Source organism: Streptomyces odontomachi (assembly GCF_024435355.1).
GTDB lineage: Bacteria > Actinomycetota > Actinomycetes > Streptomycetales > Streptomycetaceae > Streptomyces > Streptomyces odontomachi.
In genome coordinates this window covers 1-115,343 of record NZ_JAMJWG010000019.1, presented here as the reverse complement: position 1 = coordinate 115,343, position 115,343 = coordinate 1, and the positions used below count along the sequence as shown (strand labels likewise).

90 protein-coding genes and 3 pseudogenes are annotated in these 115,343 nt (G+C 72.5%); 47 read left to right on the top strand and 46 right to left on the bottom strand.

Annotation, left to right across the window (positions count from 1 at the left end; translation table 11 throughout):
• Positions 1–77: 77 nt before the first annotated feature.
• On the top strand, positions 78–2,423 hold the full coding sequence (locus NQO67_RS32095) for a molybdopterin cofactor-binding domain-containing protein (RefSeq protein ID WP_255953935.1): 2,346 nt from the start codon (positions 78–80) through the stop codon (positions 2,421–2,423).
• A 41-nt stretch (positions 2,424–2,464) separates the two neighbouring features.
• Complete coding sequence (locus tag NQO67_RS32090) at positions 2,465–2,944, top strand: (2Fe-2S)-binding protein (RefSeq protein WP_255953865.1); 480 nt, start codon at positions 2,465–2,467, stop codon at positions 2,942–2,944.
• A 36-nt stretch (positions 2,945–2,980) separates the two neighbouring features.
• On the opposite strand, the gene NQO67_RS32085 is transcribed toward NQO67_RS32090, so the two are convergent.
• Both NQO67_RS32085 and NQO67_RS32080 read right to left on the bottom strand, forming a co-directional pair.
• Positions 2,981–6,385 carry an NACHT domain-containing protein gene (locus tag NQO67_RS32085; RefSeq protein WP_255953864.1) on the bottom strand — a complete coding sequence of 1,135 codons (3,405 nt, stop codon included), beginning with the start codon at positions 6,383–6,385 and terminating at the stop codon, positions 2,981–2,983.
• A gap of 213 nt (positions 6,386–6,598) precedes the next feature.
• Positions 6,599–7,393, bottom strand: coding sequence for an SGNH/GDSL hydrolase family protein (locus NQO67_RS32080; protein ID WP_255953863.1), 795 nt, complete (start codon positions 7,391–7,393; stop codon positions 6,599–6,601).
• A 259-nt stretch (positions 7,394–7,652) separates the two neighbouring features.
• On the opposite strand from NQO67_RS32080, the gene NQO67_RS32075 reads away from it, so the two are divergent.
• Both NQO67_RS32075 and NQO67_RS32070 read left to right on the top strand, forming a co-directional pair.
• On the top strand, positions 7,653–7,832 hold the full coding sequence (locus tag NQO67_RS32075; RefSeq protein WP_255953862.1) for a hypothetical protein: 180 nt from the start codon (positions 7,653–7,655) through the stop codon (positions 7,830–7,832).
• Positions 7,833–7,904: 72 nt separating this feature from the next.
• Positions 7,905–11,102: a type 2 lanthipeptide synthetase LanM family protein gene (locus tag NQO67_RS32070; protein WP_255953861.1), complete on the top strand. Its 3,198-nt coding sequence runs from the start codon at positions 7,905–7,907 to the stop codon at positions 11,100–11,102.
• Positions 11,103–11,151: 49 nt separating this feature from the next.
• Here the strand turns inward: NQO67_RS32070 and NQO67_RS32065 are convergent.
• Both NQO67_RS32065 and NQO67_RS32060 read right to left on the bottom strand, forming a co-directional pair.
• Positions 11,152–13,122 (bottom strand): annotated as a pseudogene (locus NQO67_RS32065) (alpha-amylase family glycosyl hydrolase); the annotation flags it as partial.
• A gap of 390 nt (positions 13,123–13,512) precedes the next feature.
• On the bottom strand, positions 13,513–13,920 hold the full coding sequence (locus NQO67_RS32060; RefSeq protein ID WP_255953860.1) for a CoA-binding protein: 408 nt from the start codon (positions 13,918–13,920) through the stop codon (positions 13,513–13,515).
• 154 nt (positions 13,921–14,074) lie between these two features.
• Between NQO67_RS32060 and NQO67_RS32055 the strand changes: the two genes are divergently transcribed.
• The 6 genes from NQO67_RS32055 to NQO67_RS32030 all read left to right on the top strand — a co-directional run bounded on the left by NQO67_RS32055 (position 14,075) and on the right by NQO67_RS32030 (position 21,066).
• Positions 14,075–14,701, top strand: coding sequence for a YigZ family protein (locus tag NQO67_RS32055; protein WP_255953859.1), 627 nt, complete (start codon positions 14,075–14,077; stop codon positions 14,699–14,701).
• Positions 14,702–14,749: 48 nt separating this feature from the next.
• A complete protein-coding gene (locus tag NQO67_RS32050; protein ID WP_255953858.1) occupies positions 14,750–15,385 on the top strand; it encodes a hypothetical protein in 636 nt (211 codons plus the stop codon).
• A 33-nt stretch (positions 15,386–15,418) separates the two neighbouring features.
• Positions 15,419–15,874 carry a KOW domain-containing RNA-binding protein gene (locus NQO67_RS32045; RefSeq protein ID WP_255953857.1) on the top strand — a complete coding sequence of 152 codons (456 nt, stop codon included), beginning with the start codon at positions 15,419–15,421 and terminating at the stop codon, positions 15,872–15,874.
• A 120-nt stretch (positions 15,875–15,994) separates the two neighbouring features.
• Positions 15,995–17,158: an exonuclease SbcCD subunit D gene (locus NQO67_RS32040; RefSeq protein ID WP_255953856.1), complete on the top strand. Its 1,164-nt coding sequence runs from the start codon at positions 15,995–15,997 to the stop codon at positions 17,156–17,158.
• Positions 17,155–20,151 carry an AAA family ATPase gene (locus tag NQO67_RS32035; RefSeq protein ID WP_255953855.1) on the top strand — a complete coding sequence of 999 codons (2,997 nt, stop codon included), beginning with the start codon at positions 17,155–17,157 and terminating at the stop codon, positions 20,149–20,151. The genes NQO67_RS32040 and NQO67_RS32035 overlap by 4 nt, the downstream gene beginning before the upstream one ends.
• A gap of 69 nt (positions 20,152–20,220) precedes the next feature.
• Positions 20,221–21,066: an SDR family oxidoreductase gene (locus tag NQO67_RS32030; protein WP_255953854.1), complete on the top strand. Its 846-nt coding sequence runs from the start codon at positions 20,221–20,223 to the stop codon at positions 21,064–21,066.
• A 48-nt stretch (positions 21,067–21,114) separates the two neighbouring features.
• On the opposite strand, the gene NQO67_RS32025 is transcribed toward NQO67_RS32030, so the two are convergent.
• A complete protein-coding gene (locus NQO67_RS32025; RefSeq protein ID WP_255953853.1) occupies positions 21,115–22,806 on the bottom strand; it encodes a DUF885 domain-containing protein in 1,692 nt (563 codons plus the stop codon).
• 135 nt (positions 22,807–22,941) lie between these two features.
• On the opposite strand from NQO67_RS32025, the gene NQO67_RS32020 reads away from it, so the two are divergent.
• On the top strand, positions 22,942–23,733 hold the full coding sequence (locus tag NQO67_RS32020; protein ID WP_255953852.1) for a GntR family transcriptional regulator: 792 nt from the start codon (positions 22,942–22,944) through the stop codon (positions 23,731–23,733).
• A 24-nt stretch (positions 23,734–23,757) separates the two neighbouring features.
• Here NQO67_RS32020 and NQO67_RS32015 read toward each other — a convergent pair whose 3' ends face one another.
• The 9 genes from NQO67_RS32015 to NQO67_RS31975 all read right to left on the bottom strand — a co-directional run bounded on the left by NQO67_RS32015 (position 23,758) and on the right by NQO67_RS31975 (position 33,892).
• Complete coding sequence (locus NQO67_RS32015; RefSeq protein ID WP_255953851.1) at positions 23,758–24,828, bottom strand: isocitrate/isopropylmalate dehydrogenase family protein; 1,071 nt, start codon at positions 24,826–24,828, stop codon at positions 23,758–23,760.
• Positions 24,829–24,890: 62 nt separating this feature from the next.
• Positions 24,891–26,312: an MFS transporter gene (locus NQO67_RS32010; protein ID WP_255953850.1), complete on the bottom strand. Its 1,422-nt coding sequence runs from the start codon at positions 26,310–26,312 to the stop codon at positions 24,891–24,893.
• Positions 26,299–27,444, bottom strand: coding sequence for an Ldh family oxidoreductase (locus NQO67_RS32005; protein ID WP_255953849.1), 1,146 nt, complete (start codon positions 27,442–27,444; stop codon positions 26,299–26,301). The genes NQO67_RS32010 and NQO67_RS32005 overlap by 14 nt, the downstream gene beginning before the upstream one ends.
• A complete protein-coding gene (locus tag NQO67_RS32000; protein ID WP_255953848.1) occupies positions 27,441–28,049 on the bottom strand; it encodes an HD domain-containing protein in 609 nt (202 codons plus the stop codon). Before NQO67_RS32000 ends, NQO67_RS32005 begins: the two co-directional genes overlap by 4 nt.
• Positions 28,050–28,191: 142 nt before the next feature.
• On the bottom strand, positions 28,192–29,775 hold the full coding sequence (locus NQO67_RS31995; protein ID WP_255953847.1) for a helix-turn-helix domain-containing protein: 1,584 nt from the start codon (positions 29,773–29,775) through the stop codon (positions 28,192–28,194).
• 43 nt (positions 29,776–29,818) lie between these two features.
• Positions 29,819–30,835 (bottom strand): dipeptidase, encoded by a 1,017-nt coding sequence (locus tag NQO67_RS31990; protein WP_255953846.1) that lies wholly within the window; start codon positions 30,833–30,835, stop codon positions 29,819–29,821.
• Positions 30,832–31,254 carry a nuclear transport factor 2 family protein gene (locus NQO67_RS31985; RefSeq protein ID WP_255953845.1) on the bottom strand — a complete coding sequence of 141 codons (423 nt, stop codon included), beginning with the start codon at positions 31,252–31,254 and terminating at the stop codon, positions 30,832–30,834. The genes NQO67_RS31990 and NQO67_RS31985 overlap by 4 nt, the downstream gene beginning before the upstream one ends.
• 8 nt (positions 31,255–31,262) lie before the next feature.
• Positions 31,263–32,822 carry a hydantoinase/oxoprolinase N-terminal domain-containing protein gene (locus tag NQO67_RS31980; RefSeq protein ID WP_255953844.1) on the bottom strand — a complete coding sequence of 520 codons (1,560 nt, stop codon included), beginning with the start codon at positions 32,820–32,822 and terminating at the stop codon, positions 31,263–31,265.
• Positions 32,819–33,892, bottom strand: a complete 1,074-nt coding sequence (locus NQO67_RS31975; protein ID WP_255953843.1) for an S-methyl thiohydantoin desulfurase family protein — start codon at positions 33,890–33,892, stop codon at positions 32,819–32,821. Before NQO67_RS31975 ends, NQO67_RS31980 begins: the two co-directional genes overlap by 4 nt.
• A gap of 142 nt (positions 33,893–34,034) precedes the next feature.
• Here NQO67_RS31975 and NQO67_RS31970 point away from each other — a divergent pair, with 142 nt between their 5' ends.
• The 5 genes from NQO67_RS31970 to NQO67_RS31950 all read left to right on the top strand — a co-directional run bounded on the left by NQO67_RS31970 (position 34,035) and on the right by NQO67_RS31950 (position 40,627).
• Positions 34,035–35,027, top strand: a complete 993-nt coding sequence (locus tag NQO67_RS31970; RefSeq protein WP_255953842.1) for an ornithine cyclodeaminase family protein — start codon at positions 34,035–34,037, stop codon at positions 35,025–35,027.
• Positions 35,028–35,081: 54 nt separating this feature from the next.
• Positions 35,082–36,425, top strand: a complete 1,344-nt coding sequence (locus tag NQO67_RS31965; protein WP_255953841.1) for an MFS transporter — start codon at positions 35,082–35,084, stop codon at positions 36,423–36,425.
• A 124-nt stretch (positions 36,426–36,549) separates the two neighbouring features.
• The gene (locus tag NQO67_RS31960) at positions 36,550–37,899 is read left to right on the top strand and encodes a hydantoinase/oxoprolinase N-terminal domain-containing protein (protein WP_255953840.1); all 1,350 of its coding nucleotides are present in this window, start codon (positions 36,550–36,552) and stop codon (positions 37,897–37,899) included.
• Positions 37,896–39,011 (top strand): S-methyl thiohydantoin desulfurase family protein, encoded by a 1,116-nt coding sequence (locus NQO67_RS31955; RefSeq protein ID WP_255953839.1) that lies wholly within the window; start codon positions 37,896–37,898, stop codon positions 39,009–39,011. The genes NQO67_RS31960 and NQO67_RS31955 overlap by 4 nt, the downstream gene beginning before the upstream one ends.
• 44 nt (positions 39,012–39,055) lie before the next feature.
• Positions 39,056–40,627, top strand: a complete 1,572-nt coding sequence (locus NQO67_RS31950) for a PucR family transcriptional regulator (RefSeq protein WP_255953838.1) — start codon at positions 39,056–39,058, stop codon at positions 40,625–40,627.
• 83 nt (positions 40,628–40,710) lie between these two features.
• Here NQO67_RS31950 and NQO67_RS31945 read toward each other — a convergent pair whose 3' ends face one another.
• Positions 40,711–42,438 (bottom strand): hydantoinase B/oxoprolinase family protein, encoded by a 1,728-nt coding sequence (locus NQO67_RS31945; protein WP_255953837.1) that lies wholly within the window; start codon positions 42,436–42,438, stop codon positions 40,711–40,713.
• A complete protein-coding gene (locus tag NQO67_RS31940) occupies positions 42,435–44,459 on the bottom strand; it encodes a hydantoinase/oxoprolinase family protein (RefSeq protein WP_255953836.1) in 2,025 nt (674 codons plus the stop codon). Before NQO67_RS31940 ends, NQO67_RS31945 begins: the two co-directional genes overlap by 4 nt.
• Before the next feature lie 429 nt (positions 44,460–44,888).
• On the opposite strand from NQO67_RS31940, the gene NQO67_RS31935 reads away from it, so the two are divergent.
• Positions 44,889–46,202 carry a M17 family metallopeptidase gene (locus NQO67_RS31935; RefSeq protein ID WP_255953835.1) on the top strand — a complete coding sequence of 438 codons (1,314 nt, stop codon included), beginning with the start codon at positions 44,889–44,891 and terminating at the stop codon, positions 46,200–46,202.
• Positions 46,203–46,276: 74 nt separating this feature from the next.
• Here NQO67_RS31935 and NQO67_RS31930 read toward each other — a convergent pair whose 3' ends face one another.
• Positions 46,277–47,866 carry a GNAT family N-acetyltransferase gene (locus NQO67_RS31930; RefSeq protein ID WP_255953834.1) on the bottom strand — a complete coding sequence of 530 codons (1,590 nt, stop codon included), beginning with the start codon at positions 47,864–47,866 and terminating at the stop codon, positions 46,277–46,279.
• Between the two features lie 582 nt (positions 47,867–48,448).
• Entirely contained in the window at positions 48,449–49,414 is a 966-nt protein-coding gene (locus NQO67_RS31925) for an aldo/keto reductase (protein ID WP_255953833.1), read from the bottom strand.
• Between the two features lie 273 nt (positions 49,415–49,687).
• On the opposite strand from NQO67_RS31925, the gene NQO67_RS31920 reads away from it, so the two are divergent.
• The gene (locus NQO67_RS31920; RefSeq protein ID WP_255953832.1) at positions 49,688–50,677 is read left to right on the top strand and encodes a LysR family transcriptional regulator; all 990 of its coding nucleotides are present in this window, start codon (positions 49,688–49,690) and stop codon (positions 50,675–50,677) included.
• Positions 50,678–50,754: 77 nt separating this feature from the next.
• Here the strand turns inward: NQO67_RS31920 and NQO67_RS31915 are convergent, their stop codons facing one another.
• From NQO67_RS31915 to NQO67_RS31905, 3 genes are all read right to left on the bottom strand, one after another.
• Positions 50,755–53,319: a DUF7824 domain-containing protein gene (locus tag NQO67_RS31915; RefSeq protein WP_308295721.1), complete on the bottom strand. Its 2,565-nt coding sequence runs from the start codon at positions 53,317–53,319 to the stop codon at positions 50,755–50,757.
• 47 nt (positions 53,320–53,366) lie between these two features.
• Complete coding sequence (locus NQO67_RS31910) at positions 53,367–54,872, bottom strand: SWIM zinc finger family protein (protein WP_255953831.1); 1,506 nt, start codon at positions 54,870–54,872, stop codon at positions 53,367–53,369.
• Positions 54,873–55,021: 149 nt separating this feature from the next.
• On the bottom strand, positions 55,022–56,710 hold the full coding sequence (locus tag NQO67_RS31905; RefSeq protein WP_255953830.1) for an alkaline phosphatase D family protein: 1,689 nt from the start codon (positions 56,708–56,710) through the stop codon (positions 55,022–55,024).
• A 330-nt stretch (positions 56,711–57,040) separates the two neighbouring features.
• On the opposite strand from NQO67_RS31905, the gene NQO67_RS31900 reads away from it, so the two are divergent.
• Positions 57,041–57,802, top strand: coding sequence for a GntR family transcriptional regulator (locus NQO67_RS31900; RefSeq protein ID WP_255953829.1), 762 nt, complete (start codon positions 57,041–57,043; stop codon positions 57,800–57,802).
• A 129-nt stretch (positions 57,803–57,931) separates the two neighbouring features.
• Here the strand turns inward: NQO67_RS31900 and NQO67_RS31895 are convergent, their stop codons facing one another.
• Positions 57,932–59,089 (bottom strand): ROK family transcriptional regulator, encoded by a 1,158-nt coding sequence (locus tag NQO67_RS31895; RefSeq protein ID WP_255953933.1) that lies wholly within the window; start codon positions 59,087–59,089, stop codon positions 57,932–57,934.
• A 306-nt stretch (positions 59,090–59,395) separates the two neighbouring features.
• On the opposite strand from NQO67_RS31895, the gene NQO67_RS31890 reads away from it, so the two are divergent.
• Positions 59,396–59,848 (top strand): hypothetical protein, encoded by a 453-nt coding sequence (locus NQO67_RS31890; RefSeq protein ID WP_255953828.1) that lies wholly within the window; start codon positions 59,396–59,398, stop codon positions 59,846–59,848.
• 327 nt (positions 59,849–60,175) lie between these two features.
• Here the strand turns inward: NQO67_RS31890 and NQO67_RS31885 are convergent, their stop codons facing one another.
• The 3 genes and pseudogenes from NQO67_RS31885 to purB form a co-directional block, all read right to left on the bottom strand.
• A complete protein-coding gene (locus NQO67_RS31885) occupies positions 60,176–60,949 on the bottom strand; it encodes an alpha/beta fold hydrolase (RefSeq protein ID WP_255953827.1) in 774 nt (257 codons plus the stop codon).
• A 365-nt stretch (positions 60,950–61,314) separates the two neighbouring features.
• Positions 61,315–61,845 (bottom strand): annotated as a pseudogene (gene mug / locus NQO67_RS31880) (G/U mismatch-specific DNA glycosylase); the annotation flags it as partial.
• Positions 61,846–61,865: 20 nt separating this feature from the next.
• Positions 61,866–63,308 carry an adenylosuccinate lyase gene (gene purB, locus NQO67_RS31875; protein ID WP_255953932.1) on the bottom strand — a complete coding sequence of 481 codons (1,443 nt, stop codon included), beginning with the start codon at positions 63,306–63,308 and terminating at the stop codon, positions 61,866–61,868.
• Between the two features lie 185 nt (positions 63,309–63,493).
• Here purB and NQO67_RS31870 point away from each other — a divergent pair, with 185 nt between their 5' ends.
• Positions 63,494–64,288 (top strand): SGNH/GDSL hydrolase family protein, encoded by a 795-nt coding sequence (locus tag NQO67_RS31870; RefSeq protein WP_255953826.1) that lies wholly within the window; start codon positions 63,494–63,496, stop codon positions 64,286–64,288.
• 221 nt (positions 64,289–64,509) lie between these two features.
• Here the strand turns inward: NQO67_RS31870 and NQO67_RS31865 are convergent, their stop codons facing one another.
• The 3 genes from NQO67_RS31865 to NQO67_RS31855 all read right to left on the bottom strand — a co-directional run bounded on the left by NQO67_RS31865 (position 64,510) and on the right by NQO67_RS31855 (position 67,588).
• Positions 64,510–65,523, bottom strand: coding sequence for a hemolysin family protein (locus tag NQO67_RS31865; protein WP_255953825.1), 1,014 nt, complete (start codon positions 65,521–65,523; stop codon positions 64,510–64,512).
• Positions 65,520–66,986, bottom strand: a complete 1,467-nt coding sequence (locus tag NQO67_RS31860; RefSeq protein ID WP_255953824.1) for a hemolysin family protein — start codon at positions 66,984–66,986, stop codon at positions 65,520–65,522. The genes NQO67_RS31865 and NQO67_RS31860 overlap by 4 nt, the downstream gene beginning before the upstream one ends.
• 176 nt (positions 66,987–67,162) lie before the next feature.
• Positions 67,163–67,588 (bottom strand): GNAT family N-acetyltransferase, encoded by a 426-nt coding sequence (locus NQO67_RS31855; RefSeq protein ID WP_255953823.1) that lies wholly within the window; start codon positions 67,586–67,588, stop codon positions 67,163–67,165.
• Positions 67,589–67,741: 153 nt separating this feature from the next.
• Between NQO67_RS31855 and NQO67_RS31850 the strand changes: the two genes are divergently transcribed.
• Complete coding sequence (locus NQO67_RS31850) at positions 67,742–68,320, top strand: M23 family metallopeptidase (RefSeq protein ID WP_255953822.1); 579 nt, start codon at positions 67,742–67,744, stop codon at positions 68,318–68,320.
• A gap of 67 nt (positions 68,321–68,387) precedes the next feature.
• On the opposite strand, the gene NQO67_RS31845 is transcribed toward NQO67_RS31850, so the two are convergent.
• On the bottom strand, positions 68,388–71,279 hold the full coding sequence (locus NQO67_RS31845) for an AfsR/SARP family transcriptional regulator (RefSeq protein WP_255953821.1): 2,892 nt from the start codon (positions 71,277–71,279) through the stop codon (positions 68,388–68,390).
• 451 nt (positions 71,280–71,730) lie between these two features.
• Between NQO67_RS31845 and NQO67_RS31840 the strand changes: the two genes are divergently transcribed.
• A complete protein-coding gene (locus NQO67_RS31840; RefSeq protein WP_255953820.1) occupies positions 71,731–72,912 on the top strand; it encodes a pectate lyase family protein in 1,182 nt (393 codons plus the stop codon).
• 166 nt (positions 72,913–73,078) lie between these two features.
• Here NQO67_RS31840 and NQO67_RS31835 read toward each other — a convergent pair whose 3' ends face one another.
• Positions 73,079–73,972 (bottom strand): TIGR03621 family F420-dependent LLM class oxidoreductase, encoded by an 894-nt coding sequence (locus tag NQO67_RS31835; RefSeq protein WP_255953819.1) that lies wholly within the window; start codon positions 73,970–73,972, stop codon positions 73,079–73,081.
• A gap of 256 nt (positions 73,973–74,228) precedes the next feature.
• Here NQO67_RS31835 and NQO67_RS31830 point away from each other — a divergent pair, with 256 nt between their 5' ends.
• Positions 74,229–74,456, top strand: a complete 228-nt coding sequence (locus NQO67_RS31830; RefSeq protein WP_255953818.1) for an antitoxin — start codon at positions 74,229–74,231, stop codon at positions 74,454–74,456.
• 29 nt (positions 74,457–74,485) lie between these two features.
• Positions 74,486–74,824, top strand: a complete 339-nt coding sequence (locus NQO67_RS31825; RefSeq protein WP_255953931.1) for a fic family toxin-antitoxin system, toxin component — start codon at positions 74,486–74,488, stop codon at positions 74,822–74,824.
• A gap of 13 nt (positions 74,825–74,837) precedes the next feature.
• Here the strand turns inward: NQO67_RS31825 and NQO67_RS31820 are convergent, their stop codons facing one another.
• Genes NQO67_RS31820 through bioB form a run of 4 tightly spaced genes read right to left on the bottom strand, consistent with a single transcriptional unit; the run spans position 74,838 to position 78,921 of the window.
• Positions 74,838–75,509 carry a class I SAM-dependent methyltransferase gene (locus NQO67_RS31820; protein ID WP_255953817.1) on the bottom strand — a complete coding sequence of 224 codons (672 nt, stop codon included), beginning with the start codon at positions 75,507–75,509 and terminating at the stop codon, positions 74,838–74,840.
• Between the two features lie 55 nt (positions 75,510–75,564).
• On the bottom strand, positions 75,565–76,377 hold the full coding sequence (bioD, locus tag NQO67_RS31815) for a dethiobiotin synthase (RefSeq protein WP_255953816.1): 813 nt from the start codon (positions 76,375–76,377) through the stop codon (positions 75,565–75,567).
• Positions 76,374–77,714, bottom strand: a complete 1,341-nt coding sequence (locus tag NQO67_RS31810) for an adenosylmethionine--8-amino-7-oxononanoate transaminase (protein ID WP_255953815.1) — start codon at positions 77,712–77,714, stop codon at positions 76,374–76,376. Before NQO67_RS31810 ends, bioD begins: the two co-directional genes overlap by 4 nt.
• A complete protein-coding gene (bioB, locus tag NQO67_RS31805; protein ID WP_255953814.1) occupies positions 77,707–78,921 on the bottom strand; it encodes a biotin synthase BioB in 1,215 nt (404 codons plus the stop codon). Before bioB ends, NQO67_RS31810 begins: the two co-directional genes overlap by 8 nt.
• Positions 78,922–79,081: 160 nt before the next feature.
• Here bioB and NQO67_RS31800 point away from each other — a divergent pair, with 160 nt between their 5' ends.
• From NQO67_RS31800 to NQO67_RS31775, 6 genes are all read left to right on the top strand, one after another.
• Positions 79,082–80,248 (top strand): 8-amino-7-oxononanoate synthase, encoded by a 1,167-nt coding sequence (locus NQO67_RS31800; protein ID WP_255953813.1) that lies wholly within the window; start codon positions 79,082–79,084, stop codon positions 80,246–80,248.
• Positions 80,249–80,733: 485 nt separating this feature from the next.
• The gene (locus NQO67_RS31795; RefSeq protein WP_255953812.1) at positions 80,734–81,771 is read left to right on the top strand and encodes an ABC transporter ATP-binding protein; all 1,038 of its coding nucleotides are present in this window, start codon (positions 80,734–80,736) and stop codon (positions 81,769–81,771) included.
• A gap of 153 nt (positions 81,772–81,924) precedes the next feature.
• Positions 81,925–83,130 (top strand): ABC transporter substrate-binding protein, encoded by a 1,206-nt coding sequence (locus NQO67_RS31790; RefSeq protein ID WP_255953811.1) that lies wholly within the window; start codon positions 81,925–81,927, stop codon positions 83,128–83,130.
• Between the two features lie 7 nt (positions 83,131–83,137).
• A complete protein-coding gene (locus tag NQO67_RS31785; RefSeq protein WP_255953810.1) occupies positions 83,138–84,028 on the top strand; it encodes an ABC transporter permease in 891 nt (296 codons plus the stop codon).
• 14 nt (positions 84,029–84,042) lie between these two features.
• Positions 84,043–84,858, top strand: a complete 816-nt coding sequence (locus NQO67_RS31780) for an ABC transporter permease (protein ID WP_255953809.1) — start codon at positions 84,043–84,045, stop codon at positions 84,856–84,858.
• 275 nt (positions 84,859–85,133) lie between these two features.
• Positions 85,134–85,565, top strand: a complete 432-nt coding sequence (locus tag NQO67_RS31775; RefSeq protein ID WP_255953808.1) for an ATP-binding protein — start codon at positions 85,134–85,136, stop codon at positions 85,563–85,565.
• 31 nt (positions 85,566–85,596) lie between these two features.
• Here the strand turns inward: NQO67_RS31775 and NQO67_RS31770 are convergent, their stop codons facing one another.
• Both NQO67_RS31770 and NQO67_RS31765 read right to left on the bottom strand, forming a co-directional pair.
• A complete protein-coding gene (locus tag NQO67_RS31770; RefSeq protein WP_255953807.1) occupies positions 85,597–86,136 on the bottom strand; it encodes a DUF6328 family protein in 540 nt (179 codons plus the stop codon).
• Positions 86,137–86,218: 82 nt separating this feature from the next.
• Positions 86,219–86,890: a TetR/AcrR family transcriptional regulator gene (locus tag NQO67_RS31765; protein WP_255953806.1), complete on the bottom strand. Its 672-nt coding sequence runs from the start codon at positions 86,888–86,890 to the stop codon at positions 86,219–86,221.
• A gap of 85 nt (positions 86,891–86,975) precedes the next feature.
• Here NQO67_RS31765 and NQO67_RS31760 point away from each other — a divergent pair, with 85 nt between their 5' ends.
• The 7 genes from NQO67_RS31760 to NQO67_RS31730 all read left to right on the top strand — a co-directional run bounded on the left by NQO67_RS31760 (position 86,976) and on the right by NQO67_RS31730 (position 93,901).
• The gene (locus NQO67_RS31760; RefSeq protein ID WP_255953805.1) at positions 86,976–87,896 is read left to right on the top strand and encodes an alpha/beta fold hydrolase; all 921 of its coding nucleotides are present in this window, start codon (positions 86,976–86,978) and stop codon (positions 87,894–87,896) included.
• Between the two features lie 801 nt (positions 87,897–88,697).
• The gene (locus NQO67_RS31755) at positions 88,698–90,047 is read left to right on the top strand and encodes an ATP-binding protein (RefSeq protein WP_255953804.1); all 1,350 of its coding nucleotides are present in this window, start codon (positions 88,698–88,700) and stop codon (positions 90,045–90,047) included.
• A complete protein-coding gene (locus tag NQO67_RS31750; protein WP_255953803.1) occupies positions 90,044–90,451 on the top strand; it encodes a roadblock/LC7 domain-containing protein in 408 nt (135 codons plus the stop codon). The genes NQO67_RS31755 and NQO67_RS31750 overlap by 4 nt, the downstream gene beginning before the upstream one ends.
• Positions 90,448–90,816, top strand: a complete 369-nt coding sequence (locus tag NQO67_RS31745; protein ID WP_255953802.1) for a DUF742 domain-containing protein — start codon at positions 90,448–90,450, stop codon at positions 90,814–90,816. Before NQO67_RS31750 ends, NQO67_RS31745 begins: the two co-directional genes overlap by 4 nt.
• Complete coding sequence (locus NQO67_RS31740; protein ID WP_255953801.1) at positions 90,788–91,390, top strand: GTP-binding protein; 603 nt, start codon at positions 90,788–90,790, stop codon at positions 91,388–91,390. The genes NQO67_RS31745 and NQO67_RS31740 overlap by 29 nt, the downstream gene beginning before the upstream one ends.
• Positions 91,387–92,580, top strand: a complete 1,194-nt coding sequence (locus NQO67_RS31735) for a cytochrome P450 family protein (protein ID WP_255953800.1) — start codon at positions 91,387–91,389, stop codon at positions 92,578–92,580. The genes NQO67_RS31740 and NQO67_RS31735 overlap by 4 nt, the downstream gene beginning before the upstream one ends.
• Before the next feature lie 70 nt (positions 92,581–92,650).
• On the top strand, positions 92,651–93,901 hold the full coding sequence (locus NQO67_RS31730) for a cytochrome P450 family protein (RefSeq protein WP_255953799.1): 1,251 nt from the start codon (positions 92,651–92,653) through the stop codon (positions 93,899–93,901).
• A 37-nt stretch (positions 93,902–93,938) separates the two neighbouring features.
• Here NQO67_RS31730 and NQO67_RS31725 read toward each other — a convergent pair.
• Together NQO67_RS31725 and NQO67_RS31720 are read right to left on the bottom strand one after the other, a co-directional pair.
• A pseudogene (locus tag NQO67_RS31725) lies at positions 93,939–95,155 on the bottom strand (cytochrome P450 family protein).
• Between the two features lie 339 nt (positions 95,156–95,494).
• The gene (locus tag NQO67_RS31720) at positions 95,495–95,968 is read right to left on the bottom strand and encodes a carboxymuconolactone decarboxylase family protein (protein ID WP_255953798.1); all 474 of its coding nucleotides are present in this window, start codon (positions 95,966–95,968) and stop codon (positions 95,495–95,497) included.
• 202 nt (positions 95,969–96,170) lie between these two features.
• On the opposite strand from NQO67_RS31720, the gene NQO67_RS31715 reads away from it, so the two are divergent.
• Entirely contained in the window at positions 96,171–96,458 is a 288-nt protein-coding gene (locus NQO67_RS31715) for a hypothetical protein (RefSeq protein ID WP_255953797.1), read from the top strand.
• Positions 96,459–96,547: 89 nt separating this feature from the next.
• Here the strand turns inward: NQO67_RS31715 and NQO67_RS31710 are convergent, their stop codons facing one another.
• Positions 96,548–97,195 carry an HhH-GDP family DNA glycosylase gene (locus NQO67_RS31710; protein ID WP_255953796.1) on the bottom strand — a complete coding sequence of 216 codons (648 nt, stop codon included), beginning with the start codon at positions 97,193–97,195 and terminating at the stop codon, positions 96,548–96,550.
• Between the two features lie 468 nt (positions 97,196–97,663).
• On the opposite strand from NQO67_RS31710, the gene NQO67_RS31705 reads away from it, so the two are divergent.
• Both NQO67_RS31705 and NQO67_RS31700 read left to right on the top strand, forming a co-directional pair.
• Positions 97,664–98,854 (top strand): thiolase family protein, encoded by a 1,191-nt coding sequence (locus tag NQO67_RS31705; protein ID WP_255953795.1) that lies wholly within the window; start codon positions 97,664–97,666, stop codon positions 98,852–98,854.
• A gap of 111 nt (positions 98,855–98,965) precedes the next feature.
• Positions 98,966–99,718 (top strand): sulfite exporter TauE/SafE family protein, encoded by a 753-nt coding sequence (locus NQO67_RS31700; RefSeq protein WP_255953794.1) that lies wholly within the window; start codon positions 98,966–98,968, stop codon positions 99,716–99,718.
• 25 nt (positions 99,719–99,743) lie between these two features.
• Here the strand turns inward: NQO67_RS31700 and NQO67_RS31695 are convergent, their stop codons facing one another.
• The 3 genes from NQO67_RS31695 to NQO67_RS31685 form a co-directional block, all read right to left on the bottom strand.
• Positions 99,744–100,316: a DUF309 domain-containing protein gene (locus NQO67_RS31695; protein WP_374119211.1), complete on the bottom strand. Its 573-nt coding sequence runs from the start codon at positions 100,314–100,316 to the stop codon at positions 99,744–99,746.
• A 273-nt stretch (positions 100,317–100,589) separates the two neighbouring features.
• Positions 100,590–101,084, bottom strand: a complete 495-nt coding sequence (locus NQO67_RS31690; RefSeq protein ID WP_255953793.1) for a hypothetical protein — start codon at positions 101,082–101,084, stop codon at positions 100,590–100,592.
• A 159-nt stretch (positions 101,085–101,243) separates the two neighbouring features.
• Entirely contained in the window at positions 101,244–101,777 is a 534-nt protein-coding gene (locus NQO67_RS31685) for a GNAT family N-acetyltransferase (protein WP_255953792.1), read from the bottom strand.
• A 187-nt stretch (positions 101,778–101,964) separates the two neighbouring features.
• Here NQO67_RS31685 and NQO67_RS31680 point away from each other — a divergent pair, with 187 nt between their 5' ends.
• Positions 101,965–102,687 (top strand): CDP-alcohol phosphatidyltransferase family protein, encoded by a 723-nt coding sequence (locus NQO67_RS31680; protein WP_255953791.1) that lies wholly within the window; start codon positions 101,965–101,967, stop codon positions 102,685–102,687.
• Here NQO67_RS31680 and NQO67_RS31675 read toward each other — a convergent pair.
• The gene (locus tag NQO67_RS31675) at positions 102,647–103,192 is read right to left on the bottom strand and encodes an FAD synthase family protein (protein WP_255953790.1); all 546 of its coding nucleotides are present in this window, start codon (positions 103,190–103,192) and stop codon (positions 102,647–102,649) included. The genes NQO67_RS31680 and NQO67_RS31675 overlap by 41 nt on opposite strands.
• Positions 103,193–103,413: 221 nt before the next feature.
• On the opposite strand from NQO67_RS31675, the gene NQO67_RS31670 reads away from it, so the two are divergent.
• Genes NQO67_RS31670 through NQO67_RS31660 form a run of 3 tightly spaced genes read left to right on the top strand, consistent with a single transcriptional unit; the run spans position 103,414 to position 107,699 of the window.
• Positions 103,414–104,610, top strand: coding sequence for a glycosyltransferase (locus NQO67_RS31670; RefSeq protein ID WP_255953929.1), 1,197 nt, complete (start codon positions 103,414–103,416; stop codon positions 104,608–104,610).
• Positions 104,611–104,616: 6 nt separating this feature from the next.
• On the top strand, positions 104,617–106,395 hold the full coding sequence (locus NQO67_RS31665) for a tyrosine-protein kinase domain-containing protein (protein WP_255953789.1): 1,779 nt from the start codon (positions 104,617–104,619) through the stop codon (positions 106,393–106,395).
• Positions 106,396–106,454: 59 nt separating this feature from the next.
• A complete protein-coding gene (locus tag NQO67_RS31660) occupies positions 106,455–107,699 on the top strand; it encodes an MATE family efflux transporter (RefSeq protein ID WP_255953788.1) in 1,245 nt (414 codons plus the stop codon).
• Here the strand turns inward: NQO67_RS31660 and NQO67_RS31655 are convergent.
• Positions 107,659–109,251, bottom strand: coding sequence for a hypothetical protein (locus tag NQO67_RS31655; protein ID WP_255953787.1), 1,593 nt, complete (start codon positions 109,249–109,251; stop codon positions 107,659–107,661). The genes NQO67_RS31660 and NQO67_RS31655 overlap by 41 nt on opposite strands.
• Positions 109,252–109,482: 231 nt before the next feature.
• Here NQO67_RS31655 and NQO67_RS31650 point away from each other — a divergent pair, with 231 nt between their 5' ends.
• Positions 109,483–110,019, top strand: coding sequence for a WcaF family extracellular polysaccharide biosynthesis acetyltransferase (locus NQO67_RS31650; RefSeq protein ID WP_255953786.1), 537 nt, complete (start codon positions 109,483–109,485; stop codon positions 110,017–110,019).
• Positions 110,016–111,221, top strand: a complete 1,206-nt coding sequence (locus NQO67_RS31645; RefSeq protein WP_255953785.1) for a glycosyltransferase — start codon at positions 110,016–110,018, stop codon at positions 111,219–111,221. The genes NQO67_RS31650 and NQO67_RS31645 overlap by 4 nt, the downstream gene beginning before the upstream one ends.
• Positions 111,222–111,317: 96 nt before the next feature.
• On the opposite strand, the gene NQO67_RS43975 is transcribed toward NQO67_RS31645, so the two are convergent.
• Both NQO67_RS43975 and NQO67_RS31635 read right to left on the bottom strand, forming a co-directional pair.
• Positions 111,318–114,854, bottom strand: a complete 3,537-nt coding sequence (locus tag NQO67_RS43975; RefSeq protein WP_305126529.1) for a S1 family peptidase — start codon at positions 114,852–114,854, stop codon at positions 111,318–111,320.
• A 34-nt stretch (positions 114,855–114,888) separates the two neighbouring features.
• Complete coding sequence (locus NQO67_RS31635; RefSeq protein WP_255953784.1) at positions 114,889–115,239, bottom strand: trypco2 family protein; 351 nt, start codon at positions 115,237–115,239, stop codon at positions 114,889–114,891.
• Positions 115,240–115,343 lie beyond the last annotated feature (104 nt).

Genomic DNA, 115,343 nt, shown 5'->3' with positions numbered 1-115,343 from the left:
CTTCGCCCCTGGTCCGTCCGCGGCGGGCCACCGCGAAGGCGGACGAGGGGCGTTCCGGACGAGGCGAGGGCAGCGGAATGAAAGACGAGCAGCGGGCGGGCGAGCCCGGTATCGACGGCGGCGCCGGCGGGCTGGAACGCAGGAGCTTCCTAGGGTTCCTCCTCGCGGCGCCCACCCTGGTGGCCGCAGCGGAGATCGGTGCGACGGCGGCGGCACCGCCCGCCGAGGCGCTGCCCTCCCCGCCCGGCGTCACCGACATCGCCGACCTGAACGACCTGCTCACCGACGCGGCCCTGCCGACCTCCGCCCTGATCACCGTCACCGTCCACGAGGACGGCACCGCCTCCTTCGCGCTGCCGCGCGCCGAGGTCGGGCAGGGCATCACCACCTCCACGGCCATGCTCATCGCCGAGGAACTCGACCTGCCCCTGGAGAAGGTGCGGGTGTCCCTCGCGAACGCCCGCCCCGAGCTGCTGTTCAACCAGCTCACCGGCGGCTCCAACACCACCATCTCGACCTACACCCCGATCCGGGTGGCGGCCGCCACCGCCCGCGGGCAACTGCTGCGCGCCGCCGCGATCGAGCTCGGCGACGAGGTCGCGAACCTGACCACCCACCTGGGCGTGATCACCAGCGCGGCCGGCCGCACGATCGACTACGGGGCCCTCGCAGCCAAGGCCGCCCAGGACACCACGAAGAAGGTCGCGGTCACGCTCAAGGCGCGTGCCGACTTCACCGTGATCGGCACCCCGCGCTCCCGCGTCGACGCCCTGGACGCCGTCACCGGACGCAAGAAGTACGCCATGGACCTCGACGTCCCCGGCGCGCTGCCGACCATGATCTGCCGCCCGCCCACCATCAACGGCAGGGTGCGCTCGGTGCGCAACGCCTCCGAGGTCGCGGCGCTGCCCGGCATCACCGATGTCGCCACCGTCGCCACCGGCGTGGCGGTGCGTGGTGAGACCTTCGGCCAGTGCATCGACGCGGTGCGGGCGCTCGACGTCGACTGGGGCCCGGGCACCGCCGAAGGGGCCTCGGACGCCAGCGTGCTACGGGAACTGAAGGCGGCCGAGATCCCGCTGGTCGTGCCGAAGGTGCCGATCCTCACGAAGACCGTCGACGCGTCCTTCACCTTCAGGTTCCGCAGCAACAGCGCCCTGGAGCCCAACTGCGCCGTCGCGGACGTCCGCGACGGCTCCGCCGAGATCTGGAGCCCGCTGAAGTCGCCCATCGAGGCCCAGCAGGAGATCGCCACCCGGCTCGGCCTGCCGCAACACGCCGTCACCGTGCATGTCACCGAGGGCGGCGGCTCCTTCGGCCGCCGGCTGTTCTCCGACGCGGCGCTGGAGGCCGCTCAGGTGTCGAAGGCGATGGGCAAGCCCGTCAAGCTGATGTGGCACCGCACGGACGACTTCCGGCAGGGCCGCACCCACCCCATGTGCACCTCGCGGATCCGCGCCACCCTGCTGGCGGGCGAGATCCTCACCTACGAACAGCGACAGACGAGCGTCGTCACCGAGTTCGGCCATGGCCTCGGCGAGATGATCACCGCAGCGGCGGCCCGGCTGCCGGTCGGCGACGCGACCTTCTCGCAGACGATCTTCCTGCTGACCCAGGAGATACCGTACGACCTCGGCGTCACCACCCTGCTGCTGAACGAGGCCGACCACGGCTTCAACACCGGCAGCATGCGCAACATCTACTCGCCCGACGTGCGGTGCGCCCAGGAACTGGTCATGGACCGGCTCGCCCACGAGACCCGGCAGGACCCGCTGGCCTTCCGCCGCCGGCTGCTGAAGAAGGACCGGCACCGCGCCGTCCTCGACAAGGTCGCCGAGGTCGGCCAGTGGGGCCGTGCGATGCCGGCCGGCACCGCCCAGGGCATCGCCCTCCACCCCGAGTACAAGGGCGCGGTCGCGGCGCTGGTGGAGATCGACTGCCGGCCCGAGACGGTGAACCGCCCGGTGGAGGGCGAGGCCTACGCCGGACCGCGGGTGACGAAGGTCGTGGTCGCCGTCGACGTCGGCCTGCCCGTCAACCCGCGCGGCCTGGAAGCCCAGATGATGGGCGGCGCCATGGACGGCATCGCCCTGGCGCTCAGCTCCAGCCTGCACCTGAAGGACGGCCACTTCCTGGAAGGCAGCTGGGACAACTACTTCTACACCCGCCAGTGGAACGCCCCGCCCGAACTCCAGGTGATCGTCATGCCGCCGACGACCGACAGCCCCGGCGGCGCGGGCGAGCTGGGGGTGGCCGCCACCTTCGCCGCTGTGGCGTGCGCCTATGCACGCGCCACCGGCACCAGCCCCACGGACCTCACCGAGTTCCCCCTCAACCACGCGGACGACCTGCACTTCGAGCCGCTGCCCAGCACGCCGCCGATCCCGCCCTCGCCCACCGACGGCCTCGCGCACCGCGCCTGACCTCCACGCCCTGGCCCGAGAACTCAACGGAAGGGGCCGCCGTGCCCGACCAGACCTTCATCCTCAACGGCAAGCGCGTCACCGTCGACGTCGCGGACGACGTACGGCTGCTGTGGGTGCTCCGCGACCGCCTTGGCGTCACCGGCCCCAAGTACGGCTGCGGCCTACGGGTCTGCCGGGCCTGCACCAGCCACCTCAACGGCGAGGCGTTCAACCCGTGCGCCGTGCAGGTGAAGGACATCGGCCCCGACGACGAGGTCACCACGATCGAGGGCCTCGCCGACACCGTCGACACCGCACTCCACCCCATGCAGGAGGCCTGGCTGGAGAACGACGTCGCCCAGTGCGGCTACTGCCAGCCCGGCCAGATCATGGCGGCGGTGGACCTGGTGCGCCGAGCTCGCGCGGAGGGCCGCGACATCACCGAGGCCGACCTGGACGCCATCCGCAACGTGTGCCGGTGCGGGACGTACCACCGGATCCGGGAGGCGATTCAGGAGGGGGCGCGGCGGATGGGGTGAGGCACGGTCCGTGGCCCTGCGTCCGGCGGGCCCCGCTCAGTCGACGGCCAGGACGATGGCCTCGGTCGCCGGCCTGGCGCCGGTGTGGCGGTCTTCCAGCCAGGTGAGGGCGGCGGCGGTGCGGCGGAGCGGCTCGGTGAGGTCGCGCCGTGCCAGTCCGGTTCCGTCCGTGTTGAGGTCGTCCGTGCCCGGCTGCACCACGCGCAGGTGTTCCTCCGCGGCGAGACAGGCCACCGCCAAGCGGGCCTTTTGCAGGTCGGGACCCTGCGGTGGGCGATCGCGCCGCAGGATGGGGAGGACGTGGGCCCACACCGTGCGGAGCAGTTTGTCGAACCACACGGCAGAGGGGTGCTCCGCCGTGGCGTTCGCCAACTCCCTGAGGACCCCGGGGAGAGCGTCCAGGAGTTCGTCCGGGTCGACGACCACCGAACGGGACGACGGGTACTCGGGCAGGTGAAAGCGGGTGAGGGCATCCAGGAAGACTGCCCACGGACTTTGCGTACCGAGTGCCGACTCCGTGTGGATCCGGGCCGAGAACTGCGCTGCGGCCAGCGGCAGCACCCGCCCTGTGGCCAGCCGATAGACGGCAGACCTGGCCACGACGACCGGATCGTTCGAGGCGTGCAGGGCCCCGCCCGTCATGTCGGCTGACGTCACCCGCCTGACCAGAGGTTCCAGGACCGGCGCCCTGCCTTGGGCGAGGCGGTCCCTGAGCTTGACTGCCGCCTGGACGGTGATCCCGAGTTCCGCGACCAGTGGATGGGATGCCAGGGTCTCGGCCAGCGCCGACAGCTCACGTACCACGTCCTCCGCGAGAACCAGGGGGAGATCCCCGTCGGACAACGGGTCTTCCCGCCTGGACAGTTCCGCCGCCACGGCGCGCACGCGTGCGAACTCCACGTCGAGGACTGCTCTGCTCCCGATCTCCAGAAAGGCATCGGCGTACCGCGACTCGTTGACGGCGAGGTCCTCCAAGAGGGCCAAGACGTGGGCGAGGACCGAACCGGCTTCGGCGGAGCCGTCGGCCCCCCGCAGGCACGACGACATGACGGCCAACGCGGCATGGGCGCGCAGCGCGACAAGCGTGGCCAGGACATACCGGAAACCGGCGAAGTCCTCGTGGATCCGGCCCGTGAGCTCCCGCGTCGGCAGGGACCGCGGTTCGTTCACCCCGGGCGGCACCCACAGCTGAGGCCGCTCCGCACCGCCGCTTTCGTCGATACACCAGAAGCTGTAGCCGCCTTGGTCACCGGCATCAGCCCTGCCATGGGCCGCGGCGGGCGCCGGTGGACTGAGGATGCCGCGTACCGCAGGATCCCGGGCCTCCTCGACGGTGGGCAGCCGATAGCGGGACTCGCCCCCGACCAGGTCGTTCAGCCAGCCGACAAACGCGAGCGCGTCCTGGCCGCGGACTCCGGTGACGGGACGTCCGGGCTCGCCCGCCGCGGATGCGGAGTCCGGCCGGCGCGCTCCGTGCTCGGCGCGGTCCAGCAGATAGCGCCCGTACACGTCCGGATCCACCGGCGATGCGCACAACCGGCCGTCGTCAGCCGTCCGCAGCACGTGGCGCAGCCGGCGGGTGACCAGCACGCCGTTCATCAGGCGCCGTTCCTCGGCCGTCATGTCCGCCGAGGAGGAGCGGCGTAGCAGATCGTTCAGCCGGGCACGCAGTTCGGGATCGAGTTCGTTGCCCTCGTCTGCGCAGTCGAAGGCCAGCGCGAGGGCCGTGATGGTGCCCGAGTGCAGGCAGGCGGCCACGATCGGTCCGACGTCGGCGCCGGCCGAGTAGAGCAGGGTGCACTCGCGCCACCAGTCGTCGTCGACCGCTTCGGCCAGCAGCCGGCTGAGTCCCTTGTCGCGGATGTGCTCGGCCGCCAGGTATTCCTGGATCGTGAAGTGGGCGAAGGCGAAGACGCCGTTCTCCCGCTCCAGCAGCAGGCCGCTGGTGCCGACGTCGGTCAGGAACTCCTCGGCGGTGAGCGACTCGGATATCCGCGGCAGTATCCCGCCGAGGATGTCCACGCAGTCGTACCGTGAGACGACGGCGGTCCGGCGTTCCATCATGGCGAAGGCGAGCCCCCGCAGCACGGTCTCCTTCTGCGTGCCGCGCGGCTCCACCACGAGCCGTTTCGACGCCTGCCGTCGCCAGAGCATCGCCTGGCAGATCTCGCGGTACAGGTCGGCGCGGGTGCCGGGGAGCGCACCGCGGTAGCGGTGGACGTTCGCGATCATCGTCAGCAGGAGCGGGTTGACCGTGAGGTCGTAGAGATGGGGAGTGGCCCGTAGCCGGGCCTGGAGGTCTGCGGCGCCCTCCTCGGCGCGGAGCCGGATGGCCGTTGCCGTGGAGTCCGCGTCGTGCCGGGCGTGCTGTTCGACCGCCAGGTACCACTTGCCGATGAAGTCGGACACCTGCTGCTCGGTGAAGTGCCGCGTCTGGAGCACGGTGGCGCCCTCCACCGGCGCGCTGCGGTAGCCGTGTGGCCGGGAGGTGAGGACGTAGTCGTTCTGCGGGTAGCTGCTGATCTGCTGCTCCACCCAGGCGACGAGGGTGTGCCGCATGCTCTCTTCGGCCACCTCGTCGAGTCCGTCCAGCAGCACCACGCAGTCGCCGGTGCTCAGCCGGGCCTCGAACCAGCCGGGGGGTTCGCCGTCGCTGATCCGCTGCCCCAGCCCGGACCTGATCGCCTCGGCCAGGGTGAGCCGGGGGTTCTCGGCCAGCTCGGTGACCAGGCTGCGTAAGTACAGCAGCGCCGGCACGCCACGCTGCCGGTCCGCGGGGGCGGCCAGGCAGGCACGGCGGGCCACATGCCGCAGCAGGGTGGTCTTACCGGTACCGGGTGCCCCGACGATGGCCAGCACCCGGGGCTCCGGCCGGTCCAGGAAGTCACCGATGTACCTGCGCTCGTCCGTTCCGCCCGCCATGGCCACGGGGCCCGCTGCGCCCAGCAGGTCCGCTGCGATCCGTCCGGGGGCCTGGAGCGCCAGGCTCACGTCCACGAAGACCTCGTCGAGTTCCGGGGCGAAGGGCCCGATGACCGACAGCCCCCTCTGGTCCATGAACCGCATGCTCGCGGCGAGGTACTCCTTGTACGTACGGTCGAAGCCGCTGAACAGGCGGGCGAGGTGTTGGTCCGCGCTCTCCAGCCAGCCTGCACGTCTGCGCAGCACGAGATCGCGGACGAAGTCCACGGCGAACTTTCCGGCCGTCAGAATCACCCAGTAGAGCAGGAACCCCCCGCAGGCGAGCACGACATGGTGGCGCACCACGTCCCGCCAGACCCCGGCCACCGCCGAGGGCGGTAGCAGGATGGCCGCCAGCCAGGTGAGCTTCGGCAGCAGGGCGCTCTGGCCCGTCGGGGCGGCGGGCCCGGGGGCGCTGGTGTGCTGGTGGGCGGGGGCCGGGCCTGAGGAGTCCCCCGAGGAGTTCCCCGTCGTGGTCACGTCGTGTCCCCCTCATCACGTCGTCGCCCGGACCGTCGGGCGTGGCCGCATGACCGGGGGCGCCATTGTAGGTACGGCGTGCGGTCGCTCGTTCGTCATCGGTCTGAAGAGCGTCCGTGCTGGGGGATGTTGACGCGGATGAGCCCCTGTCCCTCGCGGGCAGGGGCTCCGAAGTGCGTTCCGGTTCGTGCCGGTGGTTGATCGGCCGGGCGATCAGGCCTTGGAGTTCAGAACCGGGTAGTAGCCGCTGGCGTGGCCGGTGGCGGTGGGGTGGTAGGTCTCCCAGCTGGGCGAGACGACCAGGGCGTGCAGCCAGTCGTCGCCGGAGCACAGCTCGTGGCCGGCGAAGGTGGTGCGGACGTCGCCGAAGACGAAGCCGTGGGCGGCGGCACGCGCGGCGATGACGGTGTCGAGCGCGTCGGCCGCCTCGTCGATCTTCTTGTGCTTGGTGTCCGACAGGCCGATGCAGAAGACGCCGAGCTTGTACATGCGCGGGTAGCCGAGGACGACCACCTTGGCGTTGGGCGCCTTGGAGTGGATGGCGTTGTACACCGTGTCCAGGCGGCCGGGCAGGGTGTTCTGGGCGTAGGCCTCCGCCTGGTTGACGCGGTTGACGCAGTCGCTGTCGCTGCCGGTGACGCAGGTGGTCATGGTGTCGGCGAAGCCGGCGTCGTTGCCGCCGATGGTGATGGACACCAGGGTGGTGGCGGAGCTGAGGTGGCCGAGCTGCTTGCCGGTCACGTCCGTGGTGACCGCGCCGGAGCAGGCGTCGTCGTTGAACGAGGACGGCGAGTGGGCGTTCTTCCACAGGTAGGGGTACGCGCTGAAGCTGCGGTGGCAGTCGCCGCTCGCGCTGTCGTAGTTGCCCGCGCCGTTACCGGACGAGTACGAGTCCCCGAGCGCGACGTACACGGCTCCGGCGGCCTGCGCCGGACCGGTGAGCACCAGGCTGATCACCGTGGCGAAGACCAGCGTGGCAAGCGCTGCCAACGACCGTCTCAGTTTCATGGAATCTCCTTGGTCAGGAAAGATTGCTACCCATTGGTAGCAAGCGATCCTGTCCAATGGAAGTGTTCATGCCAAACTCTTTTCGCAGCTTTGGTGACGGGTGTGAGTCGGCATCAGGAATCCGTTGCCGTAGGCGACTTGACGCGCGTCCACCTGTGGTGTGAGTGCGGCACGCCTACTGGTGCGGGAGCGATCGGCGCTGCGATGATGAGCCGTCCGAACGACAATTCGGGGATACGAACTGAATGTGGGAGGCGCCGTGCTGACGACGGCAGAACAGGTTCGTGCGCTCAAGGATGCGGACTTCCGGCAGGGCCTCGCGGAAGAACACGCATGGCACCCGGCGGGGGACCCGGCCGGCGAGGTCTACGTGTCCGCCGGGCAGGCGGCCAACACCTGCGAGACGTACTCCAGTTGTGCGCGCATGTGTAGTTACTGACCCGCCGACACGCGCCGCACCTCCACCCGGAGGTGCGGCGTCCCGCTTTCTGCCGACGAGGGGGACCGCGCCGTGGTGGACGCATCCCGGCTGCGCAGGGCGGCCGCGCGTGCCGTGCCGCCGGGCCTCAGGGGCCGGGCATCGGCCGTCGACGCGTCACTCGGGCCGCGCGCCGACCGGGCGCTGGCACGCTGGCGGGCCCAGCGGCCGTTCGACGAGGACGGGTGGTTCGAGCGCCGGCTGGCCTGCGACGACCTGGACCCCGAGCTGCTGCACGGGCTGTTGACCGAGCCACCGGACGCGCTGGCCGACCGGCTCGGCGCTCCGGAACCATGGGTGCGGCGGATCGCCCTGGCCTTCGAGGACCCACCGCCGCCAGGCGCGCTGGAGATCCCCGACCGGGATGCGTTCGCCGTGGTGGTCGCCCCACTGCTGGCCACCGCCCGCGATCGGCTGTGCGAAGGCATCGCGGCTCTCGGGCCGACCCCGCTCGGCACCCCGGAGGGGATCACCGCGCAGTTGGTGCCGTCCCTGACCGCCGCCGCGCACGCGATGGCGCTGCGTGCCGTGACCGTGGAGCTGCATGTCGCCCGGCTCACCGGCCGGCTGACCGGCGGCACGCCGCGCGAGCGCTACCTCGACTTCGTCAGCCGGCTCGGCGACCCCGCCGAGGCGGTGCGGCTGCTGGCCGAATACCCGGTGCTGGCCCGCCGGCTGACGGTGGCCGCCGAGCAGTGGACCGGCACCCACCTGACGTTCGTCCGCCGGCTCGCCGCCGACCTGCCCAGGATCTCCGCCGTGTTCGCCGCGGGCGCCCCGCTCGGCCGGGTGACCGAGATACGTACCGGCCTCGGTGACGCCCACCGTGGCGGCGCCAGCGTCACCGGCGTGCGTTTCGCGGACGGCACGCACATCGTCTACAAGCCGCGCCCGATCGACGTCGACGTGCACTTCCAGGACCTGCTGCGATGGCTCAACCCGCAGCTTAAGCTGCCGCTGCTCGAGGTGGACCAGCTGCCCGGTGACGGCTACGGCTGGATGGCTCATGTGACCGCCCGGCACTGCCGCGACCATGCGGAACTCCGGGCCTTCTACCACCGCGCCGGTGTGCTGGCCGCACTGCTGTACGTGCTGGACGCGGTCGACTGCCACGCGCAGAACCTCATCGCCGTCGGCGACCAGCCGGTGCTCGTCGACCTGGAGGCGCTGCTCCACCCCGATCTGCGCGAACCCGCCAAGGACCTGTCCGTCTCCGAGCGCCTGGCGCGCCAGGACGCCGCCCACTCGTTGCTGCGGTCGGGCCTGCTGCCGCAGCGGATGTGGGACGAGAACGGCAACGGCGGCACCGACCTGTCCGCGCTCGGCTGGGACCCCGCCCGGCTGCCCCCGCGGGCCGTCCCGCAGGTCGCCGAGGCCGGCACCGACACGATGCACATCGGCTACGCGCCCGCGGAGGTCCAGGCCGCCGACAGCCGCCCCGTCCCCGCCGACCGGCCACTGAGGTTGGCGGACTTCGTGGACGACCTGGACGCCGGGTTCACCGAGGCGTACACCGCCATGGCCGGCGCCAAACCGGCGGTGCGCGGTCTGCTGCGGGCCTTCGCCGCCGACCAGACGCGGCTGCTGCGCCGTGACACCCTCGAGTACCGCAGCCTGCTGTCCGCCGCCCACCATCCCGACCTGCTGCGCGACGCCCTCGACCAGGAACGGCACCTCGACCGGCTGTGGGCGCTGGCCGCCTGGGAGGACAGCGCCGCCGCCTTCCTGGCCCACGAACGCGCCGACCTGCGGAACAACGACATCCCCCTGTTCACCGTGCGCCCCGACAGCACCGACGCGCGCTCCTCCACCGGCGCCCTGATCCCGGCCGTCATCGACCGCCCCGCACTCGACGCCGCGCTCGACAAGCTGGCCGGCCTCGGCACGCAAGACCTGGCACACCAGCGCCAACTGCTCCGCCTGTCGGTGACCACGGCCGCCGGCGCCGGCGAGCCACGCCCCGCATCCGCCGCCCGCGCACCCCGGCCGCCCGCCGAGGCGCCGGAACCCGACACGATCCGCGCCCGCGCCCTGGCCAAGGCCGTCGAGGCCGCCGACCACCTGCTCGACCGGGCCCACCGCGGACCGGCCGACCTGGCCTGGATCGGCCCCAACTGGGTGCCGCCGGGCCGGTGGGTCCCGGCGGAACTCGGCCCGGACCTCTACAGCGGCACCGCCGGCATCACCCTCTTCCTCCACCACCTGGCCCGCCTCACCGGCGAGCCGGCCCACCGACGGGCGGCGCTGGCCGCCGGTGCCACCCTGCGCCGGCAGATCCGACGCCGCGCCGACCGGCTCACCGGCGGCACCAGCGGCGCCGGAGGCATCCTGTACACCCTGGCCCACCTGACCGCCCACCGGCCCGACGCCGAACTGGACGCGCTCGCCGCCACCGTCGTCGCCCGGGTGGCCGCCACCGCGGGCGGCGACGATTCCTACGACGTCATCGGGGGCTGCGCGGGCACCATCGCAGGGCTGGCCGCCTGGGCGGCCCTGCGCCCCGGCGCGGCGGTGACCGATGCTCTCGCGCGCTGCGCCGACCGGCTGGTGGACAGCGCGGTGCCCCAGCCGGCGGGCGGGGTCGGCTGGGTGCCGCGGGCGCTGGCCGAGACCGTCAAGAGACCGCTCGCGGGATTCGCGCACGGCGCGTCCGGCATCGCCTGGGCGCTCGGCCGGGCGGGGACCGTGCTCGGCGACGAACGGCTGCCCACCCTGGCACGCGCAGCACTCGACTACGAGCACACCCTCTTCGACGCCGACGCCGGAAACTGGCGCGACGTACGCATGGACGGTTCGCCGGACGGGCCGTCCCATCCCGTCTACTGGTGCCACGGGGCCGCGGGCATCGCCCTGGCACGCATCGAACTGTGCGCCCTCCTGGACGACGTCACGCGGCTACCCGAAGAGCGTGCGACGGCCCTGGCCACCGTGGTCCGGGACGGATTCGGAGGCAACTTCTCGCTCTGCCACGGCGACCTGGGCAACGCGGACGTCCTGCTGCTGGCGGGCGAGGCCGCACGGGACGCGGCGCTGCGGCACGCCGCCGTGATCCTGGACGGCCTGGAGGAACGCGGCTGGGTGTGCGGCATGCCGCGCGGCGTGCACAGTCCGTCCCTGATGGTGGGCGTGGCCGGAATCGGCTTCGGCCTGCTGCGCCTGGCCGCCCCTGACCGCGTCCCTTCCGTCCTGGCCCTGCAACCGCCCGACCCCGCCCCGCAGCCTCCGGCGTGACGGCTCCGGGGCAGGGCGGACGGCGCACCAGCGCGTCAGGCGGTGGACGTCACTTGAGGTACGGGCCGGCGGTGCCGACCTTGCCGGGGCCGTTGAGCACGTAGGCGCGGAGGTTGCCCTTGCCGGGCGCGGCGATGGCCAGCGTGCCGTCGGTGACCTCGCGGGTGTCTCCGGTGACCACGTCGGTGTAGGTGCCGTGGGGAAGGCCGGTGAAGGTCGCGTCTCCGGTGACGGTGACGGCCGCGAAGCTGTCGGTGCCCCCCGAGGTGTAACGGCGCTTGAAGGCCATCTCACCGGTGACGCCCTCGGTGGAGTACTGGCCCATCTGGAGGGCGGGCACGGCACGGCGGATCTGGTTGAGGCGCTGGAGGTGCTGGACCAGCGGCTTGCCGAGGGTGGTGGCGACCTCGCCGCTGGCGCTGTCGACGACGCCGAAGTCGGAGGCGGTGACGCCGCCTTCGAGATGGTCCCCGTAGTAGGCGCGGCCGGTGGAGGCGAGCGGGCAGGACGGACCGCAGTCGATCTGCTTGCCGGCCTGGAACTCGATCTCCGAGCCGTAGAGCAGGGTCGGCACGCCCCGGAAGGTCCACATCAGCGCCATGTTCTCGGCCCAGGCGTCGGTGCCGCCGGAGTAGCGGGTGCTGCTCTTGTTCGGCCCGTAGTCGTGGGAGTCGACGTACACCACGTTGTAGGTGGCGTCGTTGGTCGAGTCGTCGGAGTCCTTGCCGTTCCGGAAGGCGTTCGGCGCGTCCGAGAAGTTCATGTGCATGCGCATGTCGATGATGTTCATGCCGGAGAACTTCGTGTGGTCGGGCGCGTGGTAGTCGTTTCCGTCCAGGAACGCGTTGTCGCTGGTGGGCTGCTGTCCGGTGCCGAGCTGTTCCTCGTAGTCGTACTGCTCGATCGCCGCCTGCCCGTCGTCGGCGCTGTACTCCTTGCGTTCCTTCCAGGTGTAGAACTGCGCCGAGTGGTTGACCGAGCCGCGGTTCCACTTGTCGTTGACGAAGGCGCCGACCTCACCGAAGACGTAGAAGTCGTCCGCCTTCTGGGCGCCGTACTTCGCCACCAGGTGGTCGTGCAGGGCCGGCAGGAAACGGCGGTTCCAGGTGACCCGCGGGATGTGCACGGCCGTGTCGATGCGGAATCCGTCGACGCCCATGTCGATGTACTTGTTGTAGGCGTCGATCAGGTACTTCTGCACGGTCGCGTTCTCGGTGTTGAAGTCCGCGAGGTCGTCGGCGAGCCAGCAGCTGCGGGAGTCCTCGCCCTCCCAGTTGCCGATCCAGCACTGGTGGTACAGGTCCGCCGGGAACATCCCTGACGTGGGGCTCGGCCACTGGCAGTTGTAGAGGGTCCAGCCCTCGGGACTCTTCTGGCCGGTGGGCGTGCCCCAGTTGCGGCAGGTGTTGCCGGCGGGTTCCTCGGTCGACCAGCGGTCACCGTTGTACGGGTTGCCGTTCTCGTCCTCCTGAAGGGGGTCGTACTCCTTGCCCGCCGCCTTGTCGTCGTAGTACCAGCCCCACTGGTCGTCCTGGACCCCGTAGGCGACCGGGGTGAACAGGCCCTTGGCGCCCCAGCGCGAGCTGTGGTTGTAGACCACGTCCTGGTAGATCTTGATGCCCTTGGCGTGGGCGCGGTCGATCAGGTCCTGGTAGGAGACCCCGTCCGACTCCAGCCGCGGGTCGACGCGGTAGAAGTCGTAGCCGTGGTACCCGTGGTAGTCGTAGTCCGAGCGGTTGAGCACCACGGGCGTGATCCAGATCGCGGAGAAGCCGAGGCCCTTGATGTAGTCCAGCTTGTCGGCCAGGCCCTTGAAGTCGCCGCGGAACATCGGGTCGTCGTTGGCCGCGTTGCCGGACTTCACGTGCTGGTTCCCACCGCGGTCGTTGCCGGTGTCCCCGTCGTAGAAGCGCGCGGTCAGCACGAAGTAGATCGAGTCCCTGCGCGGATCCCCGCCCAGCATCGTCGCCGGCTCGGCCTGCGCCGCCGCCGGTGCGGTCGCGGGGGCGGTTCGGGGGGACGCCACCGGGGACGCGCCGGGGCCGCCGGCCACCAGCAGCCCGGCGAGCAGCGCGACGACGGCGAGGAGGGACGGCACCGGGACGTGCCACCGGAACGGGCCTGGTGGTCGTCCCTGGCTACGCGGGTGCGGACGGCTCTGCTTGGGCAGCACGGCAACGCTCCTTCTCGTGAGAACGGGAAGGCCGCACGCGCCAGCAGCCTGTACGGGTCTCCGCAGGGATCGCGCAGACCGCGCAGAAGCAGGCCCTTGCAGGAATATGCGGAAACTTTCAGTAAGGTATTGCGAGCATCATGGACATGTAAAGACACCGGACGGCTCTGGCCGGATTGCGGCGTCCGGACACGGCGAGACGGCGGCCGCGGCACGGGCGGCGGGCGGCCGGTCTCGTCAGCCGAGCCGGGGGATCTCGATGGCGGGGCACCGGTCCATGACCATCTCGAGGCCCGCAGCACGGGTGCGTGCGTAGGCGGCCTCGTCGACGACGCCCAGCTGGAACCACACGGCACGCGCCCCCTTGGCCACCGCCTCGTCCGCGACGGCACCGGCAAGGGCGCTGTTCACGAAGACGTCCACCACGTCGACGTCGAAGGGGATGGCATCGAGGGACGGGTAGCCCTGCTCCCCGTGCACCGCTTCGGCCTTCGGATGGACGGGGACGATCCGCTTGCCGAAGCGCTGGAGCACGGCGGCGACACCATAGGCGGCCCGCCGCTCGTTCGAGGAGAGCCCGACGACGGCCCAGGTGTCGCCGAGCTCGGTAAGGATCTTGCGGATCGTGTTCGGATCGCTGTGCACGTCGCGCCTCTCGTGGGTCCGATGTATCCCCTCCAGCACAGGACAACGGATCGGCGGTGGTCTATTCCCGAACGATCGCGGAGTGCGCTGGCTGCACGTCAGCGTCGGCGGCGCCCCGCCACTGTTCCGCCCGCCCACCGCATACCCTGGCCCGATGCCCGACGAGTACCGCACGGTGGCCCGCGAGGGTAGCCATGAGATCGAGATCAACCGCTCGCGTTTCCTGTGCACGCTCGCCCCCGCCGCCACCGAGCAACAGGCCCAGGACGTCATCGCCCGCGTCCGTCGTGCGCACGCGGACGCCAACCACAACTGCTTCGCCTACGTCATCGGGGCCGATGCGGCGGTGCAGAAGGCGAGTGACGACGGTGAACCGGGCGGCACCGCCGGCGTCCCCATGCTCCAGATGCTGCTGCGCCGCGACATGCGCTACGTGGTCACCGTCGTCACCCGTTACTTCGGCGGCGTGAAACTCGGCGCGGGCGGGCTGATCCGGGCCTACGGAGGAGTGGTCGGCGAGGCCCTCGACACGCTCGGCACCCGTACCAGGCGACGCTTCCGGCTCGTCGACATCACCGTCGACCATCAACGCGCCGGCCGGCTGGAGAACGACCTGCGCAGCGCGGGCCGGGAGGTACGCGACGTCCGTTATGCGGAGGCCGTCACGCTCAGCGTGGCGCTTCCGGACGCCGACGTCCCCGCCTTCCGCGCCTGGCTCGCGGACGCCACCGCGGGGGGTGCCCGGTTCGAACCGGGCGGCGAGACGTACGGGGACGCGTGAGCGAGGGCTCGGTGCTCGTTGTCCGTGCCGTCTGCCAGGATGCCGTGCATGACGGACGACGACACCCTGCTTCCGGCTGACGAGGCCGAAGCGGCCGTGAACGCACGACGGAACATGCAGGCGCTGGCCGCCGAGCTCAGGGAACGCGGTTGCGAGACCACGGTCTTCAACGAGGACGGCGAATCGACACGTGGCCTCCCGGGCCATCTGACGTTCGACATCGAGGCTCCCGAGGGCTACCAGGTGCACGTCGTCGTCCCCGGCGTCCCGACGGAGGTCCTCCGGGCCGCCGTCCCGGGGAGCAGATGGATCCTGCGCTGGGGCAACCACCAGACGTTCCACTGGAGCGAGATCGTGGACAAACTGGCCACGCTCGCCCAGGGGCAGCGCACCATCATCGCCAATGTGGAGCTGCTCGTGGCCGAACTGTGCAGCCGGGGTCTGCCGCTGCGCACCGACGAGGTCGGGCCGGACTGGGACGCCGCGGGGGACGAGTGGGTGACGTACGACCTGCCGGTGAACGACGAGGTGGTGTGCGTGTCCATCCCGGACCAGCCCGTGGGGCCGGGCCTCGACCAGGTCATGTACGTGCAGGGTGAGGAGTACGCCTGGGAGGCTGCGGTGGCAGCGGTCTTCGCCGAGGCGGGCGTCCCCATGGCCGAGCAGGGGATCGCGGGGCGCTAGGAGCACGGGACGTCGGGAGTAGGAGCACCAGCCGTGTCGGACGCGCGCATCACCGTCGGAGCCTTCGTCACCGTCACCGACGGCCCGTTCGCGACGCTCCGGACGACGATCACCGAGGTCGACGCCACCCTGTCGAAGGCCAAGGGCGCGATCGAGATGTTCGGCCACCGGATCCCGGTCGACATCTCCTTCGCAGGCCCGCCCGGCGAGCCACGGGTGACGGCGGTGCCCGACCGCTCGGACGTCATCGCAGCGCACGCCGGGGCCATCCGCCGTTACGGGGTGGTGGGACGCGTCGTGTCCGGTGACGGCGCCGGTCGCTGGGTTCGCGTCGACAAGGTGGCCGACACCGGGGGATCCGCCGGAGTCATGATCCGCATCGCCGACGATCCCGGCCTCCGGGTCAACTGCGTCAACGAATGGGTCGAGGACTGGGCGGGCGTGGAGGAGTCCTTCCTGCGCGATGGCCGCCGGGTCGACTGGGGCTGAGGGGACGGGCCGACCGGGGACGGGGAGCCGGTCCGCGAAGCAGCCGGACGGGACGGGTGAGGCTGCCGGGGCCGAGGGGAGGACCGGCGTTGTCAGACCCGGCGGATAGTGTCGGGGATCATGAGGTTGCTGCATACGTCGGACTGGCATCTCGGCCGGGCGTTTCACCGGGTGAGCATGCTCGACGCCCAGGCCGCTTTCGTCGACCATCTCGAAGCCACCGTGCGCGCGCACGCAGTCGACGCGGTGCTGGTGGCCGGCGACGTCTACGACCGGGCAGTGCCGTCGCTCGCCGCCGTCGAGCTGTTCGACGACGCGTTGCACCGCCTTGCCGCACTCGGCGTTCCCACCGTCATGATCTCCGGGAACCACGACTCGGCCCGCCGCCTCGGCGTCGGCGCCGGGCTGCTCGGCCGGGCCGGCATCCACCTGCGTACCTCGCCCGGCGGCTGCGCCACCCCCGTCGTACTGTCCGACGCGCACGGCCGCGTCGCGTTCTACGGCCTGCCGTACCTCGAACCGTCCCTGGTGAAGGACGAGTTCGCCGTCGACAGGCCCAGCCACGAGGCGGTGCTAGGCGCCGCCATGAAGCGGGTACGCGCCGATCTCGCCCAGCGCCCGCCCGGCACCCGGTCCGTGGTCCTCGCCCACGCCTTCGTCACCGGCGGCCAGGCCAGCGACAGCGAGCGCGACATCACGGTGGGCGGCGTCGCCGCGGTGCCCGCCGGGATCTTCGACGGGGTGGACTACGTGGCGCTCGGCCATCTGCACGGCAGCCAGACCCTCAGCGAGCGGGTGCGCTACGCAGGTTCGCCGCTCGCCTACTCCTTCTCCGAGGCGACGCACCGCAAGAGCATGTGGCTGGTGGACCTCGCGGCCGACGGCGCCATCCACGCCGAGCGCATCGAGTCCCCGGTGCCACGCCCGCTCGCCCGCATCAGGGGCCACCTGGACGACCTGCTCGCCGACCCCGCGCTCGCCCGGCACGAGCCGGCCTGGGTGGAAGCCACCCTCACCGACCCGGTGCGCCCCGCGGACCCGATGGCCCGGCTCACCGAGCGCTTCCCCGGCACCCTCAGCCTGCTCTTCGAGCCCGAACGGCCACCCGGCGAGAGGGACGTGTCCTACGCACGGCGCCTCGCCGGCCGCGACGACCAGCAGATCGCCGAGGACTTCGTCGCCCATGTGCGCGGCGTCGGCCCCGACGCGGAGGAACGCATCGTGCTGCGCGACGCGTTCGACTCCGTACGGGCCCACGACGCGGTGCGCGAGGTCGTGCGATGAGGCTGCACCGGCTGCGCATCACCGCCTTCGGACCCTTCGGTGGCCGCCAGGAGGTCGACTTCGACGCACTGACGGTCGCCGGTCTCTTCCTGCTGCACGGTCCCACCGGCGCCGGCAAGACGTCCGTCCTGGACGCGGTCTGCTACGCGCTGTACAACGCGGTGCCCGGCGCCCGGCACACCAGCGGCCAGGGCAGCGCCCTGCGCAGCGACCACGCCGACACCGCCACCCGGACCGAGGTGTGCCTGGAGTTCACCGTCGCCGGCCGCCGTCTCGAGATCACCCGGCAGCCCCCGTGGCAGCGCGCCAAGCGCCGCGGCGCCGGCACCACCACCGACAAGGCCCAGAGCGCCCTGCGCGAGTACGACGCCCAAGAGGGCACATGGCGCGACCTCAGCCGGTCCCACCAGGAGATCGGCGAGGAGATCGGCACTCTGCTCGGCGGCATGAGCAAGGAGCAGTTCTGCCAGGTGGTGCTGCTGCCCCAGGGCGACTTCGCACGCTTCCTGCGCGCCGACGCCGAGGCACGCGGCAAGCTCCTCGGGCAACTCTTCGACACCGGCAGGTTCGCCGCGGTCGAGCAGCACCTCGCCGAACGGCGGCGCACCTCCGAAGCCGCCGTGCGCGACGCCGACGCCCACCTGCTGGCCGACGCCCACCGCATCCAGCAGGCCGCCGGCGACACCCTCGAACTGCCCCTGCCGGAGGCCGCCCCCGGCGACCCCGGCCTCGTCGCAGCCGTCCTCACCTGGGCCGCCGTCGCCCGCAGTGGTGCCCGGGAACGGCTGGCGGCCACCGCAGCCGCCCTGCGCACCGCCGAAGAAGCACACACCACGGCCGAGCGCCGACTGGCCGACGCACGCGAACTCCACCGGTTGCAGCAGCGCGCAGCCGAAGCCCGCGCCCGCGCCGAGCGGCTCGACGCGACGGCGGACGACCACCGGCGCGCCACCGCCCTCATGGAGCGCGCCCGCGCGGCCGAGACCGTCGCCCCCGCCCTGCACCTGCGGGACACCGCACAGACCGAGCACCGCGCCGCGGCCGCGACGGAGGCACGGGCACGCGCCGCGCTGCCCGCCGAGCTGACCGACACCAGCGTCGCGGGCCTGACCGGCGCCCTGCGCAAGGCATCGGAAGAACTGGGCGGCCTGGAGTCCGCCCGCCGCGCCGAACACCGACTGGCCGAGATCGCCGACGAGCGCACCACCCTGGAGCGCCAGGAACGCGCCGACGACGAGCTGCTGCACGAGTCCACCGGCTGGCTCGCCGACTGGGACCCCACCCGCCTCCGGCTCCAGGAGCGCATCGACTCCGCCCAGGAGGCCGCCGCGCGCGCCGAGCAGTTGGCCGCCCGGCTCGAAGGCGCCCAGACCCGGCTGGCCGCGGCCCGCCGCCGTGACCGGCTCGCCGCCGACGCCGCCGCCGCGGAAGAGCAGGCGCGCACCGCACGCGACAGCGCCGCAGCCGCCCACGAACACTGGCTGGAGCTGAAGGAACAGCGGCTGCGCAGCATCGCCGCCGAACTTGCCGCCGGCCTCGTCGCCGGTGAGCCGTGCGACGTGTGCGGCGCCACCGAGCACCCACGGCCCGCCCGCAAGGTGGCCGGCCATGTCGACGGCCGCGCCGAAGACGCCGCCCTCGCCGCCCACCGTCGTGCCGACGAGGCCCGCCGCACCGCCGAGCAGCGGCTGGCCTCGGTACGCGAGGCCCTCGCCGCCGCCACCGCCGAAGCCTCCACCACCGCGACCGCCGAGCTCTGTGCGGAAGCCGACGACCTGCGGGCCCGGCACGCCGACGCCCATGAGACCGCGGCCCGACTGCACGCCGCACGCGAAGCCCTCGCCCACGCCGAGCAGGAACGCGACCGCAGGCTCACCGTCCAGCAGGAGGCCGCCGCCCGCGCCGCCTCCCGTGCCTCCCAACGCGACATGCTGGAGCGTGAGTACGGCACCCTGGAAGCGGAGCTGACCCGGGCGCGCGGCGGCGAGGACAGCGTGGCCGCCCGCGCCCGCCGCCTGGAACACCGCACCGCCCTCCTCGCGGACGCCGCCGAGGCCGCCCGCAGCACCGAGGACACCGCCCAGCGCATGAAGGACGCCGACGCACGCGTCGCGGACGCCGCCTTCCGCGCCGGCTTCGACACCCCCGAGGCGGTCGCGGCCGCCCTGCTGGACCCGGCCCGTCGCCGCGGCCTCCAGCAGCGCCTCGACGCCCGGCTCCAGGAAGAGGCTCAGGTGCGCGCCGTCCTCGCCGAGGCCGAGACCGCCGCGGCCGCGGCCCTCCCACCGGCCGACCCGGAAACCGCCCGCGAGGCCGCTGCCGCCGCCGAGCTACGGCTGCGGCGCGCGGCCTCCGCCCATGACGAGGCCACCCGGCGCCGCAGCGAACTCGACCGCCTCTCCGCACGCGTGCACACCGCCGCCCGGCAACTGGCCCCGCTGCGCACCGGTCACGACCGCATCGCCCGCATGGCCGCCCTGGCCGCCGGCACCTCCGTCGACAACGACCGGCGCATGCGCCTGGAGTCCTACGTGCTGGCCGCCCGTCTCGAACAGGTCGCGGCGGCCGCCACGGCACGGCTGCGGCGCATGTCCCAGGGCCGCTACACCCTGGTCCACTCCGACGGTCGCGCCGGACGCGGCCGATCCGGCCTCGGACTCCACGTCGTCGACGCCTGGACCGGCCGCGAGCGGGACACGGCCACCCTCTCCGGCGGAGAGACCTTCTTCGCCTCGCTCGCCCTCGCGCTCGGCCTCGCCGACGTGGTCACCGACGAGGCGGGCGGCGTGCGGCTCGACACCCTCTTCATCGACGAGGGCTTCGGCAGCCTGGACGACCAGACCCTCGACGAGGTCCTGGACGTCCTGGACGCCCTGCGCGAACGGGACCGCAGCGTCGGCATCGTCAGCCACGTCCCCGACCTGCGCCGCCGCATCCACGCCCAACTGGAGGTGGTCAAGGGGCGGGGCGGATCGTCGGTGCGGCAGCGGTAGGGCGCACCGCTCCCGGTGCCGGCGAAAACGACGTGCACGCATGGGTTCGGCCGCTGATGATGGGGCACCATGCCGCATCTTCCCTCCCCCTCCGCCGCCGAACTCCGCCGTGACCCGCTGCCGCTGCGCGGGCGTACCGCGCTCGTGACCGGCGCCAGCCGCCGTAGCGGCATCGGATACGCCGTCGCACGCCGGCTCGCCGCCTACGGCGCCAGCGTCTACGTCCACCACCACGTGCCGCACGACGTCGCCATGCCCTGGGGCGCCGACCGCCCGGAGGACGTGGTGGCCGGGGTGCGCGAGGCGCTGGCCGACCCGGCGGCCCGCGTCGTCGACGGTCCCGGCGACTTCACCGACCCCGCCGTACCCGCCGAACTGGTCGACCGCGCCGCCGAAGCACTCGGCGGGCGGCTCGACATCCTCGTCGCCAACCACGCCCTCAGCGGTTCGGACGGCACCCTCGACACGATCGACGCCGCGATGCTCGACGCCCACTGGATGATCGACGCCCGCTCGGTGATCCTGCTCGTGCAGGCCTACGCACGGCTGCGGGCCACGCTGCCGCCCCGCACACCGGGCGGCCGGGTGGTCATGATGACCTCCGGTCAGGACCAGGGCGGCGGCATGCCCGACGAGATCGCCTACACCCTGCAGAAGGGCGCCCTGGCCTCGGCGACCCGCGTCCTGGCCACCACGCTCGCCCCGCACGCCGTCACGGTGAACACCGTCAATCCGGGACCCGTCGACACGGACTACGCCTCCGAGGACGACTACCGCGCCGTCGCCGCCATGTTCCCCGCCGGCCGCTGGGGCATGCCCGACGACCCGGCCCGGCTGATCGGCTGGCTCGCCACGGACGAAGCCGAGTGGATCACCGGGCAGGTCATCAACTCCGAGGGAGGCTTCGCCCGCTGACCCGCGGCCCCGCCCTGCGGCGGGGCGACGACGGGAGTCGGACACCCCCTAGAGCTGCGACAGCTCGTCCACCAGGTCGTCGAGGCCCAGGGCACCCTGGGACAGGGCCGCCATGTGCCAGGCCTTCGGGTCGAAGTCGGCGCCGCGCCGCTGCCGGGCGTTCTCCCGGCCCAGCAGCCAGGCCCGCTCGCCCAGCTTGTAGCCGATGGCCTGGCCCGGGACGGACAGGTAGCGGGTCAGCTCGCTCGCCACGAAGCCCGGGGTGCGGCTGCTGTGCGCGCCGAAGAACTCCTGGGCGAGATCCGGCGTCCACCGCTTGCCCGGGTGGAACGGCGAGTCCGCCGGGATCGTCAGTTCCAGGTGCATGCCGATGTCGATGATGACCCGTGCCGCCCGCATCATCTGCGCGTCCAGATAGCCAAGGCGCCGCTCGGGGTCGGTGAGGAAGCCCAGTTCGTCCATGAGCCGCTCGGCGTACAGCGCCCAGCCCTCGCAGTTGGCGCTCACCATGCCCACGGTGGCCTGGTAGCGGGAGAGGTCGCCGGCGACGTGCACCCACTGCGCCAGTTGCAGATGGTGTCCGGGAACGCCCTCGTGGTACCAGGTGGACACCAGGTCGTAGACGGGGAAACGGGTCCGGCCCATGGTGGGCAGCCAGGTGCGGCCGGGGCGCGAGAAGTCCTCGGACGGTGCCGTGTAGTACGGCGCGGCGGCGCTGCCGGGCGGTGCGATGTGCGCCTCCACCCGCCGGACCCGCTCGGCGAGGTCGAAGTGGGTGCCGTCGAGGGTCTCGATGGCCTCGTCCATCAGGCCCTGCAACCAGTCGCGCACCTCGTCGACGCCTTCGATGTGCCGGCCGTGCTCGTCCAGGTACGCCAGCGCCCGCCAGGGCGTGGCCGCGCCGGGCAGGATCTTCTCCGCCTCCGTCGCCATCTCGCCGAGGATGCGGTGGTATTCCGACCAGCCGTACGCGTACGCCTCGTCCAGGTCCAGATCCGTGCCGTTGTAGTAGCGCGACCAGCGGGCGTAGCGCTCACGGCCCACCGTGTTCGGCGCGTCCGCCACCGCCGGCGCGTACACCTCGCGCAGCCAGTCGCGCAGCGCGGCGACGCCTGCCGTGGCCGCGCCGGCGGCGCTGTCCAGCTCGGCGCGGAGCGCCTCCGGGCCGGCGGCCGCGAACTCCTCGAACCAGCCGCGGCCGGCGCCGCCCGGGTCGGTCCACTCGGTCAGCTGCTCGATGAAGGTGCCGGTGGGCCTGGGACCGGCGGGCAGCTTGCGTTCCAGGCCCAGGGCGAGGGAGGCGCGGTAGCCGTCCAGCGCCGCCGGGACCGCACGCAGCCGCTCGGCGATCGCCGCCCAGTCCTCCTCGGTCTCGGTCGGCGTCAGCATGAAGACATCACGGACGGAGTGCGCGGCGGAGCCGATGTTGCTGACGGCGCGCAGCCCCTCGTCGGCCTCGTGCACCGCGAGGGACGCGGTCAGCCGTTCCCGCAGCAGGCGGGCGCAACGACGCTCGACATCCCGCTCGGCGCCCGGCTGCCGCTCCGATTCGGCCAGTCGCGCCAGCGTCCGCCGGGCCAGCTCCGCCTCGGCCTGCTGACCCTCCGGGGAGAGGTCGGGCAGCCGTCCGGCGCTCTCCTTCACTCCGAGGAAGGTGCCGGTGATCGGATCGAGGGCGACAAGCTCGTCGACGTAGGCGTCGGCGACCTCTCGGGGCAGGGGGATCTTCTTCTCTGGCATGGGGACATCCTCATACGGCGAAGGGGACCTCGTCAGCCATTCACGTACCCGTCTTCACGCGGCGCCGAATGCACCGCGCCGTACGCACGTTCAGAGCCGGCCGTGCGCACGCCGCCACGCCGTTAAGCTGGGGCGATGGCACAACGCAGCACGCCGGACGGGGCCGCCGGCACCCCAGCGCCCGCGCAGCACGACATCCCCCTCGTCTCCCGTCTGCTGGGCCGGGCAGGGTCGTTGGCCGGGCAGGGCGAGCTGGTCGGGGAGATCGTGACGCGGGTGGCCGCGGACATCATCGAGGGCCGTCTCGCCGCCGGCGCCGAGCTGAACACGGTCGACCTGGCACGCCGGTTCGGCACCAGCCGCACCCCCGTGCACCAGGCGCTGGCCGTGCTGCAACGCGAGGGCCTGCTGCTCCTCCCGCCGCGCAAGCGTGCCCGGGTCGCCTCGCTGACCCTCGCGGAGATCCGCGACACCTACCAGATCCGTGCCGCCCTCTACTCCCTGATGAGTACCTGCATCGTCGAGGGCAGCAGCGACACGGAGATCGCCCGGTTGGACGAGTCACTGGCCCGCATGCAGGTGGCGGTGGAGCAGGGCAACGTCCTGGAGTACTTCTACGCGACGGTCGACTACCGCCACACAGAGGCCGACATCTGCCCCAACCGCCGGGTCGGCGGCATCATCGAATCCCTCGGTCTGCGGATCTACCCACTGCGCCGCTACGGCCTGTCGCTGCCGGGCCGTATGCAGGCCTCCCACCGTGACTACGCACGGCTCAGGGAGGCGTACGGCTACCGGGACGCCGACCTGGCCGCCGCCGTCACCAGGGCGATGATGCGCAAGGCCCTGCACGTGATCGAGGCGAACTGGCCGCAGGGGATCTCCAGCGGCCCGGCCGCCTCCACCGCGTCCCGGGACACGGCCTGAAGCCGGCTCGGACCAGCCGCCGGCTCAGACCAGCCGCTTGCGCACCCGCTCCGCGACCGCACGCGTCCCACACGTGGGCCGGCCACGGGCATCGAGCGTGACCTCGCCCCCGGCGAACACCTCCCGCACCGCACGCCGCACCCGCCCCGCGGGACCGGCGAGCCCCAGGTGGTCCAGCATCATCGCGGCCGAGAGGAGCTGGGAGACGGGGTTCGCCCGGTCCTGCCCGGCGAGGTCGGGCGCCGAGCCGTGGATCGGCTCGAAGTAGGCGCTCGTGTCGCCGATGTTCCCGGACGGGCAGAGGCCGAGGCCGCCGATGGTCGCGGCGCCCACGTCGCTGAGAATGTCCCCGAGGAAGTTCTCCATCACCAGCACGTCGAAGTGGCCCGGATCGTGCACGAGATCGTGGCCGGCGGCGTCGGCGTAGCGGAAGTCCGTCTCGATGTCGGGGTACTCGGGGGCTATCTCGGTGAAGATGCGGCGGAAGAACGCGTAGGAGCGGATCACGTTGCTCTTGTCCACGCAGGTGACGCGCCTGACCCGGTCGGCGGGCGCCCCGGTGCGGGCCCGCGCCAGCCCGAACGCGCGGTGTACGACGCGTTCCACCCCGTGCCGGGTCATCATCAGGTGGTCGGCGCTGGCGTGGTCGTTGCCGACGCCGAGTCCGCGGGACAGGTACAGCCCCTCGGTGTTCTCCCGGACGATCACGTAGTCGATCGGCCCGAGGTCGGGACGCATCGGAGTGCGGACGCCGGGCACGGACGCGATCGGCCGGACGTTGGCGTACGCGTCGAGCCCGCCGCGCAGTACACCCCCCAGCAGGCCGCCCTCGGTGCCGTCCGGCTTGCGGACCGTCGGAAGGCCGACGGGGCCCTTCAGCGTGGCGTCGTACTCCGAGCGGATGCGCTCCAGCGCCGCCGCGCTCAGTGGCTCACCCGTCTCGGCGTACGTCTTCGCCCCACCCGCCTCCTGGTGGTACGCCAGGACGGCTTCGCCCTCCACCGCCGCGCTGGCGACGGTCAGCGCCGCCTCGACGAGCTCGGGTCCGATCCCGTCGCCTTCGATGACCCCGATCCGGAACCGCGGTAGCCCCATGCCCTGCTGCTCCCCTTCGTACGGACGCCTTGTTTCGTACGTCGCTTCGTGCGGACACCCGGTCAACGCGTCACGATGCCGTTCGGCACACCGGCCGCGGCCTGCGCCGCCGCTGACGCATCCCGGGTCGTGGACCCGGCGTCGCCCGAGTGGGACTCCGAGTCCGCGATCCAACGCCTGCCGCACACCAGGGTGATGACCAGCGTGACCAGCGCGGCGAGCACCAGATAGGAGGAGAAGAACAGCGCGGAGCCGGTGACGCTGTTGAGCCACACCCCGATCAGTGGCGCGGTGCCGCCCAGCAGCGCCTGGGCGACGTTGTACGACAGCCCGCCGGCGGTCACCCGGATGTGGGCCGGGAAGATCTGGCTCACGGCGAGCAGCGAGGGCACCGCCATCACCCCCTTGCACAGGCCGAGCAGCGCACCACCCAGCCATGCGGCGGTCACCCCGCTGCTTGCCAGGGCGAAGCCGGGCACCACGCCGACGGCGACCACCAGTGACCCGACGATCGTCGCCCGGCGCAGCCCGATGCGGTCGGCGACGGGGCAGAAGGCCAGCAGGCAGACCACCACCATCACCGAGTTGAGCGTGTTGATGCCGTAGCTCTGGGTGCCGGACAGCGCGGAGTTGCCCTTGAGGAACGTCGCCAGGTACGACGTCATGGTGGCCGAGATGATCGCCCACGTTCCGAGGAACGCGACGAAGACGAGGATCCGCGCCCCGTGCGTGCGCAGCGCCTCCCACACCGGTGACTGCCGCTTGTGCCGCTCCCGCTGCTGCTCCTGGGCCTCGAGGAGCTGACGGAACTCGCGCCCCTCCGCGGTCCTGCGGCGCAGGTAGAGGCCGACGACCCCCATGGGCAGCGACAGCCAGAACAGCAGCCGCCAGCCCCAGGCCTCGTACGCGGCACTGCTGAGCGTGGCCGAGAGCAGCGTCGCCAGCAGCGATCCGACGATGAAGCCGCCGAAGGTCATCGCCGTCATCATGCCGACGGCCGTGGCCTTCCTGCCCTTCTGGCCGTGCTCGTAGACGAAGGAGATCGCCGTCGAGTACTCGCCGCCCGTGCCGAACGACTGGATGAGCCGCATCAGCAGCAGCAGGACCGGCGCGGCGTAACCGATCACCGCGTACGTCGGGATGAACCCGATCAGTGCCGTCGCACCGCAGGTGATGATGATCGTGGTGGACAGCGCCCGCTTGCGGCCGAGCTTGTCGCCGATGTGCCCGAAGACGGTCGCACCGAGCGGGCGGGTCAGGTACGAGATGGCGAACACGGCATAGGCGCTGAGCAGTGCGAGGGTGTCGTTTCCGGGCGGGAAGAACTTGTCGGCGACGACGGTGGCGACGACACCGTAGACGCCCCAGTCGTACCACTCGGCGAAGTTGCCCGCGGACGCGGCGACCACCGTGCGGCGACGCTCCGCCCGGCCGACCGGGCCGTCCTGATCGATCCGGCCGGCCGGGTCCTCAGGTGCTGCCATGGTCGCCTCCTCCTTCGAAGGCGCTGGGCACGGCGACACCGTGCTCGTCGGCCAGCGCGCGCAGTTCGGCCAGCGTCCTCCTCCGCAGCGGGATGCCACGGGCGCGGGCCTCGTCCATGTGGTGCGCCTCGATGTCCCCCGGGGCGTGCACCCGCTCCACTCCTGGGGCGGGTTCGGCGGCCCGTACGTACGCGGCGATCCGGGAGGCACGCTCGTGCACTCCGGCGGCGTCCCCGAAGGCCCCGGCGTCGATCACCAGGTAGCAGTTGCCGACCGTCACATCCAGATCCCCGACGGTGCTGGTGGCGGGCGTGCTGGTGAACCCCGACAGGGCGACGTTCTGGGTCAGGTTGGCCCCGGTCAGCCCGGAAGCCAGCATCTCGACCATCAGGGAGAGCGCGGAACCCTTGTGGCCGCCGCTGGGCAGCACCCCACCGCCCAGGGCCGCCGCGGGATCGCGAGTCGGGCGTCCCGCGGCGTCGATGGCCCAGCCCTCCGGGAGCGGTGTGCCCGACTCCGCGTACAGCTTGATGCGGCCCCTGGACGACATGGACTGGGCCATGTCGAGGACCAGCTCGGGGTGGTCGCGGCCGGGTGCGGCGAACGACAGCGGGCTGTTGCCGATACGCGGCCGGCGTCCGCCGAAGGGGACCACCGACGGGGAGGTGGTGCTCATGGCCAGGGCGAGGAAGCCGTGTTCGGCCGCGTGCCGGGTGTAGAAGCCCGCCGCACCGAAGTGCGCCACCCTGGTGACGCCGGCGAGCGCGACACCGGTCGTGCGGGCCTTGTCCATGGCGGCGTCGATCGCCCGGATGCCGACCGGCGCCCCGAAGCCGGAGTCCGCGTCGAGGAGGATCGCGCCCGGGGTCTCGGACAGTACGCGCTCGGTGGGACGCGGGTTGACCTGCCCGGACTCGAGCTGCACCACATACGGCGCGAGCCGGCTCACCCCGTGCGTGTGCACCCCGGCGGCATCGGCCTCGACCAGCGAGCGGGCGAGCAGCGCTGCGTCCGTCGCGCCCATGCCGCCGACCGCGGTGAGGACGGCGGCGGTGAGCTGCTGCAACGCGTCGACCGCGACACGGGCCGTGCCCGTCGCGCCGTTCGCGCCGTTCGCGCTGGTCGTGCTCATCGCGTCCGCCGCTTGCAGAACAGCGTCAGGCCGGCGTCCAGGAGCTGTACGTCGGAGTCAGCGAAGTCGGCGTAGTGCACGATGACCGCCTCCTGGGTCTGCGGCACGACGGCCGACTGCGGGGTGTGCGCCAGCACCCCGTGCACCAACCCCTCCGAAAGGCCTTCCTCGGCCATCCAGTGGCCGCCGAGGAACCCGTGCTGGTAGAGCCGGCCGGTGCGGGAGAAGCGGGCGCCGCCGGTGCCGTCGCCGGAGGGCTCGAACTCGCGCACCTTGGACACGTCGTGCAGGAGCGCGATGGCCAGGGTCTGATCCCTGTCGACCGGCACGCCGTGCAATTCGCTCTCGACGTCGACGAGGTGTCCGGCGATGCGCGTCACCGCGCGGGTATGGGTGACCAGGGTGCGCCGGGCGGGCAGTTCGGGACTCTTCGGCACGCTCGCCAGGTCGGTCCACACGCTCGACCGCCAGGCCCTGGCCCAGATCCTCGTCACGGCGTCCCGCAGGTCCGTGTCGCCGATGTCCATGATCTCGGGCAGCAACGCACGCACCGTGTCGGCGGTCCGCACGGTCGGCGTCGTGCTGTCACGCGGCTCCTCGCTCACTACCGCCCCTTGGAAAGTGTCGACAGTTTGCTGATTGCGGGCACGCTACGCGCCGTTTTATCGAGTCGCAAGGGTGAAGTGTCGACACTTGCGTATACGAGGCCCGACTGGGGGAGGCTCGATCAGGGAACCCGCCGCCGGGTCACGTCTCCAGGTTGACGACCCGGCAGGCGAGCTGGACGGCCAGGCGCTGGTCGGGGTCGTCGAGGTCGACCGAGAGCTGGTGCCGGATCCGCGCCACACGGTTGACGACGGTGTTGCGGTGCACGCCGAGCACGTCGGCGGTGACGGTCGGCGACGATTCGTTGTCCAGGTACGTCTCCAGGGTCCGCAGCAGCTCTTCGTCGCGGTCGACGGCCAGGAGCGGGCGCAGCAGGGTGGTGGCGAAGGTGGCGAACTCCTGCGAGGCGTACCAGCCGAAGAGGATGCGCTGCATGCCCATCTCGTCGATGTGCTGGACCGCGGTGCGGGTTCCGCCGGCCTGGACGATGGTGGTCGCCTCCTGCGCCTCCGCAAGGCTCTTCTTCAACCCGCCGATCCCCGCGTACGGCCGACCGATCCCTGCGTACACCCGCATCCCCGTGCGTCCCGCGACGAAGGCCCGCAGGACGGCACCGACGGACTGGGTGGTCTGGCGGTAGGAGGTCGCGGGCGGTTCGACGTCGGAGGTCGTCCAGGTCGTCCAGCCGTTCGGTCGCTCCACGATGTGGGCGCCGAGGCCCAGCTGCGCGAGCCGGTGCTGAAGCTCGTCGGTGAGCGCGAGCAGACGCTGCTGGTCGGGCTCGCCCGCCACCTGGATGTGCAGGGCGGTGCACCAGCCGTCGACCTTCCAGCCGAGGGTGCCGATCTGCTGCACCAGCCCGGTCGAGGGGGACTCCGACAGGGCGATGATCGCGTTGAGTATGCCGAGCCGGAAGCGGGCGTCGCGTTCCCGCTCCAGGCGCTCCGAGATCAGCCGCGTCGCGAGGTAGCTGCCGGCGAGGCGCAGGCCCGTGCCCGCGACCCTGAGCCACATCGCGGTCGGTGCGGTGCGCTCGGTGACGATCCAGAACGTCGGCTGCTCCCCGGGAACCAGGGCGATCGGCTGGGCGATCCGCACGGCGTCGCCCACGGACCTGGTGGTCTGGACCGGCAGCCGGTCGCCGTCCGGCAACGGCGGGTCCAGCTCGACACCGGCGAGCGCGCCGCCTTCGAAACCGATCAACGACGAGCGGCTGTCCAGGACGGCGTCGAGCGCATGGAGCACGCTTTCGGCGCCCTGCTTGGGGGAGAGGTGCCCAAGGCGGTCGATGAGGTCCATCAGCAGACCGGCGAGATGGCGGGTGGGGGCGTGTATCTGCTCGCGCAGCTGGTCGCAGAGGATGGCCAGCTCGCCGTCCACGGTGACCAGGGCGATGCCGAGCTTGTCGGAGAGGCGGCGGCTGGCCAGGCCGATCTCGGTGGCCGGGCGGGGGACGAGGAGCATGGCGGCGCCGCTCTCCTCGGCCGAGCGCAGCGCGAAGTCCACGCAGTAGGTGTCCGTCGCGAGCCGGGCACCGTCGATCACGAGGACGGTGCCCGGCTCACTGGTCGGGGCGACACGGTCACGGGGAGCGATCCGGACACCGGTGACCGTCCGGCCGGCGCCGGAACGGCCGGCGATCAGCCGCGCGCCGGCCAGGGCCGGTAGTTCCAGGAGTTGGCGGACGGACACTTCGTCGGCCTTCGTCCCCCAGACGTCGTTCATCCGGACAGTCTGCACGACCGCGCTGCGCGCGCCGTGCGGGGAGTCAGCGCAGGTGGGCGGCGAGGAACTCGATCAGGTTGGTCCCGGCGACCCGTGCGGCGACCGTCGTGCCCAGACGCCGCCGCACCGCCCGGACGAGATCCGGGAAGTCGGCGGGTCGCTCGAGGCCCCGGGTCGCCGACACCGGGGTCTGCTCGATGAGCAGTCCGGTCAGGACCGGGTCGACGATGTCGGCGACATCGGCGATGAAGTCCGTTCCCAGGCCCACCGAGCCCTCACCGACCACGCCGATCGCGTGCTCGACGTGGTCCACGAAGTGCTCGACGCCGGGCGCCGGCCCGTCGGAGACGAACGGCCCGAAGGCGTTGAGCGCCACGAAACCGCCCGTCTCGGCGAGCACGCCCAGCTGCCGGTCGGAGAGGTTGCGGGGATGCCCGGCCACCGCCCGACACGAGGAGTGCGAGGCGAGGAACGGCCGCTGCGCCACCTCGGCCAGGTGGAAGAACCCCGCCTCGGACAGATGGGAGACGTCCACGACCATGCCCAGCTGCTCCATCCGGCGCACGCTGTCGACGCCGAGCGCGGTCAGCCGGCCTCCGGTGGCGCGCTCCGCCACCCCGTCGGCCATCATCGTGCGGCGGTTCCACGTCAGCGAGCACATCCGCACGCCGAGCCGCCACAGCACGTCCAGGACCTCGACGCTCTGCCCCACGGGCTCGGCGCCCTCGATGGCGAGGAGCAGCGCGATCCGCCCGTCCGAGAGCGCCCGCCCCAGCTCCGCGCCGGTCTCGACGATGACGACGTCGTCCCGATGCAGCTCGGCGAACCGGCGCGCCTCCTCCAGCAACAGCAGACAGCGGCGCAGCGCGCCTTCCCCGACGAACTGCTCCTCGGTGCACACCGGCAGTACTTGCAGGGCCACCCCGCCATCCCTGAGCTGCGGCAACCAGAAGTCCCCGAACGGGTCGCGGTGGCCGCGTTCACGCAGGTGCCGGACGGCCAGCAGGAGATCGTTGTGGCAGTCCGCCACCGGCACCGTGCCCATGCTCAGCTCCGTCATCGCCGGGCCTCCCCAGGGGGAGCGGTCACGATCTCGTGCAGGCCCGTGCCGTCGTGGTAGAGGTGCGCCTCGACGATACGGCCGCCGCGTGCCGTGAGGACGGAGCAGCCCGCGACGTCCAGCGGGGCCACGCCCGAACCGGGTGCCGGACGTCCGGTCATGCGCCACCGGACCGTACCGCGCTCGCCGGCGTCGATCACCTCCACCACCTCGCGCCGGTAGTCGGGATAGGTGCACAGCAGCCGGTCCATCGCCGCAGCGTCGTCCTCGGCCGACGACACCGCGGGCCGGCCGTTGACCGTGGCCCGCAGCTCCGCCGCGACCAGGGCGGCCATCGCGGCGAGGTCCCGCGCGTTCTCCGCGGCGTTGTACGCCAGCCACGTCTGGCAGGCGGTGCGCCCGCCGGTCGTGTCGCTCATCCGCCGCCTCACCGGTCCAGCGGCCCGGCGGCCTTGACCTGGACCCGGCACGCCCGGCCGGGCACATAGGTCAGGGGCACCTCGGCCAGTGAGGTGATGTGCACCTTACGCGGGTCGGCGCCGGACCGCACCGCCGCGTCGACGGCCAGGCTCCGCGCCTCGTCCAGGCAGGCCTCGCGGCCACGACCTTCGTAGCGGTAGACGCGGTCGATGGAGCCGGAGGCCTCGGCGATGGCGGCGCCGAAGGCGTTGGCCACGGCGTGGTTCTCCGGCCGGATGACCTCGCTGGCGCCGGCGACCCGGTCCGGCACCAGGTGCGAGCCGCCGCCCACCGCGATCAGCGGAAGGCTCTGCCGGCTGGCCTTCAGCCGCTCCGTCATGATCCCGATCTGGTCATCCACCCAGGCCAGTGCCCGATCGACCAGCTGCCGGTCGAGACCGTCCAGCCGCGCGGCGTCCCCGAAGCCGTGCAGCCGACCGGCGGCCACCGAGACGTCCGACAACGTGAGGGTGGAGCCGCCCCGCACCAGGGCCTCGGTCAGCACCCGGTAGCCGACCGAGTCGGGCCCGACCGCGACGCCGCCGGCCCGATCGGTGTCGGGGCGCACCACGGTGCCACCGCCGAGCCCGACCGAGATCAGGTCGGGCATCCTGAAGTTGGTGCGCACCCCGCCGACCTCGACCGCCGCCGTCGACTCGCGGGGGAAGCCGTCCACCAGGATGCCGACGTCGGCCGAGGTGCCGCCCACGTCGATGACGAGCGCGTCGGACAGGCCCGCCAGCGAGCAGGCGCCCCGCATCGAGTTGGTCGGACCCGAGCCGAGCGTGAGCACCGGGAACCGGACCGCCTCGTCCGACGACATCAGGGTGCCGTCGTTCTGGGTGAGGAAGGAGTCGACGGCCAGACCGTTCTCGCGCAGCGCGGAGTGGAAGCCGGCCACGACGTTGCGCGCCACACCGAGGAGCGAGGAGTTGAGGATGGTGGCGTTCTCGCGTTCCAGGAGCCCGAGGGCGCCCACCCGGTGGCTGAGCGAGACGGGGAAGTCGGCGCCGAGCTCCTCGGCCAGGATCTCGGCGGCCCGCAGTTCGTGGTCGTGACTGGCGGGCGAGAACGGTCCGGAGACCGCGACCGCGGCGATGTGCGGGGCGCACTCGGTCGCGAAGGCGCGCACCGCGTCCTCGTCGAGCGGGGAGATCTCCGCACCGTCGTACTCGTTGCCGCCCTTGACGATCGCCGCTTTGTGGATGATCGCCCGATGCAGGTCGGCGGGCCACGCGGCACCCGGCCGCACTCCCGTGGACGCCGGCGCGGCCAGCCTCAGCACGGCGACCTTCTCCAGGTCCCGGCGTTGGATGATCGCGTTGGCGGGGTGCGTGGTGCCCAGCATGGCCTGGGTGATCTCGGCGGCGTCCACCCCCTGCACCACCTTGGCCAACGACTGGCGGATCCCGTCGAACGGGTCCGGCGTGGTGGCCGACTTCGTGGTCGCCACGACCCTGCCGTCGTCGTCCACGATGACGGCATCGGTGTTGGTGCCGCCCACGTCGATACCGATGCGCAGGCTCATCGGGCCCCTCCCAGGTTCACATAGTCGACGTCGTATCCGAACGCGCGCGGCCCGACCACGTCGAGCATCCCGGGACGGCGCCACTCGGGCGCGCACGGCAGCCCCAGGACCGTGACCCGCTGGCCGTAGGCGAGGGTCTCCGTGGTGATGGGTTCGGCGGTCTCGTGGTCCAGCATGCAGATCAGGTCCGGTGGTGTGACGACGGTCCGCCCGTCCTCGATCGCGAGCAGCAACTCGTTCTGGATCTCGATCCGCATCGTGCGGGAGGGGTCGTCGAACGCCTCCAACACCACGGTGCCGCGGGCGAACCCGGTAGTGGTGCGCCGGTCCACATCGATGATCTTGCCCTGGAAGACGATCGACCCGTCGGTGAGGGAGAAGAAGTCGTGCCAGGCACCGGGCTCGTTGCGCTGGATCGCCCGGAGGTGGCCGCCCACCTCGCTACAGAACCGCATCGATCCGACGATGGCGGCCTCCTTCACCTGGGCGACGGTCATCGGATACGCGGCGAGCGCGTTCGCCAGGCCGAGCATCATCGCCGAGCCGCGCACCAGCCGCTCGCCGACCTGGTTCGAGGTGGTCTCGAACGCGACGCGGTTGCCCTTCTCGTCGGCCAGGCTCATCGGTGAGGCGGACAGGCCGGCCAGGGTGAAGGTGGTCATCTCGACCTGGGGGAAGGCACGCCGCATCCCGTCCGCGTCGATGCACGGCAGTCCCAGCTCGGCCGCGACGGCCAAAGGGATCAACGTGTTCATCCCACCGACCTCGACGGGCATGATCGCATCGATGTCGCGGCCGATGTACGAGGCCAGCGCCTTGACGGCCGCGACGAACTCCGATCCGGACGGGATCTTCTCGATGATCACCGTCGGCGCCCCGATCACGGCGATCGTGACCACCTGTGCGGCGTCGTCCAGCTCCGCCGGGTCCACGATCCGGATCGGGCCGTAGTCCTCGATGGCCTGCTGGGCCAGCAGCTTGGCGATGAACGGATCACCGCCGCCCCCGGTGCCCAGCAACGTGGCCCCGAGCGTCAGATCCTCCAGGTCATCGGTCGTGAGTAGGCGCATGCGGTCTCCGTCGGTCGGTGGTGTTGCCAGGACGCTAGACGGTGCGGCCACACCCGGCCGATGTGCGTCACGCTTCGTCGGAAGCGCGCTGTTGTGCGTTCTGCCCATGTGAGCCGTGCCGCCGAGATCCCACCATGTGCCCATGGACCCCAGGACAGCAGAGCCGCTCCTCCTTCTCGGCCCGTCCGCACTCGATGGGCTCGTCGACCTCGATACCGCCATCGCCACCCAGCGTCGTGCCTTCCTCGCGCTCGGCGCGGGGACCGCCCAGCTGGCGCCACGGGCGCTGCTGCCCGGCGAGGGGGGCTCGGTGGTCTTCTCCTACACCGCCCGGATCTCCCCGGCCGGCAGTCCCGTGGTGAAACTCGGCAGCGTGGTGCCGGAGAACCGGGAGCGCGGTCTGCCCCGGGTCTCGGCCGCCGTCCTGGCGCTCGACCCGGTGACGGGCCGGCCGGCCGCCCTCATCGACGGCGAAGCCGTCACCACGCTGCGCACGGTGGCCGCCAGCATGCTCGCGGCCCAGGCGCTGTCCGGTTCGCCGTCGAAGGCCGCGGTCTTCGGGTCCGGACGGCAGGGCCGCGGGCACGTCAGCGCGCTCGCCCGCCTGTTCGACGTCGAGCAGATCGCCGTGTGCTCCCCCTCCGACACCACCTTGGACGACTTCTCGGCCCGGGTCGCCGCCGAGACCGGCACGCGCGTCCTGCCGTGTCCCTCGGCCGAGGCCGCCGTGACCGGGGCGGACCTGGTCGTCACCTGCACGACCAGCACGCACCCCGTCGTGCGGCGTGCCTGGCTGGCCCCGGGCACGACGCTGATCAGCATCGGAAGCTTCGCCCCCGACCGTCACGAGGTCGGCAGCGACGTCGTGACCGGCTCCCGGGTCATCGTCGACGACGTGGCGACCGCGAGCGTCCAGGCCGGCCCCGTCGCCACCGCACTGGCCGCCGGCGAGATCTCCGAGCAGGCCCTGCTCAGCCTCGGAGACGTGCTGGCAGGCAAGACGCCCGCCCGGCTGCGTGACGACGACATCGTCTACTTCAACAGCGTCGGACTGGGCGTACAGGACGCGGCCTTCGCGGACGAGGTCCTCAAGCGGGCCCGCGCCACGGGAGCAGGTCGCCCCCTTGACTGGTGACCGCCGGCTCCCCCTCGTGCGATTCCCCCCGCTCCCTCGCCCCGGAGGCGCCCGATGAACACCGACGACCTCGCACCATCCCCGTCCGTCCGGTCCGAGGCGCCGACCGTGCAGATCGGTGCGGTCTTCGCCCGGATGCCCCTCACCAGGGTGCACGTCAAGATCGGCATCGCGCTGTTCGTCGCGCTCGCCATCGAGTCATGGGAGATGCTCAGCCTCACCTACGTCTCTTCCGACCTCCGGCACGGCCTGCACATCAGCACCGGCCAGCTGGGTCTGGTGATCTCGGCGCTGTTCCTCGGAATGATCCCCGGCACCCTGGTGTGGGGTGTGATCGCGGACCGGATCGGCCGGCAGCGCACCTGCCTGTACAGCTTCACGAGCTACGGCCTGCTCGCCCTGCTCGGCAGCGCCGCGCCCGACTACCGGACGCTCCTCGTGGCCCGCATGCTGGCCGGTTTCGCCTTCTCCGGGGTCTTCACCATCACGTTCCCCTACTTCGAGGAGCTGCTTCCGGTCCGCAGCCGGGGTCGGGCCGCGGTCTTCCTGGCGGCCGGCTGGCCGGTCGGCACGCTGCTCGCCGTCGGTGCGGCGGTGCTGGTCGGCTCGCACGGCTGGCGGTGGGTGGTGGTGGCGAGCGCGGTGGCGAGCCTGTGGGTGCTGGTGATCCGCAGGTGGGTCCCCGAGTCGCCGTACTGGCTGGCCCGAACAGGACGTTCCGACGAGGCGCACGAGGCGCTCGCCCGGCTCGGAGCCGACGGCATCGACCGGCGAACCGTGCTGGTCGCCCCGGACCTGCCGGCCGGCTCCCTGGCCACCGTGCTGCGTGGCCGGCTGGGACGGGTCACGCTCATCCAGGTCGTCGCCAACTTCCTCTTCTCCTGGGGCTACTGGGGGTTGCAGACCTGGCTGCCCACACTGCTTCAGGACCGCGGCCTGTCGGCCTCGTCGAGCCTGGGCTTCGTCGCGCTGAGCGCGGTGTTCATGTTTCCCGGTTACGCGAGCGCTGCGGTGCTGACCGGGCGGCTGGGGCGCAAGAAGGTCTTCGTCGCGTACGTTCTCGCCGCGGCGCTGGGCGGCTTCTTCTTCGCCCAGGCGCACTCCCTGGCCGAGCTGTACACCGGCATCTTCCTGCTGTCGTTCTTCAGCCTGGGCGCCTGGGGGGTGTGGGACGCCTGGGTCGGCGAGCTGTATCCGTCCCCGGTGCGGGGCGCCGGCTACGGCCTGGGCGTCTTCGGACAGCGTGTCGCCAACACGCTCGCGCCCACCCTGATCGGATTCCTGCTGGCGCATGCGAGCGGTTTCTCCAGCACCGTGCTCTTCATCGACCTCTTCCTGGCGGCCACCGCCCTCCTCGGGCTCGCCCTGCCGGAGACCGAGGGCAAGGAGCTGTCGTGAGCGCACCTCGGTGGGGCGAAGCGGCGTGCGGGTGACTCGGGAACCTCGCGATCCTCGGGATCCTCGCGAACCTCGAGAGTCCGCCTGCGCCGGCGTCAGCCTGCGTCCCGAGCAGGTGGGTGCGGTGGTGGTGCGCGGTGACGAGGTCGTGGCCCTTCCGCCGCTGCCCGGCGGGCCGGCCGAACTCGACGAGGTGTTCCGGCAGGTCGCGGCGGCAGCCGGCCGGGCCGCGGCGGCCGGCCTGGGGAACTCGGGCGGAGGCCCGCGGGAGCCGGGCGGCCCGACCGTGGTGACCGTCGATCTCTCCCGGCTGCTGCTCGATGCGGTCCTGCGGGCCGCACCGCAACCCGAGCAGGTCGCCGCGATACGGATCGTGCCGCGCCCCGCGACCGACCCGGTGCTCGCCCGGCTGCCCGTCGCCCTCCTGGAGCGGCTGATCGGCCGCCGCTACACCGTCGCCGGCGGTCACGACCTGCTCGGCAACGAGCTGTGCCCGCTGGACGGTGACGGTGTGGCGAAGGTCTGCCGGGAGCTGCGGGACGCCGGTGTCCGCCGGATCGCGCTCGTCGCCGCCGGCTCGCAGGTACGGACGCAGCACGAACGCGCCGTGGCGGACGCCGTCCAGGCCGCCCTGCCGGATGCGGTGATCTCGGCGGCGAGCGATCTCGGTGGCCAGGGCCTGGTCGCCCGGGAGGCGACGGTGACGCTGAACTGCGCACTCGGCACGCTCACCGACCGGCTGCTCACCCGCTGCGAGACCGCCCTGGCACGCGTGGCGCCCGGCGCCGTGCTCCGCGTGGCCCGCGGCGACGGCGGACACGGCACGCCCGCGCAGGTCCGCGCCCTCCCGGTGGTCGCGCTCGGGGCCACCGATGCGCTGGAGCTGTGCGGGGCCGCCCACCTCGCGGGCGCCGAGGACTGCCGGGTGGTGCTGCGCCGCGCCGACGGCCCGGTGGCCGGCGATGTACGAAGCGGCCTCGCGGTCGTCCGGCCCGGGGAACTCGCCGGCGTCGGCACCGAGCTGGTCGTGCCCGCGGCGGTACTCGCGCCGGCGCCGACCGCCCCGCCCGTGCCGGCGTCATCCGACGCGGGCCCTGGCCGGGACGGGGACGTCGCGATCGTCTCGCCCGACCGCGACCCGATGCAGCTGGCCTGCGTCGGCGCAGCGGTGAGTCGGCCGATGGCCTGGCTCGACGAGATGGCGTTCATCGAGTCGGCAGCCGGCCTCGAGCGGGTACGCCGCGACGCCGAGCAGCGCGCGACCGCCCTCGTCATGACGGCCGGTGCGGCGCACGGAACGGCGCGGCTCGCCGAGGTCTCCACGGTGGCCATCCCCTACAGCCACCCCGGGGTGGTCCGCGTCCGGGTCCGGGTGGCCGGAACGCCGGGCACCGCCGGAACGCGGAGCACCGCCGGAACGCCGGGCACGGGTACGCCCGTCCCCGGCGTCCCCGGCACGGCGGTGGCACGATGAGCCCGCCGGCGGGGCAGGGGTACGTCGGCGCGATCGCCTCGATCGGGGCGGACGACGTCGCTGCTCTCTACGAGGGAGCCCGGTTCTACTCGCAGGCCGTCGGTGACGCCGACAAGGCCTCCCTCACGGCCTGGCTGACCGGGCTGCTCGACCGCAACGGGCCCGTCACGCTGCGGCGCGTCGAGTCGGTCGCCCGGGACACCCGCTGCATCTCCCTGTGCGTGCTCGGCTCCGGCTCCGCCCTGGCCGACCTGCCGCCAGCGGGCGACGAGTTCGCCCTGGCCGTGCAGCGCATCGAGCAGTTCCAGCAGGTCGCCTTCGGCGCCGTCTATCCGCTCGCCGCCGCGACGCTCAGCGCGCTCGTCCCGGTCGCGGCCGCGTCCCAGCTCGGCGTGCCGCTGCTCGACGCGGACGGCATGGGGCGTACGTTCGCGCTCATCCAGCACACCGCGATGCACCTCGCCGGGGTCCCGCCGACACCGCTGGCCGCCCAGGGGCCGACCGGCGAGGGCGTGCTGATCGAGGCGCCCGGTGCCGGGCGCGCTGACCGCCTGCTGCGCGCCACCGTCGACGCCCTCGGCGGTTGGGCGGCCCTCGCTTCCTATCCCGCCTCGGCAGGCGTGCTCCGGCGCGCCACCCTGCCCGGCACCGTCTCCCGGTTGATCAACGTCGGTCGGTTGCTGCTCGCCCGCAGCGATCCGGACCGGCTGGTCGGCCGGCTCGCCGCGCTCACCGCGTGCCGGCGGATCGGCCGCGGCAGGATCGCCGAACTGGAACACCTCAGCCGCCCCACCGACCTCACCATCCCCGCCCACCCGTCCAGTCTGGTCCTGGACGAGCTCACCGGGCAGCGGCGGCAGTTGCGGATCGAGCTGCGCAGCGAGGTGGTCGCCGTCCTCGCCGACGGCGCGCTCGTCGCGGCGGCCCCCGACGTGGTCTGCCTCGTGGACGTCTCGCGCGGTGAACCGGCCTCGCTGGACAGCCTGGCGCCGGGCGACCTGCTCGATGTGCTGGTCACCCCGGCCGAAGCGCTCTGGTACGCCCCCCAAGCCCTGGCCATGGTCGGCCCCGGATCGCACGGCATCCACCTCGACCACCCACGGCGCCGGTGAAGGCCGACGGAGGGAGGACACCACCAGATGAGGAACCGCACGGCATGAAGCAACAGCGCCCGTCGTCCACGCTTCCGCTCCTGCTGACCGACCTGCTGCGGATCGAGCCGCTCGCCTCGGCCGTGGCCGCCGTGCTGCCCGAGCCGACCCGGCGCGTCGAACAGGTCATCCTGGCCGAGACCTTCGACCGGCTACGGCACAGCACCCCGCACGCGCTGGTCGTCCTGCACGCCGAGGCGGCCACCGGCGGCTGGTCGCTGGCCGCCGCCCTGCATGTCGCGTGGGAGCGCAACGTGTCCGCCCTCGCGGTGCCCCGCTCCGTCTCCAGCCCGTCCAACAGGGCGCTCGCCGAGAGCCTCGGGGTGGCCGTGCTGTTCCTGGACACCGACCCTGTCGCCGTCGCGCTCCGGCTGGCCGGGCAGGTCAGTGCCCCGCAGGCGGCGCGGGCCAGGCAACGGGCCGGGTGCGCCGAACGGCTGGCGAACGAAACCACCCTCCGCGGCGTGCTGGGCGTGCTCAACGACGAACTCGGCACGGCTCCGGTGGCGCTCGTGGTGGACGGCACCGTGCTGGCCGGACGGCCCGCAGCCGTCGAGACCCGCCCCGACGTCGAGCAGGTCTCGGTGGACGTCCACGCGCCGGGCGGGCAGCCCTGGGCGCGCCTGGTCGCCGCAGTGCCGGCCGACGTCCCCGCCGCCGTGCTGCACACGGAGGCGCTGCTGCGGTTGGCGAGGCCCTCGTTGCTGGCCGCGTGGGCACAGACCCGGCTCGACGTGGCCACGCACGCGGCACACGAGCAGGCGGCGTTCGGCCTGCTGCGCCGCCTCGCGGGTGAAACCGCCGCCGGGTCGCCCACCGGCGCCTGCCCGGTCGACGACGTCCCGCCATGGACCACCGAACTGGGCTGGCACGTCGGGGGCGTGAATCGCGCGGTGTGGCTGACACCGCTGCGGGCCCGGCCCGAACCCCCGCCGGAGCTGACCCATCTGGTGCGCGCCGCATGGCAGCGCACCCAGCCGAACTGGCCGCTGGTCACCGAGGACGACGGCTGGATCTCCTGGCAGAGCAACCCGGAAGGCGACGACGCCGGGCCGCTGCGGCGGGCGCTGACCGCCTTCCGTGACACCGCTGCCGCCCATGAACTCGTCATCGGGGTCGGCGGTGCGCACCGGGGCGTGGCCGGCCTGATGCGTTCCGTGGCAGAGGCCCGGCTGGCCGCCCACGTGGCGCGGGAGTCCGGGACGGTGCGGGTCCAGTGGCTGGACCAGGTCGGTCCGAAGGCGGCGTTGGCCTGGCTGCCGACGGCCGAGATCGCCCGGGTGGCCGCCCTGTGCCTGCCCGAGCTGACCGGCGCGCGTGATCGCGTGACCCTGGTCGACACCGCCCGCGCGGTCCTCGACCACGGCGGCTCCCTCAGCCAGGCCTCCCGGCGCCTCGGCGTGCACCGCAACACCGTTCTCGCTCGCCTGGCACGCGCACGCCACCTCGGCCTGGCGTACGACGATCCGGAACAGCGGCTCGCGCTGCACCTGCTGTGCTACGCCCTGGGCACGCTGTGGCAACGACCGGCGTCCCCGGACGAAGGCCCGGTGGCACCGGACCAGGGCCAGACCTGACGGACCCGGGGACGCCGGGGGAGTGGCAGCCGCGCGTCGCGACCCGGCAGGGCCGGCCGCGCGGCTGCCACCCGGCGCCCGACCTACTCGGCGAAGCCGTACCGCCTGCGTGCCGCATCGGCCGTCACGTAGCGGTCGAGGATGTCCGCGCGCACGGCATCCGTGGAGCGCTCGAGCGGGTCGCCGTAACCGCCGCCTCCGCCCGCCGCGCACCGCACGACGTCACCCTTCTTCAGACGCAGGCCGTTGGCCTTGAGCACCATGCGCTCGTCCGGGCGGCCCGGGTTGATGACGACCTCGGGTCCGACCGCGTCATCGCCCCCGAACAGGCCCCAGGCAGGCTGCCGGGAGCGCTCGAACCACAGGGACACCGACAGGTCGGTCTGCGCCTGGTACGTCCGGATCACCCCGTTCCCGCCGCGCCAGCGGCCCGCGCCGCCGGAGTCGGGGCGGATCCGGTACTCGGTGATCAGCCAGGGGTAGCGCGTCTCGTGCACCTCGATGGGGATGTCCTTCAAGGAGCCGTTGACATTGTTGATCAGCGCACTCTCACCGTCCGAGCCGTCCCAGGCGCCCCATCCGCCCAGCGTCGCCTCCAGGCTGACGAACTCGCGGTTCACCCGCGGGTCCACGCCCGAGGTGAGGATGATCATCGAGTCGCCGTGGCTCGCGCCGGCCACCCGGTCCGGCAGCGCCGGAGCGAGCGCCCGCGCCACCATGTCGATGAGCAGCCCGAGGTGCGAGAAGTACCACTGGCACGCCGCGGGCGACCTCGCCCCGAGCACCGACCCCTCGCGCACCTGCGTGGTCATCGAGCGGAACGAGCCTCCGTTGCCGGCCAGATCCGGGCTGATCAGCAGCTTGTACCCGACCCGGAGCGCGGAGACCGCCTGGGAGACCCCGCAGTTGACAGGACCCACCGTCTGATCCGCGGACTGCGTGACGTCGAAGTCGATGTCCTCGCCGGACACGGTGATCCTGAGCCGGATCGGCACGGGCGTGTCCAGGTCGACACCGTCGTTGTCGAGCACTCCCTCGGCGGCGTAGACGCCGTCCGGGAGCTGCGCGATCATCCGCCGTTCCAGCGACTCGGTCTGCCGGAAGATCTCGTCGCGCGCCTGCTCCAACGTGTCGAGACCGAACCGCTCGACGACCTCCCGGAGCCGCTTCTCGCCCATCTTGATGCAGGCGATCATCGCGTGCATGTCGCCCGTGGTCGGATACGGAAAACGGACGTTGGTGGCGATGGTGTCGATCACCGCACGCTCGTCCACCCCACCGGAGACCAGCTTCTGCGGCCCGAGCCGCAGCCCCTCCTGGAAGATCGTCACCGAGTCCATCGAGCCACCCGGATCCTTGGAGCCCACGTCGATCCAGTGCGCGCGCGACGCGGTGAACCCGACCAGCGTGTCGCCGACGAACACCGGCCCGAAGATCGTCACGTCGTTCAGGTGCGTACCGCCCAGGTAGCTGTCGTTGAGGATCCACACGTCGCCCGGCTGCCATACGGCACGGCCGAATTGCTCCTCGGTCGCGCGGGTGCACGTCTCCAGGTTCCCCAGGAAGATCGGCAGGCCCGCCGACTGCCCGAGCACCTGGTGGTCGGCGTCGAGCAGCGCGACGACACAGTCGCCGCACTCGTAGATGATCGGCGTGTAGGCCGAGCGGATCAGGGTGGCGTTCATGTCGTCGGCGGCCGAGTTCAGCGCGTTGCGGATGATCTCGACGGTCACCGGGTCGACGCCCGCGGCGGTGCTCTGCGCCGCGGTCGTTTCCGGAGCGGTGCCCTGGTCGGTGGCGGTGGAGGTCACTTCTGTTCCTTCCCACGGATGATCAGCGAGCCGTGGCCGTCGACGCGCACCGAGAACTGCGGCGGCACGACGGTGGTGGCGGTGGACTCGACGATGACCGCCGGCCCTTCGAAGGCGTGCCCGGCCAGCAGGTCGTCGCGGCTGACGACCACGGTGTCCCGGGCCGCCCCGTCGAACACGACCTGGCGGACCCGGTGCGGGAACTCCGCGCTCTCGGCCGTCGGCCACGGTTGCGGCGCAAGCCGGCCGAGGTCGCCGAACGCGGCGGTGCGCAGCGTCACGAACTCGATGGGCGCACCGGGATTGGCGTGCCCGTACCGCGACTCGTGCAGGTCGGCGAAGCGCTCCGCGACCGTCTTCAGGAACCCGGGTTCGGCGGGCTCGTCCGCATCCCGCAGCGGAACGGTGAGCGTGTACTCCTGCGCGGCGTAGCGGATGTCGACGGAGTGCGTCGCACTGCGCTGCCCCAGGCCGACCCCTTCGTGCGACAGCGCGTTGCGGCCGGTCTCCTCCATGCGGTGCAGCACGGCGGCCATGTCCGAGCCGTCGAGGTCGACGTCGAGGAAGAAGTACGGCTCGGTGTAGTCCTGCCGGATCCGGGTCTGCAACATGCCCCACGCCGAGAACGCGCCGGGGAAGCGCGGCACGATCGTCTCGGCGATGCCCAGCTCCCGGGCCAGGAACGCGGCATGCATCGGGCCCGCTCCGCCGAAGGCGACCAGGGCGGAGTCGCGCGGCTCGATGCCGCGGGACACCGTGATGGTGCGGATCGCCTGCGCCATCTTCGAGTTGGCGACGTCGCACATGCCCTCCGCCATCGCCACCGGCGCCAGTTCGAGCTGCTCGCCCAGGCCCGCCACCGCCGCGGTGGCCAGGTCGGTGTCCAGGGTCAACTGGCCGCCGGCGAAGCCTTCGGGGTCGATCCGGCCGAGTACCAGGTTGGCGTCGGTGACCGTCGGCTCGGTGCCGCCGCGTGCGTAGCAGGCCGGCCCGGGGTGCGCGCCGGCCGAGCGCGGACCCACCCGCAGGCCGCCCGCCTCGATCCAGGCGACCGAGCCACCGCCCGCGCCCACCGTGTGGATGTTCACCACGCTCATCAGCATCGGCAGCCCCTCGAGCTGGGCTTCGGCCGACACGTCCGGTTCGCCGTCGACGATCAGCGAGACGTCGAAGGACGTGCCGCCCATGTCGACGCCGATCAGGTTCGGGCGGCCGGTCCGCCGGGACAGCTCGCTACAGGCGATGGCGCCGCCCACCGGTCCGGACAGCAGTGTCTGTAGGGGACGCTGCCGTGCGGAACGGGCGGTGAGGATTCCGCCGGAGGACTGCATGACGTGCAACGGGACCGTCAGCCCCTGGTCGTTGAGGCGTTGTTCGAGGTCGATGAGGTAGCGGCGCACGATCGGTCCCGTGTAGCTCTCCACGACCGCCGACGAGGTGCGCTCGTACTCGCGCCACTCCTTGGCCGACTCGTGCGACAGCGACACCGTGAAGTCCTCGCCGAGCTCCGCCAGCAGGATCTCCCGGGCGCGCAGTTCGTGCGCGGGATTCTTGTAGCTGAACAGGAAGGCCACGGCGATGGCCCCGTGCCCGCGTTCGCGTGCCACCCGGGCGGCGTCCCGAACGGCCTGCTCGTCGAGCGGTTCGAGTTCGCTGCCGTCGGCGGTGAGCCGGCCGCCGATGCCGAGCACGTCCCGGCGCGGGACCAGCGGCGTCGGCTTGCGGTAGTGCAGGTCGTACAGTCGGGTCCGTGGCCCGCGCGCGATGTGGTAGCTGTCCTCGACGCCGTCCGTGGCGAGCAGCAGGACGGAGACGCCCCTGCGTTCCAGGAACGCGTTGAGTCCCTGGGTCGTGCCGTGGACGAGGAAGTCGATGTCCGACGGTTGCTGGACCATCGAGCCGAGGCCCGCGAGCACGCCGTCACTGAGGTTCCCCGGCGTCGTCGACGCCTTGGTCGCCTGGAACTCCCCGGTCTCGTCGTCGTACGTGACCACATCGGTGAAGGTGCCACCGATATCCATTGAGACTCTGTGTCGAGCCATGAGCTCTCCCATCGGTTCGCGACGATGGGCCGCAAGCTATGGGCACCGGTGCGGGATCCCCTGTGCTCCGCGCACGATCGTCGTTCCTTTCGCACGTGCGGAGAGCACGAGGCGCTCCGAGGGGGACCGGCAGACTTCGGGACACCGGTCGGGCAGGCCCCGCCGGACAGGCAGTGATCACCGGAGGTGCCATGCCGACGACCGACGCCCCACCGCCAGCCGATCGTGTCGTAGCGGACTGGGACACCCGTATCGAGGCCGCCATCGCTGCGCTGACCAGCGCTGACGGTCCGGTCGTGGTGACCGCGCTCGAACCGGACGCCACCGCCGACCGCACTGTCTGCTTCACCTACCACGAGACGGCACCGGCGTGCCCGGCCGACGCATGGCTGCCCTTTGGTGGCGAGCATGGCGAACTGTGGGCCGACGGACCCACGCTGTGGGTGGGGCTCGGCTGCACGGCGGGCGCATCTGCGGAGAGCGCACGCCGCGCGGCGGCCGTGGCCGGGGCGGCTGACCGCCGGCACGGTCGCCCTCCGCTTCCCGCAGGAGGCGCCGACCCGGCTGGTGGGGGCGCTGGTCGACGGGTTGGCGAGCGCGTTGCCCGACGCAGTCGCGTTGCCCGACGCCGTCGCACGGTCCGCCACGAGCGATGCGCGGTCCGCCACGGGCACACGCTCCGATGTCGGTGCGGTCCGGCTGCTCGTCGACCGGGCGTTGCTGGGTGCCGCCGAGGAGGGGCTGCTCGCGGCGGACGTGGTTCGCCTGGCCCGGCTTCTCGTCTCCGCACCGGCCAATGTGGTGACGCCGGCACGGGCAGCCGCCTGGTCGGCCGGCGTGGCTCGGCGTACCGGGCTCACCTGCTCGGTGCTGGGGCCCGAGCAGGTCCGTGCGGACGGTTTCGGCGCGCTCGGTGCGATCGGCGCCGGGTCGGTGAACGGGCCGCACCTGGTCTGCCTCGACCACATCGTGTCCGCCGACGCCCCCACGCTCAGCCTGGTCGGCAAGGGCATCACCTTCGACAGCGGCGGCCTGTCCCTGAAGCCGCCCGCGGCGATGCAGGGGATGCGGATGGACATGGCGGGTGCGGCGGCCGTCCTGGCGGTGATGGCGGGGCTGCGCCGGGCCGGGTGCGCCGTCAACGTGCACGCCGTGTTGCCGTTCGCGGAGAACCTGCCCGGTCCCGGGAGCGTGCGCCCCGGCGATGTGGTCACCGCGTGGAACGGCACGCGCATCCAGATTCTCGACACCGACTTCGAGGGCCGTGTCGTGCTCGCCGACGCCCTGGCGCTGGCGGCTTCTCGCTCACCCGATCTGGTCGTCGACCTCGCAACCCTCACCTATCAGGCCGAGATTGCGCTCGGCCCCGACATCGGCGCCGTCATGGGCCCCGATGGTGATGCCGCCGACGTGCTCGTCCGGGCCGCGACGGAGACCGGTGAGCCGATGTGGCGGCTGCCGTGGGCCGAACGCTACCTGGACCAGGTCCGCACGCCCTTCGGCGTCCGCAACCACCCGCTTCGTGACACCGGGCGGGCCCTGACCGCCGCTCTTTTCCTCGGCGAGTTCGTCCCCCGCACCGTCCCCTGGGTGCACTGCGACATCTCCGGCCCGGCCTGGCGTGGTACCCCTTCCGACGACGGCGCCACCGGTTTCGGCGCCCGCACTCTCCTCCGCCTTGCAACGGGGCCGGAGGATCGGCTGGGGCAGGCGATTCCCTAGCCGCCCCTTGTCCTTCCTCGATCAATTAGGCCCGGTGATGCCGCGTGGTGCCCGTGTTCGGTGGTCCGATGCGCTCAGTATCGGGCGTCGTACTGCGGAAACTGGTCCCCGCGCGGGTCGGGGACGTCGGATCCGGGGCGGCCGGGCGCGTCGGGGGCGCCGGGGCGGTCGGGGGAGTCCTGGGATGTGGCCGAGGTGGCCGAGGTGGCCGAGGTGGTCGATGTGGTCGGGGGAGGCGTGGGTGAGGTCGCCGGTGCGGTCAGCCGGGCCGTGATGACCAGGGTGCCCTCCTCGATCTGGTAGTCCAGCGGCAGGCCGAGGCCGCGCATGGCGGCGATCACGCCGGTGTTCGACGTCGTGGTGACCGCGTAGACGTTCGCGCTGCCCGCCTCGGCGGCCATCGAGACCAACCGGCCGAGCAGTTCGCCGCCGATGCCGCGGCCTTGCCACTCGTCCTCCACGATCAGCGCGACCTCCGACTCGTCGCCGTCCCACATCAGGTGCCCGAGCGCCACGATCCGCCCCGATGCCGTCTGGGCGGCGAGGGTGCGCCCGAAACGGGGGCTCAGCAGGTGCGGGAGGTAGCGGTCCGCGTCGCCCACCGGGCCGTGATACCGCAGGTCGAGGGTGCCTGCCGAGCAGCGTCGGTGCATCTCCTTGGCGGCGTCGAGGTCGGCCGTGTCGGCGCGGCGCACGGTGACGGCCGCGCCGCGCGGCAGTGTCAGCACGTCCCGGCCGTCCGGCAGCCGGGGGCCCAACTGCGCGTCCAGCTCGACCAGGGCCCGGGCCCGTGCGAACTCGGCCGGGGTGAACGGCAGATAGGGCCGCTCCACCGTGATCATTCCTCCTTCGGGCGCACACAGGTGCATGACGGTGCCTTCGAGGACACCGTCCATGGGTGCGTCGGTGGCCCGGCCGGTGTGCGCGGGCAGCGAACGGATGGTGCAGCGCCCCAGCAGCCGGCGCAGGGCCAGCGGCAGTTCGGCCGGGTCCAGTGCGGTGCGGATGGCGAGGTCGAGCATCCGTGTGGGGGTGTCCACCAGATCGTGGGCGTCGGCCCGCTCGACCCAGGTGTCGCTGCCGCCCACGTCGGAGACGGTCCTGCTGAGGTCCGCCCCGGACAGCTCGGCCGGCACCCGCAGCAGGAACTCGTCGACGGTGCCCTCGGCCAGCGGATGCGTTTGCAGGCTGAGGATGTCGATGCCGTGCTGTGCCATGGCGGTGCACAGCACGGCCAGCGACCCCGGGATGTCCCGCACCGTGGTGCGCAGCCGCCAGAGTGTGGTGCGGGCGGCGGCATCGGCGGAATCGGCCATGGCGGCGCCCGGTGCGGTGGCGTCCGGCGCGGGGGCGCCCGGTCCGGCGGCGGCGTGGGAGGCAACGGTGTGGGACGCACGGGTGGCCGCCGGCGGGTCCGCGCGCGGTGGGGCATGGCTGTGGCGCCGTGCCCACCAGGTGTGGAACCCGGCGGTGATGAGGAGCAGCGCTGCGTTGGAGATCAGCAGGACGGGCCCCTCGGGCCCGTGGCCGACGAGGTTCGCCACGACGTCGGCGACGGCGACGGCGGTGAACAGCGCCGCCAGCTCGACGAGGTCGCGGCGCCAGTGGTGGACGGGAGGACGGTGGGCGGAATGACCGTGTTGCGCATGCGTCACATCAGACATGTCTGGACTCATACTGCCACTCTGTACAACTGGTATTGCCGAGTTACAAACGGTTCGTGACCAGTACGTAAAGCCGTCTTCCGTGCATTGGGTGCGGCCCGGTCGCCGTCGCCGGTCGGATGCCTGCCGGGTGGATTCCTGGCACCGCGTCGCTGCGTGCGCCGGGTGCATCTCCGGGCGTGCAGCCCGCCCGGGGTCTGCTTGCGCCCGGGTGTGTGCCGGTGTGCGTCCAGCCTCGTTGAACCTCGCCACCGCATCGGTGACCCCCCGATCCCCCGTGGATCCCCCGTCTGTGACCCAGTATCCCCTTTAACGTGTACTTGCGGTGTCGTGTTCCCCCGCTCGGGACGTCTTCTCTGACGCACCTCTTACGCGTTCTTTCCTTACGCGCCGTCAGCCCTGCCATTCGCCCGGGACTTCGACTTCGTTCGGAAGGACGAGCCGGGGCTCGTACGTTGACGCTCGGGGTGGCGCTGCTGCCGGCGGGTGGCCACATGCACCGAGCGCCGGCGTTCAGGGTCGAACGCCGGCGCTCGCCACTGTCCGGCGCAGCCGTGCGGCGGGTGCCGTGGGCCGCTCGGGTCAGGCGTAGAAGTTGCGCTGCCACCGGTGCTCGGCCAGCACGGCGAGTTGGTCGGCGGTCAGCAGGCGGCCATCGCTGAGGGCCGTGTTGCGTTCGACGTTGCGCACGGTGCGCATGCCGGGGATGACGGTGGAGACGGCCGGCGACGACAGGACGAACCGCAGCGCGTGTTCGGCGATCTCGTCGGGTGCGATACCGAGGTCGTCGACGATGGCGGCGACCCGTCGCTCGACCTGTGCCGGGCGGTCCCCCCGGAAGTAGTGGTTGCGGAAGTCACCCTCGGGGAACGTGATGCCGGGGGTGATCCGGCCGGTGAGACCGCCCTCGTCCAGTGCCACCCGCACGATCACCCCGACGCCGTGTTCCGCGCACGCCGGTAGCAGTTCCTCCGCCGGTGACTGGTCGAAGACGTTGTAGATGACCTGCACGCTGTCGACGGCGCCGCTGCGCACGAGGGCGAGGGCGTTGGCGGGCTGGTGGTCGTTGACGGACACCCCGAACAGGCGGATCTTGCCCTCCTGTTTCAGGGCGTCGATCGTCTCCAGCCAGTCACCGCGGCCCATCCACTCGTCGCTCCAGACGTGGAACTGGAGCACGTCGAAGTGGTCCAGGCCGCTGGCGCGCAGACTGGTCTCCAGGCTTGCGCGGATATGCGCTCCGGGGAACGTCTCGGCCGGGTCGAGACCGTCGGGCGCCGGCCAGACGCCGTTCTTCGGTGGCACCTTGGTCGCCACCCGCACCTCGTCGCCGGTGCGCTCCCGCAGCACACGGCCGACGATCCGCTCGCTCTCGCCGTAACCGCGGGCGGTGTCGATGAAGTTCACGCCCAGGTCGATGGCGCGGTGCAGGGCGGCCACGGACTCGTCCTCGGCGGCGCCCTTCCAACCGGACTCACCGATGCCCCACGCGCCGTAGCCGATCTCGGACACGGACATCTTGCTGCGTCCCAGCTCGCGATAGCGCACCAGCAACCTCCAGGCAGATCGTCGTCCCCGTCCTGGCCACGCCGGGCCGGACCGCGGGGACGACCGCGCGGGGCCGGACCGGCGCCAGGACCTCGTTGACGATAGGCGACCTGCGGGGCCGGGAACAGGGGGCGGGGCCGGTCGCCGGACCGGGAAGCCACTGGTCATCGGCCCGATCCCCGAGGGGCCACCTGGCCCCGCTGGGAGCCGGCCCGCCGCTGGCCACCTGGGCGGTCGTCCCCGACGGCACGCGGTGTGCCTAGGATGGTCGGCGTGGACCTCACCGCTGTGCGCACCTTCGTCGCCGCAGCGGACGCGGGACGGTTCCAGGACGCCGCCGCGCATCTGTCGATCACCCAGCAGGCCGTCTCCAAGCGCATCGCCGTTCTGGAGAGGGACCTCGGGGTGCGGTTGTTCAGCCGTACGCCGCGCGGTGCGCAGCTGACCGTCGACGGCCAGGCGTTCCTGCCGCACGCCCGCAACCTTCTCTTGGCCGAGGAGCGTGCAGCCGCCTCCGTGCGGCCCGGCAGGCGCCCCCTGCGGGTCGACGTGATCCGCCGGCGGATCGCGCCGGCAGGCCTGCTGCGTGGCTTCCACCGCACGCATCCCGACATCGAACTCGACGTCGTGACCCTCTTCGACGCCGACGCGGCCGTCGCCGCCGTGCACTCCGGCACGATTGACGCCACCTTCCGCGCCGTCACCATGCCCGGACGGCAGCTCCCCGACGGCATCGAGGCCACACCGGTCTTCGACGAGCCCCTCCAACTGTTCACCGGCCCCGCCCACCGGTTCGCCACCGCCCGCGCGATCAACCCCGCCCAGCTCGCCGGAGAGCGGATCTGGATGCCGGGCAACACCCCGGGAACCGAGTGGGGCGCCTACTACGACGCCTTCGCCGCCGCCTTCGGGTTCACCCTGGACACCATCGGGCCCAACTTCGGGCTGGAGTCCCTCATCGACACCATCGCGGACTCCGCAACCCTGGCCACCTTCCTCAGCGAGCAGACCCCGCTCGTCTGGCCCACCGGGCACGATCTGCGGCGCGTCCCCCTGCACGACCCGACCCCGGTCTACCCCCACTCACTCGTCTGGCACGCCGACAACCGTCACCCCGGCCTCGCCGCGCTCCGCACCCACCTCGCCGCCACCCGCCCCGCCGCCCCGGACGGCGCACTCTGGACACCGCCCTGGGCGCAGCGCCCGGAAGCGGTGGCCGGTGCGGTGGACGCGCGGGGTGCGCGGTCGTCCGCCGGCCCGTAACGGGTGCGGCGAGTGTTGCACCACGGCCCGGTGTGCCCGGAGAGAGCGGCGGTTCCGAGCTCGGCGACCCGCGCGGGTCAGGCCGTGCGGCCCGTGAGGGCGTTCTGTAGGCGGCGGGCCTGGGTGACCAGCTGTGACGAGCCACGGCGAGCCGCGACCTCGGCTATCTCGGGTATGCCGCCGCGTGCCCCGGAGCGCTCGGCGCACTCCGCGGCCACCGCCAGCAGAGCACCGAGGCCGGCGACGGGCGAGGCGCCCGGCGCCGCCCGCCCGGCCAGCAGCGGCGCGAGCGCCTCGCGCAGCACCGACCAGAGCAGGGCCCAGGCCCCCGTGCCGGCGGCCGTACGTGCCGAGTCCGTGAGCCGACCCGGCAGGAGCACCCCCCGGTCCAGCAGCGACCCCAGGGAGGAACCGAGCAACCGGGCGTCGAGCTGCTCCCGGGCCGCCAGCATCAGGAGCGCGTCGACGGCCGCCAGCCGATACTCGGCGTGCCGTGCGCACAGACCGTAGGCGAGCGACAGGTGCACGGCGTCCCCCGCCGGCCCTTCCGCCTCCGCCAGCCGCGGCAGATACCCGGGCACGGCGCCTGCATGGCGCACGGTGTGGGTGACGTGACTCAGCAGGCGTGCCGCGACCAGCTCCCGATGCCCGGGCACGACGGCCAGCCAGTGCGGGGCCGGCGAGGGGTCCCAATGCGTGCAACGAGCCCGCGAGGACACCGGCTGCGCCAGCGGCTGGAACGGCCGGGGAAAACCCGTCAGGTCCGCCGGCAGCACCGGCGGCTCCAACAGGGTCCAGCCCTCTTCCGTGTACCGCACCGCCGGCGGCGGCGCCGGCTCGTCCAGGGCGAGCCACGCGGCGAGCCGGTCACCCTCCGCGGTGCCGAGGGCGGCGGCCGCGGCCCGGGCACCTGCCGCATCCGTGCGGTCCGCCCGAAGCAGCGCCTGCGCGAAGTCGCACGGCCCGGGCCGCACCCCCAGTCGGTGGTAGGCGGCCAGCCGGGTCACCAGCTCACCGGCGTCCAACCGGCCCGACTCCCAGGTGGGGGTGGCCAGCAGGAACGGCAGCGGCTCGGTGCGTATCCGGTACGCCACCTCCCACAAGCGAGCGTCGACCACTCCGGCCAGTGCGCCGTGCTCGCACAGGTGATCGGTGGTGTGCGGCTGGAGCGCCTCGTGCAGGGTCTGCGTCCGGACGGCGCCGAACAGCGTGGCGAGCACCACGTCGATGCCTCCCGAGAGCGCGCGGAAGCGGGTGTCCGGCGCGACATGACGAGGATCGACGGTTCGCCACCAGCGCCGCGCCACCACCGGGGCCAGCGCGTCGACGAGTCCCTCCCGGTCGGCACGGGCGCGCCGGACCAGGCCGTCGAGCACGGTCTCGAACGCCGCCATGTCCTCCTCCGGCGAGGCCAGCAGGACCGAGACGTCCTCCACGACCTGCGCCTCGGACTCCGGCGTCGGCGCAAGGCGGCGCAGCTCGGGAGGCGGCGGCAGGACGTCCGCATACGCCCCGAGGGGCGCCGCCTCCACCGCGACACCCAGCGTCCCCGCCGCACCCGAGCGCAATCCCGGGCTCAACTGCTCCACGGCCGAGGCGATCTCGCCCCGGGCATCGCCTGCCGTGTCCAGGTGGCGGGTGACGAGCTTCAGGGCGCGCTCCTGCACAGCGGTGTCCTCGTGTCCGAAGACGCCTGCCACGACGGGGAGCAGTGTCGGCGCGTGGGTCGGCTCGCGCCGCAGTACCTTGCCCAGCAGCACCAACTGCGCCCGTACCAGCTTCTTCTCCGGCCGGAACAGCACGGCCTCCGACACCTCGGCCAGCCGCCCGACCGTCAGCTCACCGTCCAGAGCGAGACGGGCGAGCACGGACTGGGCGTAGCCGGCGGCGGTGGAGACGCCGTCGGCGGCCAGCGCCGCCCAGCCCGTCAGCCGCTCACGCTCTTCGGAACGGGTCGGCGCCAGGGTCCTGAGCAGGCGGAGGAACGCCCGCTGATCGACGACGGACCCCCCGCGCAACAGCCGGGCGACACAGCCGTCCAGCATCGCCGGGCGGTTGAGGACGCCCTCTTCGGTGAGGCGGGCGATGCTGCCCGCCCAGCTGTTCGGTCCCTCTGCGGGACACCATGCCAGGCTGGCGCCGACGTCCGCCGTGACGAAGAGCGCGGCCACGAGCCGTGGGGTGTGCGGATCCTGCCGCAAGCGGTCCGCCAGGGTGTCCTGATGCTGCCACAGCGAACTCATGTGCTGCACCCAGCCCGTCACGAACGCCCTGGTCGTGGGCGGTTCACCGGCTGCCATGCGGATCAGGCCCGCCATCAGGCCGTAGTCCACCTGCGTGCTGGGCGGCCGCGCCGCGAGCCGGTGGGCCAGCTCGCCCAGCCAGGTCGGGGGGCGTCGGCTCAGCACGTCGAGCAGGGCCCGGGTGGGCGCCTGGCGCGACCGCATGTCGGCGCCCGTGAGCCAGGTGGCCGACGCGGCGGCTCCGGTGTGGCAGACGGCGCCCGCGGCGTGCAGGGCCGGGTAGCTGCGCAGGGCACGTGGGTGCCAGGGCTCCGGACGCAGCTTCTTGCGCAGCTCCCGCAGCGCGGGCAGACAGGCCCGGCACTCCGCGTCCGTCATCTCACCGAGCAGCGCCGTCACCTGCGGCAAGCGCCCCGCCTCCACCGCCCGTAGCAACGCCCGCGTACTCACCGGGCACCCCCGAAGCGCCCCGCCCGTGCCGCAACCGCCGCGGTCACTGCTCCAGCCCCGGTGCGCGCGTCGGTCGCTCCCGGTCCGGCCTCCGCTTCGGCCGCCCCTGCGCCGGCCGGACGGACGGCGCCGGCCGGACCCCCGCTGCCGCGCCGTGCCATGCGCACGGCCAGCGCGTGCTTGCACGGACCGCGTCCGCCCCGGTACGCCGCCCACCACGGGCAGGTGCAGCTCAGCCGACCCGCAGCTTCCCGCACCCGGTGCACATGCCCGTCGTCGGCGGTCACCGTCGCCAGCGGACCGTCCAGCGACACGGCCCCCGCGGCGACGAGGGAGCGGGCCGCCCGCAGCCGCGGATTGTGCTGCTCGGCGCGCTCGGCGTCATAGGGCAGCTCGCGGTGGAAGTACGCCGCTTCCGCGGCGTCGTAACCCACCCGGCCCGAGGTGCCGAGCCGGGTCAGGGCCGCTCGGACCCGCTCGGCCGGCAGCCCGGAGGCAGCGGCGAGATCGGCGATGTCGATCCGGGGTTCCCAGGCCAGCAGCGCCGCGAGCAGGTCTGCATCCCCGGCAACCTCGTCCGTGGCGAGCGCTTCCAGCACACCGCCCTCGCCCGAGAAGCCCCGCGAGGCCTCCGGCGAGAGCGTGAGCGTCAGCCGCATACCGGGCAGAACGGCCTCCCATGCGGCGGCCGTGGGATCGGCGGGGGTACCTGGCGGGCCGTACACCCGAAGCGCGGTGGCATGCCGAAGCACCCGGTGCAGCGCGGTCAGCCGCCCGGGGCCCGGCAGGCAGACCGCCCCGGGCACGGGCCGACCGGTCAATCGCAGGCCGCGACCCGCCGGCAGCACCCACTGGACGCCCCGTGACGCGCCGCGCGTGCCGGCCCGCGGCAGGGACCGCAGGAAGCGCACGGCCTCCGTCGCGGAAAGCTCGGCGCGCAGCTCGAAACCGGCCGCGATCACCTGCGCCTCGGCGAACCCGCGCAGCCACCGGTCGGGCAGCGGCACCTTCTTCTCCACCGACGATCCCTCCGGGGACGTCATCGCCAGCTCGTCGGGACCGACCCGCAGATGCAGGGGATCGCCCGCGCCGATCCGTGCCAGGGCGTCGTGCAGGGGAGTGTTGACGTCGACATTGGTGGTGCCGTGGCCCACCTCGCCGCCGTCCAGCCCGGCGGCGAGGATGTCCAGGCGTGCGTGGACCCCGCAGCAGCCGGAGAAGGACTCGAAGCGCAGCCGGTCGCCGCTGCCCGTGACGACCGGGTCCAGCGCGGTGCGGTCCAGCCGCTGGTGGTAGCGGGCGGCGGCCACGTCCGCGACCGCGAGCAGCCCGGCCGCGGCCACGCTCGGCGAGGTGAGGAAGCCCGCGAAGAAGTGCGGACGGTCCACCGCGCCCATGGGCGTCGCACCACCGGACGTCTCGAGGCCGAGCAGCCGGTCGCCGGCCCGGCCCTCCAGCACCGAGGGCCGCGCGTAGGTCACCGTCTGTAGTGATCGCGTCATGGGAAGACCGTAAAGGCCCGCACTGACAATCCGTCCGACCTGCGGGAACGAGCCAGTGGCGGAACGGACCCCACGCGCGGCGGTGAGCGCCCGGTCACGCCGACGCCACGCCGACGTCGACGCCGCAGCGTCCCAGCGCATCCGTACCCTCACGGGCGGGGCGGCGCTTCCCACTGCTCCTGCTGCGCCGCCCCGCGCCGGCTACTGTCCGACCCCCGCCCCGGCTGGAGCACCTGTGTGAACAGCACCCCGCCGCCCGACTCGCGAAGCCGCACGGTCAGTTCGCCGGAGGAGCCGTCGATGTCCACCTCGCCGAAGTACTGCGGCGACTCGGCCGGGGAGACGTTGCCGCGGTCGGGGGCCTTGATGAACTCCTGCCGGGGGCCGAACGTGCCGTCCAGCTTGACCGCCTGGAAGCCGCCTGCGGCCAGCGGGCCCGAGACGAACTCCCAGAACGGGGCGAAGTCCTTGAACGCCGCCTGCTCGGGGTCGTAGCGCTGTGCCGACGTGTAGTGCACGTCGGCGGTCAGCCAGAGCGTGCCGGTGATGCGCGCGTGCTTGATGTGCCGCAGCAGTTCGGCGATCTGGAGCTCGCGGCCCAACGGCGCGCCCGGGTCACCCTGGGCGACGGCGTCGAAGTTCACCGCTCCGTCGGTGACCACGAGTCCCAGCGGCATGTCGGAGGCGATCACCTTCCACACCGCACGTGACCTGCTCAGCTCGCGCTTCAACCAGGCCAGCTGCTCGGCGCCCAGGATGCCGTTGGTGTCCTCGGGCTCCCGATCGGGCGAGTTGGCCTTCCGGTAGGTGCGCATGTCCAGGACGAAAACGTCCAGCAGGGGGCCGTGCCGCACGACCCGGTACACCCGGCCGTCCGGATCCCCGGGCGGCAGCGTGGAGATGGGGAAGTACTCGCTGAACGCCCGCAGCGACCGCTGGGACAGCACGCCGGTGTCCTTCTCCGTGTACCGGTCGTCGGCGAGGATCGTCCCCGGCGACCAGTTGTTGTGCACGTCGTGGTCGTCCCACTGGGTGATGGTGGGCACCTGGGCGGTGAACGCCAGCAGGTTGTGGTCGAGGCGGTTGTACCGGAACGCGCCGCGGAACTCCGCAAGGGTCTGGGCGACGTTCGACTTCTCCTCGGTGGTGATGTTCCGCCACACCCGGCCGTCCGGCAGGGTGACGGTCGGGAGGATCGGGCTGTCGGCGTAGACGTTGTCGCCGCTGCACAGGAAGAAGTCCGGGTCGAGCCGCCGCATGTCCTCGAAGATGCGGTAGCCGCCGAGGTCCGGATTGATGCCCCAGCCCTGGCCCGCGATATCGCCCGACCACAGGAAGCGCACGCCCGAGCGCCGGCGCGCCGGCGTGGTGCGGAACGTGCCCGTCACCGGCTCGCTCGTGCGCCGCGGATCGTCCGGGTCGGCCAGCACGACGCGGTAGTGGATCTGTTCCCCGGGCGCCAGACCGTGCAGCCGTGTCGTGCCGGTGAAGTCGGTGTCCTCGCCCAGCAGCGGCCCCTGCCACCGGGTGGGGTTGCGGAACGAGTCCGTCGCCGACGTCTCCACGATCATCCGCGCCACCCGGTCCGAGCGGACCCACACAAGACCGGCGTCCGCGGTCACGTCACCGGCCTGCACACCCCAGCCGATCGAGGGCCGACCCGAGCGGGCGAAGGCCGGCGCCGTGCCGCCCAGCGTGGGCAGCGCGAGGGCCGCCGAAGCGGCCAGCGAACCGCGCAGCACGCTGCGGCGACCGGGCCCGTGGGGCCCGCTGGGCCAGCCGTGCCGACCGGGCTGGTCGGATCGGTCCGGGGACTGCCTCGGCGAGGGGGATGACATGGATGCGCCTCCAGCGATGTGTGCGGGCCGCGTGCCGTGCCACACCGACGGAACGTCACCACACGGGCCCAAACTCCCGACGAACAACCGCTCCTGACTCCGGCGCCCGCTCGGGGCGCACGGCGCGCCCATTCTGCCCCCGCGCCACCTCCGTCGCTCCCGCCGCGACGCAAGTCTCCTGATCCGCTGAGGTCCCCCATAGGAGGGGCCCCTCCTGATTGGTCTTGACCAAGACCATGCGTGGCCTTATCGTCGAGGAGATAGTGCAGGAACCTTTAATAAACAACGAAGCTGAAACGTTGCCAGGCAATGGCGTTTGCGGAGGACAGGGTGGGGACCACACAGCTCGAATCGGTGCCGGAGCCCAAGTACTGGCACCTCAGGACCGTGCTCAGTGAGGCGCTCGACTCGGAGTTCGCGGTCGGGGAGATACTGCCTAATGAGCGCGATCTCGCCGCCCGCTTCGGCGTCGCACGCGCCACGCTCCGGCAGGCCCTGGAACAGCTCGAACTCGAAGGGCGCCTCCAGCGTCGCCGCGGCGTCGGCACGACCGTCGCCCCGCCGCGCGTGGGCGTCGCCGTGGGCGCGTCCGGCCAGGCCTGGCCCGGCACCGGTGACGACGGCTGGAAGGCCGTGGACAGCACGTTGGGGGTGCCGTCCGCCGCCGTCGTCCGCATCCTGGAGACCGGCGCCGAGGAACCGGTGCACACGGTGCGCCGCAGCCGTGTCTCGCACGGTCAGACCGTCGCCGCCGAGCTGTTGCACATCCCCGCCGCCTCGGTGCCCGACCTGTCCGCCATAGACGCCCCGACCGGCGCCACGCGCGCGCGTGCCGTGCTGCGGGAGCTCCAGCGACTGACCCTCGAGGGGCAGGACCGCGCGGTCGAACTCGGCTCGGCCAACACCGACGACGCGAAGGAACTGGACCGCCTCCCCGGCGCCCCCGTCCTCGTCGTCACGACGCGGTTCTTCGCCGCGGGCCGCGCCGCCGCTGTCTCGGTGGCCACGTACCGCGCCGACACCTGCCGCCTCACCTTCGGTGACTCCGGCAACGTCGAGATCCACGAGGGCCCGGAGAGCCGCGCGTCCTGACCCGCCGGTCGCGCCCCGCAGCGCCGGCACCCGGCCCGCGTCCCGCTCCTGACGCCGCGCCCCGGTCGCCGCTCGACGCCCATGTTGCGTCGGTCGGTGCCCCGGGGCGCGGCTGCGTGCGCTGAGGCCCTACTGCCGCGCCGTCACCGTGCTCTCCACCGCGAACAACTCCGCCTCGACATGGTCGAGCGCCAGCCGCAGCGCGCCCGTCGCTATCGCCGCCTCGCCCAGGATCGACAGGGCCACCCTGGGCGGCCGCAGGCAGTAGCGTGCGAGTTCGGCCCGGAGCGGCTCCAGCACACCGTCGAGGCCCGCTGCCCAGCCGCCCACCACGACCAGCTCCGGATCCAGGGCCAGCACCAGGGCCGCCACGTCGTGCACCAGGCGCTGGATGAAGCGGTCGACGGCGGCCCGCGCCCGGGTGTCGCCCTCCCGGGCGTGCCGGAAGACCTCCGCCACCGCCTGCTCGTCCAACGGGTTCAACGGTTCGTCCGTGGTGGACAGCAGGGTCTCCGGGGTGACCTCGCGGCCCAGCAGGTGCAGTGCGCCGATCTCGCCGGCCGCGCCACCGAACCCGCGGTGCAGCCGCCCACCGATCAGCGACCCCGCCCCGGGGCTCAGCCCCGCCAGGACGAACACCATGTCGTCGGACTCGGCTCCCGCGCCCTTCCAGTGCTCGGCCACCGCCGCCGTGTTGGCGTCGTTCTCGACGAGGACGGGGCACCGGAAGGAACGCCGCAGTCGCTCGCCCAGGGGCAGGCCGGTCCAGCCCGGCAGCGCCGTGCCCAGGTGCACCGTTCCGTCGGCCTCCACGATGCCGGGGCTGCCCACCCCCACGGCCCGCAGCGAGCCGCGTGGCACGCCGGCGCGCCGCAGCAGTTCGGCGACCGTCGACCGCAGTCGCTCCAGCCGCTCGTCGGCGGTGGCGGTCTCGCACACGTCCTTGGCGCCCGTCCCGACGATCCGGCCGTCCAGGTCGGACAGCACGGCGGCCACGCGGTGCGCCCCGATCTCGAGGCCCAGCAGATGCCCGGCCTCCGCACGGAACCGGAAGCGCCGTGCCGGGCGCCCCTGCCGCCTGGTCCCGCCCTCCTCGGCGGGCGCCTCCACGACGAGACCCGCCTCGATCAGGCCCTCCACGACGCCTTCCACCGTCGGCCTGGAAAGCCCCGTGACCCGGGTGATCTCGGTCAGCGTGGCGAAGTCCGTGCCGCGCAGCGCGTGCAGCACCACGGCCGAGTTGATCCGTCGCAGCAGAGAGGGATCCCCGCCGGTCAGCTGCCCCAACGCCATCCTCCCAGCCCATGCACGTGAATGGGCGGATGTTACTCGCCGGGAGGGCCGGGCGGCGAGCACGGGACGGACACGGGTGCACGGGAGGCCGGCGCGGGCGCCCTGGGAGGGGCCGGCCGGACGGTGCCGGGTCCACGGCGATACGTTGAGGTGCGGCCCTCGCGCGCCCCCGCACGGCGTGCCCGGCGGCCCGGTCCGTGCCCTGGGGGCACCCCCTGCTCGGAGAGCTTGGGGGAGGGCCGGCGGCGGCGCCTTCCTGACGCTGCGCCAACTGTCAGTGCGGGCAGGTTTACTGGAGATATGAGTACGGCCCTGCACCTCGCCAGGATCGAGCGACTGTGCGCCCGCAAGTTCCCGACGCAGCCCGGCAGATCGGACCTGTGCCTTGGCGGCCCCGGCTACCACGTGGCCGAGCTCGGCGTGGACGGCAGCCCGGCAGAGCCGGAGGCGGCGGACGACCCTGCGCTGCGCGAGAGCGTGGTCGAGCAGTGCGAGGCGGAGCGCGAGGGGCTGACCGAGCTGCTCACGGCCCGCTGGGGCGAGCCGGACACCATCGGGCTCGGGGGAGTCCTGCTCCGTACGCTGGAGTACGGCGAGGACATACCGGAGCCGTGGGCCTCCCTCAGTGCGCGCGTGCCCGATGTGCAGCTGTGGCACACAGCCGGGCGTTGGGTCGCCCTCGGCGTCGCCCGCCTCGACCCGGCACAGCCCCCCTGCCTGGTGGCCACCGTCACGGACATCGACCCGCCGTAGACGCGGCCGTACCCGACGAAGACGCAGTGCCCTCGCCCGGGGCGTGGCCACGGGCCCTCGCCGGGGGGCGCGGCCACGGGCCCTCGCCGGGGGGCGCGGCCACGGGCGCCGGAGCGCGATCGTACGCGGCAGCGCCGCCAGGCCTGGCCCGGCGTCTACGCGGTGCCGGAAGGCCTTGGCCACTCGCCACCCGGCACCCGCCACCCGGCACCCGCCACCCGCCACCCGTCGGGCGCACCGCCAGGAGCGCCGCTCACCACGGGGCAGGCAGGCACGGCAGGGCCGGCCCGGCACGAGGCGGCTGGACCGGCCTGGGCGACGCCGGCGTCAGCCGAAGAACCTGGCGAGCACCGGGGCCAGCGCGGCCGGGTCCACCCGGTGGTCCTGGCCGTCCAGCGTCTCGTAGCGGCCGTGCGGGAGGGCAGCGGCGACGGCGCGGCCGGTGTCACGGAACCACTCGGGACCCGCTCCGCCGCACACCACCAGTACCGGTACCGAGATCTGCGCCAGCCGGTCGGTGGGGACCTGCCCGCCGGCCATGACGGCGTCGTCGTAGGCGAGGGTCGGGGCGATCGACTCCAGGTCCTTCCAGAAGGGAGCCTGGCGCATGCCTGCGATCGCCTCGGGCGGCATGCCCACCCGGCGCAGGAACAGCTCCGCCGCCCCGCCGCGGTCATCGCCGGCCAGCCGCCGGCTCAGCTCCGCGCTGTACTCGTCGGCCGCCGTGCGCTCCGCCGGATCGGTCGAGTACGGCACTTCGTACACCGCGACACGACTGATCGGCAGGCCGCTCGCAGCGGCCTGGAGTACCAGCGCACCGCCGGAGGAGATGCCGTAGACCCCGGCCGTGCCGCCCGCCACCTCGATCACGGCCGCCAGATCCTCCATCTCGCGGTCGACGGCGTACGGAGCGGTGTCACCGCTGTCCCCGCGGCCACGGCGGTCATAGACGTACACGGTGTGGTCTGCGGCGAGCCCGGTCGCGAGCGGTACGTCCGTCCCGCGCGTGCAGTTGGCGCCGTTGACCAGGACGAGCGGCGGCCCGTCGCCGAAACGCTCGAAGGCGATGGCCGTGCCGTCCCTGGATACTGCCTTCTTCATGGGTGGAAGCTCCCTTGTCACCGGTCCGACGGGCCGCCCGGGCGTGCGCCGCCGGACCGGCGGCACGGCCCGGACCGTCCCGTTCCCCGGTAGACCGTCCGGCACCGCGGAACTCATCGGTGTGCGGCGGCGCAAGGTGCGCGGCACGCACGCGGCCGGTCGGGAAGACAGGGGCGGGACGCGGGGTTCGAGCCCCGGACTCATGCTCCCCCGGAGGACCTTCCTGCGACCTGTCCGACCTGTCCGACCGGTTCACCCTGTTCGGCCTGTTCACCCTGTCCGGCCTGTCCGGGCAGGGTGGGCGCGGCGGGTGAGCTGATCACCGGTTCCTGACCCTCCCAGGGTTGCGCCTGGCCCTCCACGACCGACCTCAGCCGGGCGAACTCCTCGGCCATGGTCGCTGCCGTCCAGTGGGCGTTGAGCCCGCTCGGGTTCGGCAGCACCCAGATGCGGGTGTCGCCGATCGTCGCCGACTGCGGGCCGATGGCGGCGCGCCGGTCGCCGAACGCGGTGCGGTAGGCGGTCACCCCGGCCACGGCGAGCCAGGCGGGGCGCAGCCGCGTCACCTTCTCGGCGAGGACGCGGCCGCCCTCGCGGTACTCCTCGTCGGTGAGCTCGTCGGCGCGTGCCGTGGCACGGGCCACCACGTTGGTGACGCCGAGGCCGTGGGCGAGCAGCTGGTCCTGCTCCGAGGGGTGGAACTGGCGGGGCGTGAACCCGGACAGGTGCAGTACCGGCCAGAAGCGGTTGCCGGGGCGCCCGAAGTGGTGCCCGGTCGCCGCCGTCATCAGGCCCGGGTTGATCCCGCAGAACAGCACCTTGAGTCCCGCCGCGACGACATCGGGCACCAGACGGTCCCGTGCGGCCTCCAGCTCGGCGCGCGTGAAGCGTGGCATGAGCGACCTGCCTTGCGGGGTCAGAGGATGGCGCCCGGGGTGTACCCGGCGGCCTGCGGATGCTGCTTGACCAGCTCCTCGACACGGGCCACGACCGTGCCCACCTGGTCGGCCGCGGCGCCCGTGAAGGACAGCCGGTCAGCCATCAGGGCGTCCAGGCGGGCCCGGTCCAGCGGAATGCGGTCGTCGGCGGCGAGCTTGTCCAGCAGGTCATTGCGCTCGGCGCCCTGCTCGCGCATGGCCAGGGCCGTGGCGACGGCGTGTTCCTTGATCGCCTCGTGTGCCGTCTCGCGGCCCACGCCGGTGCGCACCGCCGCCATGAGCACCTTGGTCGTCGCCAGGAACGGCAGGTAGCGGTCCAGCTCACGGGCGACGACGGCGGGGAAGGCGCCGAACTCGTCGAGCACCGTCAGGAACGTCTCCAGCAGCCCGTCCAGCGCGAAGAAGGCGTCCGGCAGCGCCACGCGGCGCACCACGGAACAGGACACATCGCCCTCGTTCCACTGGTCGCCGGCCAGCTCGCCCGTCATCGACGCATAGCCGCGCAACACGACCATCAGCCCGTTCACCCGCTCGCAGGAGCGGGTGTTCATCTTGTGCGGCATCGCCGACGAGCCCACCTGGCCGGGCTTGAAGCCCTCCGTGACCAGCTCCTGGCCCGCCATCAGCCGGATCGTCTTCGCCAGCGAGGAGGGTGCCGCGGCCAGCTGGACGAGGGCCGTCGTCACCTCGTAGTCCAGCGAGCGCGGATACACCTGCCCGACGGAGCTGAAGGCGTGCGCGAAGCCCAGGTGGGCGGCGATGCGCTGCTCCAGCTCGGCGAGCTTCGCGGCATCACCGCCGAGCAGGTCCAGCATGTCCTGCGCCGTGCCGACCGGGCCCTTGATCCCGCGCAGCGGGTAATGCCCCAGCAGCTCCTCGACGCGGGCGTGGGCCACCAGCAGCTCGTCGGCTGCGGTCGCGAAGCGCTTGCCGAGGGTGGTGGCCTGGGCGGCGACATTGTGCGAACGGCCCGCCATGACCAGCTCGCCGTACTCGCCCGCGAGCCGGCCGAGCCGCGCCAGCACCGCCACGGTGCGGTCCCGCACGAGCTCCAGGGAGCGGCGGATCTGTAGCTGCTCCACGTTCTCGGTCAGGTCCCGGGAGGTCATGCCCTTGTGCACGTGCTCGTGGCCCGCCAGGGCGTTGAACTCCTCGATGCGCGCCTTCACGTCGTGTCGTGTGACGCGCTCCCGCTCGGCGATCGAGGCGAGGTCCACCTGGTCCAGCACGCGCTCGTAGGCCTCGATGGCCGCGTCCGGAACGTCGATGCCGAGGTCGCGCTGGGCGTGCAGCACGGCCAGCCACAGCCGGCGCTCCAGGCGCACCTTCTCCTCGGGCGACCAGAGGGCGGCGAGGTCGGCCGAGGCATAGCGGCCGGCCAGCACGTTCGGGATGCGGGGCTTGGCGGGGGCGGAGGGCACGGGCGGCACGGAAGACGCAGCAGTCACGTGCAGGAATTCTACTTCCCGTCCTCGGGAACCGACGCCGTGCCCCTGCGCGCGCCGCCCGTGGGCCCGGCCGGTCCGCGGTCGAACCGGCCCGCCGGCACCGGCGCGTGGGGCCGTACGACGGTGCCTGCCAGGTGGCGCGATACGATCGCGCCGCCATGCACACGAATGCCGCACAGCCCGCACCTACCGGTCACACGAGTCTCGTCGCCGTCGGCGACAGCTTCACCGAAGGCATGTCGGACCTGCTGCCCGACGGTACCTACCGGGGCTGGGCCGATCTCCTCGCCGCACGCATGGCGGCCGGCACACCGGGCTTCCGCTACGCCAATCTCGCGGTGCGCGGCAAGCTGATCGGCCAGATCGTCAGCGAGCAGGTGCCGGTGGCCGCCGCGATGCAGGCCGACGTGATCACCCTGGTCGGCGGGCTCAACGATGCGTTGCGGCCACGCTGCGACCTGGGTCGGGTGTGCGCCCTGCTGGAGGAGGCGGTGGAGCGGCTCGCGCCGTCGTGCCGGCAACTGGTGCTGATGCGCAGCCCCGGCCGGCAGGGCCCCGTGCTGGAACGCGTCAGGCCCCGGATGGAGACCCTGTTCACCCGCATCGACGATCTCGCCACGCGGCACGGCGCAATGGTCGTCGACCTCTACGGCGCTCCGGTGCTGGCCGACCCGCGGCTGTGGGACGACGACCGGCTGCACCTCACGGCCGAGGGACACCGGCGGGTCGCCGAGGCGGTGTGGGAGGCGCTCGGGAACGAGCCGCAGCACGACTGGCGGGCACAGCTGCCGGTCGCGGTGCCGCCTCGGTGGATGGCGCGCCGCGCCGCTGACCTGCGCTTCGCCCAGCGGCACCTGCTCCCGTGGGTGGGACGGCGGCTCACCGGGCGCTCCTCGGGCGACGGCCGGCCACCCAAGCGACCACAGTTGCTGGCGTTCGAGGACGTGGACTAGGCCCTGTCGTCAAACTCCCGTCTGCCCGGCGACGCCATGCACGCCCTCTCGCCGCACCGGGCACAAGCCCACGTACATCCAGTACGCGGACTCGCGCCCGGCACTCCCCCAAGCTCTTCGAGCAGGGGGGACCCCCAGAACACGCACCTGACGCCGCCGGGCCGCCCTTCGGGCAACAACGGGAGTTTGACGACAGGACCTAGGGCGGCCCGTGGCCGCCGTCACCCCCGCTGCCCGAACAGCTCCCTGAGCACGTCCTCCATCGTGACCAGACCGGCCAGCCTGCCGTCCGCGCCGAGTACCGCCGCCAGGTGCGTGCGGGTGCGCCGCATCGCCGTCAGCACGTCGTCCAGAGGGGTGATCTCCCGCACCTGGGCGATGGCACGCATCTCCTCCGTGCGGAACGGTACGTTGCGCGGCAGTGCGTCCAGGGCGTCCTTCACATGCAGGTAGCCGACGATGTGGCGGCCGCGGTCGACCACCGGGAAGCGTGAGAAGCCCGACTCGGCGGACAGCCGCTCCAGCTCCTCGGGGGTGATGCCGACCCGCGCGTAGACCACCTGCCCCAGCGGCAGCGACACGTCCCGCACCGTGCGGTGGCCCAGCTCCAGGGCGTCGTGGAGCCGTTCCTGCGCACGGTCGTCGAGCAGGCCGGCGTTCCCGGAGTCCTTGACGAGCCGGGCCAGGCCGCCCTCGGAGAAGGCGGCGGCCACCTCGCCGCGCACCTCCACACGCAGCAGTCTCAACAGCAGGTTCGCGAACGCGTTCACGGTGAGGATCACCGGTCGCATTCCGCGGGTCAGGGCGACCAGGGGAGGTCCCAGCAGCAGGGCGCTGCGCACCGGCTCGGCGAGCGCCACGTTCTTCGGCACCATCTCGCCCAGCAGCATGTGCAGATAGGTCGCCGCGACCAGCGCGATCACGAACGAGACCGGATGGATCAGGCCGTGCGGCACGCCGGTGTCGTCGAAGACCGGGGCGACGAGGTGCGCGATGGCGGGCTCGGCGACGATGCCCAGCACCAGGGTGCACAGGGTGATGCCGAGCTGGGCCGCCGCCATCAGCCCCGAGAGGTTCTCCAGCCCCCACAGCACGCTGCGGGCCCGTCGGTCGCCCTGCTGGGCCCTGGGCTCGATCTGGCTGCGGCGGACCGAGACCAGCGAGAACTCGCCACCGACGAAGAAGGCGTTGGCAACCAGGGTCGCCAGTCCGACCAGCAACTGGAGAGCGATCACGGCGCGCCCCCCGCGCCCCCCGCACCGTCCGTGCCTCCCCGGCCGCCCGCACCGTCCGTGCCGCCGTCGCCCGTGCCGCGCCGATCGCCAGAACCGCCCCGGCCGCCCGCTCCGGCGTCGCCCACGCCGTGCCGCGGGCCGCGGTCGCTGTGGCTGCCACCCAGCGGGGCGTGCAGGTGGACGCGGGCCGCGCGGTGGCCCGTCGCCTCGGTCACGTCGAGGCGCCAGCCGGCGACGTCCACCCGGTCGCCCACCTCGGGGATGTGGCCCAGCTCGGTTGCGATCAGGCCGGCCAGGGTCTCGTAGGGTCCCTCGGGGGCGTGCAGGCCGAGCTGCCTCAGGCGGTCGGTGCGCATGGCGCCGTCCGCCGAGTACACCGCGCGCCCCGCGCCGCTCCGCCCGGTGCGTACCAGGTCGGGCGCCTCGTGCGGGTCGTGCTCGTCGCGCACCTGGCCGACGACCTCCTCCACGATGTCCTCCAGCGTGGCGACCCCGGCGGTGCCGCCGTACTCGTCGATGACGACGGCCATCGCGTGCGGGCCGGAGAGCCGGTCCAGCAGCCGGTCGACGGTCAGCGTCGCGGGGACCAGCAGCGGCTCGCGCATCAGCTCCGTGACGGACCGCGTCGGCCGCTGGTCGGCCGGCACGGCCAGCACCTGCCGGATGTGGATGTCGCCGACCACGGTGTCCAGGTTGTCGCGGAAGACCGGGAAGCGGGACAGGCCGGTGGCGCGCGTGGCGTTGGCGACGTCCTCGCAGCTGGCCTCCGCGGCCAGGGCGATCACCTGCACCCGCGGCGTCATGACGTTCTCCGCGCTCAGCTCGGCGAGGTTCAGGGTGCGCACGAACAGCTCGGCGGTGTCCGCCTCCAGCGCACCCTCCCGTACCGAGTGCTCCGCGAGGGCGACCAGCTCCTGAGGGGTGCGCGCCGAGGCCAGCTCCTCGGCGGGCTCCAGGCCGAGCCGGCGCACCACGCGGTTCGCGGTGTTGTTCAGATGGGCGATGAACGGGTGGAAGGCGGTGCTGAACCAGCGTTGCGGCGTCGCCACCCGCCGTGCGACGCCCAGGGGCGCGGAGATCGCCCAGTTCTTGGGCACCAGCTCGCCGACGACCATCAGGAACACCGTCGACAGCGCGGTGCCGAGCACCAGCGCCACCGAGGAGGCCGTCCCGTCCGAGGCGCCCAGGCCCCGCAGGGGGCCGGCGATGAGGGTGGCGATCGAGGCCTGTGCGAGCATCCCCACGACCAGGTTGGTGACCGTGATCCCCAGCTGCGCCCCGGACAGCTGGAACGTCAGGTTCCGGACCGCCTTCAGGGCGCCTCGCGCGCCGCGCACGCCCCGCTCGACGGCCTCTTCGACCTCGCTGCGCTCGACCGTGGTGAGGGAGAACTCCGCCGCGACGAACCCGCCGCAGGCCAGCGACAGCAGCACCGCCACGAGCAGCAGGAGCACTTCGGTCACCGGTTCACCTCCGCCCCATCGTCGGGCCGGGACGGGGGAATGCGTGCAGTCGGCAGCGTAGCGGAATGAATCAGAATAAATCGTACGAAACGGCCCGGAGAGGTGGATGGGTCGCCGATGGAGGTCCACCCGCCCCGCCTCGGAAACCCCGCCGCCCCCGCGTCAGCCGGGCCGGATCAGCCGGCCAGTGGCTTCACCCAGCGCCGCCATTCCTCCTGGGGCCGGTACCCGGTGGCCTGCCAGGCGGCGTGGGCGCGGACGTTGTCCTGGAGCACCATCGCGTCCATGCGCCGCCCCCCGAGCCGCGCGAACCGTTCCTCCGCGGCGGCCAGCAGCGCGGTGCCGATGCCCTGCCGGCGGTGCGCGGGGTGCACGGCGAGCCGGTAGAGGTGGCACCGCCAGCCGTCGAAACCGGCGATCACGGATCCCGCGATGAGGCCGTCCCGCTCCGCGAGAAGCAGTGCTTCGGGGTCCGTGCCGACGAGCCGGGCCACGCCGTCATGGTCGTCGCTGACGCTCGTTCCTTCGGCGGCCTCGCGCCAGAATTCCAACACCCTTTCGATGTCGGAGAGGCCGGCGCAACGGATGTGGATATCGCTCATGAGGGGATTCGAGCAGAAGGCCGGCCGGCTCGGCGAGCGAATTCCGCACCGGGTGTCCGGTGCCGCACGACGGCCCGGCACGCCGGTACTTGTATCCGCTTTGTATGACCGCCCCCTTGAATCGTCCGCGTCACCGACCACAAGGGGAAGATCATGCAGAGACGAACCCGCCGGCTCATGGCAGCCGTGGGCGCCATCGCGGCCATCGTCGGGGCGGCCCCCACCGCCGTGGCGGCCTCTTCGGACGCCTCGTCGGCCGAGGTGCTCGCGGCGACCAGGCCGGCGTTCAAGATGCCGTTCGTGTGCGGCCAGAGCTGGCGCGGCAGCAACTGGCAGGGGCACAGCCCGGCGCACTCGATCGACTGGAACCACTACAGCGCCAGCGGCACCCCGGACGACCGGGGCCGGCGGGTGCTCGCCAGCGCCGGCGGCACCGTGCTCTCGTCGTACTACAGCACGACCACCGGCTACGGGAACACCATCGTGATCGGCCACGGGAACGGCTGGCGGACGCGGTACGCGCACCTGAAGGAACGTGACGTCAAGAAGGGCGCCACGGTCAAGGCCGGGCAGCTGATCGGGAAGGTCGGCGCCACGTCCGCCATCTACGACCTCTCGCCGCACCTGCACTACGAGCAGATACACGACGGTGCCGTGGTCGTCTCCGTCGTGCAGGGGGTCACGTGGAGTGACTACCTGGCGCGCTACCAGACCAGCAAGAACGGGTGCTGACCCGCGCTTCGCATGACGGGTGCCGGCCGTCCCGTGGCCGGCACCCCGCTGGGGCGCCCCACCACGGTCAGCGCAGCGACCGCAGCTTCGCGTCCACGAGTTCGGCCTGGTCACCGGCGTCCAGCCGGCGCCACGTCGACAGCGAGCGGTCGAAGTAGCGTCGCGCGGTCTGATTGCGGCCGGTCGCGTGGTGCAGCTCGCCCAGCAGGCACGCCACCCGCGCCTGGGCCCGGCGGTCACCCAGCTGCTGCTGCACGGCGAGCGCGTCGGCCAGCAGCGCGGACGCCTGGCCCGCGTTGCCCTGGCGCAGGCACAGCTCCCCGATGCTCTGCTGCACGTACGCCGCACAGTGGGTGTCCGCCAGATCGTCGAAGATGCCCAGCGCCCGCTCCAGTTCGGCCTGTGCCGCGTGGGCTTCGCCGCGCAACTCGTGCAGGACGGCGATACGGCGGCGTACCTGGGCCTCCCGGTGCCGGTCGCCGACATCGCGGGACAGCCCCAGGGCGCTGTCGAGCCACGGCGCGGCCGCCTCGGGGTCGTGGCGCTCCAGCCACACCGAGGCGATGGCGTTGTGGGCGACCGTTTCGCCGTGCCGGTCACCGCTCTGGCCGAATCCGTCGAGCGCCGCCACGAACGCCTCCAGCGCGGCGTCCAGATCGCCCACCACGCGGTGCACGGAACCGGCGCCCAACGCGGCGACCGCCTCGCCGGACAGCTGCCCGAGGCCGGCGAACAGGGTGCGCGAGGTCCGGAACGCGGCGAGCGCCTCGGCATACCGGTCCTGGTAGAGGTGGAGCTGGCCCAGGTTCCGCAGCAGCGCGGCGGCCTGCGCGTCGGACGGCGCCGGCGTGGCATCGAGAACGAGCTGGTGGGTGCGCAGCCAGTCGCCGTAGTAGCCGCGCATGTCGAAGAAGCTGGCCAGCTCGATCGCCAGGTCGGCGGCCTGGGAGACATGGCCGACGCGTACCGCTCCCTCCACGGTGGCGACCAGGACACGGCGTTCCGTCTCGAACCACTCCACGGGCCGGGCACGCACCGCCGGTGCGACGGCGGCCGCCGGACCGGCCGGTCGGCCCGGCCTTCCGAGGACGCCGAGGAAACGTGTGGGCATGGCCGAGTTCGCGCAGCGGGCGAGCACCGTCAGGGCGTCGACGACATCCCTGCGGTGCCGCAGCCGGGTGCCGGTGGCATCCCGCTCGACCCGCTCATGGGCGTAGCAACGCAGCAGGTCGTGCATGCGGTAGCGGTGCAGCCCGAGGCCGTCGGTGCCGATCACCTCGACCAGATGCTCGTCGGCCAGCGTCTCCAGTTCCTCGTGAGCCCCGTCCGAACGGCCCATCGCCACCGCCACGAGCCAGCCGGCCACCGCCTCGCCCGGTAGCAGGCCGAAGGCCCGGAAGGCTCTCGCGGTCTGCTCGGGCAGGTGCCGGTAGCTCAGCTCCGTGCTCGCCCGCACCTCCATCTCGCCGGTGTGCAGCTGGTCGAGCCGCCCCCGCTCGTCGTGCAGGAAGTCGGCCAGCGTGCCCATCGTCCACCCGGCCCGCTTCGCCAGCCGGGCGCCGGCGATCCGCACCGCCAGCGGCAGCGAGCCACAGCTGGCCAGTACCCGGTCGGCGTCCGCCGCCTCGCTGCGCAGCCGGTCCGGGCCGACGATCGCCGCGAACAGGGCGCGCGCCTCGTCGTGCTTCATGACGTCGACGGGAAAGTGGCGCGCCGGCAGCTCCGGCATCCGGCGGCGCGAGCTGACGAGCACCGCCGAGCCTCCGGTGCCCGGCAGCAGGGGACGCACCTGGGCGCCGCCGGCGGCATCGTCGAGGACGATGAGGAAGCGCCGCTGTGCCAGCCGCGAACGGAACAGCGCGGCCCGTTCGCCCAGTTCACCGGGGATGGCACTGTCGATGACACCGAGACCGCGCAGCATCTCGGCCAGCACGTCGGCCGGATCGCGCGGCTTCTCGCTCATCCCGCCGAGCTCCACGAACAGCTGTCCGTCGGGAAAGGCGTCGCGTACCCGATGCGCCACATGGACCGCCAGGGTGGACTTCCCGGCACCCGGCGGACCCGAGAGGACCGCCGCGACGGGCTGCCGGCCGGCCGCCGAGAGCAACTGCTCGAGGGCGGTGATCTCGTCGCTGCGACCGGTGAAGTCCGGTACGTCGATGGGGAGCTGGCACACCGCGGCGAACGGGGTCGTGCGGCGCCGGCTGCCGGCGTACCCGTTGACCTCCTCGCCGGTGCTGCGCAGCGCGGCGCCCGGCTCGATGCCCAGTTCGGCGGCGAGCACCCGCTCGGCCTCGGCGTACGCGGCCCGAGCCTCGACCGTGCGGTCGGAGCGGTGCAGGGCGCGCACCAGCATCTGCCACAGGTCCTCCCGCAGCGGGTCCTCGGCGAGCCGGGACCGCAGCTGGGCGACGACCGGCGCGTAGTCGCCCATGCGCAGCCGCACGTCGAGGCATTCGTCGACCGCGACCGAGCGTGCCTCCTCCGCCTTGGTGATCGCCGGATCCCAGACCACGCTGGCGGGCACGTCCTGGAGCACGCTGCCGCGCCACAGGCCGAGGGCCGCTTCGTAGCCGCGCACCGCAGCGGCGTCGTTGCCGCGGTCGCGCTCCGCGCGTGCCTGCTCCAGCCGCCGTTCGAACAGCAGCAGGTCGATGTCGTCGGGTGCGACGTCGAGCGTGTAACCCGACGGTTGGGTGCTCAGACCGTCCGTGGCGACCCCCGCCTCCGCCAGCGCGCGGCGGAGCGTGCGCACGTAGGTACGGACGTTGGCGACCGCGGAACGGGGTGCGCCACCCGGCCAGAGGACCTCGGTCAGCAGGTCGAGCGAGACGAAGCCGCCGGGCTGTAACAACAGCGTGGCGAGGATCGCTCTCGGCTTCGGACCCCCGATACGGACCGGGACCCCGTCCACCCGCACCTGGAGCGGCCCCAGCACTCCGAAGGTCGGTTCCCCCATCCGTCGCCTCCGCGGTGGTCCATGAAATCCGGGCACAGGCTACTGGTGCACGATGCTCTCGAACAGGGATTCCTGTGAACCTGGACCCGCGCCCCCGACCAGCCGGGTGGCCGGATCGCCGCAGACGATCCCGACAAGGGCGCACTCCTCCCCTCGTAGCCAGAAATGCCCTGCTCACGGCCGCCCCGTAGCACGCCTTAGTCCACACACACCGCGCTATCGCCCACAGGTTCCGACTTAGTGTCACTAGCGGTCGCCGGGCCGCACCCTTCACCCCCCACCTCGTGCAACGGGCCCCGGACCCATGCGCAGGACGAGCGCATGTTTCGCCAGGGCTGAGCCACGCGCCGGTGGTTCTCCGCATCCCGTACGCCCGCACCACGGCCGGATGCCGATTCCGGTGGTCGGTCAGCCCGCGAACCGTTCCGCTACCCCTCTGGGAGGTCACCACATGAGGCACTCCAAGCTGAACGCCGGACGAACGCGTCGTATCGGGCTGGTGGTCGGTGCGGCGGGCGCGCTGGTCGCCGGGAGCATGATGGTCCTTGCTCCGGCCGCGAGCGCGGGCAGCGCCATGCCGGCGGACGCCGGCTCGGCGCACCGGTCGGGCGTGGCCGGGTCAGCGCAGCCGCTGGCCGACGGACCCGTCGGCTTCGCCGCCCAGAACGGCGGCACCACCGGCGGCTTCGGAGCCGGCACCGTCAACGAGTACGTGCTCAGCGACTACACGGCGAGCAGCGGCGCCGGCAGCCCCGGCGACGCGATGTACCAGCTGCTCAAGGACCAGCAGGACCACCCGGACGAGGGCCTGGTCATCTACGTCGACGAGACCATCAGCGCGAGCGACTTCAGCGAGAGCAAGATGGACGTCAAGGACGTGGCGAACGTCTCCATCCTCGGCGTCGGCGACCAGGGCGAGTTCAGCGGCGTCGGGATCAACATCGCCCGCGCCCACAACATCGTCATCCGCAACCTGACGATCCACAACGTCGCCCAGGGCGACAAGGACGGGATCGGCATCCAGAGCGAGAGCTCCAACATCTGGATCGACCACAACGAGCTCTACAACGAGTACCAGGGTGTCGACAAGGACTACTACGACGGCCTGATCGACCTCAAGGACCAGTCGAAGTACATCACCGTCTCCTGGAACTACCTGCACGACTCGTGGAAGGCGATGCTCACCGCCAGCAGCGACAGCGCGGACAAGGCGGGGGACTACATCACGTACATGGACAACCACTTCAAGAACGTGAACTCCCGTCTCCCGCTCATCCGGTACTCCCACGTACACGTGCTGAACAACTTCTACGAGGACATCCTGGGCTCTGCGGTCAACTGCCGGATGGGCGCGCAGGTGCTGGTGGAAGGCAACTACTTCCTGCGCACCGGGTCCGGGAACCCCGACGACGAGACCGGTCAGATCGAAGGCCCGGTCGGCTGGTGGTACGGCAGTGACGAGACGGGCTACTGGCACCTGGTGAACAACACGTTCGACGACTCACCCGGCGCGGACCTGACCTCGACCACCGACTACACGGTGCCGTACTCCTACACCGCGCTCAGCCCGGAGCAGGCCAAGTCGCAGACCACGACGTCCGCCGGCGCCGGTGTCATCGACGTGACGCCGTAACCGACGCTCGCTCCGGTACGAACAGGGGGTGGTGGGTCCCGGCCCACCGCCCCCTGCCGGGGATTACTCAGGTCTCCCGCGCGATGTCCGCGCCGGTCACCTCGGCTGGCCTGCTTTTCCGGCTGGGGGCCCGGGGGGGCATCCCCCGGGAAAATGCAGTACCCGGTCACTCCCCGCGCAGTTCCTCGATCACCGACGCCATGGCGGCCATCGCCGGCTCCAGGACGGTGAGGTAGCTGAACCCGTAGCGCTCGCGCTGCGCCCGCAGCTGGTCGGCGATCTGGTGCACCGTGCCCACCAGCAGGATCGGAAGCTCGAGCAGCTCGTCCTCGGTGAGGTGCGGGAAACGGTGCTGCATGCCGCGCAGCGCGCTGCGGCGGTCGTCGGTGATCGCGACGGTCTGGACGAGCAGGTTCAGCTCCTGCTTTCTGCCGTGCGGGGCCGCGAGGCCCCGGTAGGCGGCGACCCGGGAGTCCAGCTCCTCGGCGCTGAGCCCGATCAGCTGCCCCGTGCTGCTGCCCGGTGCCGCGCGGGCACCCGTGAAGGCGACGATGTCCGCGTGCCGGGCGGCCAGGTCCAGCATGCGGTTGCCGTTGCCGCCGATCAGCAGCGGTACGCGGGGGTGCTGGACCGGTGCCGGGCGGTGTTCCGAGGAGCCCAGCAGCCGGGTGAGCTCGGTGACGGTGTGCGTCAGATGGTCCACGCGGGCGCCCGCCGACCCGTACGGCAGACCCGCAGCCTCGTGCTCGGCGGCCACGTAGCCGGTGCCCAGACCCAGCTCGAGCCGGCCTCCGGTGAGCACGTCGGTGGTGGCGACGTCGCGGGCCAGCAGGGTCGGGTTCCAGAAGCCGGCGTTCAGCACCAGGGTGCCGACCCGGGCGCGCTCGGTGGCCTCGGCGGCGGCGACCAGTGCGGGGAACGGCGCCGGCAGACCCAGGTGGTCCGGCACCTGGATCACGTCGTATCCCATGCGCTCGGCGCTGCGGCAGGTCGACCGCCAGGCGTCGGCATGCGCGACGGTCGTGAGGTTGACGCCGAAACGGAAGGCCTGTCCCGCCATGAAGCACCCCTTGCGGTTCCCGTTGCTGCGGATCATTGAGACGGCCCGATGCATGGGACCGCCCGGTCACGTGGTGCGCCCGAGTACACCATTCGGCCGTGTCCGTGCGCCGCAGAATTAGCGCTGGGCAGATGCCCGGCCCGGATCCCCGGCTGGGGGATTGGGGCGTGCGCTGGGGTGGTGCGCCGAGGTCGTGCGCTCCGGGTGGGCGTGCGCCGACTTGCCGCGCTAGCGTCAGGGCGCTAGCGTCAGGGGTATGGCCAAGACCCAGCTGAACGTTCGGGTGGACGAGGACACCGCCCGGGCCGCGCGCGAGCGCGCCCTGGCGCGTGGCATGAGCGTCAACCGCTACATCGAGGAACTGGTCAGACAGGATGCCGGAGAGGTCGGCCACACCTTCGTGGAGGCCGCCGCCGACTTCATGAAGCAGTACGGTGCCGTGTTCGCCGAGGAGTTCGGCTCGGAGCGTGAAGGCCAGCGTTGACCCTGAAGATCGATCTCGCCTGGCTTCTCATGATCGCCGAACAGAAGATGCCCGGAGACCCACAGGTCACCGACTGGGGCGCGCTCATCGCCGCCGTCAGCCGGCACGAGGCGGAGATATTCGGCGTCCCCGTCTACGACACCCCGCACGCCAGGGCCGCGGCACTGCTCCAGCTCCTGTTGCACGTGCCCGCCCTGGAGCGTTCCAACGCGATGTTCGCCACGGCCGTCGCCTACGCCTACCTCGTCGCGAGCGGTCTGAAGGTCGTCACCTCGCCCGAGCGGGTGCGCGACCTGGCCCGCTTGGTGAAGGACGGCACGGCGAGCGTCCAGCGGATCGCCGACGAGCTGCGCCAGTGGAGCCGGTGAGGCAGAGCGCCGGTCAGTCGGCAGCCGGGCGCCGGGCGGTGCCCAGCACGCAGTACGAGACCGGAGTGGGCAGCCCCTGCTCGGGCAGCCGGAACCGGCGGTACGGGCCCGGCTCGAATCCCGCCTCCCGCAACGCCGCCACCGGGTCCCGGGCCACATGGCAGCCGCCGAACAGGTGCGGCCACACCGTGGCGTCCAGCGCGCGCTGCACCTTCGCCATCGCGCCGCTGTCCCAGGCCCGACCGTGCTCGAAGAACCTCAGCTCGCCACCGGGCCTGAGCACCCGCCCGAGCTCGGCCAGCGCGCGCGGCACATCGCGCACGCTGCACAGCACCAGCGAGAGCACGGCCGCGTCGAAGCCCTCGCTCTTCACCGGCAGTGCCTCGGCCGCACCCGGCACCACGTCCACCGGCACCTCGCAGCGCAGCGCCGCACGCACCGCATGCTGCCGCAGGCCGCGCTCCGGCTCGATGGCGACGACCTCGGAGACGGCCGCCGGATAGTGCGGGAAGTTCAGGCCGTTGCCCGCGCCGACCTCGATCACCCGGCCGCTGAGACCCGCCAGCAGCTCCGCACGGTACGCGCCCATCCACTTCTCACCGGACTGGCTCATCCGGGCGTAGAAGCGCGCGAAGAGGGGGTGGTGAACGGCGTCCTTGCCGGCGGCGGAGTTCCTGAGCAGCATGCGGACTCCCTGGGGCACGGGGCCGGCCGCGGTGCCCGACCGACCGCGGCACCGGTCACGTCGATTGTCCTCCGACCACGCCCGCTTGACCACGCTCAAGCGCCGGCGAAACGCCGGGCGTGTCCGTCGGGTGGGCCGGCACCGCGACAGCCTTCGCCCCGTGCGTCGCCGTGAACGCCGCAGCGTCCCAGCTGCCGCCGAGCCGCGGCGCCAGCCACCGGCGCGCCTGCGCGCGGAAGCCGGCCGGCCGGCGCCGGGCGGCGCCGGCCGGGAGGGCGCCCAGCAGTGGGGCGCCGGTGGCCGGTGGCAGATCGGCGAGGTTGCAGCGGGCCGCCAGGTCCGGTTCGGCCGGCCAGCTGCCGATCACCACGCCCGCCATCCGCAGACCGCGGGCGCGCAGCGCCTCGGCCGTGAGCGCCGTCGCGTTGAGCGTGCCGAGCCCGGCGGACGCCACCACCAGCACCTCGGCCGCCAGCTCCCGCGCCACGTCCGCCAGCGTGGCGCCCGCCGCGTCGAACCGCACGAGCAGCCCGCCGGCACCCTCGACGAGGACGAGGTCATGCCCCTCGGCCAGCTTGCCGGCGGCGCGCACCACGTCCGCGGTGGCCACCGGCGGGAGACCCGCGCGGCAGGCCGCCGTGCCCGGCGCCAGCGGCTCGGGGAAGCGGGCCAGCTCCGCGGTCGTCACCGGGCCCGCGAGCCGCGCCACCTCGTCGACGTCGCCCGGCTGCCCGGGTGCCATCCCCGTCTGGGCCGGCTTGAGCACCGCGACGGACCGCCCCGCAGCGCAGGCCACCGCGGCGAGCGCCGCCGTCGTCACGGTCTTGCCGATCTCCGTGCCCGTCCCCGTGACCACCAGGACCGTCATGCGAGGCCGCCCTCCTCCGCCGTAGTCGCTGTAGTCGCCGTGGCCGCGGCACCGGAGCCCGCCGCCGCGCCCATCGCGCGGCAGATCCGGGCCAGGTCCTCGTCGTCCGTCACATACGGCGGCATGGTGTAGACGAGGTCGCCGAACGGCCTGAGCCACACCCCCTCGCGCACCGCCGCCCGGGTCGCCGCGGCCATGCCTGCCTCGTCGAGGGCGCGATCGAGCTGCACCACGCCGATGGCGCCGAGCACCCGCACGTCCCGCACCCCCGGCAGCCCCGCCACCGGCGCAAGGCCGGCCCGCAGCCCAGCCTCGACGCGGTGCACGTCCGCCTGCCAGTCGCCGGCGAGCAACAGCCCGACGGAGGCGTTCGCGACCGCGGCGGCCAGCGGGTTGCCCATGTAGGTCGGCCCGTGCGCGAGCACCGGGACCCGGCCGCGTGCGATGCCGTCGGCGACCCGCGCCGTGCACAGCGTCGCCGCCAGCGTCAGGTAACCGCCCGTCAGGGCCTTCCCGACGCACATCACATCAGGCGTCACCCCGGCCTGCCCGGCGGCGAAGAGGGTGCCGGTGCGCCCGAAGCCGGTGGCGATCTCGTCGAACACCAGCAGCACGTCGTGCGCATCGCAGGCCTCGCGCAGTACCCGCAGATACTCGGGGGAGTGGAACCGCATGCCGCCCGCGCCCTGCACCACCGGCTCCACGATCACCGCCGCCAACTCGGCGGCATGCCGGGCGACGAGATCGCGCAGCCGGTCGGCGTACGACGCGTCGTACCCGGCGGGCGGCGGCGCCGCGAACACCTGGCGCGGCAGGACGCCGGACCACAGGTGGTGCATGCCGCCGTCCGGGTCGCAGACGGACATCGCGTGCCAGGTGTCGCCGTGGTAGCCGCCCCGCCAGGTGAGCAGCCGCTGCTTGTCCGGCCGGCCGAGGGAGCGCCAGTACTGCAAGCACATCTTGAGCGCGACCTCGACGGAGACCGAGCCGGAGTCGGCGAGGAAGACATGCTCGAGTCCATCTGGCGATATGTCGACAAGTTTCCGTGCCAGGGTGATGGCGGGCTCGTGGGTGAGCCCGCCGAACATGACATGGCTCATCCGCCCGAGCTGGCCGCTCACCGCATCGTTGAGCACCGGATGGTTGTAGCCGTGGATCGCCGACCACCACGACGCCATGCCGTCCACCAGCTCGGTGCCGTCCGCGAGCCGCAACCGCACGCCCGAGGCGGACTCCACGAGCAGGGGAGCCGTACGGCCCGGCATCGGCCCGTACGGGTGCCAGACGTGCCTGCGGTCCAGCTCCAGCAGGTGACCGGGGCCCGTCGCGTCAGGCATTGGGCGCGAGGTCGGTGCCGGCGCCGCGGCGTCGCACGGCCACCAGGTCGGTGTGCGGGGCGGGCGCAGGCGCGTGGTGGCGAGCGCGGTCGCCGACCGGCGCCCTGCCATCGGCCGCGCAGCCACCTGACCCGTTCGCCTGCTGGTCCGCGCAGCCACCTGACCCGTTCGCAGGGCGGTCCGCACAGCCGTCCTGGAGCGTGCCGCGGTGCGCCGGCAGCGTCACCGTGTCCGTGTCCTCCACCTCGAACCCGGCGTCCGCGATCATCTCCAGGTCCGTCTTGCCCGCCTGGCCCTCGCTGGTCAGGTAGTCGCCCAGGAAGATCGAGTTGGCCAGGTGCAGGGCGAGCGGCTGGAGCGTGCGCAGGTGCAGCTCGCGCCCGCCCGCGATGCGCACCTCGATGTCCGGGCAGACGAACCGGACCATCGCGAGGATGCGCAGGCAGTGCTGCGGCGTCAGCTGCCACTGCTGCGCCAGCGGGGTGCCTTCGAACGGGATCAGGAAGTTCACCGGCACCGAGTCCGGATCGAGCGCACGCAGCGCGAAGACCACGTCGACCAGGTCCTCGGCGCTCTCGCCCATCCCCGCGATCAGACCGGAGCACGCCGAGAGTCCCGCCGTCTGCGCGGCGCGCACCGTCTCCACCCGGTCGCCGTAGGTGTGCGTGGTGGTGATGTCGGCGTAGCCGGCCTCGGAGGTGTTGAGGTTGTGGTTGTAGGCGTCGGCGCCGGCGCTGCGCAGCCGTTCGGCCTGCCCCTGCGTCAGCAGGCCCAGGCAGGCGCAGACCTCCACGCCCTCGTTCTGTTCCTTGATGGCCTCGATGGTGCCCGAGACCCGGTCGATGTCCCGGTCGGTCGGGCCCCGCCCGCTCGCCACCAGGCAGACCCGCTTCGCGCCGCCCGCGACCCCGGCCGCCGCCACCCGCGACGCCTCGTCCGGCTTCAGCCAGGTGTACTTGAGGATCCCGGTGTCGGAGCCCAGCCGCTGCGAGCAGTACGAGCAGTCCTCGGGGCACAGGCCCGACTTGAGGTTGACCAGGTAGTTGAGCTTCACCCGCCGCCCGAACCAGTGCCGGCGCACCCGGCCGGCCGCCGCCACCACATCGAGCAGCTCGTCGTCGGAGCCGGCCAGCACGGCCAGCGCCTCCTCACGGGTCGGCAGCTCGCACCGGATGCCCTTGTCCACGAGCGTGTTCAGCAGATCCATGGCCGTGATCCTCTCCTACGTCGACACCCCTCGCCAAGGAGGATCCGCACAACACCACCCGCTCGGGCATTGGAAATTCCCCCAGCCTGAACGGCTTGTCCCGCCGTTAGGGTCTGTGCACTGCCTACAAAACGGCCCCCGACCCCCTCCGGAGATGCGCATGGCGGCGACGCCGTTCGACTGGATCGACGCGACCGCGCAGCGGCGCCACGCGGCCGGCCTGCACCGCGCGTTGCGCCCGCGGCCGGCCGACTCGGCGCTCCTGGACCTCGCGGGCAACGACTACCTCGGCCTCACCCGGCACCCGGAGGTGACCGGGGCGGCGGCCACGGCGGCCCGGCGATGGGGCGGCGGTGCCACCGGCTCCCGGCTCGTCACCGGCTCGACCGCGCTGCACGCCGAGCTGGAGGCGGAACTGGCCGCGTTCTGCGGCACTCAGGCGGCGCTGGTGCTGGCCTCCGGGTACGCGGCGAACCTCGCGGCCCTCACCGCGCTCGCCCCGCACGGCAGCCTCATCGTCTCGGACGCGGGCAACCACGCCTCGCTGATCGACGGCTGCCGGCTGGCCCGCGGCACCGTGCAGGTCGTGCCGCACCGCGACGTCGAAGCGGTGACGAAGGCGCTCGCCACGCACGCCGGCGGTCCCGAGCCGATCGGCACGGCCCGGCCGGCCGTCGTGGTCACCGACTCGGTGTTCTCCGTCGACGGTGATGCCGCGCCGCTGTCCCCCCTCGCCGCCGCATGCCGTGCCGCGGGCGCCGGTCTCGTCGTCGACGACGCGCACGGGTTCGGCGTGCTGGGGGAGCGGGGCCAGGGGGCGCCGGCTGCGGTCGGGCTCGCGGGCGCCGACGACGTCGTGATCACCCTGACCCTCTCCAAGGCGCTGGGCAGCCAGGGCGGCGTCGTGCTCGGTCCGGCGCGCGTCATCGACCACCTGGTCAACTGCGCACGCACGGTCATCTTCGACACCGGGCTCGCCCCGGCCGCGGTGGGCGCGGCGCGGGCGGCACTCGGCGTGCTGCGCCGCGAACCGGAGCGTGCGGCCGCCGCCCGTGCCGTCGCCACCGAGCTGCACCGGCGGCTCACGGACGCGGGACTCACCGCGGCACGCCCCGACGCCGCCGTGGTCTCCGTCCACGCGCCGTCCCCCGAAGCGGCGGTCCGCTGGGCCGCCGACTGCCGCGCCGCCGGAGTCGCCGTCGGCTGCTTCCGGCCACCCTCGGTACCGGACGACATCAGCCGGCTGCGGCTGACGGCACGGGCGGATGTGACGCAGGAGGAGATCGGGACAGCGGTACGGACCATCGTGGCCACGGCACCGCGGTGACCGCAGCCGCCCTCAGGGCGCGTCGACCGCCCCAGCCGGCGAACCCGGCCGGCCCGGGCTCCGCCGGACGCCCGTCGCCGGCGGCCCCCGCTCGGCGATCGGACCACCGGGCGGTTCTCGCCGCCGCGTGCGGCCGGGGCGGCCGCTGCCGGCGCCGCGCGCACGCCGCCGCGACGCGGGTGCCACCGGCCCGGCAGCACGCGCGCGGCCGCGCTCGCCTGGCCGGCGAGGCACCCTCGGTGGCAGCGGTGCGGGCTGGTCCGGCGGCCGGGGCAGATGCCGCCGACCGGCCGTGCGCGGCGAACCGACGGCCGCCCGTCGAGGTGCCGGCAGCCTCTCCTTGTGCACGCCGTATGGCGCCGGCGTGCACAGGCTGGGGTCGGCTGCGTCTTTTGTCCGCTGGGGTCTTGAGGTCTGTGCGCGGAGTTCGTAGCTTCGCATGATCGGGTCGGTTCGTGCTCCACAGCGGCAGAGGGGATCCGTCCATGGCGGAAGCGGCGGTTCGGCTACGCGGACTGAGCAAGCACTTCGGCCGGATCCACGCCGTCTCGGACGTCGATCTGGACATCGCCGACGGGGAGTTCTTCTCGATGCTGGGGCCGTCTGGCTCGGGCAAGACCACCGTGCTGCGCCTGATCGCCGGCTTCGAGACGCCCACCGCCGGCACCGTCGAGCTGGCCGGCCGTGACGTGACCCGGCTCGCGCCGTTCGAGCGTGACGTGCACACCGTCTTCCAGGACTACGCCCTCTTCCCGCACATGACGGTGGAGCAGAACGTCGCCTACGCCCTGAAGATCCTCAAGGTCCCCAAGGCGGAACGCGCCCGCAGGGCCGGCGAGGCGCTGGACCAGGTACGGCTGGGCGGCTTCGGTGGCCGGCGGCCCGCCAAGCTCTCCGGCGGCCAGCGGCAGCGCGTCGCACTCGCCCGGGCACTCGTCGGGCGTCCCCGCGTCCTGCTCCTGGACGAGCCGCTCGGCGCGCTCGACCTCAAGCTGCGCGAACAGATGCAGTCGGAGCTGAAGCAGATCCAGCGCGACGTCGGCATCACCTTCGTGTTCGTCACCCATGACCAGCAGGAGGCGCTGACGATGAGCGACCGCATCGCCGTCTTCCAGCACGGCCGTATCGAGCAGGTCGGCACCCCGGCGGAGATCTACGAGCGGCCCACGACCGGATTCGTCGCCTCCTTCGTCGGCATCTCCAACCTGCTCACCGCCGAGGCGGCCAAGCGGATCGTCGGCACCAGCGGTACCTACACCATCAGACCCGAGAAGATCCAGGTGCGCGGGGACGGCGCCGTGCCGGACGACCCCGCGCACATCACGGTCAAGGGCACCGTGGTCGACGTCGTCTATCTGGGCGATGTCACCCGTCTCCTGGTTGACCTGGACGCCGGGGGCCGCCTCACCGCGCTGCAACAGAATCTGCGCACGTCGTCCGCGGACGTGGCCGCGCTGCGGGGCACCCGCACCGTCCTGACCTGGCACCGCCAGCACACCGTACGCGTACCGGACTCCGCCTGACGCCGCCTCGGACCCCGGTACCGTCGCCCTCCCCGGTCCTCTCCCCAGTCCTCTCCCCGCCGGTTCCACCCCCGGTCCCGGCAGCCCCGTTCGCCGTCTCCCGTCCGCTCCGAGTCCCCACCCGCTCGTCGCCTCACCCCCTGGAGACATGTCGTGCGCCTGAACCCCACCGTCAAGACCGCCGTCGCCCTCGCGGCCCTCCTCGTCGCCACCGCCTGCGGATCCTCCGACAGCTCCGGCTCCGGCTCGTCGAGCGGCAAAGGGCTCAACCCGCCGGACCTCAAGGCCCAGTCCAAGCTCGGCAAGACCGAAGGCCAGGTCAACCTGATCGCCTGGGCCGGGTACGTCGAGGACGGTTCGAACGACCCGAAGGTCGACTGGGTCAGCGACTTCGAGAAGCAGACCGGCTGTCAGGTCCACTCGAAGACCGCGGCCACCTCCGACGAGATGGTCTCGCTGATGAAGACCGGCGACTACGACGCCGTGTCCGCCTCCGGAGACGCCTCGCTGCGCCTGATCGCCTCAGGCGACGCCGCCCCCGTCAACACCAAGCTGGTGCCCAACTACGCCGATGTCTTCTCCGGGCTGAAGAAACGCGACTGGAACTCGGTCGACGGCGTCCCCTACGGCATCCCGCACGGCCGCGGTGCCAACCTGCTCATGTACAACACCGAGAAGGTCAAGCCGGCACCCACCTCCTGGAAGGCCGTCTTCGACGACGCGCCCGCGCACAAGGGCAAGGTGACCGCCTACGACTCGCCGATCTACATCGCCGACGCCGCGCTGTACCTGAAGGCCACCAAGCCCTCGTTGGGCATCAAGGACCCCTACGCGCTCGACCAGAAGCAGTTCGACGCCTCCGTGGCCCTGATGAAGAAGCAGAACGCGAACATCGGCGAGTACTGGAGCGACTACCTCAAGGAGATCTCCGCCTTCAAGAGCGGCGACTCCGTCATCGGCACCACCTGGCAGGTCATCGCCAACATCGCCCAGGACGAGGGCGCCAAGGTGAAGGCCGTCCTGCCCAGGGAGGGCGCCACCGGTTGGTCCGACACCTGGATGATCTCCGCCAGGGCCAAGCACCCCAACTGCGCCTACAAGTGGCTCGACTGGATCATCTCGCCGAAGGTCAACGCGCAGGTCGCCGAGTACTTCGGCGAGGCGCCCTCGAACGCCAAGGCGTGCGACGAGACCGCCGACAAGAACCACTGCGCGATCTTCCACGCCAGCGACGAGCCGTACTGGAAGAACGTCCACTACTGGACGACCCCGATCGAGCAGTGCCTGGACGGCCGCACCGACGTGAAGTGCGTGCCCTACACCAAGTGGGTGCAGGCCTGGAACGAGATCAAGGGCTGACGCGCCCGTGACCCCTGAGCCCACCGGGCAGACCGCCGGAGCCGTCCGGCGGTCTGCCGGGGCGCTGCACCGGCGGCCCTGGCTGCGTCTGTCGCTGCTGCTCGGCGCCCCGCTGCTGTGGCTGGTCGTGGCCTATCTCGGCGCGCTGGCCGTGCTGTTCCTGTCCGCGTTCTGGACCACCGACTCGTTCACCTCCGAGGTCGTGAAGGTGTGGTCCACGGACAACTTCGCCACGCTGCTGCACGATCCGGTCTACCGCCAGGTCGCGCTGCGCAGCATCGGCGTGGCGCTCGCCGTCACCGCACTGTGCGCCGTGATCGCCTTCCCGATCGCCTTCTACACGGCGCGGGTGGCACGCCCGCGCCGGCGCCCGCTGCTGGTCGTCGCCATCCTCACCCCCCTGTGGGCCAGTTACCTGGTGAAGGTGTACGCCTGGCGGCTCATCCTGTCCTCGAACGGGCCGCTGGACTGGGTGCTCGCGCCCCTCGGCCTCAGCGGGCCCGGCTACGGTCTGACCGCCACCGTGATCGTCCTGACCTATCTGTGGCTGCCCTACATGATCCTGCCGATCCACGCCGGTCTCGAACGCCTGCCGGACGCGTTGCTGGACGCCTCGGCCGACCTCGGCGCCCGCCCGGGACGCACCTTCCGTTCCGTGGTGCTGCCGATGGTGCTGCCGTCGGTGGCGGCCGGGTCCGTCTTCACCTTCTCGCTGAGCCTCGGCGACTACATCACCGTGCAGATCGTGGGCGGCAAGACCCAGCTGATCGGCAATCTCGTCTACGCCAACGTGACGTTGAACCTGCCCCTGGCCGCCGCGCTGGGCACCGTACCCGTGGTCGTGATCCTGCTCTACCTGCTCGCGATGCGCCGCACCGGTGCGCTGAGAAGCCTGTGAGGAGCGCCTGAGCCATGCGCCTGACCCGCACCGCCCGGATCGTGCTGCGCACCGCCGCGGCCCTCGGGTTCGCCGTGCTCTACCTGCCCCTGCTGATCGTCCTGCTGAACTCGCTCAACCCCGACCGCAGCGCCGGCTGGCCACCGCCGGGGCTCACCCTGCACTGGTGGTCGACGGCCTGGCACAACGCCGGTGCGCGTGGCGCGCTGTGGACGTCCGTGCAGGCCGGCCTGGCGGCCACCGCAATCGCGCTGGTGCTCGGCACGCTCGCCGCCTTCGCCGTGCAGCGGCATGCGTTCTTCGGCCGCGAGGCGATCTCGTTCGCTGTGGTACTGCCGATCGCCCTGCCCGGCATCGTCACCGGAATCGCGCTCAACTCCGCCTTCAAGACGGTGCTGGAGCCGCTCGGCGTGGGCCTCGGACTCTTCACCGTGGTCGTCGGGCACGCCACGTTCTGCGTGGTGGTGATCTTCAACAACGTCGTGGCCCGGCTGCGCCGCACCCCCGGCTCCTACGAGGAGGCCGCGATGGACCTGGGCGCGCACACCTTCCGGGTCTTCGCCGACATCACCTTCCCGCTGGTGCGCTCGGCGCTGCTCGCCGGCGGCCTGCTGGCGTTCGCCCTGTCCTTCGACGAGATCGTGGTCACCACGTTCACCGCGGGACCCGGCGTGCAGACCCTGCCGCTGTGGATCTTCGACAACATGGCGCGCCCGCGGCAGGCGCCGATCGTGAACGTGGTGGCCGCCGTGCTGGTGCTGCTGTCCGCCGTCCCGATCTACGCCGCCCAGCGGCTCTCCTCGGACACCGCTTCGGGCGGCCGGCTCTGAGCCGGAGCCGGAGTCGGAGCCGGAGTCGGAGTCGGAGTCGGAGGCCACATGCTGGTGGCGGCCAGGTGGTCGAGGTGGAGCGTTCCCACCCAAACACGGGCGATCGAAACAGAGTTCACCGCAACGAGGGACAGCCGGCGACACTTCTCGGTGGATCGGCGCCCCTGGCCGGCCGCCAGCTGGCAGGGTGGGCGCACAGCACCAGTCCGGGGCCCTCCCGCGCATCTCCGCGATGCCCGAAAGCCCGGCCCCGGTGGGAAAGGGACGACGTCGTCATGGCAGACCTCCAAGAAGCGTCCGTCACCCTGCCGAGCGATCCCGCTTCGGTATCCGCGGCGCGCAGGTACGTCGGCGACGTCCTGGCGCAGTGGGGGCTGCCGCGGGACGCGGAGCTTGCGGAAACGGTCCGGCTCATCCTCTCCGAACTCGCCACCAACGCCGTCCAGCACACGCTCGGCCAGTCGCCCACGTTCACCGTCGACATCGCACTGGAACACGACGAACTCCTGCGCGTCGGCGTCACCGACAGCCATCCGCGCCACCCGAGACGGCTGCCCGCCGCGGTCCAGCAGGACAACGGCCGCGGCATGGCCATCATCCGCTGGCTGCTCGCGGAGCGCGGCGGCCGGCTGGCCGTCGACCCCACCCCCGAGGGCGGCAAGACGGTGTGGATCGCCCTGCCTTGGGCATCCCCCGTGCAGAGCTGACCGGCCACCGGCCCGAGCCTGCGGTGTACCGCTACCCGCCGGAGCCGCGCCCGACGTCGGCGCCGTCGGAACCTCGGGCGGGCACGGCCCCGGTGCGCCGCAGCAGCAACGGCATGGCGCCCCACAGCCCGCAGTGCAGCACCAGCGTGCCGGCACCGGCCGCGATGCCCGCCGCCCGTCCCAGCGTCACGTCCACGACCAGCAGTACCGATCCGGTCAGCGCGAGAGCGAGCGCCACCATGCCGAAGAGGGCCAGCCGCGAGGAGACCCGGACGATCTGCGGCTTGGCGTGCCGTCGGAACAGCGAGCGGTGCAGCGCAGCGGGCGCCATGAAGAGCGCCGCCGCCAGCACCGCGAGCAACAGCGTCGTCACGTAGGTGGCGCGTTGCACGTCGTCGAGGGACGGAAAGCGCGCGGTGAACGCCAGCGCCAGCAGGAAGGCGAAGAGGATCTGCACGCCGGTCTGCGTGACCCGCAGTTCCTGGAGCAGCTCGGAGAAGTTGCGGTCGGCCCGCTCCAGCGGGGTCTCACGGCGGTCCGGCTCGCCCGGGCGGCTGTCGCTGTCGCTCATGGAAGGACTAGTAACCTCCCTGCCCCCACCTCACGCACGGCACCTCGTGCCGCGGTACGGCCACGGGTGGACCGGGGCGGCGTCAGCCCAGCACGCCGGTCAGGGTGCGGGCGAGCACGGCGTCGAACCGGTCGTGGGAGCCGCTGCCGGGCGGGGCGGCGCCGAGCAAGGCGGCGATGCGGGGGTGGTCGCCCGCGGCGGCCATGTGACGGAGATAGGCGGCCTGGCGCACGGCGCCGGTGTCCGCTGCGGCACCTTCGTTCTGCACGAACAGTGCGGTCAGGCCGTTGAGGAGGGCAAAGGCCTCGAGCTTGCGCGCGGGGTCGGCCGGGTGGTCGGCGAGCACGTCGAGCACGTGCTCCAGCACGTCGATCCCGTGCGGGCCGAGCGTGGGGCGGCTCATGACCATGGCGGGCAGCCACGGGTGGCGGCGCATGATCTGCCGGGCCTGGTGGGCGAGGGCGAGCAGGTCGGCCTGCCATGCACCGCTGGGCGGGTGCAGGTCGTATTCGCTCGCGGTGCTGTCGATCATCAGGTCGAGCAGGTCGTCACGGGTGGCCACGTAACGGTAGAGCGAGGCGGCGCCGGTGCCCAGGGCCGATGCGACGCGGCGCATGGACACGGCTTCCAGGCCTTCGCGGTCGGCCAGTTCCACCGCGGCAGCGGTGATCTCGGCGCGGCTGCGCTCGGCCGGGCGTCCGACGGGCGCCTGCTCCGGCCGCAGCCAGATCACCGGCTCCTGCTGTCCTGCCACCGCCACCTCCCTCGTTGCCGCCAGCCTATCTATCGCATACAGTGTTCGCGAACGATGTGCGCGATGTGCGCGATGGGGAGGCGTGATGACGACGCGCTTTGCTCGCAACGGCGAGGTACGGATCGCCTTCGAGGACCTGGGAGGCTCAGGCGGTGACCCGTTGCTGCTGGTCACGGGGCTGGGCACGTCGCGGTTCTGGTGGCCGGACGGTCTGGTGGCCGAGCTGGTCGAGCGCGGCTTCCACGTCGTGGCCTACGACCATCGCGACGCAGGCGAGTCCACCCACCTGCCCGACCGTCCCGTCGGCCCGCCGCTCAAGGCCCTGGTGCAACGCAGGGCTCCGGCCTACCGCGCCGAGGACCTCACCGACGACGCGGTCGCCGTCCTCGACGCACTCGGCTGGGAGCGTGCTCACCTCTTCGGTCACTCGATGGGGGGCCTTGTCGCGCAGCGCACCGCCATCCGGCACCCGAAGCGGGTGCTGAGCCTGACCACCTCCTCGGCGGTCCCCAGCGACGCGAAAGGCCTGAGCGTCCTGCGTTACGTGGGCCTGGCATGTCTCTTCCGCTTCATGCGGCTTCGCCACCCCGACACCCCGCAGGGCAACGTGGACCTGGCCGTGGCCGTCGCCCGGAACCTTGCCGCACCCGGCCAGCTTGTCGACGAGCACGAGGTGCGCGCGTTCGTGGCGAAGGAGGCGGCGCACCAGGTCAGCAGCTTCCGTGACCAGACGGCGCAGAGCCGCCAGATCGGCGCGAAGTGGCACGGCCGGTCGCTCACCCTGATCGCGGCGCCGACCCTGGTACTGCACGGCGAGCACGATCCACTCGTCCGCGTGACGGCCGCGCGTGACATCGCCGACGCCATCCCGGGCGCCCGTCTGTACACCCGGCCCGGCGTCGGACACTTCCTCACCCGCGACGTCTGGGCCGGCTACGCCGACGAGCTGCGCGCCCTCGCCGACCGCGCAGAGGGCCGCGGCACAGCACGGGGGTCGAACGGGTAACCGGCGCCGGCCGCCCGGCACGGTCCGCGTCCCACCGTCTGTTCGTCCCGCTGGACAACACGGGGGAGGCCGCCTCTTTATGGCACTCCCTCACCCTGAAACCCGACACGCTCGACTGACGCCACGTCAGGAGAGATCGCGGGCAAGAGGCACCCGGGCGCACCTGCGCATTCGATCGGTGAGATTCACCTGATCCACCCGCTGCACACGAGTGAGCCACCGTTTGCGCTCACCAGATGCACTAACGGGCCGCCGGCGTCCATAAGTGGCGGCATGGACGACGGGCACGGCACCGCAGGGGCGGAGGAATGTGAATGACGACGCCTTACATATGACCACGGCATCTGGGGATCACGCTTTGCCCCTGTTGGGGCACCGGCTACCGTGACGGCGTGCACGCGTAGCGCGATGGGTCGCTGCGGTCCCGTGCGTGCGACCCGAGGAAGTGCCATTCATGTACGGCATCGCCGACGAGCGGGAGTTCGTCGAGAGCGAACCGTACTGGCTGCCCGGAGGTGCGGGGACGTCCCCGGTGCGGCTCGGCCGCGCCACGGCCCGCCGAGGTTCGGACCGGCCGGAGTGCCGGGGCCCACCAGTGGTGAGCGGCTGCTCGGCCCGCGTGGCAGCGGTGGGTTCCCACGACGGGGTAGGCCATGAGGCCGACCGTGCGTCCGGCAACCTCGTGGCGGGCTCGCCCACGTCCCCCTGCACCGCACGCCGTGCTGCACCCCCGTCATGTCGGCGACGGCACGGGCGGTCTCCCACCTTGCCCGCGAACTCCCCCATACCCGTGAGGAACCGATGACCACGCTGATACAGGACGTGGTGCTGTGGGCGCCGACCGGCGGCATGATCGCCGTTGGCGCGGTCGCGCTGCGTTACCACAAGAAGGCGGTCGAGCACGGTGGCCGCGTCACGGCGCTCAAGGCCCAGGTGGCCGAGGCCGAACGGCGGGCGGCCGAGGCCGAGCGGCAGGTGGCCGTCCGCGACGAGGAGGCCACGCACCTCGCCGAGTACCGGCTGCCCGCCCTCGTGCACGCCCTGCAAGACGGCACCGGCGACCTCTCCTCCGCCGGTGAACCGCTGCACTCGGAGATGGCCGGGACCAGTGCCGGCAGCGCCTATCTCACGGTGCTCCAGCAGGTGGACTCCGTGGCGTCGACGGCCATCGAGCGGGCCGACGCGGCATCACGCGCGGCCGTGCAGGCCGTCACGCGCTCCGTCCAGGCGCTGGTCTACGAACAGCAGGCCGCCATCACCAAACTGCTGGACACCGAGCACGACGAGAAGCTGCTGGAGCTGATCCAGCCCATCGACCACACGGGCAACCAACTGGCGCGCCGTCTCCAGATCCTCGGCGTGCTGACGGGGATGTGGCCCGGGCGGCAGCGCGAGGACGTGCCGCTGCTGGACGCGGTGCGGGGCGGCGTGTCCAGGATCCGGGACTTCCACCGGGTGAAGGTCCCCAACCAGTCGTCGCACTGGGTCGCCAGCCGGTTCGTCGAGCCCGTCGTGCTGGCGGTCGCGGAGCTGCTGGACAACGCCGCACGGCACAGCGCCCCCACCACTCCGGTGGAGGTCAGCTTCCTGGAGGCCCACCACGGCGTCAGCATCGAGATCCACGACGCCGGTGCGGGGATGAGCCCGGAGGCCCGCGCCCTGGCGGCCCGCCGGCTGACCGGGATCGACACGGTCCGCCTCACCGAGCTGCGGGTGCCACCCAGCTTCGGCCACCTCGGGGTCGGCCAGCTCGCCGCCAAGTACGGGTTCCGCGTCTCGATCGACGAAGAGCACTCCATCCACGGCGGGGTGCGTGTGGTGATGCACCTGCCCCGTGCGCTGCTCGCCAGCCCCGGCACCGACCGCAGGCCCGAGCCGGCCGCCCCTGCCTACGCTGCCGCACCGGATCGCGAACGCCCGCCGGCGCCGGCGCCCAGGCAGGCGCCGACGCAAGCGCAAACGCCCGCGCCCGCCGTCGAGGAGTACCCGGTGGCCGAGGACGGCCTGCCGGTGCGCCGGCGATCCCCTGCCCGCAGGCCCCACCCCACCCGACCGGCGGCCGTCCCACCGTCGCCCGGTTCGGGCCAGAACCTGGCCGCTTTCGCCCGTGGCACCCAGGCCGCCCGTACCCCCGATGAGGAGACATCGTGACCAAGAGCCCTGACGTGAGCTGGATCCTGGACGAGCTGGTGAAGGCGCCGCACGCCCGGCATGCCGTGCTGCTCTCCGCCGACGGGTTGCAGCGGGCGGCGTCCCAGGGGGTCCACACGGACATGGCCGACCGGGTCTCCGCGATCGCCTCGGGCATGCAGTCGCTCAGCCGGAACGGTGCCGACTTCGTCAGCGAGCAGGAAACCGCCTGGCAGCAGACGATGGTGCAGTTCGAAGACGGCTTCCTCTTCGTCATCGCCGCCGCCGACGGTGCCTATCTGGTGGCCTCGGCCGGGCCCCAGGTCGACATCTCCGCCTTCTCGTACGACATGGCCAAGATGGTGTCACGCCTCGGGGACGAGCTGGTGGTCGAACCACGTCAGCAGCAGGCCGGACGCCCATGAGCGCGGCACGGCACGGCGGCGATCGGCTGGTGCGGACCTATGTGGTAACCGGCGGTCGCTCGCGCGCAAGCCGTAACCACTTCGATCACGTCACCCTCGTCTCCCTCTCCGACACCGCTGCCCAACTCGGCCGTGCCCAGCTCGCCCCCGAGCACACCGAGATCCTCGAGACGCTGGCCCGCGGTGCCCAGTCGGTCGCCGAGCTCGCCGCACTGCTGCGGCTGCCGGTGAGCGTGGTCCGCATCCTGCTGGCCGACCTCATGGACTCCGGGCACATCAGCACCGGACCCCGCATCACCACGACTCCGGAAACCGACCGCCGCACGCTGCTGGAGGATGTCCTTGCCGGCCTTCGCCGCCTCTGAAGACCCACCGATCCTGCGCGGCGACGAGCGGACCGCGAAGATCCTCGTCGCCGGACACTTCGGCGCCGGGAAGACCACGCTGGTCCACTGCCTGTCGCAGATCCGGCCCGTCAGCACCGAGGAGGTGATGACGAGCGCCGCCGAGGGCATCGACAGCACCGATCTGCCCCACAAGACCACCACCACGGTGGCCATGGACTTCGGCCGCCTGTCCCTGACGGACGACCTCGTCCTGTACCTGTTCGGCGCGCCCGGCCAGCCACGCTTCTACCCCGTCCTGGAGGACCTCGCCGTCGGCGCGCTCGGCGCGCTGGTCCTCGCCGACAGCAGACGGCTGGCCGAGACCTACCCCATCCTGCAACTCGTCGAGGACCTCGGCCTGCCCTACACCGTCGCCATCAACCGCTTCGACGGCGCACCGCACATCCCCGAGCAGCGGCTGCGCGAGGTCATGGACCTCGCCGAAGAGACCCCGCTGGTGATGTGTGACGCCCGTGACCGGCCCAGTTCACGCGATGCGCTGATCGTCCTCGTCAGCTATCTGCTGACCCTCGTCCCGGAGCCCGCCCGATGACCGCACCGACCGAGGCCGCCGGCCCGCCGCCGATCCACGGGGAGGCCTTCAGCGCCGACCCGCACGCCGTCTACGACCGGCTGCGCGCGCAGGGGCCGATCGTGCCCGTGGAGATCTCCCCCGGGGTCTACGGATACCTGGCCGTCAGCTACCGGGCGGCCGTTCACCTGCTGCGCAACACGCCGGCCCGGTTCGCCAAGGACCCGGCTCACTGGGCGGCGCTGCGGAACGGAGAGGTGCCTCAGGACAGCCCGGCACGGATGATGATGCAGCCGCGCGACAACGCGTTGTGGAAGGACGGCCCCGAGCACGCCCGGCTGCGCCGCGCGATCACCAACAGCCTGGCCCGGGTGGACACGCACGCGCTGGTCGAGTCCGTCGCCCGGATCGCCGACCGGCTCATCGACACCTTCGCCGGGGACGGCAGGGCCGATCTGATCGCGCAGTACGCGGACCCGCTGCCGATGCTCACCGTGATCGACATGTTCGGGTGCCCCGCCGGCATCGGCGAGCGCATCGTGCATTCCGTCAGCAGGCTGTTCGAAGCCGGCGCCGACGCCGCCCAGGCCAACGCCGACCTGGAGTCCGCCTGTCTGGAGCTGACGTACCTCAAGAGGATCCGCCCGGTCCGGGACGTCACCAGTCACCTGATCGTCGAGGGGCTCAGCGAAGCCGAGATGGTCCAGACGATCCTGCTGATCATCGGTGCCGCGGCGCCCCCGACCAGCAGTCACATCGGCTACGGCCTGCGGCGCGTGCTCACCGACCCGAGCTTCGCAGGAAGCGTCCACGACGGCGTCCGGCCGGTCTCCGACGCCCTCGAAGAGATCCTGTGGGACAACCCGCCCATCCCCAACTACTGCCCGCTGTACGCCCTGGGCGAGCAGCAGTTCGAGGGCGTCCACCTGGCGCCCGGCTACCCGATCCTCGTCAGCTTCGCCGCCGCCAACGGCGACCCCGCCCTGAAGGTCCCGCCCGGTGCACGCGCCGGCAACCGCGGTCACCTCGGCTTCTCCGCGGGCGTGCACGCCTGCCCGGCACCCGACCTGGCCCGCGTGATCGCCGAAACCGCCCTGGAACGCGCTCTCGACCGGCTCCCGGGCCTCGACCTCGCCGTCCCCGACGGCGACCTGCGCAACAAGCCCGGCACCTTCCTGGCCGGCCTGACCTCGCTGCCCGTCATTTTCTAGCGCGCCACGAGTTGCTTTGCGTCCGCAGCTCCGAGATCGTCCGACTCGCCGCCATCGGAAGGTGACCTCCATGACCGCCCAGAGCGCCGACTCCGGTTGCCCCTACCAGCTCGACCCCGCCGCCGCCGACATCCACGCAGAGGCCTCGGCACTGCGGGCGCGTGGCCCCGCCACCCGCGTCGTCCTTCCCGGTGGCATCCCCGCCTGGTCGGTCACCGACCCCCACCTCATACGGCGCCTGCTCACCCACCCGGACATCTCCAAGGACGCCCACCAGCACTGGCCCGCGTACATCCGCAAGGAGATCCCCGAGGACTGGCCCCTGCGGATCTGGGTCGACGTCCGCAACGCCCTCTCCTCCTACGGCAGCGAGCACCGCCGGCTGCGCCGCCCGCTGGCCGCCGCGTTCAGCACCCGGCGGGTGCGCGCGCTGGCGCCGCAGATCGAGAGGATCACCCGCACCCTCCTCGACGAGCTGCACACCGCCGGCCCCGACGAAGTCGTGGACCTGCGGGCCCGCTTCGCCTGGCGGCTTCCGCTCCTCGTCGTCAACAGCGTGCTCGGCGTCCCCGACCATCTGCACGACGCGTTCCGTGACGCGATCGGTGACCTGTTCGCCACCGATCTCTCCCCCGAGGCGGCACAGGCGGCACCGGTACGGGTCTACGCACTCATCGACGAGCTGCTCGCCCACAAGCGCCGGCACCCCGTGGACGACGTGACCAGTGCGCTCATCACCGCACACACCGCCGGGGAGCTCACCGACCGGGAGCTCGCCGACAGTCTGGTGCTGCTCATCGGCGCCGGCCACGAGACCACCGTGAACCTGCTCGACCACGCCGTGGTCGACCTCCTGAGCTACCCCGACCAGCACGCCCTGGCCACGACGGGCCGAACGCCCTGGGAACACGTCGTGGAGGAGGCGCTGCGCCACCAGGCGCCCATCGCGACGATCATCCTGCGCTTCCCGGTCCACGACGTGGTCGACGAGCCCACCGGCCTGGTCTTCGCGCAGGGCGACGCCATCGCCGTCAACTACGCGGCCGCCGGACGCGATCCGCAGGTCCACGGCCCGGACGCCGACCGGTTCGACATCACGCGCGGCACCGCACGCGAGCATCTCTCCTTCGGTCACGGGGTCCACCTGTGCGTCGGTGCGGAGCTTGCCCGTATCGAGGCGTGCATCGCCCTCGCGGCGCTGTTCGCCCGCTTCCCCGAGATGCGGCTGGCCGTCGAGCCCGATCGGCTCCCACCCCTCCCCAGTCTCATCTCCAACGGCCACCAGCACCTGCCCGTCCTGCTCGGCACCCCGGCACCCTGACCCGATCGGCCGGTCCGGCGGCGCTGCCCCCGCCGCGCTACCCGACGGGGCGCAGACGCACCGGGAGCTCCTGGTGCCCGTTGCTGATGAGGGTGGGTACCGGCCGCAAGGTGTCGGCCGGTACCGCCAGTGACAGGTCGGGGAAGCGCCCGAACAGCTGGCGCAGGGCTTCCGCGACTTCGAGGCGGGCCAGGGGTGCGCCGAGGCAGAAGTGCACGCCGTAACCGAACGTCAGGTGGTCCTTGACCGCACGGGTGATGTCGAAGGCGTCGGCGTCCGGCCCGTGCCACGCCGGGTGCCGGTTGGCTGCCGCGTAGGCGGCGAGGACGGGTTCTCCGGCGGATATCACCCGGCCGTCGGGCAGGTCGACGTCGGTGACGGCGAAGCGCAGCGGCAGGTACTTGATGGCGGGCTCGTGGCGGAGGGTCTCCTCCACCACGTCCTCCCAGCCGGCCTGGCCGGTGCGGACGAGGTGAAGCTGGTCCGGAGCCGTCAGCATCGAGAAGACGGCCTGGTCGATGACGTTGGCGGTGGTCTCGTACCCGGCGTTGATCATCAGGATCAGCGTGTCGCGCAGTTCGTCGTCGGTGAAGCCGCTGCCGTCCGTCTCCTCGTCGCGTGCCGCGATGAGCAGGGAGGTCATGTCGTCGCCGGGATCGCTGCGCTTGGTGGCTATCAGTTCCTCGGTGGCCTTGAAGAGCCGTGCGGTGTTGGCCTGCGCCTGTGCCGGCGTGAGCGTGCTGTCGAAGACGCGGTCGACGATCTCGCGGAAGGTGTCCTGCCGGCCCCGGGGCACACCCATCAGGTGCCCGATCACGTTGACGGGCAACGGGTAGGCCAGCCGTTCACGCAGGTCCACCACCTCGCTCGCGGGCGCCGCCGCAAGGTCGTCGAGCAAATCGGTGACCATGGCCTCGATGGTCGGCTTCAGCCGGGCGATGCGGCGGGCGCGACCATCCGACGTAATCTGCGGTGGTCGGCGCCGTAGGCGGTGAGCATGCTCTGCACCTCGATCCACACGGCGAGCGGCCACGTTCTGACGGTCTGCTGGAACGCCGGATAGTGAGCACGGGCGTTCTTGGAGACATCGGGGCTGGTGAGCAGGGTCTTGAGGAGGACGGGGTCGCTGACCGCCCAGGCCCGCAGGCCGAGGACGTCCACGCGGGTGGCCGGGCCACGTGCCCGCAGGGCCCGGTACTCCGCGTGCCGGTCGGCACCGGCGGGATCGATGACGAAGGGAAGGGGCTGGGACATGCCGTTTCTCTCTTCTCGTGGGGACCTCGGTGGCGTGCCGGGGCAGCAGGGGGCCTCGCGGGCACGCCGAACCGGGCTCGCTCGCCCTGTCCGTCGGACGCGGGGGCCGGATGGGGGCGGGGGAGCCTGGGGAGAGGAAGTCTGTGGTGAGGCGGCCGGGCCCCGGGCGGTGCCCTGGTGGTCCGGCGGGGCCTGTCCGCTGACGTGTCGGGTCGCCCGGTCACGCCGGACGCCGCGGGCCCGACGACGGTGCGCGGGCCCGGCGGCGGCGGTCAGGCAGGCCCTGACCGAACGGGTGTCGGACGGTCAGCCGGCCCTGGTCGAACGGCCGGAAGATGCTCAGCCGAACTGGCCGGGCTGGTAGTCACCGGCAGGCTGCTGGTTGATGACGTTGATGCGGTTGTAGGTGTTGATGATGGCGATGAGGGAGATGAGGGCGACGAGCTGCTCCTCGTCGAAGTGCTTGGCGGCGTTCGCCCAGGCCTCGTCGGTGACGCCACCGGCCGCGTCGGCGATGCGGGTGCCCTGCTCGGCCAGTTCCAGCGCGGCGCGCTCGGCCTCGGTGAAGACCGTGGCCTCGCGCCAGGCCGCGACCAGATGGAGGCGCTGCGTGGTCTCTCCCGCGTGGGCGGCGTCCTTGGTGTGCATGTCGGTGCAGAAGCCGCAGCCGTTGATCTGGCTCGCGCGGATCTTCACCAGCTCCTGGAGCGCGGTCGGCAGGGTTGAGTCCGTCACCGCCTTGCCGGCCGAGTTGATGTGCCTGAGCACCTTTCCGGCGAGCGGGTTGCCGAAGTAGTTGAGACGCGATTCCACGGTGATCTCCTTGCCGTGTTGCGGATACACCTGACTGACCGTGGCCGCCGGCCAGGTGTGACAGGCCAGCGGTGTGACGTGCGTCTCAGACCGCGGGTCGATCGTCACGGGTGTGGCGCTAGGCTCGGGTGAACAGACCCGGACCCGGTGGACAGACCCGGAAGAGATTGCGAGCCGCGCCGTGATACGAGACCTCTACAATGTGCGGTTGCAGCCTGCGGAGGGCGGCCCCACACCGCTGACGGAAGAGGAGGAGCAGCGCTTCCGGGCCGTGTTGTTCAGCGAACTCGGCAACAAGATCGCCGACCAGGGCTGGGCGAGGTTCCCGGCGTACACGCCTCAGGAGCGGCGCCGGCTGGTCGACGTCGCGCAGCGCCTCGCCGCCCACTGGGAACAGCAGGTGTTCGTCGAGGCCGAGGATCCGTGCCGGATGCGGCTCTGCCTCGCCGGGTACCGGACGCAGCCGGAGACGCTGCCGGCGCGCCCCTGAGACCAGCCGGCCCGCTCCCGGGGCCGACGAGGGTCACGGGCTCAACGGCGTGATTCAGCCGAGGCCGTCTCGCCAGCCGTCCGATGGACTCACACGGCCTGGCGCCGGTAGCCCTCGGCCATCTTCTTGTCCAGTGCGGCCCGCACCAGTGCGGCGGCGAACGCGGCGGGTCCCTTGTCCTCGGCGAGGCGGGACAACGCGGCCTCGTCCTCCGGGAGCCCCAGCCGGCGCGCGCCCTGCACCACCTTCGGGTCCAGGTAGGGCGCCACTTCCGGCCAGATCGCCTGCACCTCGCGCAGGAAGATGTCGGCACCCGTCGGACCGAGGCCCGGGACGCGTTGCAGTTGCCGGCGCAGGGCGGTGAGGTCGCCGTCCGCCTGCTTGCGCAGTCGCCGCAGGTCGCCGCCCCACTCGTCGAGGATCAGCTGGGCGCCCTCACCGAGTTGGGTCGCGGTGCGCTCGTCGTAGCGGCGGTAGCCGCCCCTGCCCAGCGCGTCCACCCGTTCCTGCCGGCCGGACTGCGCCATGCTGCGCGCATCCCGCAGCCCCGCGTCGGCGAGCGCGCGGGAGGTCGCCACGGCGATGGAACTGCGGATCCGGGCGCTGAGCAGGCAGGACAGCACGAGCGTGCGGTACAGCGGTTGGGGTGTGTCGGCGAGCCGGATGCCCGCCTCCTGCGCGTAGGTACGTCCCTCGTGGGCGAGCAGTTCCTCGATCACTCGCTGCTGAGCGGGCATGTCCGCGATCCTCCTCCGGATACGCGTACGGGCGCGGTTCGCACGCGGCCCGTTCGCCGCGCCGGTACCGGTGGGGACGCGGTACCTGCGGGGACGGTGGACGTCGGTCGTCGGCTTCGGGTCGCGCGCATGGCGGGTGCCCGGGCCCGGCCGCGGAAAACGTCGGGTGCGTCCGGTCGGCCGGCGACCACACGGGCGGCCTTGCGGGGACGCCCCCCGCTTCCCAGGAACCGGGACGCGGACTATAGTCCGAAACTAGCGGTGCTAATTAATCAGGGACCAGCCGGCCACCGGCCCGGACACCCAGGCCCGGCCCGGAGCCGGGCCGCCGTGCCGAGCCGGCGGTGAAACGGGCCCGGTGGCGTGGCACAGCGAGGTGCCACGTGGTCACGGACGGGTGGGTGCGCCCGCCCCGTGCCCGCGCCGCATCCGTACCCGCACCCGACGACCCGCCCTCAGGAGCCCCTCGTGCGTCCAGTCCACTTCGCCGCCGCCCGTCGTACCCCTGTCGGCAAGCTGCGTGGGGCACTGTCCTCGGTGCGCCCCGACGATCTCGCCGCGACGGTGATCCGCGGACTGCTCGCCGCGGCGCCCGGACTCGACCCCGCCCGGATCGACGACGTGTACTGGGGCGCCGCCAACCAGGCGGGTGAGGACAACCGCAACGTCGCCCGGATGGCGGTCCTGCTCGCCGGGCTGCCCGATTCGGTGCCCGGTGCCACGGTGAACCGGCTGTGCGCCTCCGGCCTCGAGGCGGTGACCACCGCGGCGCGCACCATCGCCGCCGGCGACGCGGACGTGGTGCTCGCGGGCGGCTCGGAGTCCATGAGCCGTGCCCCGTTCGTGCTGCCCCGCCCCGACCAGGCGTTCCCGTCGCGCATGGAGACCGCCGACACCCGACTGGGCTGGCGTCTGGTCAACCCCAGGATGAAGGAGCTGCACGGTCTGCTCGCGATGGGCGAGACCGCGGAGGAGGTCGCCGAGCGGTACACGATCTCCCGCGAGCGCCAGGACGACTTCGCGCTGCGCAGCCATCTGCGGGCCGCAGACGCCCGCAAGGACGGCCACTTCGACGCCGAACTGATCTCCGTGAGCCGCCAGGACGGCGTGGTCGTCGACGGTGACGAGGGCATCCGCGTCGACACCTCGTACGACAAGCTCGCCGCTCTCAAGCCGGTGTTCCGCGCGGGCGGCACGGTCACCGCGGGCAACTCCTCGCCGATGAACGACGGCGCCGCCGGGCTGCTGCTGGTGAGCGAGGACGCCCTGCACGAGCACGGCCTCACGTCCCTGGGCCGCTATGTGGGCGGGGCGTCCGCAGGTGTGCACCCGGACGTCATGGGCATCGGGCCCGTCCCGGCCACCCGCAAGGTGCTGGCACGCGCCGGCTGGTCGGTCGGCGACATCCAGGAAGCAGAGCTCAACGAGGCCTTCGCCGCGCAGACTCTGGCCTGCGTCGACGAACTCGGCCTCGACCCGGAGATCGTCAACCCGGACGGCGGCGCCATCGCGCTCGGCCACCCGCTCGGCTGCTCCGGCGCCCGTATCCTCACCACCCTGCTGCACCGGATGCAGCGCACCGGCGCCGGTCGCGGGCTCGCCACCATGTGCGTGGGCGTCGGACAGGGCAGCGCGGTGCTGATCTCCCGGGAGGACTGACCGGCCCGGGGCACTGGCACAGGCACAGGCCAGGCCCCAGGGCGTTGGGGCCCCGGGCCGTGGGGACCACGCGGTGCACGAGAGATGCGTGGGCATAGCATCGGTCCCGGTATGGACATCACCTTGTGGGACTTCGCCGCGCTCGCCCTCGCCGCCGCGCTCGTCGGCTTCTCGAAGACCGCGATCAGTGGCGCCAACACCGTGAGCCTGGCGGTGTTCGCGGCCGTGCTGCCGGCCCGCGAGTCGACCGGAGTGCTGCTGCCCGTCCTGATCACCGGCGATGTGCTCGCCGTGCTCACCTACCGGCGGCACGCCCACTGGCCCACGCTCGGGCGGTTGTTCCCCGCGGTCGCCGCCGGGGTCGTGGTCGGCACGCTCTTTCTGGTGTGGGCCGACGACGCGGTGGTACGGATCTCGATCGGGGCGATCCTGCTGCTGATGGCGGGGGTCACCGCGTGGCGCAGGCGCGGCGTGGAACCCGCCGGGCCGACCGCGGCGGCCACCCGTGCCGCACGGGTCAAGGCGGGGTCCTACGGGGTGCTCGGCGGGTTCACCACGATGGTCGCCAACGCCGGCGGCCCCGTCATGTCGCTCTACCTGCTCTCGGCGGGCTTCCGGAAGCTGAGCTTCCTGGGCACCTCCGCCTGGTTCTTCCTGATCGTCAACGTGGGCAAGGTGCCGTTCAGCGCGGGCCTCGGCCTCATCGACGGGCACTCGCTGCTCCTGGACGCCGCGCTGGCGCCGTTCGTGGTGCCGGGCGCACTCATAGGCAAGGCCTGCGTGGCCCGCATCAACCAACGGGTCTTCGAGACCCTGGTGCTCGTGGCGACCGTGGTCGGTGGCCTCGACCTGCTGCTGTCCTGAGCGTGCGGCCGTACCGGCCACATCATCAGCCGTTGCTGCCGCCGTCGCTGCCACGCAGCCGGGGGGCCCAGTCCGTCGCGTCGACCGGCTCCCCGCCGTCGTCCACCCGGGCGGCCAGCCGCTCGGCCCAGCCGGCGAGCCCCCGTACGTCGAGACCGTGCGGACGTACCTGGTCGCTGGCCTCGGACCAGGAGGCCACGGCGTCGGCGCCGCGTCGCAGCAGGCGGGCGCCGCCCTTCGCGTTGCCGCGGGCGGCGTGGGTGAGGCCCACCGCCAGCTGGGCCAGGCCGCGCCACAGGGCTCGCTCGTGCTCCGGGCCGCTCTTCCAGGCGTCCTCGAAGACCTCGTGGGCGTGGAAGGGTTTGCCCTCGGTCAGCAGCCGCTGTGCCTCGGTGAGGGTGTCCGCCGGGGTGCGGGTGATCCCCTCCGGCTGGCGCGGGGTCCCTGCGGAGCCGTACGGCAGCGGTCGACCCAGGCCGTCCCGTGGGCGGGCGTTCCTGGCCCGCCCTTCGGGGTCGCGGTCCCGGGAGGCCGCGGCCGCGGGGTCCGGCGTGTCCCGCCCGGGCGGCGGGGGTGGCATGTCGTGCGGCTGGTCCATAAGGCCATTGTCCGACGCTGATACGGGTACTGCCGCATCGGGCCGTCCGTGACTCCAAGCACCCGGACTCGTCCGGCGCTGGGCTTCGACACGGCCGCCTGGTCGTCGTTCGTCGGCGCCGTCCAAGGCCGGAAGTTCCCGGCCTGAACCCTTCGCGAGCAGATTCTGGACAGCTGGCCTTCGCTGGTACCGGGGAAGGCAGGGCTGATGCGTTCTCAGCAAGTGAGATCGAGGAGCCGCATCGTCTTGGCTGTCTCGCCGGCCAAGAAAGCGTCAGCTCCAGTGCACGGGATGAGGGTCCCGATAGACCTCATATGGCTCGTCGGTCAGATCTCCCTCCACCCATACCTGCATCCCGTAGCTGATCGGCGTGTCGGGGTACACGAGAGGCAGGTGGCTTTCCGTGTCGGCGAAGTCTTCTTGAGGGGCCAGGAGCCCCAGTTCCTCGCCATGGCGAAGTCGCGGACCCGCCAGAGAAGCCGGGACGAGCTCGTCGAAGCGGGCCCAGTCGATCGCCACCTGCCTCCTGTCTGCGTCGTCAGGAACATCGCCAGGAATCGTGATGAGGGAGTGCAGGTCGACGTGTCCGACACGGCGCCCGTATTCGACCACCCAGAGGTCGGCTGTCTGTCCGAGGTGTGCCTCGATCAAGTCCTGGTCGTCACTCTCAACGAAGATGCTCTGAAGCAGGGAGCGGATGTGTTCGCGGTCTCCGTAGACGAAGAAGATGCTCCACTGCATCTGCGCGTCGTTCGCTGTCTCGAGCACGTAGCAGCTTCGGTCCGCAAGCTGGCCTGACGTCGAAATGATCTTGTCTCCTTCCGTATCGGTCAGTGTTGCTCAGAGTCGTCAAGCCCCTGCCACCCTGCGAAAGGCAGGCGTGAAGGCGCTGATCGCTTCGCGGCTCAAGAGCCCTGGCGAAGGCGTTCAGGACTGGTCTCCGCGTTGTTTTGCGGCACTGGTCCGGGCCATGCGGAGGTTCGGCAACTTGTCTCGCCACATGTGCCGCTCGCCGGTGTCTTCGAACCCGTAGAGCTGGTAGAAGTTGATGGCCCGCTCGTTGTAGGCCGTGACCCACAGGCGGATGGGTGCGTCGCCGGCCCAGGTGAGGAATGCCGCCATCAACTGGCGTCCGACGCTTCGGCCCTGCACCTGGGGCAGCAGGTACATCGGCCCGAGACTGACCGTTTCATCCCGGCGCCCGCACAGGAAGCCGACGATCTCGTCTCTCTGGCGCACGACACGGCAGAAGCGATGCGCGGGCCGGCGCTCGACCTCCTTGATGAACTCCTGCCACTGGGCGACGCCCTCGCTGGTGACCACGTCGCCACGATGCGCCCGGATCCATGCCTCGTCGATCCCCGCGTCCCGGTTGGGGTAGGTCAGCAGCCAGGCCGCGAGAAGCGCGTGGGCGAGGGCTGGGGCGTCCTCCACCTGGGGGGCGTCGATCACGAAGTCCACCTGGGCATTGTTCAGTGCGGTCCTTCGGGCTGTCTTGCGATATTCGTCGCCCTACGCGGCGATGCCCGCAACCGTCCTCAGTCAGGAAGGTCAAGATACCGCCGGGCAGAACGGGCGAGGCGTTCTTGCTCCGCGCCCGGCCGGTGTGGTGATGTGACCTCCGACCAAATGGGGAGGGGTAGCGGAAATGAGCACGGTGGGGGAGGCCTTCGGGCAGCTCAAGGCGGCGCAGAAGGCGGCCAAGGGGGTGTCGCTGTATTCGCGTTATGTGAACCGGCCCGCCGGGCGCTTTCTGGCCGCCGGATCGTACGGAATCGGCCTCGCACCGAATCAGGTCACCGCGATCAGCGCGGTCTTCAGCTTCGCCGCGGTCGCCGGCGCGGCGGCCGGCACCCCCTCGTGGGGGCTCGGCCTGACCGTCTGGCTCGGCCTGGCGGTCGGCTTCGCCTTCGACTCAGCCGACGGCCAGCTGGCCCGGTTACGCGGCGGCGGCAGCGCGGCGGGCGAGTGGCTCGACCACGTCGTGGACTGCGCGAAGATCACCGCCCTGCACACCGCCGTACTGATCACCTGGTACCGCCACCCGGCCCACTTCGGGCTCGACGGCGCCGCCTGGCTGCTGGTGCCGCTGGGCTTCCAGCTCGCCGCCGTCGTGACCTTCTTCGGCGGACTGCTCACCGAGAAGCTGGGGCCCCGCCGGGCGCCAGGCACGCCGGCCGCCGCTCCCTCGACCCTGCGGGCCGTCGCGCTGCTGCCCGTCGACCACGGCGTGTTCTGCCTGGTGTTCGTGCTGCTCGGCGACGGCGAGTGGTTCCGCTGGGCCTATACGGTGCTGGGTGCGGCGGCGGCGCTCTTCCTGGTGGCGTTCCTCACGAAGTGGTTCCGGGAACTGAGCGCAGCTCCCCGCTGAACGACGCCTCCACCATGCCGGGGCCCGCACTCACCCCCGCCCCTGCGCCCACCGGGCCGCCACGGCCGCCCAGCACGTCGAGCGCCCTGCGTAGCTGGGTGCTGGAGGTGTGCACGGTGTACGGGAAGTAGACGACGTCCACCCCCACCGTGGCGAAATCGAGCTCCAACTTGTCGCCCTTGGGTGTGCCGCGCCAGTCGTCACCCTTGAACAGCACGTCGAAACGCACCTGTTTCCATGTCTCCAGCTTGTCCGGCACGGTCTCCACGAAGGCCGCGTCCACATATCTGACACTGCGTACGATCTCCAGGCGCTCCACCAGCGGGATCATCGGCCGCCGGCCCTTGGCCTGCTCCGCCATCTCGTCCGAGACCACTCCGGCGACGAGATAGTCGCATTGTGCCCGAGCGTGTCGGAGGATGTTCAAGTGCCCGATATGGAAGAGGTCGTACGCTCCGGGTGCGTACCCCACGCGATACCGTCCGCCCGGCCTGCCCGCACTCACGCAATGCCCCCCAAGGGTCTCGGTGTTGCCCTGTGCCCCCCGCCGCGCCCCGTGGGCGTGCGCGGTATTCGACGATAGCGTGCACATTCCGTGCTCGTATGGTGAACGATGAGAGACGACGGCAAGGTTCGGCCAGGGCACAGGCCCGCCGATCGGGGAGGGGTGCACGGGTGAGGCACAGCGGAGGAGACAAGGGGACGGCGCCCCGACGCAGGCTGTTATTGGTGTCGACGAACTACGCGCCGGAGCACGCCGGCATCGGCCCGTACGCCACCCAGATCGCCGAGCACTGGGCCGCCGGCGGCCACGAGACCCACGTCCTGACCGGCATGCCGCACTACCCGGCCTGGCGGATCGACCCGAGCTACGCCGGGGTGTGGCGGCGCACCGAACTGCGTGCCGGAGTCCGGGTGCACCGCAGGCGGCACACCGTCCCACCCCGTCAGACCGCCGTCTCCCGCGCTTTGTTCGAGGCGTCGGTGCTGGCCCACGGCCTTCTCTCGCCGCCCCGTACCGGCCGACCCGACGCCGTGCTCGCGCAACTGCCCAGCCTGGCGGGCGGGGTGCTCGGCGCCCGGCTCGCCGCCCGCCACCGCGTGCCGTACATACCCGTCGTGCAGGACCTGATGGGAGCCGCGGCGGTGCAGAGCGGCATACGCGGCGGTTCCCGTGCCGCGGCGCTCGCCGAGCGTGCCGAGGCTTATGTGCTGCGCCGCGCCACCCTCGTCGGCGTCATCCACGAGACCTTCGTGGCACGGGTCACGGCGATGGGGGTCGCCCCCGGCCGCATACGCGTGGTGCCGAACTGGTCGCATGTGCGCAGCTCGGACGAGCCGCGCGAGCGCACCCGGGCCCGGTTGGGCTGGTCCCCGGAGCAGACCGTCGTGCTGCACTCCGGGAACATGGGGCTCAAGCAGGGCCTGGAGGTCCTCGTCGAGGCGGCCCGGCGGGCTCCCGAGGTGCGTTTCGTGCTGATGGGGGAGGGCAGCCGGCGCGCCGCCCTGGCCCGGCTCGCCGCGGGCGTCGGCAATGTGGACATCCTGCCGCCCGCCGCCGACGACGAGTTCCCCGCGGTGCTGGCCGCCGCCGATGCGCTGGCAGTCACCCAGCGGGCCTCGGTGCTCGACATGAGCGTGCCGTCCAAGCTCACCTCGTACTTCGCCGCCGGGCGGCCGGTCGTCGCCGCGGTGGCCGCCGAGGGTGGTGCCGCCCGGGAGGTGGAGCGCTCCGGCGCCGGTGTGCTGGTGGCGCCGGAAGACCCCGAGTCGCTGGTGGCCGCGGTGCGTAAACTCGCCGGCGATCCGGCCTTGGCCGACGCGCTGGGCGCCGAGGGCCCGCGACACGTGGCCGCCCATCTCTCCCAGGAAGCGGGCCTGGCCCGGATCGACGCACTCATCGACGAGGCCCTGGGGGGTTGACGGCACGTGAGCGACACACCGGCGCGGGACCGCGCGGATGACGAGCCGGACCAGTTGCGCGAGCAGTTCCGTCAGTTACTGCGGTACCGCTGGCTCATCGGCGGCGCCATCGGTCTCGGCCTGGTCGGCGGCGCCTGGCTCGGCGTCACGGGCGCCGACTCGTACACGGCGACCAGCGACATCGTGCTGCGCGCCCCCACCAACGACCCGTTCGACCCGGCGCTGTCAGCGGACAAGACCATCAACATGGGCTCCGAGCGCCAGACCGCGCTCAGCAGCAGTGTCGCCGAAGTGGCCGCCGGAAAGCTGGGCCTGACCGGTCACACCTCGGCGGTGCAGGGCGGGCTCCAGGTCACCAACCCGCCGCAGACCCTCGTCCTGCACTTCGCCTACACCACCGGCTCACCCGGCGAGGCGGCCCGCCGCGCCAACGCCCTGACCAACGCCTACCTCCAGCTGCGCACCAAACAGTGGGAGGACGTACGCGACCGCATGGTGGCGAAGTACCGCGACCAGCTGAACCCGCTCAACCAGCAGCACGACGACATCACCCGGCAGATAGCCGCGCTGCCCGCGGGCGGCTCGGCCGCCGACTCCGCGTATGCGGTCCAGGCCAATCTGGAGAACCGCATCACGGACCTCAACACCAAGATCAGCAACCTCAAGGCGCTGGACATGACCCCCGGCACGGTGATCCGCAAGGCCGTGCCGCCCGCCGCCCCCGGCGGACCCGGGCTCGTCGTGTCGCTGGGCCTGGGCGGCGCCGTCGGCATCGCGGTCGGCCTGCTCGGCGCCTGGGTACGGCTGGTGTTCGACCCCACGCCGCGTTCCGCGGGCGAGGTGGCCCGCGCGGTGCGGGCGCCGGTGCTCGGCATCCTGCCGCGCGGCGGTACCGGGGCGCTGCTCGTCGGCGGGCAGAGCGAGACCCGCACCGCGGAGGAGTACCGCTCGATCGCCTTCCGGCTCGCCTACGACGACCGGTTCGCCGGCCGCCGCCGGCTGCTCGTCGTGGCGCCACGCGGCAGCACCGCAGCGCCCGCCGCCGTCGCCTCCAACCTGGCCGCCTCGTTCGCCGAGATGGGCAAGGACGTGCTGCTCATCGAGGCCGACCTGCGCACCCCGTCGCTGGTGCGGCGACTGCGCGCGACCACCACCCCCCGGCCGCAGTGGACGCTGCCGGAGCCCGCCGACCGCCCGGCCGCCGCCAGCCGCACACCGCACCACGCCGAGCCGGACTGGCCGGCCGGCTCCCATCTCGCCGTCGACGCGGGCGAGTCCGGCATCTTCGCCCTCGTCCCCGGCGAACGGGTCCGCAACGTGCCGCGTGCCCTCACGTCGACCCGGATGACCCGGCTGATCGCCGAGGCCGACGACCCCGACGCGACGGTGGTGGTGCTCGCCCCGCCGGTGCTCGCCTACGCCGATGCGCTCGCGCTGGTCGACCGGGTGGACGGCGTGCTGATCGTCTGCGACCCGCGGGGCGTGCACCGCGCCGACCTGGTCCGCATCAGGGAGCTGATCGGCGGCGCCGGCGGCACCGTGCTGGGCGCCGTCGTGCACACCGAGCGCAAGCGCTCGTTAGGGCGTGCGGGCAAGGCCGGCGCTGCCGGGAAGGACACCGTGCGCGGCGGTGGGAAGGACGCCCAGGGCGGCGGCAAGGACGCCGAGAGCGGCGCCGTCGCCGAGCCGTCCGGGCGCCGCAGCCAACCGGCGCAGGACGCCCATGACAGTCCTGACGACGACCCGGGCAGCGCCCTGTCGCGCGTGCGCGCGGGCGACCGGTGAGCGCGGACCGGCCGGTCGGAGGCGACGGGCCGGAGGGCGGGCGGGGGACCGGGCGCACGATGACGGTGGCCGCCTCGGTGCTGGACCAGGCGGCCACCAGCCTGACCAACATCCTCGTCCTGGTGATCGCCGCCCGGCTCTCCACCGCCGCGGGCTTCGCCGCGTTCTCGATGGTCTACCTCACGTTCACCGTGCTGCTCGGCCTCAACATGGCCTACGTCGGTCAGGTCGTGGTCCTGGAGCGTGGTGACCCCGCGGCGCTGGCCGGGGCCTGCCGGTCCGCGGTCGCCTTCACCGCCTGTGCCTCCTGCACGGCGGCCGTGCCGCTGGTCGCCGGCGGCGTGCTGGTCGGCGGCCGGCTGGGCGATGCGTTCGCCGCGCTCGGGGTGGTGCTGCCGTTCACGCTGGTCCAGGACGGGCTGCGGTACGCCTTCTCCGCGCTGCGCCGGCCGCAGCGCGCGCTCGTCGCCGACACAGTGCGTCTGATGTGTGTCGTACCGGCCCTGCTGCTCCAGCCGTCGGACGCCTCCCCGGGGCGCCTGGTCGCCGCGTGGGGCCTGTCGGCGCTGCCCGCGCTGCTGCTCGGCCTGGCACTGCTGCGGCCCTTCGTGACGGGCGCCGCCGTCCGGCTGCGGCGGTATCTGCGCCGCGGTCACCTGGGGATGCGCTTCGTGGTGGAGTTCGCCGTCGGCAACGCCTCCAGCCAGCTGGCGGTGCTCGGCCTCGGTGTCTTCGCCGATCCGCTGGCGGTGGGCGCGCTGCGTGGCTCCACCACCCTCTTCGGCCCGTTGAACGTGCTGTTCAACTCCGTCAACGCCTTCGGCCCGCCGGTCCTCGGCCGGCTCGGCGGGCGGCGGGCCACCGTGCGCGCGGCCGCCGGACTCGGCGCGGTCCTCGCCGTGCTGGGCCTCGGCTGGGCCGGTGTGCTGGCGGCGCTGCCCGCCCACGTGGGGCGCCGTCTGCTGGGCGACACCTGGCACTCCGCGGCCGCGCTGCTGCCCGCGGCGGGCAGCCAGTACGCCGTGATGGGCCTGGGCACCTGCGCCCTGGTCACCCTGCGCGTGCTCAAGCCACGCGCCACCCTCTCCGTGCAGGTGGTCTTCTCGCTGGTCGCCGTGGTGCTGATGCTCGGCGGCTACCGGCTGGGCGGTGCGCCCGGGGCGGCCTGGGGGCTTGCCGCCGGCTCGGCGCTGAAGGCGGTGGCGGCCTGGCTACGGGTACAGCGGTCGACGGCCGACGCGAGGACGCCCGCGGCGCCGGGGGTCAGTGCATCAGCGCAGCCCGGTCCTGACGCCGCGTCATGATCAGCAGGAAGCAGCACAACGCGATCGCCACCCGCCCCGACGCCTGGAGCAGCGGCCCGCGCAGCAGGATGAACGAGTAGCCCGCGATCAGCGGCACCACCAGGCAGATCAGGCTCCCCGGCGGGGCGCGCCGGTTGGCCGCCCGGGCATGGCGGCGGTCCACCCGCGCCGCCGCGTACCCGATGCCGAGCAGCCCCGCCGCCATGCCGACAGGACCGGCGTCGATCCACAGCTCGGCCCACACCGGCGACGAGAGATTGGTGTTGACCGCACCCGTCCACTGGCCCACCAGCACGCCGGTGTCCAGCGGTTTGCCCGGCCACACCGTGCGCGGCACCGCGAACAGCACGGCCCCCGCAACCTGCTTGCCCCAGGTGTGCCCCGCCCCGGACTCCACGTAGGTGAGGGTGTTGGCGAACATGCCCATCTGGTCGTAGTCCTTGACGGCCAGCGGTTCGAAGACCGAGGTCGTCTGGAGGGGGCGGTAGTTCTTCGCGTCGTAGCGGAACCGGTCGGCGAACGGGAAGAGGATCAGCGCCACCACGACCCCGAGGGTCAGCGCCGAGCGGTACATCGCCGCGCTGACCGGGAACACCGTGAACAGCAGGGCGAACAGCACCGTCAGGAACCAGTACCGCGGATTGGAGACGGGGTTGTTGACGACCAGGTTCACCGCGACGAGGCCGGCCCACACCGCGATCCAGGCCGGCGACCTGCGGGCCCGCCGTGAGGTGACCAGCCGCCGGGTGTACACCAGCAGCGCGATCAGCGCGGGCACCGTACCGAAGCCGCGCCACAACGCCTGACCGGCCTGCGAGCCGTCCTGGGCGATACCGGCGTCCTGGATGTCCGCGATGATCTCCTGACGGCTGGTGAAGAACACCGCGGGCCCACCCAGCTTCACGATGAGCGCCGCACTGCCGGCGAAGGCGAGCAGGACCAGCAGGGTCAGCCGCCTGCGGTGCACCAGCAGGGCCCGCCCCTGCCCGTCGTCCTCGACGCCCGGCCGCCGGTGGCGGGCCAGCAGCGCCCCCACGTCGAAGGCGGTGCACCCGACCAGGACCAGCGCGATCGCCTCCGCGAGGTCCGAGCGCGGCCCGACGACCGGCGTGGGCGTCTGCCCCAGCACCACCTGCGCCAGCGGCGCCACGCCCATCGCCATGTAGACGAAGAGCCAGAACGACCCCTGGAGCAGCTTCCGGCGGCCCGTGAGGATCATCCCGGACAGCCGCGCGCCCGCATACATGGTCAGCGTCAGCTGGAGCCAGTACGCCACGTCCCGCGTCCCCGCACCCGGCTGCACCACGACGGCCAACGGCAGGAACACCGTCAGCCCCAGCACCAACGGCACCGACAACGCCCGGGAGAGCAGTGCGCGCGGCGAGACGGGGGCGGCAGTGCGCGGGGTGGCATGGGTGAGGGCCCCGGCCGTGGGTGGCGCGTCAGCGGTGGTGCCGCCGAGGCCGGAACTCCGGCCTGAACGGACTTGTTTCGAGCGGGCATCCGAAGCTCGGCCGTCCGCCGGTGCCGTACCGCCCGCGTCCCGCGGCATGTCCGCCCTCCCGTCGCCCACCACCCGCAAAGGAAGCGCTTCGCGCCCTGCCCCCTACGTGCCCCCGCCCGAGGGCGCCCCGCGCGCAGTCTACCCACGGTGCCGGGCACCTGACGGTGGGTGTCCCCGGGGGGCGGCCGTTCCCGCCCTCTTTCGGGACGTACTGGTCATCCAGCGGATACGCTGCTCCAACGGGCGTCCGCGCGGGCGCCGTTGGGGGGTTTGGCACCGGTGCGCGATCTCGCGGCCTTCACGCTGGCCGGGTACGACAAGGGGCGCGGCAGGCTCACGCAGGCCCTGTGGTTCGCCGTCATGAACACCGTCTTCATGGCGTGGTTCTGCCCGGCCCGGCTCCGCGTGGCGCTGTTGCGCGCCTTCGGCGCCCGGATCGGCAGCGAAGTGCTCATCAGGCATCGGGTGCGGGTCCTGTGGCCCTGGAAGCTGACCGTGGGCGACCACACCTGGATCGGCGAGGGCGCCTGGATCCTCAACCTGGAGCCCGTCACGCTGGGCGCGCACGTCTGCGTCTCCCAGGAGGCGTTGCTGTGCACCGGCAGCCACGACCACCGCACCGCCGACTTCCGCTACCGCAACGCCCCCATCACCGTCGCCGACGGCGCCTGGGTGGCGGCCCGGGCGACGGTGCTGGCCGGCGTCAGCATCGGGCGGCACGCCGTGGTCGCCGCCGGCACCGTCGTCGACCGCGATCTGCCCGAGCTGACCCTGCACACCGCCTCCGGGCGCCGAGCCGTACAGGAGCCGGCATGAAGGTGCTGCACGCGGTCACCCTGCACAGCCCGACGGGCGCCTTCGGCGGACCCGTACGCGTCGCCCTGAACCTCGCCAAGGGCCTGGCCGCCCGCGGCCACCAGCCCCGTCTCGTGGCCCTCGGTGACGGGTTCGGCACGTCGCCGCCCGACGAGGTGGAAGGCGTGCCCGCGCGGCTGTACCAGGCCCGGCGCGTGCTGCCGGTCGGCTTCAGCGGGCTCACCTCGCCGGCACTCCTCGCGAGCGCCGGCCGCCTGGTGCGCGACGCCGACCTCGTCCACGTCCATCTCGCCCGCGACCTGGTGACCCTGCCGCTCGCGCTGGCCGCACTCCGGGCACGCCGGCCGCTCGTCGTGCAGACGCACGGCATGGTCGCCCCCAGCCCCCGCGCCCTCGCGAAGGTGCTCGACGGCCTGGCGGTGCGCCGGGTGCTGCACGGCGCGGGGCGGTTGCTGCACCTGACGGACCACGAACGCCGTGACCTGCTGGAGGTGGCGGGCCCGCCGGGACTCGACACCGCAAAGCTGGTGCGGCTCGTCAACGGCGTGCCGGCGCAGGAGCCGTCCGCCGCGCCCGCCGGGCCGCCCCGGATCCTGTTCGCCGCCCGGCTCCAGGAACGCAAGCGGCCGCGTGACTTCGTGGCCGCAGCCCCGGAGATCCTGCGCGCACATCCCGACGCCGAGTTCGTGGTCGCAGGACCCGACGAGGGCGAACTGCCGCAGGTGCGCGCCCTGGTGACCGAGCTGGGCCTGGCCCACAAGGTGCTCTTCCCCGGCGCACTCAGCGCCGATCAGATGCTCACCGAACTGCGCCGCGCCCACGTGTACGTGCTGCCCTCGGTCGACGAGCCCTTCCCGATGTCCGTCCTGGAGGCGATGGCGGTCGGCACGCCCGTCGTCGTGACCCGCTCCAACGGGCTGGCCGCCGACGTCGAGAAGGCCGACGCCGGCCGTGTGGTGGCCGGACCCGACGAGATCGCCCCGGCCGTGCTCGCCCTCCTCGACCCGGCCACCCGAGGCGCCGCCTCCGCTGCCGCCCGGCACCTCACCGCCGAGGCGTTCTCGATGGACGCCGTGGTGGACACGCTGCTGGCCGCGTACGCGCAGGCGCAGGAGCACGTGCGGGCGACCGCGCCCTCGGAGCCCGGCACGGACCCCGGGGCCGTGGCGGACCCGAAGGCCGCCGCGGACCCGCCCTCATGACCCGAGCCGGAGGTTCGTCGTCGGGCGGGGCGGTCGGCGAGAAGCGGTCCGTCGCCCGCGCCGGACGGGGCGCCGGTCAGCGGTCCGCGTCGTACGTCAGCAGTCCAGGCCGCCCAGAATCCGTGCCACTTCGCGGCTGATGTCCTCCGTCTCCTCGTCGATGACGGGCTCCAGGAGGTCCCCGATGGCGAGCACCTCCTCGGCGAACCTGCGGCGGTCACGGGTGCGTTCGTCCTGCACCTCGATGACGTTCGGAATCTTCAGCCTCATGCGGAGGCGGGGGATCCGCGGCAGGCGCTTGTACCCACCACGCCGGGGTTCGACGAACAGCCGGATCCTGGACCACTGGTGCAGGCGCCCCAGGACCAGCCGCCAGCGTGCCGGACGCCACCGCCGCTCGTCGGCGAGCCTCCCGGCCTCGCGGAACAGGTCGTCCCACCAAGCCCATCCGGCGTGGCAATCCACGTCGGCGAAGGCGTCCCACGTCACGAACGCGGCCTGCCGCAGGGTCGCCTCGATGGCGCCACTGAACTCCGTCGGTCTGGTGCGGGCCAGATCGCGGTAGAGGAGCAGCGCACGGAAGATGCTCCGGGCAGCCGCTACCCGGCAGCCGGTCTTGTTGAGGACCTCGGCGCGGGTCCGTAGCACCGCGGGGACGGCCGGCCGGTAGATGGCCGGCTGGTCCTCCGCCAGTTGCAGCGTCACGCGCAGGCACTCGTCGATCACTTCTCGGGCCGCCGAACAGCGCTCCAGCCTGGCCAGCTCCAGCGCCTGGTTGTGCAGCGACTCCACCAGTGCGGGCAGATGGGCATCGGGATGCACCTGCGCGAGCCGGCGCCGGATCAGTACGGCGCGGGTCACCGTTTCCAGCGCCGACTCGCTCGGGGAGAGGCGGTTGGCGTAATTGTGCAGAGCCGCGGCCAGCAGGGCGAGGTGGTGCCGGGTGGGGCGGTCCTGGACCAGTTGCTCCAGGATGTCCACGGCCTCCTTGGCGATGGGGAGAGCCTCCACCGCGTAGTCCTGCGTTGACAGGACCACGGCGAGGTTGTTCAGTGCCTGGGCCAGCCGGGCCCGGTGGGGTACGAGCTCGGCTTCCTCCCGTACCGCCTCCTCGCCTGGTTCTGGCGGCCGGTCACGGGACGTCCGCCCCGTCTCGGTGGACGGTGCCGGCTCGGTCGCCGAGTCACCCCGTACCAGCCGCCGGTTGACCTGCACCGCCTCTGCACAGTCCGTCAGGGCCTCGGGGTATCGTCGCAGCTCGCACAGCGCCCACCAGCGCACCCCCAGCGACTCGGTCAGCAGCGGCAGATACTCGAGAGGACGGCTCTGGGCCAGCCTTCGATAGAGCCGTATGGCCCGGCTGCTCGACTCCACGGCAGCCGTCCAGCGCCGCACGGAACTCATCCGCACCGCCACGTTGTGCTCGGCGCGGGCCAGATCGGCTCGTACGCGTACCGGGGCCAGCGCCAGGTCACCACCCGTGAGGCGGGCCCGCCGGCGGTGTGCCCGGGCCAACCGTTCAGCGAGGCCCACCGCCTGCTCGCCCAGCAGCCTGCTGCCGTCGGGCACCGCCGCGTGCAGGGTCTCCAGCAGGTCCAGGGGAAGGTCACGGCGGTCGGCCGTCCGCCGTAGCGCGGCAAGGAGGAAGCCGGGGTTCTCCGATCGCCCCGCGACCACGGCGGCCGGCACGGCCAGCACGCCCGGATGGGCCGCGACCAGCCGTTCCACCTGCCCGGTCAGGTCCGGGCAGGGGCAGGTGGGCTGCACGGCGGCCCGGGCGAGCACCGTCAGCGCCCGTTCGGCCTCCTTGCCGCGCAGCCGAGGCAGCAGACTGTCGAGCAGCTGCGGGTTGTCCCGCGCGCGCAGCGCCACGTGGTACTCGCCGAGGAGATCGGGTTCCAGCGCACCCCAGTACGCCCCCTCGGCCGGCGGGTACAACGCGTGCAGCCACTCCGCCGCCGCCACGCCCCGGCCGTCCGCCAGCTCCGGCAGCAGGGCCAGCAGCTCCACGGCGCGTTCCGGACCGGCAGCCCGGGTCAGGGTCGCCACCGCCACCGTGTCCGCCAGGGTCCCGTGGTCGAGCCCGTCCAACGCGGCCCAGGCGGCGGCGGTGCGCTTCCAGTAGCGCCGCTCGTGCCCGAGGAGCTCCCGCCGGACGTCCGGTGGGGCCTGTGCCCCGTCCGGGTGGGGCCGATCGACCCTGGCCCGACGGTCGGCCTGGGTCAGCAGGTCCAGCAGGGCCCGCATGTGCAGTTGCAGCGCGGATCCGTTCGCCGCGTCCCGGTACGGCCTGGACCGCACCACGCGCGCCACGGCCGCCCAGTCGACCCGTTCGTACCCGGCCGGTTCGCGGAGCCGGGGCAACGCGCGGGCCAGTGCCTCCACCGCCTCGTGGTACATCCTGGCGCGCTCCGCGGGGGTCGTGGCCACCTCGCGCAGCTCCACGGTGCGGGCACCGCCGAGCACGCCGGCACTGTGCGGTGTCGCGCCCGGCAGCTGCTCCCACCACTCGCCGGCGCTCCGGGCGATCAGCACGATGCGCACGGAGTGGTGACCGCCGCGTGCCTGGAGTATCTCCAGCACGCTGCCGACCAGCTCGGGGCTGGTCTCTGCGTAGTCCATGACGAGCAACATGCGCTGGTCGACGGCGATCAGTGCCTGTAATCCCCGGACCAGTGCGGCGCGTTCCGCGTCCGACTCGCGCAGCTGAGCAGTCAGCCAGCCGTGGGCCGCCATGGTGACGGCGAGCTCCCGTGCGAAGCGTGACTTGCCCTGGCCGCCGAGGCCGGTGACCAGCCGGACGGCGAGACCGCCACCGTCGGCACACCAGTCCCGGAACTCCCGCAGCTGCTTGTCACGGCCGCTGAAGGGCACCGTCTCCGCCTGCGGGCGCAGCAGCTCCGACGGCAGCCGGGGAGTGCGCATCGGTACCGCCGGTTCGCACAGCTCCTCCAGCTCGACGGGCTCAACGACCGGAAAGTGCCCCAGTTCCGCACGGAGCAACGCCCGGAAACCCGGTTCCCGGGTCAGCCGGTGTGCCGGTACGGCCTGGAGCTTGCCGTGCTGCCAGTGCGCCAGGTCCATCACGACCACTCCGCACAGCAGCCGCCCGCTCCACAGGGCGGCGCCCGACATCCCGCTCCACGGCGACGCTCCGGACGCGGTCGGGGCCCGGTCGACGGCAAGCTCCCAGTGGTCGCCGAGCATGCCGTCCCCGGGGCTCACGGTGCCCGAGACATGAGCGGTCTCCAGCCCGTCGGCCCGCCGCGCACCCTGCACACGCGCGAACCCCAACGCATCGGCGCCCTGCCCCGCGCGCAGGGTTACGAACCGTCCGAAGCGTACGGGGGAGTCGGCGACGCCGACGGGCCAGAACTCCGGCGCGATCCGCAGCACGGCCGCGTCCAGCCCCTTCGCCCGCCCGTCCCAGACGATCTGCGCGGGCGCCAACCGCCGTACGGTGAGCAGCTGTACCTGCACGAGCACCTCGGCGGCCGACACCGCCGCGCCCCGGGGTTGGAGTGCGTGGCCCGCCGTCAGCACCAGTCCCGGCCCCATCACGCAGCCGGAGCTGATGCGGGGATGCTTTCCTCTGACGCTGGCACGCACGGCGGCCAGCCGGCTTCTGTTCATCCGCTGCCCGAACGGTGTGGCTGCGCGGCGGCGGTCAGGAGGGGTCGGGCGCGGGCACGAACAAGGCCGTGTCGCCGTCGCCGCCCTGGCGGTCGGCGGAGTCCCGGGAGATCGCCACCGAGGTGCCGTCGGCATGCCGCGGAGTGAGCGTCAGGGACACCTTGTGGGTCCGGGTCCGGCCGGCCTGCGCCTCGCTGTCACCGGAGACCACCCAGGCCCTGAACCCCGCCTTCGCCCGCACGTCGCGGCGCAACTCGACCGTGAACTCCATGCCGATGGGGCCGACTTCGAAGCGCAGGTCCTCGTGTGCGGCCGTGGCCGCCGCGTGCAGCAGCTCGCCTCGTACCAGGTGCACGGCGGCGGCCAGTTCCAGTTCTTCGGGCATGATTCCCTCCACGGGTGACACCGAGCGGTGCGCCTCGGCGTCGGAGGATCAGGGTGCCAGACGGGCGCCTGCGGGAACCACACGGCTGACCGTGGCGGCCCTAG

Coding starts and splice junctions, on each gene's coding strand:
- NQO67_RS32095 (WP_255953935.1), top strand. CDS start 78: ATGAAAGACGAGCAGCGGGCGGGCGAGCCCGGTATCGACGGCGGCGCC.
- NQO67_RS32080 (WP_255953863.1), bottom strand. CDS start 7,393: ATGAAACTGAGACGGTCGTTGGCAGCGCTTGCCACGCTGGTCTTCGCC.
- NQO67_RS32055 (WP_255953859.1), top strand. CDS start 14,075: ATGCCCGACGAGTACCGCACGGTGGCCCGCGAGGGTAGCCATGAGATC.
- NQO67_RS32050 (WP_255953858.1), top strand. CDS start 14,750: ATGACGGACGACGACACCCTGCTTCCGGCTGACGAGGCCGAAGCGGCC.
- NQO67_RS32040 (WP_255953856.1), top strand. CDS start 15,995: ATGAGGTTGCTGCATACGTCGGACTGGCATCTCGGCCGGGCGTTTCAC.
- NQO67_RS32035 (WP_255953855.1), top strand. CDS start 17,155: ATGAGGCTGCACCGGCTGCGCATCACCGCCTTCGGACCCTTCGGTGGC.
- NQO67_RS32030 (WP_255953854.1), top strand. CDS start 20,221: ATGCCGCATCTTCCCTCCCCCTCCGCCGCCGAACTCCGCCGTGACCCG.
- NQO67_RS32025 (WP_255953853.1), bottom strand. CDS start 22,806: ATGCCAGAGAAGAAGATCCCCCTGCCCCGAGAGGTCGCCGACGCCTAC.
- NQO67_RS32020 (WP_255953852.1), top strand. CDS start 22,942: ATGGCACAACGCAGCACGCCGGACGGGGCCGCCGGCACCCCAGCGCCC.
- NQO67_RS32015 (WP_255953851.1), bottom strand. CDS start 24,828: ATGGGGCTACCGCGGTTCCGGATCGGGGTCATCGAAGGCGACGGGATC.
- NQO67_RS32010 (WP_255953850.1), bottom strand. CDS start 26,312: ATGGCAGCACCTGAGGACCCGGCCGGCCGGATCGATCAGGACGGCCCG.
- NQO67_RS32005 (WP_255953849.1), bottom strand. CDS start 27,444: ATGAGCACGACCAGCGCGAACGGCGCGAACGGCGCGACGGGCACGGCC.
- NQO67_RS31995 (WP_255953847.1), bottom strand. CDS start 29,775: ATGAACGACGTCTGGGGGACGAAGGCCGACGAAGTGTCCGTCCGCCAA.
- NQO67_RS31990 (WP_255953846.1), bottom strand. CDS start 30,835: ATGACGGAGCTGAGCATGGGCACGGTGCCGGTGGCGGACTGCCACAAC.
- NQO67_RS31985 (WP_255953845.1), bottom strand. CDS start 31,254: ATGAGCGACACGACCGGCGGGCGCACCGCCTGCCAGACGTGGCTGGCG.
- NQO67_RS31980 (WP_255953844.1), bottom strand. CDS start 32,822: ATGAGCCTGCGCATCGGTATCGACGTGGGCGGCACCAACACCGATGCC.
- NQO67_RS31975 (WP_255953843.1), bottom strand. CDS start 33,892: ATGCGCCTACTCACGACCGATGACCTGGAGGATCTGACGCTCGGGGCC.
- NQO67_RS31970 (WP_255953842.1), top strand. CDS start 34,035: ATGGACCCCAGGACAGCAGAGCCGCTCCTCCTTCTCGGCCCGTCCGCA.
- NQO67_RS31965 (WP_255953841.1), top strand. CDS start 35,082: ATGAACACCGACGACCTCGCACCATCCCCGTCCGTCCGGTCCGAGGCG.
- NQO67_RS31955 (WP_255953839.1), top strand. CDS start 37,896: ATGAGCCCGCCGGCGGGGCAGGGGTACGTCGGCGCGATCGCCTCGATC.
- NQO67_RS31950 (WP_255953838.1), top strand. CDS start 39,056: ATGAAGCAACAGCGCCCGTCGTCCACGCTTCCGCTCCTGCTGACCGAC.
- NQO67_RS31940 (WP_255953836.1), bottom strand. CDS start 44,459: ATGGATATCGGTGGCACCTTCACCGATGTGGTCACGTACGACGACGAG.
- NQO67_RS31935 (WP_255953835.1), top strand. CDS start 44,889: ATGGCGAACTGTGGGCCGACGGACCCACGCTGTGGGTGGGGCTCGGCT.
- NQO67_RS31930 (WP_255953834.1), bottom strand. CDS start 47,866: ATGTCTGATGTGACGCATGCGCAACACGGTCATTCCGCCCACCGTCCT.
- NQO67_RS31910 (WP_255953831.1), bottom strand. CDS start 54,872: ATGACGCGATCACTACAGACGGTGACCTACGCGCGGCCCTCGGTGCTG.
- NQO67_RS31905 (WP_255953830.1), bottom strand. CDS start 56,710: ATGTCATCCCCCTCGCCGAGGCAGTCCCCGGACCGATCCGACCAGCCC.
- NQO67_RS31890 (WP_255953828.1), top strand. CDS start 59,396: ATGAGTACGGCCCTGCACCTCGCCAGGATCGAGCGACTGTGCGCCCGC.
- NQO67_RS31885 (WP_255953827.1), bottom strand. CDS start 60,949: ATGAAGAAGGCAGTATCCAGGGACGGCACGGCCATCGCCTTCGAGCGT.
- NQO67_RS31870 (WP_255953826.1), top strand. CDS start 63,494: ATGCACACGAATGCCGCACAGCCCGCACCTACCGGTCACACGAGTCTC.
- NQO67_RS31855 (WP_255953823.1), bottom strand. CDS start 67,588: ATGAGCGATATCCACATCCGTTGCGCCGGCCTCTCCGACATCGAAAGG.
- NQO67_RS31850 (WP_255953822.1), top strand. CDS start 67,742: ATGCAGAGACGAACCCGCCGGCTCATGGCAGCCGTGGGCGCCATCGCG.
- NQO67_RS31845 (WP_255953821.1), bottom strand. CDS start 71,279: ATGGGGGAACCGACCTTCGGAGTGCTGGGGCCGCTCCAGGTGCGGGTG.
- NQO67_RS31840 (WP_255953820.1), top strand. CDS start 71,731: ATGAGGCACTCCAAGCTGAACGCCGGACGAACGCGTCGTATCGGGCTG.
- NQO67_RS31835 (WP_255953819.1), bottom strand. CDS start 73,972: ATGGCGGGACAGGCCTTCCGTTTCGGCGTCAACCTCACGACCGTCGCG.
- NQO67_RS31830 (WP_255953818.1), top strand. CDS start 74,229: ATGGCCAAGACCCAGCTGAACGTTCGGGTGGACGAGGACACCGCCCGG.
- NQO67_RS31825 (WP_255953931.1), top strand. CDS start 74,486: ATGATCGCCGAACAGAAGATGCCCGGAGACCCACAGGTCACCGACTGG.
- NQO67_RS31820 (WP_255953817.1), bottom strand. CDS start 75,509: ATGCTGCTCAGGAACTCCGCCGCCGGCAAGGACGCCGTTCACCACCCC.
- bioD (WP_255953816.1), bottom strand. CDS start 76,377: ATGACGGTCCTGGTGGTCACGGGGACGGGCACGGAGATCGGCAAGACC.
- NQO67_RS31810 (WP_255953815.1), bottom strand. CDS start 77,714: ATGCCTGACGCGACGGGCCCCGGTCACCTGCTGGAGCTGGACCGCAGG.
- bioB (WP_255953814.1), bottom strand. CDS start 78,921: ATGGATCTGCTGAACACGCTCGTGGACAAGGGCATCCGGTGCGAGCTG.
- NQO67_RS31800 (WP_255953813.1), top strand. CDS start 79,082: ATGGCGGCGACGCCGTTCGACTGGATCGACGCGACCGCGCAGCGGCGC.
- NQO67_RS31795 (WP_255953812.1), top strand. CDS start 80,734: ATGGCGGAAGCGGCGGTTCGGCTACGCGGACTGAGCAAGCACTTCGGC.
- NQO67_RS31780 (WP_255953809.1), top strand. CDS start 84,043: ATGCGCCTGACCCGCACCGCCCGGATCGTGCTGCGCACCGCCGCGGCC.
- NQO67_RS31775 (WP_255953808.1), top strand. CDS start 85,134: ATGGCAGACCTCCAAGAAGCGTCCGTCACCCTGCCGAGCGATCCCGCT.
- NQO67_RS31770 (WP_255953807.1), bottom strand. CDS start 86,136: ATGAGCGACAGCGACAGCCGCCCGGGCGAGCCGGACCGCCGTGAGACC.
- NQO67_RS31760 (WP_255953805.1), top strand. CDS start 86,976: ATGACGACGCGCTTTGCTCGCAACGGCGAGGTACGGATCGCCTTCGAG.
- NQO67_RS31755 (WP_255953804.1), top strand. CDS start 88,698: ATGACCACGCTGATACAGGACGTGGTGCTGTGGGCGCCGACCGGCGGC.
- NQO67_RS31745 (WP_255953802.1), top strand. CDS start 90,448: ATGAGCGCGGCACGGCACGGCGGCGATCGGCTGGTGCGGACCTATGTG.
- NQO67_RS31740 (WP_255953801.1), top strand. CDS start 90,788: ATGTCCTTGCCGGCCTTCGCCGCCTCTGAAGACCCACCGATCCTGCGC.
- NQO67_RS31735 (WP_255953800.1), top strand. CDS start 91,387: ATGACCGCACCGACCGAGGCCGCCGGCCCGCCGCCGATCCACGGGGAG.
- NQO67_RS31730 (WP_255953799.1), top strand. CDS start 92,651: ATGACCGCCCAGAGCGCCGACTCCGGTTGCCCCTACCAGCTCGACCCC.
- NQO67_RS31710 (WP_255953796.1), bottom strand. CDS start 97,195: ATGCCCGCTCAGCAGCGAGTGATCGAGGAACTGCTCGCCCACGAGGGA.
- NQO67_RS31700 (WP_255953794.1), top strand. CDS start 98,966: ATGGACATCACCTTGTGGGACTTCGCCGCGCTCGCCCTCGCCGCCGCG.
- NQO67_RS31695 (WP_374119211.1), bottom strand. CDS start 100,316: ATGGACCAGCCGCACGACATGCCACCCCCGCCGCCCGGGCGGGACACG.
- NQO67_RS31680 (WP_255953791.1), top strand. CDS start 101,965: ATGAGCACGGTGGGGGAGGCCTTCGGGCAGCTCAAGGCGGCGCAGAAG.
- NQO67_RS31660 (WP_255953788.1), top strand. CDS start 106,455: ATGACGGTGGCCGCCTCGGTGCTGGACCAGGCGGCCACCAGCCTGACC.
- NQO67_RS31655 (WP_255953787.1), bottom strand. CDS start 109,251: ATGCCGCGGGACGCGGGCGGTACGGCACCGGCGGACGGCCGAGCTTCG.
- NQO67_RS31645 (WP_255953785.1), top strand. CDS start 110,016: ATGAAGGTGCTGCACGCGGTCACCCTGCACAGCCCGACGGGCGCCTTC.
- NQO67_RS43975 (WP_305126529.1), bottom strand. CDS start 114,854: ATGAACAGAAGCCGGCTGGCCGCCGTGCGTGCCAGCGTCAGAGGAAAG.
- NQO67_RS31635 (WP_255953784.1), bottom strand. CDS start 115,239: ATGCCCGAAGAACTGGAACTGGCCGCCGCCGTGCACCTGGTACGAGGC.